Raw genomic sequence first — 113,061 nt, forward strand, 5'->3', positions numbered from 1 at the left:
TCCTACAGGTGGATCCACGCTTCAACGAGCCGTGATTTTCCAGGCGCGATGGATCTTGGCGTTGCGGGCAAAATCCGGGTCGATGGTCTGGGCGGTGATCTCCTCGACCGCATAACGCTCACCGAAGCACTGTAGGAGCGAGCTTGCTCGCGATGGACTCAAGAACACCGCGTGCATTCAGAAAGCACGCGTTATCGTTATCGACCATCGCGAGCAGGCTCGCTCCTACAGGTGGATCCACGCTTCAACGAGCCGTGATTTTCCAGGCGCGATGGATCTTGGCGTTGCGGGCAAAATCCGGGTCGATGGTCTGGGCGGTGATCTCCTCGACTGCATAACGCTCGCCGAGATTGGCTTCCAGTTCAAACTTGCGGAAGTTGTTGGAGAAGTACAACACGCCGCCGGGCGCCAGTCGCGCCATGGCCAGGTCGATCAGTTGCACCTGGTCGCGCTGCACGTCGAAGACACCTTCCATGCGCTTGGAGTTGGAGAACGTCGGCGGGTCGATGAAGATCATGTCGTACTCGTCACGACTGGCTTCGAGCCACGCCATCACATCACCCTGCTCCAGGCGGTTCTTGTCGGAGAAACCGTTCAACGACAGGTTGCGACGCGCCCAGTCCAGATAGGTTTTCGACAAGTCGACACTGGTGGTGCTGCGCGCGCCGCCCTTGGCCGCATGCACACTGGCCGTCGCGGTGTAGCAGAACAGATTGAGGAAGCGCTTACCGGCCGCCTCTTTCTGGATACGCATGCGCATCGGCCGGTGGTCGAGGAACAGACCGGTGTCGAGGTAGTCGGTGAGGTTCACCAGCAGCTTCACGCCACCCTCATTGACCTCGACGAACTTGCCCTGTGCCGCCTGGCGCTCGTACTGCTTGGTGCCGCTCTGGCGCTCGCGGCGCTTGACCACCACACGGCTCTTGTCGATGTTCAACGCCTGCGGGATGGCTGCCAGGGCATCGAACATGCGGGCCGAGGCCTTTTCCGGATCGATTGATTTCGGCGCGACGTACTCCTGGACATGCACCCAATCGTGATACAGGTCGATGGCCATGGAGTACTCCGGCATGTCGGCATCGTACACGCGGTAGCAGTCGATGCCTTCACGCTTGACCCACTTGCCCATGGCCTTGAGGTTCTTTTGCAGGCGGTTGGCGAACATCTGCCCGCCTTCGCTCAGGCGCGGCTGCTCGACCACTGGAGCCGGTGCCGGCGCCGGTTTGATCGGGTTGCCGTTTTTGTTGAACTTGCGTTCCTGCGGTTCGTTCGGCGCCTGATCGTAGGCGGCTTGCTCGCGCTCGACCTGGCGCTGCTCCGGAGTACGACGCTCGCCGGTGACGAATTGATCCGGCAACACCTTGATCAGCAACAGCTTGCACGGCAAGGCGCCGTTCCAGAACGAATACTGCTTGTGGCTGCGGATGCCCATGCGCTTGCCCAGGTCCGGGGCGCCGGTGAACACTGCGGCTTCCCAGTTGAGGCAAGCCTGACGCAGGCGTTCGCCAAGGTTCTGGTAGAGGTAGAGCAGGCTCGCCTCGTCGCCCAGACGCTCACCGTATGGCGGGTTGCAGATCACCAGGCCTTTCTGGTTCTGGTCCGGACGCGGCTCGAAGGTCGCGACTTCGCCCTGGTAGATCTTGATCCACTCACTGAGGCCGGCACGTTCGACGTTGTTGCGGCCCGGTTGAATCAGGCGCGGGTCGGCTTCGTAACCGCGAATCCACAGCGGCGGCTTGGCCAGGCCGGCCGCGGCGCGTTCGGTGGCTTCTTCGTGGAGTTTTTTCCACAGCGCCGGTACGTGACCGAGCCAGGCGGTGAAGCCCCACTGCTCGCGACGCAGGTTCGGCGCCATGTCGGCGGCGATCATGGCGGCTTCCACCAGGAACGTGCCGACGCCGCACATCGGGTCGGCCAGAGCGCCGCCTTCGGCCGCGATACGGGGCCAGCCGGAACGGATCAGGATGGCGGCCGCGAGGTTTTCCTTGAGCGGCGCCGCACCTTGCTGCAAGCGATAGCCGCGCTGGTGCAGGCTGTGACCGGACAGGTCAAGAGACAGAATGGCTTCGCCACGATCCAGGCGCAGGTGAATGCGCAGGTCCGGGTTGAGCTTGTCGATGGACGGACGGTCGCCTTGCGGGGTGCGCAGTTTGTCGACGATGGCATCCTTGACCTTCAGCGCGCCGAAGTGGGTGTTGTCGATACCTGAGCCATGGCCGCTGAATTCGACGGCCAGGGTGCCGTCATTGAGCATGTGGTCTTGCCACTCGATGTCCAGCACGCCGTGGTACAGGTCTTCGGCGTCCTTCATTTGGAAACGCTTGAGCACCAGCAGCACGCGGTTGGCCAGGCGCGACCACAGGCACAGGCGATAAGCGGTTTCCATGGTGGCCATGCCGCGTACGGCAGAGGTGTGCTCCCGCGCTTCCTCAAGGCCAAGCCCGACGGCTTCCTCGATGAGCAGGCCTTCAAGGCCTTTTGGGCAAGTGAGGAAGAGTTCGAAACGATCGGACATGGGAATTCCAGAACCTTTAGCTAAGTGACCGGGCAACGCATTGCCGGTCCGGTTTTCAATCAGGCACTTTTCTCGAAGAGCGCCCGCGTGGCACGAAGGTGTGCCGTTCCACCCCTGCTGCTCGGGTTAAATGAGCTTAGATGCAAGGACAGATAAAAAAGTTGATGCAACAAAATGTCATAAGTCGACCCTTCGTCGAATAGTGCTTCCCGGCAACGGGAGCCATTCTCACTAAAGGATTAAGCCCATCATCCAGCGCAGAGCCGATCATACCGGGGTTTGGCCAATAAATACGCTACAAACGCTCTGTTACTTATGGCGTTAGCACATGAACGGTTACGTCCTTATGACAAAACGATCATTCCCTCGATGTGACGCATTGGTTAGAACTCAATACAGGTTGGCGCCGCAATGACGCCAACACCTTGGCTCGTCACGCCGGCAACGAGCCCCCAACGGCAGAGTTTTTCTGCCAGACCTCAATAGAGGTCGACGCGATAAATACAGTCAACAAGTGAGGGCAACACCCTATGAGAAGACTTAAGCGTGATCCGTTGGAAAGAGCATTTTTGCGCGGATATCAATATGGCGTTGGTGGTAAATCCCGTGAGCTTTGCCCATTTACTCTACCGTCGGTACGTCAAGCCTGGATTAACGGCTGGCGAGAAGGACGCGGCGACAACTGGGACGGTATGACCGGCACTGCGGGAATCCACAGACTCAACGAACTTCACGCCGTCGGCTAATTACAGGGCAGAACACTCCGACACGACAATCTGATTTGTACTGAATTAACCATGCACGTCCCATCCGGACGGCGGGCTCCGGCCCAGGGGCTCCTTTAAAGGGGCCCTTTTTTATGCCTGCTTCACATTCAGCGACGATACCCTTGTGGCGAGGGGGCTTGCCCCCGTTGGGTCGCGAAGCGGCCCCGAAACCAATCGACTCGGTGACACCGGTAAAACACAGTGGCCGGAATTGCGGCTGCTTCGCAGCCGAACGGGGGCAAGCCCCCTCGCCACAAAAGCTCGCTAGCGTAGGGCTGCGATTGCGTCTACGGACTCACGAATCAGCGCCGGGCCTTTGTAGATGAAGCCCGAGTAGATCTGCACCAGGCTCGCGCCCGCGGTGATTTTCTCCGCTGCGTGCTTGCCTTCGGTAATACCGCCGGCAGCGATGATCGGCAGCCGACCACCCAGCTCCGATGCCAGCACTTTCACGGTGTGGGTGCTCTTGTCGCGAACCGGCGCGCCGGACAGACCACCGGCTTCTTCGCCGTGCTCCATGCCTTCGACGCCTATACGGCTCAGGGTGGTGTTAGTCGCAATGACCGCATCCATCCCGGTTTCGATCAGCGCTTGCGCAACTTGTGCGGTTTCTTCGTCGCTCATGTCCGGCGCGATCTTGATCGCCAGCGGTACATGTTTGCCATGACGCAATGCCAGTTCCGCGCGGCGCTCGGCCAGATCGGCCAGCAACTGCTTGAGCGAGTCACCGAATTGCAGGCTGCGCAGGCCCGGCGTGTTCGGCGAGCTGACGTTGACCGTCACATAGCTGGCGTGGGCGTAGACCTTGTCCAGGCAGATCAGGTAGTCGTCCACGGCACGCTCGACCGGCGTATCGAAGTTCTTGCCGATGTTGATGCCCAGCACGCCCTTGTATTTGGCCGCCGCCACGCGGGCCAACAGGTGATCGACGCCGAGGTTGTTGAACCCCATGCGATTGATGATCGCCTCGGCTTCCGGCAGACGGAACAGGCGCGGCTTCGGGTTGCCCGGCTGCGGACGCGGCGTGATGGTGCCGATTTCGACAAAACCGAAACCCAGTTGGGCGAAACCATCGATGGCCGCGCCGTTCTTGTCCAGGCCGGCGGCCAGCCCCACCGGATTCGGGAAGTCCAGGCCCATGACATTCACCGGCGTCTTCGCCGGGGCCTTGCACAGCAAGCCGTTGAGCCCAAGACGCCCGCCCGCGCCGATCAGGTCCAGGGACAGATCGTGGGAGGTTTCCGGGGAGAGTTTGAACAACAGCTGACGGGCCAGGGTGTACATGGGCGGATTTGACTCGATTGGCGGCGAATTGAGGCGGCGATTATAGCCGGGCACGGGGTGGCAAGCGAGGCGCGTGATCAAATCAACGGATAATGGCATATGCCTTGCACCACTCTGGGCACCAGCACCCATGCCAACGACCGAATGTGTGCAAAGACAATGGCGTCGTCCCCGGCCTGCTCATGCAAGAACTCGGGACGACGTTTTTTTTGCAAGGTGAACACGCGATGAACGAACCATCAGCCGGCCCTCTGGCCTGGGTCAATGGCAGCGATGCCCCGGAAAAAACCGAAATCAATCTCGGCTTCATGGCTCTGAGCGACTGCGCCTCGGTGGTTGTCGCCGCCACCCAGGGCTTCGCCCAACCCCATGGCTTGACCCTGAACCTCAAGCGTCAGTCGTCCTGGGCCAACCTGCGGGACAAACTGGTCAGCGGCGAACTCGATGCCGCCCACAGCCTCTACGGTCTGGTTTACGCCGTTCACCTGGGCATCGGTGGCGTGGCCGCGACCGACATGGCCGTGCTGATGGGCCTGAATCAGAACGGCCAGAGCATCAACCTGTCCCGTGGTTTGCAAGCGCTTGGAGTGACCAGTCCTGAAGCACTGGAACGGCACGTGCACCAAACTCGCTCAAAATTCACCTTCGCCCAGACGTTTCCAACCGGCACCCACGCCATGTGGTTGTATTACTGGCTCGCCAGCCAGGGCATTCACCCGCTGCTGGATGTCGACAGCGTGGTGGTGCCGCCGCCGCAAATGGTCGCGCACCTGCGGGCCGGGCGTATCGACGGGCTCTGCGTCGGCGAACCCTGGTCCGCCAGCGCCGTGCAACAGGACCTCGGCTTCACCTTGGCGACGACCCAGACCATCTGGCCCGATCATCCGGAAAAGGTCCTGGGCTGCACCCGCGCCTTCGTCGAGCAATACCCCAACACTGCCCGCGCGTTGGTGATGGCGATTCTGGAGGCCAGTCGCTTCATCGAAGAAAGCAGCGAAAATCGTCGCAGCACCGCGCAATTGCTCAGTGCAGCGCAATACCTCGATGCGCCGCTGGAGTGCATCGAGCCGCGCCTGCTGGGCGACTATGTCGATGGTCTGGGCAATCGCTGGCAAGACCCACACGCCCTGCGCTTCCACGGTGAAGGCGAGGTCAATCTGCCGTACCTGTCCGATGGCATGTGGTTCATGACCCAGTTCCGTCGCTGGGGTTTGTTGCGCGACGACCCGGATTACCTCGCCGTGGCCCGTCAAGTCCAGCAACTAGACTTGTATCGTGAAGCGGCCAGCGCTGTAGGTGTCGCGGCACGGGGCAAGGAGATGCGCAGCAGTCAGTTGATCGACGGCAAGACCTGGGACGGTTCGGACCCGGCCGGTTATGCCCGCAGTTTCAAACTGCACGCCATGAGCGACAGCTCGCACCGATCCGCCAGCCGCTGACAGGAGACCATGAACATGCTGCGTATCCTGCTGATCAATGACACCGCTAAAAAAGTCGGGCGCCTGAGGGCCGCCCTGACCGAGGCCGGGTTCGAAGTGATCGATGAATCCGGCCTGACCATCGACCTGCCCGAACGCGTCGAAACGGTGCGTCCGGACGTGATTCTGATCGATACCGAGTCACCGGGCCGCGATGTCATGGAACAAGTGGTGCTGGTGACTCGCGACCAGCCACGACCGATTGTGATGTTCACGGACGAACACGACCCCGATGTGATGCGACAGGCGATCAAGTCCGGTGTCAGCGCCTACATCGTCGAAGGCATTCACGCACAACGCCTGCAGCCGATTCTCGATGTGGCCATGGCACGTTTCGAAAGCGATCAGGCCTTGCGTGCCCAACTGCATGCCCGCGACCAGCAATTGGCCGAGCGCAAGCGCATTGAACTGGCCAAGGGACTGCTGATGAAAATGAAGGACTGCAACGAGGAAGAGGCCTACACACTGATGCGCCGCCAGGCGATGAGCCGCCAGCAGAAGCTGATTCAAGTGGCGGAGCAGATTATTGCCATGAGCGAGTTGCTCGGCTGAAGTCCAGTGACGCTTGTAAGGTCCGCCATCGCGAGCAGGCTCGCTCCCACAGGTGGTTTGTGTTCGACGCCATTCCCTTGTGGGAGCGAGCCTGCTCGCGAATGGCTGCTCGATTTCGAGTGTTGGCACAGATCTCGCTAAGTAATCAACACAGGTAACCAACGGCGGTTGCCCCACCTACGACAAAGACGTCGCTCACCTCATTTGCCCTTGGCGGATCGGGTAGCGGCGTTTTTTCGTTTTGGCCCCACAGCACGGGGCCGGTGGTGCGGCCGTATCGGCGCCCCACCTGCAAGCTCATGACTCCTTTCGAGACTCTTCACAGCTGAGGTGCGCAATGAATTCAAGCTTCTGGAAATCCGGCCATACACCCACATTGTTCGCAGCCTTCCTCTATTTCGACCTGAGCTTCATGGTCTGGTACCTGCTCGGTCCTTTGGCGGTACAGATCGCCGCCGACCTGCACCTGACGACGCAGCAACGCGGGCTGGTGGTGGCCACGCCGATTCTGGCCGGGGCGGTGTTGCGCTTCGTGATGGGGATGCTGGCTGATCGCCTGTCGCCCAAAACCGCCGGCCTGATCGGTCAGGTCATCGTGATCTGCGCGCTGTTCGGTGCCTGGAAACTCGGGATCCACAGCTACGAGCAGGCGTTGCTGCTGGGCCTGTTCCTCGGCATGGCCGGCGCTTCGTTCGCCGTCGCCCTGCCCCTGGCCTCGCAGTGGTATCCGCCGCAGCATCAAGGCAAGGCCATGGGCATCGCCGGCGCGGGGAACTCGGGCACGGTGCTCGCCGCATTGATCGCCCCGGTGCTGGCGGCGGCGGTTGGCTGGAGCAACGTGTTCGGTTTCGCCCTGATTCCGCTGATTCTGACCCTGATCGTCTTCGCCTGGCTGGCCCGCAATGCCCCCGAGCGGCCAAAAGCCAAATCCATGGCCGACTACTTCAAGGCCTTGGGCGATCGTGACAGCTGGTGGTTCATGTTTTTCTACAGCGTGACATTCGGCGGCTTCATCGGTCTGGCCAGTGCCCTGCCCGGTTATTTCAACGACCAGTACGGCTTGAGCCCGGTGACTGCCGGCTACTACACCGCTGCCTGCGTGTTCGGCGGCAGCCTGATGCGCCCCTTGGGTGGCGCGCTGGCTGACCGGTTCGGCGGCATTCGGACTCTGCTGGCGATGTACACCGTCGCGGCGATCTGCATTGCCGTGGTCGGCTTCAATCTGCCGAGTTCCTACGCCGCACTGGCACTTTTCGTCTGCACCATGCTCGGTCTGGGCGCAGGCAATGGCGCGGTATTCCAATTGGTGCCCCAGCGTTTTCGCCGGGAAATCGGCGTGATGACCGGCCTGATCGGCATGGCCGGCGGTATCGGTGGCTTTGCTCTCGCGGCCGGCATGGGCGCGATCAAGCAAAGCACCGGCAGCTATCAACTGGCACTGTGGTTGTTCGCCAGCCTCGGCGTTCTGGCCTGGTTCGGTCTGCACGGCGTAAAACGTCGCTGGAGAACCACCTGGGGTTCGGCCGCCGTGACGGCAGCGCGAGTCTGACGCCCCGATGAGCCTGCAACTGAGTTTCGCCGAAGCCAGCGCCATCGGTCCTCGCGAGGAAAACCAGGATGCCCTGCGCCTGGTCACGCCGGCTCCGGCGCTGGCCGCGAGCAAGGGTTATCTGTTCGCGATTGCCGACGGTGTCAGCCAATGCGTCGATGGCGGTCTGGCTGCCCGTTCGACGCTGCAGGCCCTGGCGCTGGATTACTACGCCACGCCGGAAACCTGGAGCGTCGCACAGGCACTCGATCGTCTGCTGCTGGCGCAGAACCGCTGGTTGCAGGCCAATGGCGGCGGACAACCGCTGCTGACCACCCTCAGTGCTCTGGTCCTGCGCGGCCGGCGTTTTACCCTGGCTCATGTCGGCGATTGTCGGGTGTATCGCTGGCACGCCGACCAATTGCAGCGAATCAGCGAGGATCACGTCTGGGACCAGCCGGGCATGCAGCATGTGCTGAAACGGGCGCTGGGGCTCGATCAACACCTGGTGCTGGATTTTCTCGACGGTGAGTTGCGCCCCGATGAGAGCTTCGTCCTGCTCAGCGACGGCGTCTGGGCCGTCCTGGGCGATACCGCCATTGCCGCGATCCTGCGCGATCAACCGGACTTGCACAGCGCTGCGAACACCCTGGTCAATGCTGCGCACCTGGCGGGCAGCCAGGACAACGCCAGCGCCATGCTGGTGCGGGTCGATGCCCTCGGTGAAGCGAGCATTGGCGATGCGTTGATGCACTTACAGCAATGGCCACTGCCGCCTGCCCTGAAACCGGGTCAGGCGTTCGAGGGCTGGCAGGTCGAGGGGATCGTCGCACAGAGCCAGCAATCGCTGCTTTATCGCGTTCGCGACAGCCAGCAACAACCCTGGCTGTTGAAAACCCTGCCCGGTCGCCTGCACGACGATCACCAGGCCGGGCAAGCGTTACTGTCGGAAGAATGGTTCCTCAAACGCGTGGCCGGTCGACATTTTCCTGAAGTCCACTCCGCCAGTCAGCGTCAGCATTTGTACTACGTGATGCGTGAATATTCGGGCGCTACCCTGGCCCAACGACATGAGCAAGGCGGACCGCTGCCGCTGCCCCAGTGGCAAGACATCGCCGAACACTTGCTGCGAGCGGTCGGTCTGTTGCATCGACGGCAGATCCTGCATCGCGATATCAAACCGGAAAACCTGCTGCTGGGGGACGATGGTGAGTTGCGCCTGCTGGATTTCGGCCTCGCCTACTGCCCCGGGCTTTCGCAAGATCTGCCCTGGGCGCTGCCGGGTACACCCAGTTACATCGCGCCCGAAGCCTTTCGCGGCGAAGTACCGACGCCACAGCAGGACTTGTACGCCGTCGGAGTAACCCTGTATTTCCTGCTCACCGGGCATTACCCCTATGGCGAAATCGAAGCCTTCCAGCGCCCGAGGTTTGGCCTCCCGGTCAACGCCAGCCGCTACCGGCCCGACCTGCCGGACTGGATCGCCCATAGCCTGGAGCGCGCCGTGGCGGCGACCCCCGACCAGCGTTTCGAAACAGCGGAAGAATGGCTGCTGCTGATCGAACAGGGTGAGCGCCACAGCTTGAGCGTGCGCCCCAGGCCCTTGCTGGAGCGCGAACCGCTGAAAGTCTGGCGAACATTGGCGCTGGTATCGTTGCTGCTCAATCTGGTGCTGCTGATGGTTGCGCTCCATTAGCGGGCAAAGCGCCTTGAATCGGTGCACTCCCTCACGGTTCTGCCCTTGTGAACGGGGAAAATGCCAACAAACACGGGATTTGAGCGACTTGGCATAACCACTGCATTACCTCTTTCAACAGACATACAGCGCAGGCTTCAACGACGAAGGTTGCACTTCCCGAGAGAACGGGACCAGGACAAAGGCGTCCTCGCTAGGCAACTAGCGGGACGCCTTTTTTTGTTTGCGCAAAATTTGTCGAGCATGGCCTGCCCCTGATGAGGCAGGCCCGAGCTCCCCGGAGAACCTGATGAAAAAACTAAAACTGGTGATGATCGGTAACGGCATGGCCGGGGTCCGGACCCTGGAAGAGCTGCTCAAACTGAGCACGGAGCTGTACGACATCACGGTCTTCGGTGCCGAACCGCACACCAACTACAACCGCATCCTGCTGTCGCCGGTGCTGGCGGGCGAACAGACCTTCGAAGAAATCGTGCTCAACGACCTGGACTGGTACCTGGAAAACAACATCAAGCTGCTGCTCAACCGTAAGGTGGTGGAGATCGACCGGGTCAAGCGCCGGGTCATCGCCGAAGACGGCAGCGAAGCCGAATACGATCGCCTGCTGATCGCCACCGGCTCGACGCCTTTCATCCTGCCCATTCCCGGCAACATCCTTGACGGCGTGATCGGCTACCGCGACATCGCCGACACCCAGGCCATGATCGACACCGCGAAAACCCACCGGCACGCCGTAGTGATCGGCGGCGGCCTGCTCGGCCTGGAGGCCGCCAACGGCCTGATGCTGCGGGGCATGCACGTCACCGTGGTGCATATCGGCGAGTGGTTGCTGGAGCGGCAACTGGACAAGACCAGCGGCCAGTTGCTGCAAACCGCGCTGGAATCTCGCGGCCTGCACTTTCGCCTGTGCGAGCAGACCCAGGCCTTGCACGACGCTGGCAACGGCCGGGTCGGTTCGGTGCAATTCAAGAACGGCGACATCATTCCCGCTGACCTGGTAGTGATGGCCGCCGGCATTCGCCCCAATACCGAACTGGCGGAGAAATCCGGCATTCCGTGCAGCCGCGGGATTCTGGTCAACGACACAATGCAAACTTACGACCCACGGATCTATGCCATCGGCGAGTGTGCCAGCCACCGCGGTATCGCCTATGGTTTGGTGGCGCCGCTGTTCGAACAGGCCAAAGTCTGCGCCAACCACCTGGCCCAACTGGGTTTTGCCACCTACAAGGGTTCGGTGACCTCGACCAAATTGAAGGTTACCGGTATCGACCTGTTTTCCGCCGGCGACTTCATGGGCGGTGAAGGCACCGAGACCATTACCCTCTCGGACCCGATTGGCGGGGTCTACAAAAAACTGGTGATCAAGGATGACGTGCTGGTCGGCGCGTGCCTGTACGGCGACACGGCAGATGGCGGCTGGTATTTCCGGCAGATCCGTGAGAATCACGCCATCGGCGAGATCCGCGATCATTTGATGTTTGGTGAAAATGCACTGGGCGACGTAGGACATCAAGGCCAGGACAAAGCCATGAGCATGGCCGACAACGCCGAAGTCTGCGGCTGCAACGGCGTGTGCAAAGGCACCATCGTCAAGGCGATCCAGGAGCACGGGCTGTTCAGTGTCGACGACGTCAAGAAACACACCAAGGCTGCCAGCTCCTGCGGCTCGTGCGCGGGTTTGGTGGAGCAGATCCTGATCAACACCGTGGGCGGCGCCGCCGACGTCAAGCCGAAAAGCGAAAAGGCCATCTGCGGCTGCAGCGATCTCAACCACGGGCAGATCCGCCAGGCCATCCGCGAGCAGCACCTGCTGACCATCGCCGGCACCATGAGCTACCTGAACTGGCGCACACCCAACGGCTGCGCCACCTGCCGCCCGGCGCTCAACTACTACCTGATTTCCACCTGGCCTGGGGAAGCCAAGGACGATCCGCAATCGCGCCTGATCAATGAACGCGCCCACGCCAATATTCAGAAAGACGGCACCTACTCTGTAGTCCCGCGGATGTGGGGCGGTGTGACCAATCCTTCAGAGCTGCGGCGCATTGCCGACGTCGCCGACAAATACAACGTGCCGATGGTCAAGGTCACCGGTGGCCAGCGCATTGACTTGCTGGGTATTCGCAAGCAAGACCTGCCGGGGGTGTGGAAAGACCTGGACATGCCGTCCGGCCACGCCTACGGCAAATCCATCCGCACAGTGAAAACCTGCGTCGGCAGCGAGTTCTGCCGCTTTGGCACCCAGAATTCCACACAACTTGGCATTGAACTGGAACATGACCTGTTCAACATGTGGTCGCCACACAAGGTGAAGCTGGCTGTCTCCGGTTGCCCGCGCAACTGCTCGGAAGCCGGTATCAAGGATGTGGGAATTATCGGTGTGGACTCCGGCTGGGAGATGTACATCGGTGGCAACGGCGGGATCAAGACCGAAGTCGCGGAATTCTTCGTCAAACTGAAAACCGCCGAAGAAGTGCGCGAATACAACGGTGCATTCCTGCAACTCTATCGCGAAGAAGCCTTCTACCTCGAGCGCACCGTGCACTACCTGCAACGGGTCGGCATGGAACACATCAAGAAAGCCGTGCTGGAAGATCCGGAGCGTCGCAAGGCGCTCAACGATCGCCTGCAATTCTCCCTGTCGTTCGAACAGGACCCGTGGAAGGAACGCCTGGAACAGCCCCAGCTGAAAAAAGAATTCGACGTCATCCCCGTGAAAAACCTGGAGGTGCTGGTATGAACTGGCTGGATATCTGTGCACTGGAAGAGATCAATGCCCTGGGCTCGCGGATCATCGCCGGGCCAAAGGGAGACATCGCGATTTTCCGTACCAGCGACGACGAAGTGTTCGCCCTCGACGACCGCTGCCCGCACAAGGGCGGCCCGTTGTCCCAAGGTCTGGTCTACGGCAAGCGTGTGGCCTGCCCGCTGCACAACTGGCAAATCGACCTGGAAAGCGGCGAAGCCCTGGCCCCGGACATCGGCTGTGCCCATCACCATCTCGCCCGGGTGGAAAATGGCCGGGTGATGCTGGCCCTGCGGGATGCAGGCTGATGGACCGCCAGATCACTGCGTCCACCTGCTGTTACTGCGGGGTCGGTTGCGGGGTGCTGATCGAGCACGACGGCGAGCACATCCTCGGCGTCAGCGGCGACCCGGCGCACCCGGCCAATTTCGGCAAACTGTGCAGCAAGGGTTCGACCCTGCACCTGACCGGCGACTTGACGGCGCGGGCGTTGTACCCCGAACTGCGCCTTGGTAAAAGCCTGGCCCGCCACCGCACCGATTGGGATACCGCCCTCGATCACGCGACCAGCGTGTTTGCCGCGACCATTGCCGAACATGGCCCGGACAGCGTGGCGTTCTACATTTCCGGGCAACTGTTGACCGAGGACTACTACGCCTTCAACAAGCTGGCGCGTGCCCTGGTAGGCACCAACAACATCGACAGCAATTCGCGCCTGTGCATGTCATCGGCGGTGGTCGGCTACAAGCGCAGCCTGGGTGCCGACGCCCCGCCCTGCAGCTACGAAGACCTGGAGCTGAGCGATTGCGTGATGATCGCCGGCAGCAACATGGCCTACGCCCACCCGGTGCTGTTTCGCCGCCTGGAAGCAGCCAAATCCCGCCGGCCGCAGATGAAGGTCATCGTCATTGACCCACGTCGCACAGATACCTGCGATCTGGCTGACCTGCACCTGGCGATCTTGCCGGGCACCGATGTCGCCTTGTTCCATGGGATTTTGCATCTGCTGCTGTGGGAAGACTGGATAGATCGTGACTTCATCAGGGACCACACCGAAGGCCTGGCCGAGCTGAAAAACCTGGTGCGTGACTACACGCCGCAAATGGTTTCGCAGCTCTGCGGTATCAGCCTCGGGCAATTGCAGCAATGTGCCGAGTGGATCGGCACATCACCGAGCTTTCTGTCGCTGTGGTGCATGGGGCTTAACCAGTCCACCGCCGGCAGCGCGAAAAACAGTGCATTGATCAATCTGCACCTGGCCACCGGGCAGATCGGTCGTCCCGGCGCCGGACCTTTCTCCCTCACCGGTCAGCCAAATGCCATGGGCGGGCGGGAAACCGGCAGTTTGTCCAACTTGCTGCCCGGTCACCGTGACGCCGCCAATGCACAACACCGTGCGCAAGTGGCGTCCTACTGGGGCGTCGAGCAACTGCCGGAAAGCCCCGGGCTCTCTGCGATCGAATTGTTCGAGCAAGTGCGCAACGGCAAGATCAAGGCGTTGTGGATCGCCTGCACCAACCCCGCGCAATCCATGCCGGACCAGACGGCCGTGCGCGCAGCTCTGCAAGCCTGCCCGTTCGTGGTGTTGCAGGAAGCCTTCAGCACCACTGAAACCGCGAAGTTCGCCGACCTTCTGCTGCCCGCCGCCAGTTGGGGGGAAAAGGAAGGTTGCGTGACCAACTCCGAGCGACGCATTTCCCACGTACGCCAGGCAATCGTCGCACCGGGTGAGGCGCGGCCGGACTGGGCAATCACCGTAGATTTCGCACAACGCCTGGAAAAACACCTGCGTCCCGGCCAAGCCAGCCTGTTTGAATTTGATAATCCCGCTCAGGTCTTTGACGAATACAAACAACTGACTCAAGGTCGCGACCTGGATCTGTCCGGTATCAGCCATGCACTGATCGATCGTCTCGGCCCGCAGCAGTGGCCCTTCCCTGCGGGTGCCGTTGAAGGCACGGCCCGGCTGTACGTCGACGGGGTATTTGCCACTGCCAATGGGCGCGCACAGTTCGTGGCCGATCCATACCGTGCCGCCAAAGAGCAACGCGATGCACGCTTCCCGCTGACCCTGATCACCGGCCGTCTGCGCGATCAATGGCACGGCATGAGCCGCACCGGCACCGCTGCGCAGCTGTTTGGCCATGTCAGCGAAGCGGAGTTGAGCCTGCACCCGGACGAACTGCGCCGCCATCGCCTGCAGCCGGGGGATCTGGTCAGCCTGAAAAGCAGGCGCGGCGCAATCGTCGTCGCGGTTGCCAGCGATGACAGCGTGCGTCCAGGCCAGGCCTTTTTGCCGATGCATTGGGGCGACCGTTTTCTCAAGGGCGGGGTGAACAGCCTCACCCTGCCCGCATTCGATCCTTTGTCGAAACAGCCCGAACTTAAACACAGCGGCGTTCGCCTGGATCCGGTGGATTTGCCCTGGAAACTATTCGCACTGATCGAGGGCGATGTTCAACGGCATTTTGAAACGCTACGACCGCTCTGTGAGGCGTTTTCCTACGTCAGTCTCAGTCTGGTTGGCCGTGAGCGCCCTGCCCTGCTTGTACGGGCTGCCAATACTTCAGCACCTTCGGCAGAGTTGCTAAGCGAAATCGATAAAAACCTGGCGCTCGATGACGGCCCGGTACTGGCTTACGACGACCCTCGCCGGGCCATAGGCAAGCGCGTGCGGATCGAAAATGGCCGGATCACTGCCATTCGACTGGCCGGTGAAACCCTTGCCCAGCACTGGTTACAGGGGCTGTGGCTCGAAGGTCGCGCGGACCAGCAACTGCGGCGCTGGCTGCTTGCGCCGCTGAGCGCACCACCGGGCAATCTCGACATGCCCTTCAACTCGAACAAGATCCTGTGCAATTGCAAGAACGTCGGCCAGAACGCGATCTGCGCCGGCATCAGCCGTGGCCTGGACTTGCAGGGGCTCAAGCAAGAACTGGGTTGCGGCACGCAATGCGGGTCCTGCGTTCCGGAAATCAAACGCCTGCTGGCTGCCACGGCGCAGCCAGCCACCGTCTTCTCGTGAGGAAAACACTATGAGTGCAAAAGTCTGGCTGGTAGGTGCGGGCCCGGGTGATCCGGAGTTGCTCACGTTGAAGGCGGTACGTGCCTTGCGCGAGGCAGATGTGGTGCTGATCGATGACCTGGTCAATGTCGCGGTACTCGAGCATTGCCCTGGGGCGCGGATCATTCCGGTGGGCAAGCGTGGCGGCTGCCGCTCTACCCCGCAAGCGTTCATCCATCGCCTGATGCTTCGTTATGCCCGGCAGGGTAAATGCGTAGCGCGGCTCAAAGGCGGCGATCCATGCATTTTCGGCCGCGGTGGTGAAGAGGCGCAGTGGCTGCGTGAGCGTGGGGTCGAAGCCGAGTTGGTCAACGGCATCACTGCCGGGCTGGCGGGGGCAACGCAATGCAATATTCCGCTGACTTTGCGCGGTGTAGCCCGTGGTGTCACGCTGGTCACCGCACACACCCAGGACGACAGCCAATTGAACTGGCAGGCACTGGCCCAAGGCGGAACGACGTTGGTGATTTACATGGGAGTGGCCAAGCTGGGTGAAATCCGTGAGCAGCTATTGGCCGGCGGCATGGCAACGGATACGCCCGTGGCCATGATTGAAAATGCCTCCTTGCCCCATCAACGGGAATGTCGGAGCACTCTCACAAACATGGATGAAGCGGCCTACAGATTCCAACTGAAAAGCCCTGCCATACTGGTGATCGGTGCAGTGGCAGCCAGTGCAACTCAATCGCTGTGGGAGCGTGAATTGCCTGTGATGGCGGCAGATCAGTCAGCGTAGTTTCAACTATTTCACCAAATTGCAGACAAAGAAAAGCCCGGCCTGAGCCGGGCTTTTCAGAGCTGTGAGCTAATTACTTAGCTTGAGCTTCAACCTGCGCTTCTACGCGACGGTTAACTGCACGACCAGCGTCAGTTTTGTTGTCAGCAACTGGGCGGGATTCGCCGTAGCCAACAGACTGAACGCGGGACGATTCAACACCGTACTGGTTGGTCAGAACTTGTTTAACGGCGTTTGCACGACGCTCGGACAGTTTCTGGTTGTAAGCGTCAGGACCGACGGAGTCAGTGTGACCTTCAACAGTAGTGCTGGTGGATGGGTACTGCTTCATGAAGTCAGCCAGGTTCTTGATGTCGCCGTAGCTGTTTGGCTTGACTACCGACTTGTCGAAGTCGAACTTCACGTCCAGCTCAACACGAACAACTTCAGCAACTGCCGGGCAGCCGTCAGCGTCAACAGTTACGTTGGCTGGGGTGTCTGGGCACTTGTCAACGTTGTCGCAAACGCCATCGTTGTCGCTGTCAGAGCAAACTTCCGGAGCTGGAACTGGAGCAGCAGCTGGCTTGCTGCCGCCGCCGAAGTTCACACCGATACCGACGCTAGGAGCCCACTCGGTGTTGCCCTGGTCGATGTTGTACTGAGCTTCAACGCCAGCACGGGCGTAGAAGTTGTCGGTGAAGTACAGCTTGGCACCGCCGCCAACGTTGGCGAAGGTGGAACGGTTACGACCGTTCGAGCCGTTCTGGTCGATGCTCTGGTCGGAGAAACCGCCCGAGACGTAAGGACGCAGCATGTCGCCTGGGTTGTTGAAGTGGTACAGAGCGTCCAGAGCGGTGTTCGCGCCCTTAACGTTCTTGCCATCGTTTGCACGGGCATTGTGCACTTCGTCGTAGGCCAGACGCAGTTCAACGTCGTCTGTCAGGAAGTAACCGATCGAACCACCCGGCAGGATGCCGTCGTTCTTGAAGTTACGGTCGCTATCGAAATATTGCTTCTTTGCGTAGCCTTCGATTTCAACTGCGCCTTGGCCCTGTGCCAGAGCGCCGATGGAAGTGGCGGCAATAAGAGAACCAATGGCCAAGCCCAAGGTGTTTTTCAGTTTCATCCGTTAAATCCCCATCTGGTGATTGTGAAGCAGTCCCGCAAACCGGGGGACAACTCGGCGGCAAGTCTAACAGAACTTGCCTACACGTAAGAGATATTTGCGCTGAACTAAGTTTCAGCAATGCCTGCAAATTTCTCACGCAATTTATCTAGAGCGCGTTTGTACCGCATTTTTGTTGCGCTCAAACCCATATGCATGATGTCTGCGATTTCCTGAAACTCCAGCTCTGCGACAAATCGTAGCACCAGAATTTCACGGTCAATCGGATTCACATACACCAACCAGCGATCAAGTCCGCCTTTTTCCTCAGGTTTCGGCGTCTTTTCTTCGGACGCTTCCTCGAGGGGGTCAAGACTCAAAGCGTCCATCAAGCGACGCTTTCGCCGTTCCTTCCGATACTGTGTGATGCACTCGTTGTACGTGATGCTATATAGCCACGTCTTGAACTTCGATTTACCTTCGAAGTTCTTCAGGCCATACAGCACCTTCAACATGACCTCCTGACAGACATCGTCTGCGTCGCGATCGTTCCCTAGATATCGTGCGCACACGTTAAATAATGTTCGCTGGTAACGCCGCATCAGTTCTTCATAGGCGCGTGTTACGTGAAACAGCTCGGTATGCGAGCGCGCGACCAACTCCTCATCAGAGAGCTCGCGGGGGTCGTAGCGCATGGATAACGATTGGGCTTTATTCAAAACAAGTCGGGCCGACAGTCAGGTCAATGTCCGCCGCAGCCAGCGTGAGCAGGCATTTTGCGGCGGCATACATTAGCAGGGTTTGCCGGGTTAGCGGCTACTCACATGCTGCTCAAGGAGGATCCGATTGGAAAGAGAGACTAGCTCACCCTCATCGGTCAGCAATGTGGTTTTAACCGTGCCGATCTCTTCGATCTGGCCTTCGACCTCGCCAACACGCACTTGTTGCCCAACCTGGTACAGCTCACGCACGTAGATTCCCGCAAGAATCTGGCCGGCAATTTCCCGGCTTCCCAACCCCATGGCCAGCGCTACTGCCAGACCAACGGTTATCAACACAATCACGATCACATGGTTCAGCAGGTCAGTCTTGACCTCCAACTGGCTGATCGCAACCGAAATACTGATGATGATCACCAGGCCCTGGGCAATCCGTCCAAGCCCTGAAGCATAGTCCAGCCCCACGCCTTCTGCCGCTCCGCGCACCAGCCCGTTGGCCAGTTGCGCCAGCAAGACACCGACCAGCAACACCAGCGCCGCGCCGAACACCTTCGGCAAATACAACGCAAGCATGTCCAGCGTAGCTGAAACTCGCTCAAGGCCAAGGGATTCTGCGGCAGAAACCAGAAAAATCAGCAGAACGAACCAATAGACGATTTTGCCGATCAGCGTCGAAATAGGAACTTGCAACCCTGCACGGGACAGCAATTTGGTCAGGCCGGTGCCACCCATCAAGCGATCAAGGCCCAATTTGGCGAGCAACTTCGAGAGCAAGGTGTCCAGCAGTTTGGCCACGACAAAACCCAACAGCAGCACAACCAGTGCGCCGAACAGGTTCGGAATGAAGTTCGCAACCTTGGTCCACAACGCAGTCATTGCAGTGACGAGGCTCTGAGTCCAGAGATCAAGTTCCATATTCAATCAGCCTTATCAGCAGTGCGAGCAGTAGGTTTACGAAGACGGGATACCGGCGCGACATGGGCCGATCCGTTATTCAGGGCGATCATCAGTGCGGGCAACCAGCGCCCCAGCAGGCTGAACAGATCACCGGCGCCGACCTGGCGGTTGGCGGTTTTCAGCACACGCCCCAGGCACGCATCGTCGTCCCGGGTGGACGGTGAGGCGTTGAGCATGTCGCGTAAAGACTGTTCAAACGGATCGTGCATACGCACCTCTCGTGATGTCTGTGGGAGACGCGGTCAGTTTTGGTCGGGTCACATGGTTTCCCTCAGACCCAGCGCAAACGTCGGAACAACCACCACTGCCCGAGCGCCACCGAGACCATCATCAGGCAAGCGATCAGAAAGCCGTAAGGGCTGGCAGAGAATGGAATTCCACCGACGTTGATCCCCAAAAGCCCGGCCAGAAAACTCATCGGCAAAAAGATCCCGGTGATGATCCCGAAGCGATACATCGTGCGGTTCATGCGCACGCTCAAGCGACGGTCTTCAGCCTCCAGGACCAGCCCCACCCGCTCCCGGGTCAATTCCAGCTCTTCGAGGTAGCGGGTCAGGCTATTGTTCAATTCGTTCCAGTAATCGCCGTCATCCTCGACGAACCAGGGCAACTTGATTCGCGTCAACTGCCCGAAAATGTCCCGCTGCGGAGCCAGAAAGCGCTTCAACGCAGCCGCCCGGCGACGAATCTGCAAAACCGCCCCGTGCTCAGGAGTATACCGTTCGTCGGTATCCAGCTTTTCTTCTTCCTCATCGACCACTTCCGAGAGACAGCTGACCAGATCCTGCACCTTGTTGGTGAGGTACTGCGCCATGCAAAGGATGAGTTCGGAGGCAGTTTTCGGCCCCTTGCCCTCGGACAGTTGCACCAGCAACTCGTCAGTGGCACGCAAAGGACGCAAACGCAGGGAAATGACACGCTGGGCAGAGCCGAAAATCCGCACCGACACCATGTCTTCCGGTTCGGCGCCAGGGTTCAGATTGACCCCGCGCAAAAATAGCAGCAGTTCGCTGTCCGAAAGCTGTAGAAGTCGCGGACGGGTGTTTTCTTCGAGTAACAGGTCACAGCTGAATTCGCTCAGACCGCTGGATTTGCGCAACCAGGTCCGGGTTTGCGGATGACTGCGATCCCAGTGCAGCCACAGGCTTTCATGGGCCTGCAACTGCAAGTCATCGAATTCAGTCCGGGCAATCGAACGCGCACCGCCTTTACCGTCCAGCACCAGGGCATGCACCAGCCCCCATTGCGCGTTTTCTTCCTCGAACATCCGCACTCCTTTGGTCAACCGGCGCTTTATTCAGGCATTTTCAGCGGGCTGGGCGAGATGATCACGCCGTTGTTGTCCGCATAAATGTACTCGCCTGGACGGAACGTCACACCGGCAAACGTCACCACAACGTTGAGATCGCCGAGCCCGCGCCTGTCGGATTTCCTCGGGTGGCTGGCGAGGGCCTGAACGCCCAGATCGGTCTGCGCGATGATATCGACGTCGCGGATGCAACCGTAGATCACCAGCCCTTCCCAACCGTTTTTCGCGGCTTTCTCGGCCAGCATGTCACCGAGCAACGCATGCCGCAGGGAACCGCCACCGTCTACCACCAGCACTTTGCCATTCCCCTTGAGCTCGACCTGCTCCTTGACCCGCGAGTTGTCTTCAAAGCATTTGATGGTCACGATTTCGCCGCCGAAGGAATCACGGCCGCCGAAATTGCTGAACATCGGTTCCAGCACCTGCACCAGCTCCGGATAGGCGTCGCACAGGTCAGGCGTGATGTAATGGTTCATCGAGAAACTCCTGTAAGAGGAAGACAATCGAGGATGTCGGAAAGTGACCAGAACAGCTCAATGCGTCATATCTTAGCCGCAAGCCGACCGGAGCGAAATGCCCTTCTTAGAGCGTCAGGCTCAGATTGCCGCGACCAAATCCTGTTGCGCTCCCGGCAAAGGTGTCTGCTGATCGGCCAACCAGCGCGTCACCAAAGGCCAGACTTCAGCCTGGGCTGCCTTGCTGACGAGCATTTCCACGTGACCGAAATTGTCGCCGAAGCCCTGCTCGCGCCCCAGGTTGATGAATTGCTTGTGCTCGGAACCGAACTGCTCGAACAACTTGCGACACGCCCACGCAGGATCCTGATGATCACCCGCAGCGCTCACGGCAAGCACCGGCAACTTGACCTCGGCCAAACCCGCCCACCAGTTTTTATCGGCATCGCCAAAGCGCCCGAACAGACCGTACCAGCGCATGCCTTCCAGGGCCAGGCCGATGGGCTCGTCCTCCGGACCGCGCTTGAGCCTTGAGCCGGACAACTGGGCAAAACGCTTGAGAATGAAGCGACCGCTCCACTCTACCGGCGGAATCTTCAATGGCCAGTAGGTGCGACTGACTTGTGTACCGAAAAACGCCGCCGAGGCCACGACGGGCTCACCGATGTACTCGCCACCCAGCGCTGCGGCCAATGTAATACCGCCCAGTGAGTGACCGATCCAGTGTGGCACCTGCCCGCTCTGTTCGCGCACGAACGCACCAATGGCCGGCAGGTCATAGCGTGCGTAGTCGGCAACACGGTTCTTGCGGTAGTCGTGGTTACGCTGGGACAGGCCGTGACCGCGCATTTCCGGAATCCAGACATCGAACCCCAGACGGGCCAGGTAAGCGCCCAACCCCAGGCCTTTGGGAGAAAACCAGAACCGGCGATTGGAAAAGCTGCCGTGCAGCAGGATCACCGGCACGCCACGGGAGGACGACTCATCGGCCATGCCAAGGCGTGTCACAGCCAATTCGACGGTGAAGTCGGGACTGTTACCGGGTTTCAAACGATACACATCTTCGCTCAGATCACCGCGCCGTTCGGCACTGATCAGGGCGACAGGAAATAGGTTGCTGCTGCTTTGCATAATCTCTTGCACAAAAAAGGGCGGCATCCAGATGGAGCCCGCCCTGCTTGAATCTCATAAAGACCGCTCCCTGTAGGAGCGAGCCCTGCTCGCGAAGAACTCGGGACGCCACGTTTATCCAGGATAAACGCGTTATCGTTGACGTCCATCGCGAGCAAGCTCGCTCCCACAGAAAGGGGCGGCCCGTTTACACCGGATCAGGCCGAAGCTTGACCTTCCGCCAGGAAGAACCAGGTTTCCAGTACGGAGTCAGGGTTCAACGAAACGCTTTCAATGCCCTGCTCCATCAGCCACTTGGCCAGGTCCGGGTGGTCCGAAGGACCCTGACCGCAGATACCGATGTATTTGCCGGCCTTGTTGCACGCGGCAATCGCATTGGCCAGCAGCTTCTTGACCGCCGGATTACGCTCGTCGAACAGGTGGGCGATGATGCCGGAGTCACGGTCCAGGCCCAGGGTCAGCTGGGTCAGGTCGTTGGAGCCGATGGAGAAACCGTCGAAGAACTCGAGGAACTCTTCAGCCAGGATGGCGTTGGACGGCAGTTCGCACATCATGATCACGCGCAGGCCGTTCTGGCCACGAGCCAGACCATTTTCCGCCAGCAGATCCACCACCTGGCTCGCTTCGCCCAGGGTACGGACGAACGGCACCATGATTTCGACGTTGGTCAGGCCCATCTCGTTGCGCACGCGCTTGAGGGCGCGGCATTCGAGCTCGAAGCAGTCGCGGAACGATTCGCTGATGTAACGCGAGGCACCGCGGAAGCCCAACATCGGGTTCTCTTCTTCCGGCTCGTACAGCTTGCCGCCGATCAGGTTGGCGTATTCGTTGGACTTGAAGTCCGACAGACGCACGATGACCTTTTTCGGCCAGAACGCAGCCGCCAGGGTGCTGATGCCTTCAACCAGTTTCTCGACGTAGAAGCCGACCGGATCGTTGTAACCGGCGATGCGCTTGTCGACGCTGTCCTTGATTTCCTGCGGCAGGCCGTCGTAGTTCAACAGCGCTTTCGGGTGCACGCCGATCATGCGGTTGATGATGAACTCCAGGCGGGCCAGGCCCACACCGGCGTTCGGCAGCTGTGCGAAGTCGAAGGCGCGGTCCGGGTTACCGACGTTCATCATGATCTTGAACGGCAGCTCAGGCATGGCGTCCACGGAGTTCTTCTTGATGTCGAAGCCCAGTTCGCCTTCGAAGATGAAACCGGTGTCGCCTTCAGCGCAGGAAACAGTCACGCCCTGGCCATCTTTCAACAGCTGGGTGGCGTTGCCGCAACCTACTACCGCTGGAATACCCAGCTCACGGGCGATGATCGCCGCGTGGCAAGTACGGCCGCCACGGTTGGTGACGATCGCGCTCGCGCGCTTCATGACCGGCTCCCAGTCCGGGTCGGTCATGTCGGAAACCAGTACGTCGCCTGGCTGGACCTTGTCCATCTCGGACACGTCCTTGATGATGCGGACCTTGCCGGCGCCGATGCGCTGGCCAATGGCACGGCCTTCCACCAGCACGGTGCCGGTTTCTTTCAACAGGTAACGCTCCATGACGTTGGCCTGGGTGCGGCTCTTCACGGTTTCCGGACGAGCCTGCACGATGTAGAGCTTGCCGTCGTCACCGTCCTTGGCCCACTCGATGTCCATCGGGCACTGGTAGTGCTTCTCGATGATCATCGCCTGCTTGGCCAGTTCGCTGACTTCGGCGTCGGTCAGGCAGAAACGTGCGCGCTCAGCCTTGTCCACGTCGACGGTCTTGACCGAACGACCGGCCTTGGCCTCGTCGCCGTAGATCATCTTGATGGCTTTGCTACCCAGGTTGCGGCGCAGGATCGCCGGGCGACCCGCGGCCAGCGTGCCTTTGTGAACGTAGAACTCATCCGGGTTCACCGCGCCTTGTACGACGGTTTCACCCAGGCCGTAGGCGCCGGTGATGAACACCACGTCACGGAAGCCCGACTCGGTATCGAGGGTGAACATCACGCCGGCGGTGCCGGTTTCGGAACGGACCATGCGCTGCACGCCAGCGGACAGGGCAACCAGCTTGTGGTCGAAGCCCTGGTGCACGCGATAGGAAATGGCACGGTCGTTGAACAGCGAGGCGAACACCTCTTTGGCGGCGCGAATGACGTTTTCGACACCACGGATGTTCAGGAAGGTTTCCTGCTGACCGGCAAAGGATGCGTCGGGCAAGTCTTCGGCGGTGGCGGAAGAACGCACGGCCACGGCCATGTCAGGGTTGCCGGCGGACAGCGTGGCGAACGCGGTACGAATTTCGGCATTCAGTTTTTCAGGGAACTCGGCTTCCATGATCCATTGGCGGATCTGGGCACCGGTCTTGGCCAGCGCATTCACGTCATCGACGTCCAGGGCATCGAGCGCATCGTGAATCTGCTGATTCAGGCCGCTCAGTTCCAGGAAATCACGATAAGCCTGAGCGGTCGTGGCGAAGCCGCCGGGCACCGATACACCGGCACCTGCAAGGTTGCTGATCATCTCGCCCAGGGATGCGTTCTTGCCCCCCACATGCTCAACATCGTGTTTGCCGAGCTTATCGAGGGAAACTACGTACTCTACCAAGGTGATCTCTCCACTAACTGTGTTGGAAAAGCTCAGAAACCGGCTGCTTAAGTGAGCATTTGCCGGTTATATGGCCTGGACCTGGAAAATAAGTGAGAATGCGGGCCAATGGCGGCCGGCAAATCGCGCCTATCATATCCAAGATTCGTCACTAGCTTAAGGCCCAAGGTGCAAATGAAACGATCTGCTTTCTTTATCTCCGATGGTACCGGCATTACCGCCGAAACCCTGGGTCAAAGCCTTCTGGCGCAGTTCGAAAACATTACCTTCAGCAAAGTCACGCGGCCGTACATCGACAACGTGGACAAAGCGCGGGCCATGGTACAACAAATCAACAAAGCCGCCGAAACCGACGGCTTCCGTCCGATTATCTTCGACACCATCGTCAATCAGGACATTCGTGAGATTCTCGCAACCTCGAATGGTTTCATGATCGACATTTTCTCGACGTTCCTGGCACCGCTTGAACAGGAACTGACCGAGCATTCTTCCTATACCGTGGGCAAGTCCCACTCCATCGGCGCCAACACCAACTACATGGAGCGTATCGAGGCCGTTAACTTCGCCCTCGACAACGACGACGGCGCCCGCACGCACTATTACGACAAGGCCGACCTGATACTAGTGGGCGTGTCGCGATGTGGTAAGACGCCGACGTGCCTGTACATGGCGATGCAGTTCGGTATCCGCGCAGCCAACTACCCGCTGACCGAAGACGACATGGAGCGCCTGCAACTGCCGTCCGCCCTGCGCGCCCACCAGCACAAGCTGTTCGGCCTGACCATCGACCCGGACCGCCTTACCGCGATCCGCAACGAGCGCAAGCCCAACAGCCGCTATTCGAGCTACGCCCAGTGCGAGTTCGAAGTTCGCGAGGTGGAAAACCTGTTCCGCCGCGAGAACATTCCGAACATCAACTCCACGCACTTTTCCGTAGAAGAAATCTCCGCGAAGATTCTCGTGGAGAAAGGTGTGGAGCGGCGTTTCAAGTAGTTCTTTATTGCCTGTTCCGGCCTCATCGCGAGCAAGCTCGCTCCCACAGTTGATTTGTGTTCACCGCAGATCTCCTGTGGGAGCGAGCTTGCTCGCGATGAACGATAACTCGGTCTCCTAGATAACAAACAAATCCACAAACCGGTTCACCGGTGTCGCCTCAAGTTTCTGCCGATCCTTGCACAACGCAAAAATCTCCTCGCTACGCTGCCCGGTGAATCGTGTCAGCAAGTTCGCCCTGAACTTGTCCTCCAGCAACGGAATGCCTTCGACCCGACGCCGACGATGCCCAATCGGGTATTCCACCACGACGTTTTCAGTACTCGACCCGTCCTTGAAAAACACCTGCACAGCGTTGGCAATGGAGCGCTTGTCGGACTCCAGATACTCACGGGTGAATCGCGGCTCCTCAACTATCACCATCTTGTCGCGCAACACATCGATGATCGGATGCGCCTTGTGGAAATCATCTTCGTAATACTCGGCAACCAGATTGCCAAAGGCCAGCGGCACGGCAGTCATGTACTGGATGCAGTGATCGCGATCAGCGGCATTGGCCAGCGGGCCGACCTTGGAAATGATGCGAATCGCCGACTCGTGAGTGGTGATGACGATCCGGTCGATTTCGTGCAGACGATTGCGCACTTGCGGATGCAGGGTCACCGCCGCCTCACAGGCCGTTTGCGCATGGAACTCGGCCGGAAAACTGATCTTGAACAACACGTTTTCCATCACATAACTGCCGTACGGTCGCGAGAAACTGAACGCACGCTTGTCTTCAGGCTTGAGCGCCAGATCGTTGTTGGTGTGGCTGAACAATACGTCGTAAAACCCCCACTGCCTGGCACTCAATACACCGGGAATACCCATTTCGCCGCGCATCGCCATGTCCGCCAAACGCACGCCACGACTGGACGCATCCCCCGCCGCCCAGGATTTACGCGAACCGGCATTCGGCGCATGCCGGTATGTGCGCAGGGCCTGACCGTCCGCAAAGGCATGGGACAACGCCGACAACAACTGCTCGCGATTGGCACCCATCAGCTTGGCGGTGACTGCGGTCGAGGCCACTTTCACCAGAATGACGTGATCGAGGCCGACACGGTTGAACGAGTTTTCCAGGGCAATCACGCCTTGAATCTCATGGGCCATGATCATCGCTTCAAGCACTGTACGCACGGTCAGCGGTGCCACACCATTGGCCAGGTGCTTTTGTGATAAATGGTCGGCTACGGCGAGAATACCGCCGAGGTTGTCCGACGGATGCCCCCACTCCGCAGCGAGCCAGGTGTCGTTGTAGTCGAGCCAGCGCACGATGCAGCCGATGTCCCACGCCGCCTTCACAGGATCGAGCCGGTAACTGGTCCCCGGCACCCGGGCGCCGAATGGCACGACAGTGCCTTCTACCACTGGCCCCAAATGCTTGGTGCACTCGGGAAAACGCAGGGCCAGCAGGCCGCAACCCAAGGTATCGATCAGACAGTTGCGCGCAGTATCCAGCGCCTCTTTTGACTCGATCTTGTAGTTGAGGACGTAATCGGCAATGTCCTGCAGGACCTTGTCGTAGTCGGGGCGGTTGTTCAGGTCGACGTTGGCACTCATGTTCGATTCACTCTGCGGTGTTCGTTGATGGGACCTCGGTTCAGGGCAATCTCAGTCAATGACAAATTCTTATGATTGAAATGCAGGCCACTGTGGGAGCGAGCTTGCTCGCGATGGCGGTGCATCAGCCAGCACACGTATTGAATGTGTTGGCCCCATCGCGAGCAAGCTCGCTCCCACAGGTGTTTGGATGATCTTAGAAAGAATCACCCGGCACACGGACAAACCCTTCCATCAACACCCGTGCACTGCGGCTCATGATCGCTTTGTTCACGGTCCACTCGCCATTGACCTGGCTGGCCTCGGCGCCGACGCGCAAGGTACCGGACGGGTGGCCGAAGCGCACCGCGTTGCGTTCGATACCGCCTGCCGCGAGGTTAACCAGCGTACCGGTGATCGCTGCCGCCGTGCCGATTGCCACCGCAGCAGTACCCATCATCGCGTGGTGCAACTTGCCCATGGACAGCGCACGCACCAGCAGGTCGACATCACCCGCCGCAATGGCTTTGCCACTGGACGATACGTAATCTGCCGGTTTGGCGACGAAGGCCACTTTTGGCGTGTGCTGGCGCTTGGCAGCTTCGTCAATGTTCGAAATCAGGCCCATGCGCAATGCGCCGTAAGCGCGGATGGTTTCGAACATCAGCAAGGCTTTCGGGTCGCCGTTTATCGCGCCCTGCAACTCGGTGCCCTTGTAGCCGATGTCTTCGGCATTGACGAAAATCGTCGGGATACCGGCGTTGATCATGGTCGCCTTGAAGGTGCCGACGCCGGGCACTTCCAGGTCGTCCACCAGGTTGCCGGTAGGGAACATCGAACCGCCGCCGCCCTCCTCGTCCGCCGCCGGATCGAGGAACTCGATCTGCACTTCGGCCGCCGGGAAGGTCACGCCGTCGAGTTCGAAATCGCCGGTTTCCTGTACTTCACCATTGGTGATCGGCACGTGGGCGATGATGGTCTTGCCTATGTTGGCCTGCCACACGCGAACCACCGCCACGCCGTTGTGCGGGATGCGGCTGGCATCCACCAGACCATTGCTGACGGCGAACGAACCGACCGCCGCCGACAGGTTGCCGCAGTTGCCGCTCCAGTCCACGAAGGGCTTGTCGATGGACACCTGACCGAACAGGTAATCGACATCGTGATCGGCCTTGATGCTTTTCGACAGGATCACGGTTTTGCTGGTGCTGGAAGTCGCGCCACCCATGCCGTCGATTTGTTTGTCATACGGGTCGGGGCTGCCGATCACCCGCAGCAGCAAAGCGTCGCGAGCCGGGCCCGGAACCTGTGCCGCTTCCGGCAAATCCTTCAGGCTGAAAAACACGCCTTTGCTGGTGCCGCCGCGCATGTATGTCGCTGGAATTTTGATCTGCGGTGCATGAGCCATGGTGCTCGTTACTCCTAATCTGAAAACAGACACGGGACTCAAAGTCCCGTGTCTGCAAAGCGTGTGTTAAACAGCAACCGCCGATTCTTCGAGGAAGTCCTGGGCGAAGCGTTGCAGCACGCCACCGGCTTCGTAGATCGACACTTCTTCAGCAGTGTCGAGGCGGCAGGTCACCGGCACATCGACGCGCTCGCCATTCTTGCGATGGATCACCAGGGTCAGCTCGGCACGCGGGGTGCGGTCGCCAATCACGTCGTAGGTTTCGCTGCCGTCGATGGCCAGGGTGTGGCGGTTGGTGCCCGGCTTGAATTCCAGCGGCAACACGCCCATGCCCACCAGGTTGGTGCGGTGAATGCGCTCGAAACCTTCGGCGGCAATCGCTTCCACACCCGCCAGGCGCACGCCCTTGGCCGCCCAGTCGCGGGACGAACCCTGACCGTAGTCGGCACCTGCGATGATGATCAGCGGCTGCTTGCGATCCATGTAGGTCTCGATGGCTTCCCACATGCGCATCACTTTGCCTTCCGGCTCGACACGGGCCAGCGAACCCTGCTTGACCTTGCCGTTTTCCAGAACCATTTCGTTGAACAGTTTCGGGTTGGCGAAGGTCGCGCGCTGCGCGGTCAGGTGGTCACCACGGTGAGTCGCGTAGGAGTTGAAGTCCTCTTCCGGCAGGCCCATTTTCGCCAGGTATTCGCCCGCGGCGCTGTCGAGCATGATGGCGTTGGACGGCGACAGGTGATCGGTGGTGATGTTGTCCGGCAGCACCGCCAGCGGGCGCATGCCCTTGAGCGGACGGGCGCCGGCCAACGCACCTTCCCAGTACGGCGGACGGCGGATGTAGGTGCTCATCTCGCGCCACTCGTACAGCGGAGCGACTTTGGGACCTGTGTCTTCGTGGATCGCGAACATCGGGATGTAGACCTGACGGAACTGCTCAGGCTTGACCGAGGCTTTCACCACGGCGTCGATTTCTTCGTCGCTCGGCCAGATGTCCTTCAGGCGGATTTCCTTGCCATCCACCACGCCCAGCACATCTTTTTCGATGTCGAAACGGATGGTACCGGCGATGGCGTAAGCGACCACCAGTGGCGGCGATGCGAGGAACGCCTGCTTGGCGTACGGGTGAATCCGGCCGTCGAAGTTACGGTTACCGGACAACACAGCAGTGGCGTACAGGTCACGGTCGATGATCTCTTGCTGGATCACCGGGTCCAGTGCGCCGGACATGCCGTTGCAGGTGGTGCAGGCGAAGGCCACGACGCCGAAACCGAGCTGTTCCAACTCATCGGTCAAACCGGCTTCATCGAGGTACAGCGCCACGGTTTTGGAACCCGGTGCCAGGGACGACTTGACCCACGGCTTGCGGGTCAGGCCGAGCTTGTTGGCGTTGCGCGCCAGCAGGCCGGCGGCGATCACGTTGCGCGGGTTGCTGGTGTTGGTGCAGCTGGTGATGGCGGCGATGATCACCGCGCCGTCCGGCATTTGCCCCGGCACATCGTCCCACTGACCAGAAATGCCTTTGGCAGCCAGATCCGACACCGCCACACGGGCGTGCGGGTTGCTCGGGCCAGCCATGTTGCGCACCACAGAAGACAGGTCGAAGGTCAGGCCGCGCTCGTACTGCGCGCCTTTGAGGCTGTCAGCCCACAGGCCGACCTGCTTGGCGTAGTTCTCGACCAACTGCACCTGCTCGTCTTCACGTCCGGTGAGCTTGAGGTAGTCGATAGTCTGCTGATCGATGTAGAACATCGCCGCGGTGGCGCCGTATTCCGGGGCCATGTTGGAGATGGTCGCGCGGTCGCCGAGGGTCAGCGCCGCAGCACCTTCACCGAAGAATTCCAGCCACGCGCCAACCACTTTTTGCTTGCGCAGGAACTCGGTCAGCGCCAGCACCATGTCGGTGGCGGTGATGCCCGGCTGCAGCTTACCGGTCAGCTCGACGCCGACGCTTTCCGGCAGACGCATCCACGATGCGCGACCGAGCATTACGCTTTCGGCTTCCAGACCACCGACACCGATGGCGATCACGCCCAACGCATCGACGTGCGGGGTGTGGCTGTCGGTGCCGACGCAGGTATCAGGGAAGGCCACGCCGTCACGCACCTGGATCACCGGAGACATTTTCTCCAGGTTGATCTGGTGCATGATGCCGTTGCCCGGCGGGATCACGTCGACGTTCTTGAACGCCTTCTTGGTCCAGTTGATGAAGTGGAAACGGTCTTCGTTGCGACGGTCTTCGATGGCGCGGTTCTTCTCGAACGCTTCCGGATCGAAGCCACCGCGCTCGACGGCCAGGGAGTGGTCGACGATCAGTTGGGTCGGCACCACCGGGTTCACTTGCGCCGGATCACCGCCCTGCAGGGCGATGGCGTCACGCAGGCCGGCGAGGTCGACCAGCGCGGTCTGGCCGAGAATGTCGTGGCACACCACGCGGGCCGGGAACCACGGGAAGTCGAGGTCGCGCTTGCGCTCGATGAATTGCTTCAGGGATTCGGTGAGCGTGGCCGGGTCGCAGCGACGCACAAGGTTTTCCGCCAGTACACGGGAGGTGTACGGCAGGGTGTCGTAGGCGCCAGGCTGGATCGCCTCGACCGCTGCGCGGACATCGAAGTAATCCAGGTGGCTGCCGGGCAGCGGTTTACGAAATTGTGTGTTCATCGTCAGGACTCGGTCACGGTAGTTACAAAAGGTGGGGCCTGGCACCAGACTTGAAGTGAACACAATCCACTGTGGGAGCGAGCTTGCTCGCGATGGCGTGTCAGTCGACACCAATGTGAATGACACTCCATCGCGAGCAAGCTCGCTCCTACAGGGATCTGCGTTGCATTCAGATCCCGGTGCCGGCCGCCACCATTCAGCGTTGTTCGATTGGTACGAACTTGCGCTGCTCAACGCCGGTGTATTCGGCGCTTGGACGGATGATGCGGTTGTTGGCACGTTGTTCGTACACGTGGGCGGCCCAGCCGGTCAGGCGCGAGCAGACGAAGATCGGTGTGAACAACTTGGTCGGGATGCCCATGAAGTGGTACGCCGAGGCATGGTAGAAGTCGGCGTTCGGGAACAGTTTCTTCTGCTCCCACATGGTCTTGTCGATGGCTTCGGACACCGGGAACAACACCTTGTCACCCACTTCGTCAGCAAGCTTTTTCGACCAGCCCTTGATCACCTCATTACGCGGATCGTTGTCCTTATAGATCGCGTGGCCGAAGCCCATGATCTTGTCCTTGCGCTCGAGCATGCCGAGGGTGCCCTTGATCGCGTCTTCCGGCGACGAGAAACGCTCGATCATTTCCATCGCCGCTTCGTTGGCGCCGCCGTGCAGCGGACCGCGCAGCGAGCCAATGGCCGCGGTGATGCACGAATACAGGTCGGACAGGGTCGAGGCGCAAACACGTGCGGTGAAGGTCGACGCGTTGAACTCGTGCTCCGCGTAGAGGATCAGCGAAACGTTCATCACCTTGACGTGCAGCTCGCTCGGCTTCTTGCCGTGCAGCAGGTGCAGGAAGTGGCCGCCGATGGACTGCTCGTCACTCACGCAATCGATGCGCTTGCCTTCGTGGCTGAAGCGATACCAGTAGGTCATGATCGCCGGGAACGCGGCCAGCAGGCGGTCGGTCTTGTCGTGTTGCTCGGAGAAGTTGCTCTCCGGCTCCAGGTTGCCCAGGAACGAGCAGCCAGTGCGCATCACGTCCATCGGGTGGGCGTCGGCGGGGATGCGTTCCAGCACTTCTTTGAGCGCTTGCGGCAGGTCGCGCAGCTTGCTCAGTTTGGCAACGTAGGCTGCCAGTTGCGCCTTGCTCGGCAGTTCGCCGTACAGCAGCAGGTAGGCAACTTCTTCGAACTGTGCGTCAGCCGCCAGTTCACGTACGTCATAACCACGATAGGTCAGACCGGCACCCGACTGGCCCACGGTGGACAGTGCGGTTTGCCCGGCTACCTGGCCACGGAGCCCGGCGCCACTGAGTACTTTTGCTTCGGCCATTGCTGTCTCCAATTCTTGAATTTTTTAGGGAAACCAATCTTTCATCTGTAGGAGCGAGCTTGCTCGCGATGGACGCCGATGATGACGCGGGAAAACTGATACCCCGCGGTGTATGGCCCACCATCGCGAGCCAGCTCGCTCCTACAGGTACACGGGGTTCATTATTTTTTCGCGGCGAACAACGCATCGAGCTTCTGCTCGAAGGTGTGGTAGTCGATGCGATCGTAAAGCTCCATGCGAGTCTGCATGGTGTCGATGACGTTCTGTTGCGTGCCATCGCGACGGATCGCGGTGTAGACGTTTTCTGCAGCCTTGTTCATGGCACGGAACGCCGACAGCGGGTACAGCACCAGCGATACGTCGGCAGCGGCCAGCTGTTCGGTGGTGTACAGCGGCGTCGCGCCGAACTCGGTGATGTTGGCCAGGATCGGCGCTTTCACGCGATTGGCGAACAGCTTGTACATTTCCAGTTCAGTGATGGCTTCCGGGAACACCATGTCAGCGCCGGCCTCGATGCACGCGGCGGCGCGATCCAGGGCAGACTCCAGACCTTCCACCGCCAGGGCGTCGGTACGGGCCATGATCACGAAGCTGTCATCGGTACGGGCATCGACGGCCGCTTTGATGCGGTCGACCATTTCCTGCTGGGTCACGATTTCCTTGTTAGGACGGTGACCGCAGCGCTTGGCGCCGACCTGGTCTTCGATGTGAATCGCCGCCGCGCCGAACTTGATCATCGACTTCACGGTACGGGCGACGTTGAACGCCGAGGAACCGAAACCGGTGTCCACATCCACCAGCAGCGGCAGGTCGCAAACATCGGTGATGCGGCGCACGTCGGTCAGCACGTCATCCAGGCCGGTGATGCCCAGGTCCGGCACGCCGAGGGAGCCGGCAGCCACCCCCCCACCCGACAGGTAGATCGCCTTGAAACCGGCGCGCTTGGCCAGCAGCGCATGGTTGGCGTTGATCGCGCCGACCACTTGCAATGGATGCTCGCTGGCGACCGCATCGCGGAAACGCTGGCCTGGAGTGCTCTTGTTCAAACTCATGACTCACCTCGTTTGGCTGTCGGGTTAGCGCCGTCCTGGTAATGACGGGCGATGTTGCGTTTGGAGGCGCCGATGTGACGGCGCATCAACAACTCGGCCAGTTCACCGTCACGGTCGGCGATGGCATCGAGAATTCGGTGGTGCTCGGCGAACGCCTGGTGCGGGCGATTGGGCGTGGTGGAAAACTGGATGCGGTACATGCGCACCAGTTGATACAGCTCGCCGCAGAGCATTTGGGTCAGCGTACGGTTGCCGCTGCCCTGGATGATTCGGTAGTGGAAGTCGAAATCGCCTTCCTGCTGGTAGTAGCCTCTCCCGGCCTGAAACGCCTCATCGCGCTCGTGGGTTTCCAGGACCCGACGCAGCTCGTCGATTTCTTCGAGACTCATGCGCTCGGCGGCCAGGCGACAGGCCATGCCTTCCAGGGATTCGCGGATTTCGTATAGCTCAATCAGTTCGGCGTGATTGAGCGACACCACCCGTGCGCCGACATGCGGCACGCGAACCAGCAGGCGCTGGCCTTCCAGACGGTGGATGGCCTCGCGCAACGGGCCACGGCTGATGCCGTAGGTGCGCGCCAGTTCCGGTTCGGAGATTTTGCTGCCCGGCGCGATATCGCCTTTGACGATAGCCGCCTGAATGCGTCGGAAGACGTTCTCGGAAAGCGTCTCCGTATCGTCTTGCGTAGAAACCGGGGGATCGAGTTGATCCAGCATATTGTCGACACCTTGTAAGCCAGTGCCGCAAAAACTATCGAATAGTGGCGACACAGTCAAAGTATAAATCGATATTGTCGACAATCTTCTGATAACCGGTTGCACCATTACGAAGCAACCGGCCTATTTATAGCCACCGGCCAGCGCTGGCGCCATCAAACCACCGTGCTAGAATGCCGCCCGCATTTGTTTGTCACATCTGCACTGCCTGTCATAAAAACCTGACAGGCATACGAGGGAGCTTGCGCAGCGATGCCAGGGCCTTGAATCAAGTCGGACCGCTGCGCATCAGGATTTATGAGACTCAAGCCCTTCCCCACCTTCCTTTATTTCCTTTGCCTGCCCGGTTTCGCAATGGCCGGGGAAAAGACCGTGTATGGCCTTAACGAGTACGCATCGCTCAATGGCATCGATCTGGAAGTGGCGGCCAAACTCGACACCGGGGCGAAAACCGCCTCCCTGAGTGCACGGGATATCAAACGTTTCAAACGCAACGGCGAGTCGTGGGTGCGCTTTTACCTGGCCATCGACGCCGCCCATTCGCACCCGATCGAACGCCCGCTGGCCCGTGTCAGCAAGATCAAGCGCCGGGCCGGCGACTACGATCCGGAGGAAGGCAAGAAGTACACCGCTCGCCCGGTGATCGAACTGGACATCTGCATGGGCTCGGCCCTGCGCAGCATCGAAGTGAACCTGACCGACCGCAGCGCTTTCCAATACCCGCTACTGATTGGCTCCGAAGCCCTCAAACGTTTCGATGCTCTGGTTGACCCCAGCCTTAAATATGCTGCCGGCAAACCTGCCTGCACCACCGACGCTCATACCGCCGAGTAATTCAAATGCGCTCTCTTACCCTTCACCTGAAACTGCTGATCGCCATCCTGGTGGTGCTGGGCATTTCAGTTACGGCCTATCAGATCTTCGTGCTGGGCATCCCGGTGACCGAAGACGCCACCGACGACCTGTGGAACATCGACGCCAAGGTCGAGTTCGTCGCCAGTGCCAAGGATCCGGTCAAGATCCAGATGTTCGTGCCTCCGCTGAGCCGCGACTTCGTGAGCCTCAACGAGAGCTTCATCTCCAACAACTACGGCGTGGCCGTGAACCGGGTCGACGGCAACCGCAAGGTCACCTGGTCGGCACGCCGGGCCAAAGGCAATCAGACGCTGTATTACCGCCTGGTGCTGACCAAGCGTTATTCCGGTGAGAAAGCCAAGATCAAAGGCCCGACCTTTCGCGACAGCATGACCATCGAAGGCCCGGAAAAAATCGCCGCCGAAGCCCTGCTCGCACCGATTCGCCAACACTCGGCCGATGTCGAAACTTTCGTCGGCGAAGCCATCAAGCGGGTCAACAACCTTAACGACGACAACGTGAAACTGCTGCTGGCCGGTGATCCATCCGCGGCGCACAAGGCGAAAATCGTCGAGCTGCTGCTGTCCATCGCCCATGTGCCGATCGAGAAGGTCCACACCATCCGCCTGGTGGCCGACCAGCCGCAAATGCCGGAACTGTGGCTGCGCAGCTTCAATGGCACCGACTGGCTGTACTTCAACCCGGAAACCGGTGAACAGGGCCTGCCGACCGACCGCCTGCTGTGGTGGACCGGCGACGAAAACCTGATCACCGTCGATGGTGGCAAGAAAGCCAACGTGACCTTCAGCCTGAACAACAGCGAAATGAACGCCATTCGCCTGGCCAAGCTGACCGATGAAAACACCGACGCCAATTTCCTCGAGTACTCGCTGTACGGCCTGCCGCTGCAAACCCAGCAGACCTTCATGATCATGGTGATGATCCCGATCGGCGTGCTGGTGATCCTGGTCCTGCGCAACCTGATCGGCATCCAGACCCTGGGCACCTTCACCCCGGTGCTGATCGCCCTGGCCTTCCGCGAAACCCAGCTCGGCTTCGGTATCGTGCTGTTTACCATCATCACGGCGCTGGGCTTGTCGCTGCGTTCCTATCTCGAACACCTGAAACTGCAAATGCTGCCGCGGCTGTCGGTGGTGCTGACGTTCGTGGTGGTGCTGATTGCAGCCATCAGCCTGCTCAGCCATAAACTCGGCCTGGAACGCGGTTTGTCGGTGGCGCTGTTCCCGATGGTGATCCTGACCATGACCATCGAACGACTGTCGATCACCTGGGAAGAGCGCGGCGGTGGCCATGCCATGAAAGTGGCCGTCGGCACGCTGTTCGCCGCGTCCCTGGCGCACCTGATCATGAGCGTGCCGGAACTGGTGTACTTCGTGTTCACTTTCCCGGCGATCCTGCTGATTCTGGTGGGCTTCATGCTGGCCATGGGTCGTTATCGCGGTTACCGCCTGACCGAACTGGTGCGCTTCAAAGCCTTCCTGAAAAAGGCTGACGCCTGATGTTCGGCCTCTGGAAGACCTGGAAGGCCCTGGAAGCCCGGGGCATCATGGGGATTAATCGGCGCAACGCAGACTACGTGCTCAAATACAACAAGCGCAGCCTGTACCCGATCGTCGATGACAAGATCATCACCAAGGAACGCGCCATCGCCGCCGGCATCCATGTGCCCGAACTGTATGGCGTGATCTCCACCGAGAAGGAAATCGACAATCTCGAAGAGATCATCGGCGCACGCAATGACTTCGTGATCAAACCGGCCCAGGGCGCTGGCGGAGATGGCATCCTGGTCATCGCCGACCGCTTTGAAGGGCGTTATCGCACGGTGTCCGGCCGGATCATCAGCCATGAAGAAATCGAACACCAGGTTTCCAGCATCCTGACCGGCCTGTACTCCCTGGGCGGTCACCGCGACCGGGCGCTGATCGAATACCGCGTGATTCCGGACCAGATCTTCAAGAGCATCAGTTACGAAGGCGTGCCGGACATTCGCATCATTGTTTTGATGGGCTACCCGGTGATGGCCATGTTGCGCCTGCCGACGCGCCAGTCCAACGGCAAGGCCAACCTGCACCAGGGCGCCATCGGCGTCGGTGTGGACCTGGCCACCGGCCTGACCCTGCGCGGCACCTGGCTGAACAACATCATCAACAAACACCCGGACACCACCAATGCAGTGGATGGCGTGCAACTGCCCTACTGGGACGGTTTCATGAAACTCGCCGCTGGTTGCTATGAGTTGTGCGGCCTGGGCTACATCGGTGTCGACATGGTTCTGGACCAGGAAAAAGGCCCGCTGATTCTGGAGCTCAACGCCCGGCCGGGGCTGAATATCCAGATTGCCAATGACTGCGGCCTGACGTTGCGCACTCATGCGGTCGAGGCGCGGCTGGAAGACATGAAGGCGCGTGGCGTGAGTGAATCGGTCGAAGAGCGCGTGGCGTTTGTGCAGGAGATGTTTGGGCATATTCCTGCGGTCGAGGGCTGAGGCCCTTCTCTTGCTCGCGATGAACCTGAAAACACTGTGGGGGGGTCAGGCATACAGCGTTATCGTTGACGACCATCGCGAGCGAGCTCGCTCCTACAGCAATCAATCCCCTCTAGGAGCAATTCTCCGAGGGGACTACAATCGCCACCCCGCCTCGATGGCTGACTTCCCCCGCCCATGTTGACCTGTTCCGTACACCCGCTGCCCTATCGCGCCAACCCCGCCGAATATTTCGCGGCAATTCGCCATGCGCCCGGTGCCGTCCTGCTCGACAGTGGCCGCCCCAGCGCCGACCGCGGTCGCTATGACCTGCTCAGCGCCTGGCCACTGGAACAACTGACGGTGTCGCCCGACGAAAGTGGCGATGCTTTCCTGCAACGCCTGCGCGACAACCTGACAGGCCTGGGCGAAGCCATTCTGCCGGAAGATTATGAGTTGCCGTTTGCCGGTGGGTTGATCGGTTACCTGAGTTACGACTTCGGCCGACATCTGGAGCGCCTGCCGAGCCAGGCCAGTGATGACCTGCATCTGCCTGATGCGCGCTTCGGCTTGTACGGCTGGGCCTTGATCAGCGATCACCTTTCGCAGACCAGTCAATTGGTGTTCCACCCGACCCTGCCCGACAGCGAGCGTCAGCGCCTGATCGAACTGTTCAGCCAGCCTGAGCCGCAAGCGAGCGCGCCCTTCAAGCTGCTCACCCCGATGACTGCCGACTTGAGCGCCGATGAGTATCAACAGGCCATCGAGCGCATCCAGCAGTACATTCAGGCCGGCGACTGCTATCAGGTCAATTTCGCCCAACGGTTTCGCGCACCCTGCCTGGGTGATCCGTGGGCCGCTTACTGTGCGCTACGCGCTGCTTGCCCGACGCCTTTTTCCGGTTTCCAGAACTTGCCTGATGGCGATGCCGTACTCAGCCTGTCGCCGGAACGCTTCGTCAAAGTCAGCCAGGGTCATGTGGAAACCCGCCCGATCAAGGGCACTCGCCCCCGGGGCCTGACGCCCGAGCAGGACGCCGCGAACGCCGCCGAATTGCTGGCCAGCCCCAAGGACCGCGCGGAAAACCTGATGATTGTCGACCTGCTGCGCAATGACCTCGGTCGCACCTGCCGCACAGGCTCGGTACGGGTGCCGGAATTGTTCAGCCTGGAAAGCTATCCGAACGTGCACCACCTGGTGAGCAGCGTCACCGGTGAACTGGCGGATGAGCGCGATGCCCTGGACCTGATCGCCGGCAGCTTCCCCGGCGGCTCGATTACCGGCGCGCCAAAGATTCGTGCCATGCAGATCATCGACGAACTGGAGCCGACCCGGCGCGGCCTGTATTGCGGTTCGTTGCTGTACCTGGACGTACGCGGCGAAATGGACAGCTCCATCGCCATCCGTAGTTTGCTGGTCAAGGACGGGCAGGTGTGTTGCTGGGGCGGTGGCGGGATTGTCGCGGACTCGCAGTGGCAGGCTGAGTATCAGGAGTCGATTACCAAAGTGAAGGTACTGCTCGATACGCTGCAGAACCTCTGACCACCCCCATCACTGTAGGAGCGAGCTTGCTCGCGATGAACCTGAAAACGCCGCGGGGTGTCAGTCTTGCCGCGTTATCGTTGACGACCATCGCGAGCAGGCTCGCTCCTACAGGGAATGTGATTACAAGCTCAGGGTCCGGTTTGATGCCTTGATGAACTCCTGCTTCAACGCTTCAAACGTGTGCACCGCCGGGAACTGCGGGAACTGCGCAATCACGTTATCCGGCGCATGGAACAGAATCCCGGCATCGGCCTCGCCCAGCATCGTGGTGTCGTTGTAGGAATCCCCCGCCGCGATCACCCGGTAGTAGAGACTCTTGAAGGCCAGGACCGACTGACGCTTGGGATCTTTCTGACGCAGTTGATAGTCAGTGACTCGCCCAGTGTCGTCAGTAATCAGGCGATGGCAGAGCAAGGTCGGGAAGCCCAGCTGACGCATCAGCGGCTGGGAGAACTCATAGAAGGTGTCCGACAGGATCACCACCTGGAAGCGCTCGCGCAGCCAGTCGACGAACTCGATGGCGCCATCGAGCGGCTTGAGCGTGGCGATCACTTCCTGAATGTCGGAGAGCTTCAGGCCGTGCTCGTCGAGAATTCGCAGGCGCTGCTTCATCAGCACGTCGTAGTCGGGAATGTCCCGGGTAGTAGCCCTGAGGGATTCGATCCCGGTTTTTTCGGCGAAGGCGATCCAGATTTCCGGAACCAGCACACCTTCAAGATCCAGACAGGCAATTTCCACAAGACACTCCCATTTGTATTGATTATTGAGTCGAGCGAGCAAAAAGACTGCCGAACTCTAGCGATTCGGGCCTGCCCGCGCAACGCAGAGGATGCCCCGGCCCGTGCAGCTTTTTGTTACCATCGACCCCATATAGAGCGCCCAGCGCCACCGACCTGTAGGAAGCCGCCCTGATGAGCCCAACGTTCGACGTCGTGGAACTCGCCACGACCTATGCCAACAAATCCGCCCAGGACATTCTGAAACTCGCGTTTGCCGAGTTCGGCGATGACCTGTGGATATCTTTCAGCGGCGCCGAAGACGTGGTGCTGGTGGACATGGCCTGGAAGCTGAACAAGAACGTCAAAGTGTTCAGCCTCGACACCGGTCGCTTGCACCCCGAGACCTACCGCTTCATCGATCAGGTGCGCGAGCACTACAAGATCGACATCGAACTGGTGTCGCCGGACTACACGAAACTTGAGCCGTTCGTGAAGGAAAAAGGCCTGTTCAGCTTCTACAAGGACGGCCATGGCGAATGCTGCGGCATCCGCAAGATCGAACCGCTGCGCCGCAAGCTGTCAGGCGTGACGGCCTGGGCGACCGGCCAGCGTCGGGACCAGAGCCCCGGCACCCGCAGCGCCGTCGCGGTGATGGAAATCGACACCGCGTTCTCCACCCCGGAACGCACCCTGTACAAGTTCAACCCGCTGGCGCAAATGACCAGCGAAGAGATCTGGGGCTACATCCGCATGCTGGAGTTGCCGTACAACAGCCTGCACGAACGCGGTTTCATCAGCATCGGCTGCGAACCCTGCACCCGCCCGGTATTGCCGAACCAGCATGAGCGTGAAGGCCGTTGGTGGTGGGAAGAAGCGACGCAGAAGGAATGCGGGCTGCATGCGGGGAATATCATCAGCAAGTCCAAAGGCTGATCCCGAGCGTTGTGATACCCCTCTGTAGGAGCGAGCTTGCTCGCGATGGACGTCAACGATAACGCGTGCCGCCTGAGTGCCCGCGTTATCCCGAGTTTTCGCGAGCAAGCTCGCTCCTACAAAAATGTGTACACAGGAATGTCACCATCGGTGCCATTTATGTGTGCACTTTTCGTTTCTGCGCCCCCAAAAGTTACATTCCCCCGCCTGACGTGCACCGCCATGTCCTCCTGAATCCCCTTCGTAAAATAAATACCTGTTCAATCGGTCAATTTAAATTGCCTATTTTTCAGTAATTTGGCGAAACGCCATAACAAAACGAAATGAGCAGCGCGTTTCATAGAACTGCCAGCTGGCACAGTTCTGGCTTAAGTGCATACATGTTTTGTATACAATCAATTCAAAACATACACACACTTTAGATCCGCAAGCCTGAAGCGCCCTATCCCGTACAGGCTGCAGATGCCCCGTAACCAATGATATTCGCCATCCGCGACGAAGATTTGTCGAGCCAACGCTCATGCACAGTCATCGCGATGTCGAGCATCAGGAGCCTGCCGGAATGCGTACTAGTCTCTCCAATAACAACATCGCGCTGGATCTACCCTCCTCCCATTCCATCCACACCGTCGACAATCAGGCGCATCACGCTCCCGTGGTGCTCAGCCCCCGATTGCACAACAAGGACCTGGCACCGACCAAGTCCGAAGGTCGGCGCTGGGGCCGCTACAGCATCTTTGCCCTGTGGACCAACGACGTCCACAACATTGCCAACTACTCGTTTGCCATAGGCCTGTACGCCTTGGGTCTGGGTGGCTGGCAGATTCTCCTGTCCCTGGGGATCGGCGCCGCGCTGGTTTACTTCTTCATGAACCTGTCTGGCTACATGGGCCAGAAAACCGGGGTGCCGTTTCCGGTCATCAGCCGGATCAGTTTCGGCATTCACGGTGCGCAGATTCCTGCATTGATCCGCGCCGTTATCGCCATCGCCTGGTTCGGTATCCAGACGTATCTTGCGTCCGTGGTCTTTCGCGTGCTGTTAACGGCGGTCCATCCCGGGTTCGCCGACTACGACCACAACTCGATACTCGGTCTGTCGACCCTGGGCTGGGTGTGTTTCGTCGCGATCTGGTTCGTGCAACTGGCGATCCTGGCCTATGGCATGGAGATGGTGCGGCGCTACGAGGCATTTGCCGGCCCGGTGATTCTGCTGACCGTCGCCGCCCTTGCCGCGTGGATGTACACCCAGGCCGATGCGACCATCGCCTGGTCTATCCGTGAGCCCCTGACTGGCGGTGAGATGTGGCGCAACATCTTTGCCGGCGGCGCACTGTGGCTGGCGATCTACGGCACCTTGATCCTCAACTTCTGCGACTTTGCCCGTTCTTCGCCGTGCCGAAAAACCATCAAGGTCGGAAATTTCTGGGGCTTGCCGGTGAACATCCTGGTATTCGCCGGCATTACCGTCCTGCTGTGCGGCGCGCAATTTCAGATCAATGGCCGGATCATCGAAAGCCCGACCGAAATCATCGCCTCGATCCCCAACACCTTCTTCCTGGTGCTCGGCTGCCTGGCGTTCCTGATCGTCACCGTGGCGGTGAACATCATGGCCAACTTCGTCGCCCCGGCGTTCGTACTCAGCAACCTGGCGCCCAAGTACCTGACCTTCCGCCGCGCCGGGCTGATCAGCGCGACCATCGCCGTGCTGATCCTGCCGTGGAACCTCTACAACAGCCCGCTGGTGATCGTGTATTTCCTGTCCGGCCTCGGTGCCCTGCTCGGCCCGTTGTACGGGGTGATCATGGTCGACTACTGGCTGGTACGCAAAGGCCGGATCAACGTGCCGCAGTTGTACAGCGAAGACCCTGACGGCGCGTATTACTACAGCCGCGGTGTCAATTTGCGCGCGGTGGCGGCGTTCATTCCTGCAGCGTTGATCGCCATCGTCCTGGCATTGGTACCGGGCTTCCACAGCGTATCGCCATTCTCCTGGCTGATTGGTGCCGGTATCGCCGGGATGCTCTACCTGATCATCGCCAAGCGCCAACCGCATTACGTCGATGTTAGCGGCGAAGCCATCGCGGTCGACAACGTCAGCCACTGATCCTGTCGCGGCCCGGCGTTGTCGGGCCGCAGAACCAACTGCAATAAGGACTCCCCATGCGCATTCTCGTGGTCAACGTCAACACCACTGAATCCATCACCCAGGCCATCGCCCGCTCGGCGCAGGCCGTCGCGTCACCCGGCACGGAAATCGTCGGCCTCACCCCGCACTTCGGTGCCGACTCCATCGAAGGCAATTTCGAGAGTTACCTGGCGGCCATCGCGGTCATGGACCGGGTGATGTCCTACGACCAGCCGTTCGACGCCGTGATCCAGGCCGGTTATGGCGAACACGGCCGTGAAGGCTTGCAGGAACTGCTCAATGTGCCGGTGGTGGACATCACCGATGCCGCCGCCAGCACAGCAATGTTTCTCGGTCACGCCTATTCCGTGGTCACCACCCTCGACCGCACCGTGCCGCTGATCGAAGATCGCCTCAAGCTCTCCGGCCTCTGGGACCGTTGCGCCTCGGTACGGGCCAGTGGTTTGGCAGTACTGGAACTGGAGCACGAGCCGCAGCGCGCACTGGAGGCCATCGTCCATCAGGCCGAACTGGCGGTGACCCAGGACAAGGCCGAAGTGATTTGCCTGGGCTGCGGCGGCATGGCCGGGCTGGACGAGCAGATTCGCCGACGTACCGGGGTACCGGTGGTGGATGGGGTGACGGCGGCGGTGACCATTGCCGAATCATTGGTGCGACTGGGGCTGTCGACATCGAAGGTGCGGACTTATGCGACGCCACGGCCGAAAAACATCATTGGTTGGCCGGGGCGGTTTGCCCGGTAGACCGCGGTGCCCCAATCGCGAGCAAGCTCGCTCCCACAGGTTATGCATCGCACCTCAGTAATGTATTCGACGCAAACCTGTGGGAGCGTGGCTTGCCCGCGATGGCAACACCTCGGTCTTAAGCCAGGCTCAAACCGCACTGAACCTCTGCCCCAACCCCCGCTCGGCAAACTGCTCAATGACAAACTCGACAAACGCCCGGGTCTTGCCCGGCAGCAGTTTGTGTTCGGCGTAATAGATGGAGGTGTAGCCGTCATCGATGTACCAGTCCGGCAACACCCGCTGCAGCCTGCCCGACTCCAGATAGCCCGCGGCAAACGGCATGCTCACCAGCGCAATGCCCAGACCCTGCGCGGCCGTGGCGCAGGCGGCCTCGGAATCGCTCATGGTCATCCGCGCCGGGAGCGTCAACGGACTGTGTTGCTGATTGCGATGGGTCAACTGCCAGGAGCGTACCCGACCGGTCTGCGGTGAGCGGATCAGAATCCCGTCATGGTGCTTGAGGTCATCCGGCTCGCTGATCGCAGCATGTGTCTCCAGGTAGTCCTTCGTAGCCACCAACACCCGATGCGCCGGACTCAGCCGGCGTGCCACCACGCCCTGGGGTAATTCGAAGCCGCCGCCGATGGCCGCGTCGAAACCCTGCCCGATCAGATCGACCTGGCGGTTGTCGAAGTGCCAGTCCGGGTTGATCGCCGGGAATCGCCGCAGAAACTCGCCGAGCATCGGCACAATGTACAGGCAGCCAAATACTGTCCCCATGCTGACTTTCAAGGTGCCCGCCGGCTGCCCTCCGGCGCTGGCGAGATTGGCCACGGCATTCTGGATCGTGTGCAGGCTGCCGCTGACTTCGCCGAGAAACAACTGACCGGCTTCCGTCAGGGTCAGGCTGCGAGTGCTGCGCTGGAACAATCTGACACCCAGGCGCGCCTCGAGCTTGGCAACGCTCTTGCCCACCGCCGCCGGTGTCAGGCTCAAGCGCCGCGCAGCCTCAGCAAAGCTGCCGACCTCGGCACTGCGCACAAAGCATTCGATACTGCTGAAGGTTTCCATAAGCGCCACTATAAACTTTTGGTTTACACAGACTATCGCAACTATGGTCTACACAGCACGTAATCCTGAATCGATACTAGCCTCCATCAACCGGGACATCTCGCCTCGGGACTTGGAGATCGATATGACTACTCAGAACCTCAGCAGCAAAGTGGCCTTGATTCAAGGTGGTTCCCGCGGCATCGGCGCAGCCATCGTCAAGCGCCTGGCTGCTGAAGGCGCCACCGTTGCCTTCACCTACGTCAGCTCCATGGCCAAAGCCGAAGAACTGCAAGACAGCATCACCGCCAAGGGTGGCAAGGCCCTGGCCATCAAGGCCGACAGCGCCGACGCCGACGCCATCCGCGGCGCCGTGTCCGCCACGGTAGAAGCCTTCGGTCGCCTGGATATCCTGGTCAACAATGCTGGGGTACTGGCGGTCGCACCGCTGGCCGAGTTCAAACTCGAAGACTTCGACCAGACCCTGGCCATCAACGTGCGCAGCGTGTTCATCGCCACCCAGGCCGCCGCCAGACACATGACCGAAGGCGGTCGCATCATCAATATCGGCAGCACCAACGCAGACCGCATGCCCTTCGCCGGTGGTGGCCCGTACGCCATGAGCAAGTCGGCGCTGGTCGGCCTGACCAAAGGCCTGGCCCGTGATCTCGGCCCGCAAGGCATCACCATCAATAACGTGCAACCGGGCCCGGTCGACACCGACATGAATCCGGCCGAGGGTGACTTTGCGGAAAGCCTGATCCCGTTGATGGCCGTGGGCCGTTACGGCAAGGCCGAAGAGATCGCCAGCTTCGTCGCCTACCTTGTCAGCCCTGAAGCGGGCTACATCACGGGGGCCAGCCTGACCATCGACGGTGGTTTCGGCGCCTGATGCGTTAAACGCAAACCCAATGTGTGCGGGCTTGCTCGCGAAAGCGGTGAATCAGACAACATCAATGTTGCCTGGCACACCGCCTTCGCGAGCAAGCCCGCTCCCACATTTGCCAGAGTCGACCCGTCTTTTTAGCTAGGCCCATTCCAGCGCCGGCAAACCAAAAGCACTCGGCACAAACGCCTTCAGCGTACGAAGAATGCCATCGGCGTGTGCGTACCTGGCATCTGCCATTGCCGCATCCGGAATCGCAATTGCCGTCATCCCTGCCGCTTTCGCCGCAGTGACGCCGAAGGGCGAATCCTCGAACACCAGGCAGTCTTGCGGTGCAACACCCAGGCGCCGCGCCGCCGTCAGGAAAATATCCGGTGCTGGTTTGGCCGCGCCCACCTCGGCGTCATCGGCGGTGACGATAAAGTCGAACAAGGCGAACCAGTCGCGGTGCAAGGTGGTTTTCTGGCCGAACGACTGGCTCGAAGAACTGGTGCCTACGGCAATGGGAATATTGTTGGCCTTCAGATGCCGTACCAGTTCCTGTGCTCCGGGCATTGCCTGCGCTGTAGGAAAACGCTCGCGCATCAGCGGCTCGCGGATCACCAGAAACTCTTGTGCCGTAATCGGCAAGTCCAGCGCTTCAACCACATAGCGCGCCAGATCGCCCGCGCCCCGGCCAATGATGTTCTGTTTGATGCTCCAGTCGAACGTCCGGCCGTAACGCGTGGCAATGATGGAGGTGACTTCGGTGTAGATGCCTTCTGTGTCCAGCAACAAGCCGTCCATATCGAAAATCACGGCCTTGATCGGGCCGAATGCTTTCAGTGGTGCATTCATCGCATCTGATCCGTTTTCTAAGGCATCCCGGACAGCTCAGGTACGGCCGATGCCCCATGGATTAAAGGATTCAGCAGCATAGCGAGCGCCGCCGGTCCAGAGCAATGATGAAATCCCGATCGGCGCCGAATGGCCCTCCGCGATTTAGCGAATCGCCCTACAGCAAGCGCCACCCTTTCCCGACTTCTTTCCTCGCCGATCCCCCGCAGAGTTTCGCGCTCCACATTCCGCCAAGCGAAAGACAGCAGATGTTCGATCCCCAAGAGGTATTGGCATGCCCCGCCAGCGGTCCCCTGATACTTTGCCCCGGCAGGCATGAACGCCACGAGGACGTCTCCAGACAGGCGAAAAACCCCAATGGTGTCAGTATCGACACCGCCGAGCGAACCGCCACCCACAACGGCCCGGTGTCGATGGTTACCGGTGAAGAACTGCTGACCCTGACCGATGGCACCCTCGACGGAGTCCTGCCTTTCGACTTCACCCGCCTCTATCGCACCAGTGCCGTCGAAATCGACAGCGGCCTCGGTTTTGGCTGGAGCCATTCGCTGTCCCAGCACCTGGAACTCCACAGCGAGCGGGTGCTGTGGATCGACCCCGAAAACCGCCGCACGCCCTTTCCACGGCCGACGGCGGTGCGCCCGGTGATCCACAACAGCCTGTCGCGGGCGGCGATTTACCTCGGCGAAGAGCCGGACGAACTGATCCTCGCCCTGGCCGGCCACCGCGCGCGGTTCTACCACTTTCATGACGGCCGGCTCAGCACGATCAGCGATGCCTACGGCAATCGCCTGACGGTGCAGCGGGACCGCTGTGACCGGATTCAACGCCTGGACAACGGCGCCGACCGCGCCTTATTGCTGCGTTACGACGTCAAGCACCTGGTGGCCGTCGACTATCAGGTGTTTCAGCGCGGCGACTGCGAGGCAAACACCTGGCGCACCGAACAGACACTGGTCAGCTACCGCTACGACGCCCGCCGACGCTTGATCGAGGCAACCAACGCCGCAGGTGAAAGCGAGCGCTATGACTACGACGAGCGGCACGTCATCCTGCAACGGCAACTGGCCGGCGGCGCGAGTTTCTTCTGGGCGTGGGAACGCTCTGGCAAGGCAGCCCGCTGCATCCATCATTGGGCCTCGTTTTCGCAAATGGAGGCACGTTACGCCTGGGACGATAAAGGCTGTGTGACAGTGAACAACGCCGACGGTAGCGAAGAGGTTTACGTTCATGACAACCGCGCACGCCTGGTACGCCAGGTCGGGACCGACGGCGGTGAGTTGCACAAGGCCTACGACGATCAGGGTCGCCTGATCGCCGAGCAGGACGCCCTCGGCGCCGTCACCGAATACCATTATGACGAAGCCGGTCGGTTGATTGCGCGGCGTGCGCCCGATGAGGCGCCCATGACCTGCAACTATCGGCACGGTTTCCTGCGCACCCTCACCCGTGGTCAGGCGACCTGGACCTGTCAGCGCAATGCCCAGGGCGACATCACTGCTGTTTCCGATCCCGATGGACAGATCACCCGCTATTTCTACGACCCCAAAGGGCGCTTGCTGACAATCCGATTCCCCGATCAGAACGGTCACCGGTTTGTCTGGAACGCCTTGGGGCAACTGTTGGAGGAGACCTTGCCGGACGGTGCCCAGCGCGCTTTTTCCTACGATGTGCTGGGCCGGCGGATTACCCGGCAGGACGAACACGGTGCCGTCACCGGCTATGAGTGGGACGCCGTGGGTCGACTGACCAGGATCACGCTGCCCACCGGTGCCTGCCGTGCCTATCGCTACAACGCCTACGGCCAGGTCACCGCCGAAACCGACGAACTGGGACGGGTAACCCGTTACGAATACGCCGACGACCTGCACTTGGTCAGCCGTCGGATCAACCCCGACGGCAGCACACTGAAGTACGGCTACGATCATGCGCAACTGTTGCTTACCGAGATCGAAAACGAGGTCGGCGACACCTATCGGCTGGACTACACGCCTGGCGGATTGATCCGACAGGAAACCGGCTTTGATGGCCGTCGTACCACCTATGCGTATGACGGTAATGGCCAGTTGCTGAAAAAAACCGAGTTCGGCGACGACGGTTCGCAACTCGTCACACAATACCAACGCGACAGCGCCGGGCGCTTGTTGCTCAAGACCCTGCCCGACGGGATCAAGGTCGAGTACCACTACGACAACTCAGGGCGACTGGTTCGCGTCGATGACGGTCAAGGCCATCCGCTGGCGTTCGAATACGACCGCCAGGGCCGGCTGATCACCGAACATCAGGGCTGGGGCACCCTGCGTTACGGCTACGATGCCTGCGGTCGGCTCAAGCGGCTGCACCTTCCGGACGACAGTGTCCTTGTCTACCACCATGCCAAGGGGGGCGCCCTCACTGCCATCGATCTCAATGGCACGCGCCTGACCTGCCACCGTTTTGTCGGCGGGCGCGAACGGCAACGCCAACAGGGCCTGCTGCTCAGCGATTACGCCTACGACGAGCAAGGCCGCTTGCAGCTCCATTGCGTCAGCCAAAAGCAACGAGCGCTGTATCGCCGCGAGTATGCCTACAGCGCCAAGGGCAATCTCCTGCAGATTGCCGACAGCCGTCACGGCCAGCGCCACTATCAATACGATGCGTTCGACCGCCTGACCGGCGTACGCCACGACCGCGATCCGTTCGCGGAGAACTTCACCCATGACCCGGCCGGCAATCTGCTGATCCGTGGCCGTCCAGGCCCGTTCGTGCTCCAGGGCAACCGTCTGCACCGCCATTGCAACAGCCACTACGACTACGACGCCTTCGGCAACCTGATCCGCGAACGCCGCGGCATGCCGCCCCAAGTCACCAACTACACCTATGACAGCCAGCACCGCCTGATCAGCGTCAGCACCCCGGACGGTAAAAGTGTCAGCTACCGCTACGACGCCTTCGGCCGGCGCATCCGCAAAACCGTCGACAGCCAGACCACGCAATTCTTCTGGCAAGGCGACCAGCTCATCGCCGAAAGCGCTCCCGAGCACTACCGCAGCTACGTTTACGAACCCGGCAGCTTCCGCCCGCTGGCGCTGCTTGACGGAAAAGGCCGGGCAGACGCCCGCCCGCTCTACTACCAACTCGACCACCTCGGTACTCCGCAGGAACTGACCAACTACGGCGGCGCTATCGTCTGGTCGGCCAAATACACCGCCCACGGCAAACTTCGTGAAGTGAGCCAGGGCGACGGCGAACGACTCAAACAGCCTCTACGGTTTCAGGGGCAATACTTCGACGCCGAGAGCGGCCTGCACTACAACCGTCATCGCTACTACCATCCCGACATTGGTCGTTATCTGACGCTGGATCCGGTCATGCTGGCCGGTGGGTTGAACCCGTATCGGTACACCCGGAACCCGACGGGGTGGGTGGCGCCATTGGGATTGGGCGGGAATTGCCCGCAGGAGAACAAGCCGGAATGCTCGGTGCCGTATGGGCAAGGAAGGGCAAAGGTTGATGAGGGAGAGCCTGATGCGCCCTCTCCAAAACCTTCGAAATACGGGTATTGCGGAGACTCACTAGAGCCCCGGGGAATTTTCTAACCGGATTCCCCCCTCGAACCGACGCTTTAAAGAAGCAATCGGGACCCGGGGTTCTTCACTGTCGCTTTGTAATAGCTGGCTCACCCGCGCCATCGTCCCGGTCTTCTGGATCGGCCTCTACATCATCGTCATCGCTCGGAACCTGCTCCACACCTGCATCATCATCGTCCGGTGGTCGTTGGTCGCGGCTCAAGGAATCGGTAGGCGACGGCAGCGGATACTCCGGTGTTTCATCAACGTCGGGGACTTTCCGATCAGTGTTCATATCGCACCTCTTGTGTGACCTGAAGTGCAGGCCACGACCTGGCGAGGATCGGGCGATGGACGCGTTCGATCAGCTGGACAACCGGTCAATCCGACAGCACGATTCGATCAGTCCTCGTCCTCTTCCTCATCTTCAAACTCGATATTCCCCACATCGCCCGCATCATCAGCATCGTTAAGCGGCACCGTCGCATCGTCCATCAGCGATCCCGGATCTTCATTGCCGGGATCGTTTATAGATGGCTGTGCGCTCGGACCCTTTTCTTGCTTGCCTTCGCTTTTCGCAGTCATGGGATGCCTCGCTCAACTAGTGATGCTTATTGTGGTGCTTATTGTGGTGCTTGTTCGAATGTTTATGTCCGCCACCGGAATGGGAGTGGCCGCTATCACTCCCCAGATCATTGCCGACCGCACCGCCGGCTGCACCGCCAAGACCGGCACCGATGGCCGATCCGGTCGAACCGCCAAGACTGTTGCCGATCACTGATCCACCCGCCGCGCCCAAACCACCGCCTACCGCCGCTTCGGTGCGACTGCGCTTTGGCGCGGCAATGGCACTACCGGCCGCGCCGCCGACTCCGGCACCAACGGCCGCACCCGTGCTGCCACCCAACTGGCCACCGACAACATTGCCCAGCACCCCACCAAGACCACCGCCCACTGCGGCATCTCCATTACCTCCCGCCAGCGCCACCTGAGAGACCAGCAATCCAAAAACAATTGCAGGCACCATCAATAGTCGAGCATTCAGGCTTCCGTTTTTTTTGTCGTTGGTTTTCGGGTTCATGGCACGCCTCGCATTCTTCCAGGGTATGGAAGATTTGAGCTGCTGCGGCGTAAAACGTTCATAAATGAAAAAGCCCGGCATCAAGCCGGGCTCTTTTCAAATCTGGATCAGGATCAGTGACGCTTGTGACCATTGGCCAGGTTGCTGCCCACGCCGCCGCCCAATGCACCGCCCAGGCCAGCACCGATGGTGGCACCGGACTTGCCGCCGAGACTATTGCCGATTACCGAACCACCGGCCGCGCCGACACCGCCACCGATAGCAGCGCTGGTGCGATGACCTTTTTTGGCGGCAACTGCGCTGCCTGCCGCGCCAGCGACGCCCGCGCCAATCGCGGCGCCAGTGCTGCCGCCCATCTTCTGGCCGACGACGTTACCCAATGCGCCGCCCAAGCCACCGCCCAGCGCGGCAGTGCCGTCACCAGCCATTGCACCTTGAGCAACCAGAAGCCCCAGAACCAGAGCGGGCAGTGTTAAACGCATGACAAAAACCTCAAAAATAGGGGGTACACAAAAGGGGGCGAGATTGAATGCTTTTGCGCGGATAAAGTCCAGCACACCGGTCCAACTTCGCGATTGGCGAGGGTTGGACAGCGTTTACCGAAAAGGTTTTATCGCGGACAAAAAAAAGCCCGCTGGGGAAACGGGCCAGGTGTTGCTTTCTAACGGATGAGTCGAGATTACGGAGGGTGTTGTGAAAAGTTCGTGAAAGATCCCCCCCTTCAAAAAAATTGTCATAAAACTTTTCGAGCATGAAAAACCCCGCTCTATGACGGGGTCTACCTGACGTTCGATTACTTCCTGACCGGCGCTGTCACCTTGGGTAAAAATTTGCCCTTCAGTACCCGGCACGCCCTGGTCTTGATCTTGTCGACCTCAGTCTGGTCCTCGCCGAAACTGGCCACATACTGGGTCTGACCACACCGCACGGAGTTGTTGATCGGAAACTCTGCGCCATCGTCCTCGATATACGGATCAACCATCTCTCCACCCTTTTCAAAAAGCGCGATCGACAGCGGCAAGCCCTTTGCCTGAAGGAATATCGATCGCCAAGGTTTTTGAGACTAGACGGTCACTAACGGACCTGCCGTTCGGATTTCCCCGTGACCGACGAATGGCTTCTCACCTTTTACCTCAACTTGACCGCAGTCCCGGTCACAAACACCACGACCATCCCTCCCTTTCCGGCCGGCATGCTGATCTCATAATCAAGCCCGACCACCGCGTCCGCCTGAAGCGCCTGAGCCCGCTCCTTGATCTCATCGGTGGCCTGAATGCGTGCTTCCTTCAACGCTCGCTCCAGTGTCTGGGAACGCCCGCCGAAAAAGTCGCGCATCCCGGCAAACACGTCGCGGACAACGTTGATCCCTTGCACCGACTCGGCGCTGACGATGTCCAGGTAGGCGGTAATTTGCCGGCCTTCGATGGACTGGGTCGTGGTGATGATCATGGGTGTTCCTTCCTGTTCAGATAGTCAGCCAACGCGTCAAACGCCGGCAAAGTGACGGGATCATTGGCCGAGTTGTTGGCCACCGGATGGGATGCGTAACGGACGATGACCATCTCGGCCTTCGGCTCGACATAAATGCGCTGCCCATGGACCCCACGCGCCATGAATGCCCCGCCTTCCTTGCTCGTCACCCACCACATCGACCGGTAACTCCAGTCTTTGAGCAATGAGTAACCCGCCTTGGCGAAAGCCTGCTTATCGCCGCCGCCACGGATATCGTCGATCACTGCCTCTGGCACTATCTGGTGGCCGTTGAACCGACCACCGTTACGCAGCATCTCGCCAAAACGCGCCAGATCCCGCAACCCCGTATTCAGGCCACCACCGGCGAACGGCGTGCCGATGGAGTCCACTGTGAAATAGCCGTCCTGCTCGGCACCCAACCGGCTCCAGATGTTCTCCGACAGCAGTTGCGCAACATTGCGGCCGGTGGCGCGGGCAATGACCCAGCCCAACACGTCGGTGTTGACGGTTTTGTAGGCAAACGCTTTGCCGTGCTCGCCTTGCGGTTGCACCGTCTGCAAAAACTCGTAGTAACTGCGAGGTCCCTCATAACCCTTGGGTTTGGGCAACGGGTTGCCTGCCCGGGCATGGGCCCAGACTTCGGCATCCGGGTCCGCGTAGTCCTCGCTGTATTTGAGGCCCGTGGTCATGTCGAGCACCTGCCGTACCGTGGCGCTGCCAAACGCAGAATCCGCCAGTTCCGGTACATATTCGGCAACCCGCTTGTCAGCATCGATGCGCCCCTGCGCCACCAACATGGCACCCAGCGTGCCGACCACGGACTTGGTCACTGACATTGCGGCGTGCTGGCCGTCCGGCTTCAACACGCCGAAGTAACGTTCGTAGATAACTTTCCCGCGGTGCATCACCACAATGCCATCGGTGTACGTGGCCGCGAGGGATTGCTCCCAGGTCATAGGCGCCCTGGAGCCAAGCGGGACAAAACTGATCCCGTCGATATCTTTGCGTAGCACTGTCTCCAGAGGAACCGGAGCACCCAGGCCGCGTGAAACGTTGATCGTCGGCATCAGTTGCCGGAAATTCGAAACACTCCAGCGCATTGCCGGGAACTGGAAATAGCTGCCGTCTTCAAAACGCACGGTGCGATCAGCGGAGGGTGGCGAACCGACCATCCAGCCAAGTTTGGCCGGGTCACTGGCTTGGGCGTCGGGAAAAGTCGCAGGGGCGGATGCGAGGGCCAGTGATGACGCGGCAACTATCGACACAGCCGCAATGAGCCTGGCTGCGCCGCGAAAACTGGCGCGAGGATAGAGCATGATGTCGATTCCGTTCGAAGAGTTTGAGCAGTCTACAGCCGGATCGGCTTATTCACTGCTTAAGCATGCGCCTCGCGATCAAGAACATCAGCAACCCACTGATTGATACTTTTGTGTGCTAACTGAGCTTTCACAGCTACCGTCGCGTGAAGGGCTGGGGCCAGGCGCAGACTGAGATGGCCTGAATAGGGCTTCTGTGGGGTGCGGCCGAGTTTGGCGCAAGTCTCCAGATAATCGGTGACGGCCTCTTCGAATGCGGTGCGAAGTTCTTTGACTGACTCGCCGTGAAACCCGACAACATCCTTGATGCCCGCAATGTGGCCGACGAACAGGCCGTCTTCGTCGCTGTACTCGATTCGGGCTGAGTAGCCGTTGTAGTTCATTACGTTCACGGGGTAACTCCTGCTTGCTCAAGGAAAGCCCGGGCGTCACGCACCTGGTAGGGCTTGGCTTCTTTGTCGGGGTGGGGCCGATGAAAAGTGGCCACCACGCCATTCAGTTCAAAACGTACTCGCGATCCATTGCCTTCGATGGTTCTTGCCCCTGCAGCGCCGAACAAAGATTCGATGCGTGACCACTCCATGGTGGCCGGGGCTGGTCTTGAAAATACGGTTTTGAGGGTGCTGAGCTGTTTATTATTCATGGTATTATATCATGATACCGCACAGGGTTTAGCAACCGCGAATGACATCGCTGATGCGTGGGAGAAGCCTCTAACGCGTGCTTAAAAAAACGCCGCTTATCCAGAACAGGAAAGCGGCGTTTTTCGTGTGGAAGCGTTTGTTTTGCAAGGCAGGCAGGATATCGGGGTGACTCTCGCCGGGGTTGTAGGCAATTTCCGAGAGTTGCGTAAAGCCTTACGCTTGCTGCGTTTTTAGCTGGCCACTACCTTGCTGGTCTTAACCTGGGCGGGACACCCTTAAGTGGATCTGTATAGATACTCCCTAAGAAGACTGCATTTTTATAATCACTTCGCACGAAAGGAGACGGTTGACCGAAAGCAGGCATTAGCGAGATAGGTACTTTTCTGATGCTCTCACTCATATCGTGCGAGCTAGAACACCCCATAAATCATCTGCGTTCCCACTTTGTTCACATACGGCCATTTTTCAGACGCCAAAAACCACAAACCCCCGACTTTCTCTAGGAAAATCAGGGGTTTGTGTTTGCAGAATGTGGCGGTGAAGGAGAGATTCGAACTCTCGATACAGTTTCCTGTATACACACTTTCCAGGCGTGCTCCTTAAGCCACTCGGACACTTCACCGTATCTCTTCAAACATGTTCTGTCTGTCGAGGCGCGCTAATGTAGTCGAAAGCTTTTCCGATGGCAAACATTTTTTTCAGAATTTTCATGCGGTTAACGCGATTCAGCGTTTCCGGTCGTTCCCGGCCATGGCAAACCGGCCAATCTCCGGCTTCGTGCCCTCTTCTATATAGAGGGGAATGCGCAGCAGGCACGGCGGGCTACGCCTGACGGGCGGGCAAAGGGTGACTGGCGGGTCAGTCACGGCGCTTTACCTGGCTTGCGGCGGTGGGTAACGTCTGCCCAACTTTATTGAAAGGAATAGCGTCATGAGTGAGTTGATTTCCTACCATCTCGAAGACGGTATCGCGACCCTGACCCTGAGCAATGGCAAGGTCAATGCCATCTCCCCGGATGTGATTGCCGAGTTCAACGCTGCGCTGGATCGGGCAGTGGCTGATCGTGCGGTGGTGATCATTACCGGCCAGCCGGGCATTCTCTCTGGCGGTTATGACCTGAAGGTGATGACGGCCGGTCCTAGAGAAGCCGTGGCGCTGGTGACCGCCGGCTCGACCCTGGCCCGCCGCCTGCTGTCGCACCCCTTCCCGGTGATCGTGGCGTGCCCGGGGCACGCGGTGGCCAAGGGCGCGTTCCTGCTGTTGTCGGCTGACTATCGCATCGGCGTTGAAGGTGCGTTCAGCATTGGCCTGAACGAAGTGCAGATCGGCATGACCATGCACCACGCGGGCATCGAGATTGCCCGTGACCGCCTGAACAAAGTGGCGTTGCAGCGTTCGGTGGTCAACGGCGAGATGTTCAATCCACAAGGCGCCGTGGCGGCCGGCTTCCTCGATGTCGTGGTCTCGCCTGAAGAACTGCAAGGCGCGGCACTGGCGGCGGCTCGTCAGTTGAAGAAGATCAACATGACCGCGCACAAGAACACCAAATTGAAAGTGCGCAAAGCGCTGCTGGAGGCCCTGGACAACGCGATCATCCAGGATCAGGAGCATTTGGGCTAAGCCCGGATCTGCTGCCACGAAAAGCCCGACCGTCGTGTCGGGCTTTTTCATACATGTCTGCGTTAAACGTCTGTGACCGCTCTAGGCTGCATCTGACCAAACAGTCGGAAACATCAGCTCAAACATCGACCATCTCCCACTTCCCTGGGAGCAATTGCCGAAAACAGTGCACATCCGTACACTGCGCCACCTTTTGTCCCGGTGGGGCCTGTAAATGCTGTTTTTGTGCCGTATGTCATTGATGGGCCTGCACTTTATCGTGGCGGGTGTGCTGGGGGTGATGCTCGGCCTGTGCCGGCCGTTCAATCCGGACAACAGCCGCCTGTGCGCACGCCTGTACGCATGGCCGGCCATGTGCATTTTGCGTTTGCGAGTGAAGGCCGAAGTCGGGCCGTTGATGGATAAACCCGACAGCTGCGTGATCATCGCCAATCACCAGTCCAACTATGACCTGTTTGTGTTTGGCAACGTGGTGCCCCGTCGTACCGTGTGCATCGGCAAAAAGAGCCTGAAGTGGGTGCCGCTGTTCGGGCAGTTGTTCTGGCTGGCCGGCAATGTGCTGATCGACCGTGGCAATGCACAAAAGGCACGCAAGTCGATGTTGACCACCACCCACACCCTGCAAAACAAAGACACCTCGATCTGGGTTTTTCCGGAAGGCACGCGCAACCTGGGTGAGGACTTGCTGCCCTTCAAGAAAGGCGCCTTTCAGATGGCCATTGCCGCCGGGGTGCCGATTGTCCCGGTGTGCGTCAGCAGTTACGTCAAACACATGCGGTTGAACCGCTGGCGCAGCGGGAAAATCCTGATTCGCTCGTTGCCGGCGATTCCCACCGCTGGATTGAGCCTGGACGACATGCCCCTGCTGATCGCCCAGTGCCGCGAGCAGATGCGTGAATGCATCGAATCGATGGACCGGCAACTGCAAGCCGCCTGAAAAAGAAACCCGCCTGGTGCGGGTTTTCTTTTGCCTGTGCGTCTTTGCCCAGAACTCGGCAGATTTAACTGACTCTCAAACACTGCAAGGCTAAGCTGAGCCACACTGCCAATGCATTCGTTGCCAATTGAAAGCTGCCAAAAGAAGTGAACCACCATCATGGGTAGAGTTGTTGCTGCTGCGGTTTATAGCGCCGGTAAGAGAGTCACTGATATCAGCCTTGACGAAGGCGCAGCCTGGGCTGCAAAGCCCGGGCACTTTGTCTGGATCGGCCTCGAAGAGCCGAACGCCGAGGAGCTCTACAACCTGCAACGCCAGTTCAACCTGCACGAACTGGCCATCGAAGACGCCCTGGAAAAGCACAGCCGACCGAAGCTGGAAACCTTCGGCGATGCGCTGTTCATCGTGACGTATTCGCCCATCCGCCATGAGGGCAAACTCGAGTTCATCGAGACGCATATCTTTGCCGGCAATGGCTACATCATTACTGCGCGCAACGGTCACTCCGCGTCCTACGCCCATGTCCGACAGCGCTGTGAGGCGCGTCCGCTATTGCTTGAGCACGGGGAAGACTTCGTACTCTATGCCATCCTCGATTTCGTGATCGAAAACTACCAGCCGATGGGCGAAGCCATTCACGGGGAAATCGATGAGCTGGAGCGCAACGTGTTGTGCGGCTCACTGAATGACTACGACATCCAGAAGCTACATGGCCTGCGTCGTGATGTTTTGCGCTTGCGTCGTTATGTGGCACCGATGATTGAGATCGGGGAGGAATTGCAGAGGCTGAGCTTCCCGTTCATCGACAAGAACATGCGCCCGTACTTTCGCGATGTGCAGATTCATGTAACGCGGCAGATGGAAGACCTGACGACGCTGGCGGATATTGCCAGCCAGACGATTGAGGTCGGGGTGCTGTTGGAGGCCTCTCGCCAGAGCGTGGTGCAACGCAAGTTTGCGGCTTGGGCGGCGATTCTGGCCTTCCCGACGGCGGTGGCGGGGATCTACGGAATGAACTTCCAGAACATGCCGGAGTTGGGCTGGCACTACGGGTATTTCGAGGTGCTGGGGTTTATTACGGTGGGTTGTCTGGGGTTGTGGGCGAGCTTCAAGAAATCGGGGTGGCTGTAGGAGCGAGCCTGCTCGCGAAAAACCTGAGAGCACCGTGGGCTGTCAGGTTTGGCGCGTTATCGTTCACGACCATCGCGAGCACGGCTCGCCCCTACAGGTTTTAAACAGCTGTTGGCTTGTGCGCGACAAACCGCATCATCCACTCGGCAACCGTGGTGCCGTGGTGTTCCTGTTCCAGGCTCGCGATCCCTTTGGAGTAGACCTGCTCGCCCAGTGCCTGCTGGCGAATTTCCAGCAGGGCACGGGAGTAGTCGTGGATGAATTCCGGATGCCCCTGGAAGCACAGCACCTGATCGTTGATGTGGTAGGCGGCAAACGGGCAGAAGTCGCTGGAAGCGATGACCGTGGCGTTCTCCGGCAGCGACGTGACCTGATCCTGGTGGCTGATCAGCAACGTCAGCTCCTCGCGCACCGGGTTCATCCACGGCGCCTTGGCGGCCAATTTGTAATTGTGGGTGCCGACGCCCCAACCCTGGGTCGCACGCTCGCTCTTGCCACCGAGCAGCAACGCCAGCAACTGATGACCGAAGCAGACGCCCAGCAACTTGTCGCCGCGCTCGTAGCGGGTCAGCAGATATTTCTTGAGGGTTTCGATCCACGGGTCGGTGCCGAAAGAGTCGGCCTTGCTGCCCGTCACCAGGTAGGCGTCGAACGTCAGGTCGTCGCTTGGGTACTCACCCTGCACCACGTTGTAGACCGTGAACTCGGCGGCAATCGGCTGCTGCGAAAACAGGTGTTTGAACATCTGCCCGTAGCCCTGATATTGGTCAACCAATTCCGGACGCAGGTGGTCGGTTTCCAGAATGCAGATGCGTAACGACATAAAAAATACCTGACCCGTGATGGGAATAATGCACACCCCAGAGCCTGCCTTGAAACGCTGTGACAAGGCAAGCCCCGAAATGCATCATCTCCCCCTTAGAACGCCTCTCCTTTGGCGGCCTTCTCCAGCAGCAAGGCGGGAGGTGCGAACCGCTCGCCATACTGCGTGGCCAGATACTGGGCTCGGGCCACAAAGTCCTGCACGCCGTACTGATTGATGAACTGCAGCGCACCGCCGGTCCAGGCGGCGAAACCGATGCCGAAGATCGAGCCAATGTTGGCATCCGCCGTCGAGGTCAACACCCCCTCCTCCACACAGCGCACGGTTTCGATGGCTTGCACGAACAGCAGGCGATCACGCACGTCCTTGGGCGAAATCTGCCCGTCGGCTTTCTCGAAGCGGGTTTTCAACTCAGGCCACAGGTGTTTCTGGCCGCCCGCCGGATACTCGTAGAAACCTCCACCGCCAGCCTTGCCCGGACGCTTGAACTCATTGAGCAACAAGTCAATCACGGTAAATGCCGGGTGTTCTGTCAGCGGTTTGCCTTCTGCTTGCAGGTCCTTGGCCGTTTGCAGGCGGATATGGTTCATCAGGCTGAGGGAAACTTCGTCAGAGATCGCCAGCGGTCCTACCGGCATGCCGGCCTTGCGCGCTTCAGTCTCGATCATCGCCGCGCTCACGCCCTCACCCAGCATGGCAATGCCTTCATTGGTGAAGGTGCCGAATACCCGCGACGTGAAGAAACCGCGGCTGTCATTGACCACAATCGGGGTTTTCTTGATTTGCAGGACGTAATCGAAGCTGCGGGCCAGGGTTTCATCGCTGGTGTTGGCGCCCTTGATGATTTCCACCAGCGGCATTTTTTCCACGGGGCTGAAAAAATGCAGGCCGATGAACTTGCTCTGATCGGGCACGGCACATGCCAGGCCGCTGATCGGCAAGGTCGAGGTGTTGGAGGCGATCACCGCGTCCGCGCCGACGACCTTCTGCGCCGCCAACGAGACTTTGGCCTTCAAATCCCGATCCTCGAACACTGCCTCGATGATCAGGTCGCAACCGGCCAGGTCGGCATCGCTTTCGCTGGTTTGAATGCGTGACAGAACGGTGTCGCGTTGCTCGATGCTCATTTGTCCGCGAGCAACCTTCTTGTCCAGCAGCGCCGCCGAATGCGCCTTGCCCTTCTGCGCCGCCGCGAGGTTGATGTCCTTGAGCACCACATCGATCCCCGCCGACGCACTGACAAACGCAATACCGGCGCCCATCATCCCGGCGCCGAGCACGCCGACCTTGCGGGTGACATAAGGCGCAAAGCCTTGAGGCCGCGAGCCGCCGGCATTGATTTCGTTGAGCTGGAACCAGAACGTGCCAATCAGGTTCTTCGAGACCTGGCCGGTGGTCAGTTCGGTGAAGTAGCGGGTTTCGATCAAGTGCGCCGTGTCGAAGTCCACTTGGGCGCCCTCGACCGCTGCGCAGAGGATTTTCTCTGGCGCGGGCATCGTGCCCTGGGTTTTGCTGCGCAGGATCGACGGCGCAATCGCCAGCATCTGCGCAACTTTCGGGTTTGACGGTGTGCCGCCCGGAATCTGGTAGCCCTTCACGTCCCAGCGCTGCACCGCCGCTGGATTGGCCAGAATCCACGTCCGCGCCTTGGCCAACAAGTCTTCGTGATCAGTCGCCAACGCGTCGATCAATCCTGCCTGCAATGCCTGTGGTGGCCGCACTTTCTTGCCTTCAAGCAAATAAGGCAGGGCTTTTTCCAGGCCGAGCATGCGCACCATGCGCACCACGCCTCCGCCGCCTGGCAGCAGGCCAAGGGTGACTTCCGGCAGGCCGAGTTGCACCGACGGGTGGTCCAGCGCCACGCGGTGATGGCAGGCCAGGCAGATTTCCCAGCCGCCGCCCAGTGCGGCGCCATTGATCGCCGCGACCACAGGCTTGCCGAGGGTTTCCAGGGCGCGCAACTGGCCCTTGAGGCTCAGCACCATGTCGTAGAAGGCCTTGGCCTGGGGTTTGCCAACCTTGATCAGCTCGTTGAGATCGCCGCCAGCGAAAAATGTCTTCTTGGCCGAGGTGATGATCACACCGGCGATGCTGTCCTTGTCGGCCACCAGGCGCGTAACGCAGTCCGCCATGGCTTCGCGGTACACCGCGTTCATGGTGTTGGCGCTCTGGCCCGGCATGTCGATGGTCAGGACGACGATCTGGTCCTGGTCTTTTTCGTAACGAATGGCTTCGCTCATAACTGGGTTCCTTGATGTCCGGGCTCAGAGGCGTTCGATGATGGTGGCAATGCCCATGCCGCCGCCGACACACAGGGTCGCGAGGCCATAACGCAGGCGCCGGGCTTCCAGCTCATCGAGCAGCGTGCCGAGAATGGCGCAGCCAGTGGCGCCCAGCGGGTGGCCCATGGCGATTGAGCCGCCGTTGACATTGACCTTGTCCGGATCGACGGCCATGTCCTTGATGAATTTCAACACCACCGACGCGAACGCCTCGTTGACCTCGAACAGGTCGATGTCTTCGACCCGCAGCCCGGCCTTGGCCAACGCCTTGCGGGTCGCCGGCGCGGGGCCGGTGAGCATGATAGTCGGATCGGTGCTGGTGACTGCCGTGGCGACAATCCGCGCCCGGGGCTGCAAGCCCAGCGCCCGGCCCTTGGCTTCGGAGCCGATGAGCATCAGCGCCGCGCCGTCGACAATCCCGGAGCTGTTGCCGGGGGTGTGCACATGGTTGATCCGCTCGACATGGCTGTAGACCCGCAGCGCGGTGGCATCGAAACCCATCTGCCCCATCATCTCGAAACTCGGCTTGAGCTTGCCCAGGCCTTCCAGGGTCGAGTCGGCGCGGATGAACTCATCGTGATCGAGCAGGATGATGCCGTTCTGGTCCTGCACCGGCACCAGCGACTTTTTGAACGAACCGTCGGCCCGCGCCCGTGCAGCCTTTTGCTGGGAATACAACGCGTAGGCATCGACGTCCTGACGGCTGAAGCCTTCAAGGGTGGCGATCAGGTCGGCACCCACGCCCTGTGGCGTGAAGTGACTGTGCAGGTTGGTCGCCGGGTCCAGCGCCCAGGCCCCGCCATCGCTGCCCATCGGCACCCGGGACATCGACTCGACACCACCGACCACCACCAGGTCTTCGAAACCGGAACGCACTTTCATCGCGCCGAGGTTCACGGCCTCCAGCCCCGAAGCACAGAACCGGTTGATCTGTACTCCCGCCACGCTGACATCCCAATCGGCCACCTGAGCGGCAGTCTTGGCGATGTCGGAACCTTGATCACCAATCGGGGTTACGCAGCCAAGCACCACATCATCGACCTGGCTGGTGTCCAGCGCTGTGCGCTGTTGCAGTGCGGTGAGCAAACCAGCCACCAGGTTCACCGGTTTGACGCTGTGCAAGGCGCCATCGGCCTTGCCTTTGCCACGGGGCGTGCGTAACGCGTCGAAAATCAATGCTTGGGTCATGACGTCCTCGAACCGCAGTGCAGGTGGGTAAATACCGAGTGCCCACTCTTGGCCCGAGCCGCGTTTGATTCAATGACCGCAGCGCTCACAGACATTGACGCTCACGCTCAGACGAACGGTAGTCAGCTACCGTTCAGGACACCAAGCTGTCTAGCCAACGGGTGCCAAAGAAGCTGGCACTAGGCCTCATGCCATTTTTAACGCGAATTTGAAGAACACCATACGAAATGGATCTAAGCCAAGCGTATCGCGGGCTCTAAGGTGAACATGTACGAAGTTGTCGTCGGGTTTTGCCGAGGCACTCGTCACTACAGGAAGTGCAACGCGCTGCCATCATGGATGCTATGCGGGCAGGCATCAGGAAATAACAAAAAAGGCGGTCAAGCCATGTTCAAACAATCGAAAGTACGTCAAGCCGGGCTCATCCTTTTCGCCACCACGCTGTTGTTGATATTGCCGAACCTGACCAAGGTCATCGGCTAGTCGCGTCTATAAAGCTACGGCGTCACAGTTTTTGAATTGCCACTCTCAAAATGTGACTGGCCCGCTACCCGGGCCAGCGTGGCTGTGCCAATCTTTGCGGCACTTGCACGACATGGACGGCGATCACTTGAAAATGCTCATTCTGCTCGGGGCCACGCTGTTCGGCTCGCCCCTGTATGCCGCACAGCTGAACCTGGAGCTGGGCGCGAACAGTCGCACCTGGCAGACCGAGCAATTGCTCAAGCATCCTCAGGTTCAAACCATCGACATCAGCAACGACGTTTCCTACAAGCGGGACATGAGCTACCGCGCCGTGCCGCTGTCCGCACTGCTGACCGGCATCAAGCCTGAAGACCACCTGCAAGCCGTGGCGCTGGATGGCTTTGCCGCCGAAATGACAGCCGCGCCGTTGCTCAATACCCAGGGTGCACAGGCGTGGCTGGCGATTGAAGACCCGAGCAAACCCTGGCCACCGCTATCCGAAGGCAAGCCGGGCGCCGGGCCGTTCTATCTGGTTTGGAGCAATCCGCAGGCCGGCAACATCAGCCCAGAACAATGGCCGTTCCAGGTGGCGAGCATCAAACGCCTGGCGCCCGTGGCCGAGCGCTTTCCCGCACTGCTGCCCGATCCGGCATTGAAGGCGGATGATCCGGTGAACAAGGGATTTGCGTTGTTCCAGAAGAACTGCCTGGCGTGTCATCGACTCAATGGAGCCGGGGACGCGCAATTCGGGCCGGACCTGAATATTCCGTACAACCCGACCGAGTACTTCGGTGCGGACTTCCTCAAGCGCTACATCCGCGATCCACAGAGTTTGCGCCAGTGGCCGCAAGCGAAGATGCCCGGGTTCTCGGCCGAGGTGTTGCCGGATGGGGATCTGCAGAGCCTGGTGGGGTATTTGCGGCATATGGTCGGGCGCAAGGTTAAGCCGTAACAACATCGTACCTGTGGGAGCGAGCTTGCTCGCGATAGCGGTGTATCAGTCACAAAAGTATTGACTGAAATGACGCCATCGCGAGCAAGCTCGCTCCCACAAGGTTCCTTGGTATCGCGCCTACTGCTGCTGCACTGAAATCACCGGCGCTGGCGTCGGTGATACCAGCACCTTGGCGTGCATCTGCTCACACCCGCCGCCCCGGCGCATCCCGCGCACCGGGCAGGCATCCAGGTAATCCAGGCCCACCGCCAGTTTCAGATGGCGTTCCGGCCGGGCCAGCTCATTGGTCACGTCGAAGCTGTACCAGGCGTCATCCAGCCAGGCTTCGGCCCAGGCGTGGCTGGCCAGGTGTTCGCTGTTTTCGCTGTACAGGTAGCCCGACACATAGCGCGCTGGAATGCCCAGGCTGCGGGTGCAGGCGAGAAACGCGTGGGTGTGGTCTTGGCACACGCCGGACCGTCCGGCAAAGGCCTGGGCCGCGCTGGTGTCCACTTCCGTGGAGCCCGGTGTGTAGGTCATATGCTGGTTGAGGCCATGCATCAGATCAATCAGCGCCGTGCGATCGCGGCGTTGCCTGCATTCCTTCTCGGCGAACGCACGCAGGGCGGCGTCGGCTTCGGTCAAACGGGTGAAGCGCAGAAACGGCAGTGCCGACTGGCTCTCGTGTTCGGCCTCACGCAATTCGTCGATATCGACCTGGCCACGGGCACCGATGATGATCGCCTCATGGGGCTCGTCCATGGTCAGCACATGCAGGATGTTGCCGAACGGATCGAGTTGCGCCCGCACCGGACGTGGCAGGTCGAGCTGCCAGCTGAGCACGTGCTGGCGCTCGCTGTCGTGGGGGGTCAGGCGCAGATACTGGATGCTCGCCCGCACCTTGTCTTCGTAGTGATAGGTGGTTTCGTGGCTAATGGAAAGTCTCATGCGGCCTCCAGATAAGAACTGTGAATCGCGTTACCCAACTGGCGCACCAGCGGGATGAACTCGGTCAGCCAGGCGTGCAGGCCTTCTTCGAGAATTTCATGGATGCCGGTGTAGCGCAGGCGTGCGTCCATTTCTGCCGCCAGGCGTTGTGCCGGGCGACCGTTGGCCCCCGGCAATTGCGAGAGAATCTGGTCGATTTCTTCGGTGCAGGCGCGCAGGGATCGCGGTACATCGGCCCGCAGCAACAGCAACTCCGCCACATGCCGGGCGCCGGGGGCGTCGCGGTAGATTTCCGTGTAGGCCTCGAACGACGACAACGCCCGCAACAACGCGCTCCACTGGTAATACGCGTGAGCGGTGCCATCGCTGACCGCTTCGGCCTGATCGCCGGCCATTTCGTAGCGGGCATCGAGCAGACGCAAGGTATTGTCCGCCCGTTCGATAAAGGTCCCCAGACGAATGAAGCGAAACGCATCGTTACGCATGATGGTGCCGTAGGACGCACCCCGGAACAGGTGGGAACGTTCCTTGATCCACTCGCAGAAACGGCTCATGCCATAGCGACTGAGGCCCTGTTCGGCGATGCCGCGAATTTCCAGCCAGGTGGCGTTGATGTTTTCCCACATGTCGGCGGTGATGCGCCCACGCACCGCATGGGCACTGGCCCGTGCCGCACCGAGGCAGCTGTAGATGCTCGCCGGGTTGGCCGCATCCAGGGCGAAGAAATGCAGCAGCCGTTCGGCATGCAGTTCGCCATGGCGCTCCAGGTAATCGTCCAGGGTGCCGGTGATCAACAGCGGCATGGCCAGTTCGTGCAAACCGTCGCCACGACCGTCCTGCGGCATCAGCGACAGCGAATAGCTGATGTCGAGCATCCGGGCGAGGTTTTCCGCCCGCTCCAGGTAACGCGACATCCAATACAAATCCGAGGCAGTTCTACTTAACATGACAGGCTTCCTTTAATCCTCGACCACCCAGGTGTCCTTGGTTCCACCGCCCTGGGAGGAATTGACCACCAGGGAGCCTTCGCGCAGGGCGACGCGGGTCAAGCCGCCGGGCACGACCCGGGTTTCACGACCCGACAGAACAAACGGCCGCAAGTCGATATGGCGTGGCGCAATGCCGTTTTCGACAAAGGTCGGACAGGTCGACAGCGACAGCGTCGGTTGCGCGATATACGCATGGGGCTTGGCGATGATCCGCGCACGGAAGGCTTCGATTTCCGCCGCCGTCGCCGCCGGCCCCACCAGCATTCCGTACCCGCCGGAACCTTGGGTTTCCTTGACCACCAGTTCTGGAAGATTGGCCAGCACATGGGAAAGCTCAGACGGATTACGGCATTGCCAGGTCGGCACGTTCTTCAGGATCGGTTCTTCATCGAGGTAGAAACGGATCATGTCGGTAACGAACGGATACACCGATTTGTCGTCCGCTACCCCCGTACCAATGGCATTGGCCAGCACCACGTTGCCGGAACGGTAGGACGACAGCAGCCCCGGCACACCAAGCATCGATTCCGGATTGAAGGCCAGGGGATCGAGGAAGGCGTCGTCGAGGCGACGATAAATCACGTCGACCGCTTTCGGCCCGTCGGTGGTGCGCATGTAGACCTTGTCGTCACGCACGAACAGGTCCGCGCCCTCCACCAGTTCCACGCCCATTTCCCGCGCCAGGAACGCATGTTCGAAGAACGCACTGTTAAAGCGCCCCGGCGTCAGCACCACCACGCTCGGGTTATCGATGGGGCTTGAACTTTTCAGGGTGTCAAGCAGCAGGTTCGGGTAGTGGTCGATGGGGGCAATGCGTTGCGCCGCGAACAGCTCGGGAAACAGGCGCATCATCATCTTGCGATCTTCGAGCATGTAGCTGACGCCGCTCGGCGTACGCAGATTGTCTTCGAGCACGTAGTAGGTGCCGTCACCGTCGCGCACCAGGTCGACGCCGGAGATGTGCGAATAGATATCGCGATGCAGGTCCAGGCCCTGCATCGCCAACTGGTACTGCTCGTTGGCCAGCACCTGCTCGGCCGGAATGATGCCGGCCTTGATGATGCGCTGCTCGTGGTAGAGGTCGGCGAGGAACATGTTCAACGCCTTGACCCGCTGGATGCAGCCGCGTTCGACAATCCGCCATTCGCTGGCGGGGATGCTGCGTGGAATGGTGTCGAAGGGGATCAGGCGCTCTGTGCCCTGCTCGTCCCCGTAGAGCGTGAAGGTAATCCCGGCGCGATGAAACAACAGATCGGCCTCGCGTCGCCGTTGTGCCAGAAGCTCGTCAGGCGTCTCGGCCAGCCAACGGGCAAACTCCCGATAATGCGGGCGGACCTGGCCGCCGGCATCGTACATCTCATCAAAATAGGTGCGGATCATGCCGTACTCCTTGTCACTCGGACGTCCAGACCTTCGCAAGGCCCGTGCCATCGGCATAAACGCTTAAATTTCAATCGGTTGGATAATCAACGCGCACGTACCGCACCAATCCTGTGCGGTAAATGCCCCAACCTGATCGCCCCCGCTTCATTGCAAGGCGTGGTGGTCGCCTATCACCAGCATAGTCAGAGTTGATTTCACTGCCCGCCAATGGGTACGGATAATCCAGGCATTCGCTGAAAAGCTCATCGAACTTCCCTTTTAGCCGCCTGCCCTGGCGGCTTTTTTTTTGCTGTCCAACACCCACAAATGAAAACGGCCAACCCAAAGGTCAGCCGTGATTGCTGATTGTCACTGTTCATAAGGTTATGCGAGTCGCCCTCGAACCTCCTGTTTCACACCCCAGCCTTCGATGATGCCGCCCAGAGGCTCGACCACTGCTTCGAAACCCTGTTCGAAGTCGCCGATATCGTCGTAGGTGGCATACATGACCTTGCACAGCTCCAGCGCCCAGGCGCCGTCGTCGCGCACACTGACTTGCGCATCCAGGGATTCACCACGGTGGAAATGACCTGCCGCCCTGCGTGCCCGCTCCTCATCCGGGAAAATGGCGTAGAACTCGATGGGATGAAACCGTGAAAAGTCAAAACCGCCTTCTTTCATGCGGCGCAGCACGCTGCTGCTGATGTCTTCTTGATAGGCTGTGCTCATGAAACGTCCTCCTCAAAACGATGGATAGACTTTCCGTACTCCCTCACCCGCAACCGAACAGCGCGAGCGACGGCAACCGATGTGCCGGCGGGAAACAAGCATGGAGCTACAAGACCAGACCTTAGCGATTCATTCGCTGATCTCGCTTGCAGAGTAGCCTCAAGACAGAGCCCGTGCCAAGGCCTGGATGCGAATGCGACAGGTGTTGTTCAGATTGGAGTAATGTCGAGGATTTGAATGCTGTTCTGGGACTTGAGCTCTTTGACGCTCGCGTCACTGGTCCGCCCTTCCAGATCGTTCAGATCCAGTTCGGCGGCGACAGGAAGAAGCCGGGCCTTGATGAGCTTGGCAGCACGCTCGTAGTCCGGGCGCTCGATGCACTCAAAGACTTCGTTGATGGTTTCGCCATGATCATCCACGAAAGTGACCTTCCACTTTTGCATTGGTGCCTCCTCGATAAAACCCATGGATGGGCCTACCTCTATCTCGACCTTGTTAGCTGGCTAATTGTTCCGGTGGATCTGCACCCATCGCAAATTTCTGTAGGAGCGAGCCTGCTCGCGAAAAACTTGAGAACGCCGTGTTAAATCAGACATCCCGCGTCATCGTTCACGTCCATCGCGAGCAGGCTCGCTCCTACAGGTCTGCGTTTCAATCCATCAGTCGTTACTTGGCTTGTTCACTGCCTGCAACACGTATTGCGGCAAGGCGAAGGCGCCGATGTGGATTTCAGGATTGTAGTAGCGGGTGATGATGCCGCTGCCCGCGAAGCGCTGTTGCAGGGTTTCGCGGGACAACTTGCGATAAGCGGTATTGGTGGCGCCCCAGGCGAAGGTCATCGAACCACCGATGTAGGTCGGTACGGCGGCCTGATAGAAGTGCCAGTCCGGGAACAGGCTGCGCAGGCGACCGGCGGTGGTCTTCACTTCTTCGATCTGCATGAACGGCGTGCCGTTCTGGGTCACCAGGATGCCGCCTTCGTTCAGGCAGCGGTGGCAAGCCTGGTAGAAGTTTTCCGAGAACAGCACTTCACCCGGTCCGATCGGATCGGTGGAGTCAGAAATGATCACGTCGAACTTTTCAGTGGTGGTGGCGACGAAACGCATGCCGTCGTCGATCACCAGGTTCAGGCGTGGATCATCGAATGCACCCTTGGAGTGATTCGGCAGGAATTCCTTGCACATGTCGACCACGGTGCCGTCGATCTCGACCATGGTGATGTGCTCGACGCTGCGGTGCTTGGCCACTTCACGCAACATGCCGCCGTCACCGCCGCCGATGATCAGCACGCGCTTGGCGGCACCGTGCGCCAGGATCGGCACGTGGGTGAGCATTTCGTGGTAGATGAATTCGTCGGCTTCGGTGGTCTGGATCACGCCGTCCAGCGCCATCACCCGGCCCATGCGCGGGTTTTCGAAGATCACCAGGTGCTGGTGCTCGGTGCGCACTTCGTGCAGCAGTTTTTCCATGCGAAAACGCTGGCCGTAGCCTTCGTAGAGGGTTTCCAGGTAGTCGCTGGCAGGGATGTTGCTCATGGGAAGTGCTCCGATGAATGCGGGTGGCAACGGACGGTTACCCGCCCATGATGGCCAATCGAGCGTCTCGATTGGCCGGGAAAGGCGCGCATTCTACGTCGCGCAACATGACAGGTCGAACCTCACTTGTTCGGTGTGCCCCAATCCTGTGGGAGCGGGCTTGCCCGCGATGGGATCACCGAGGTGTAACTGACAGACCGAGGTGCCTGCATCGCGGGCAAGCCACGCTCCCACAGGTTCAGTGTCGACGCTCAGAGTTTGACGTTGCCCCGCGGCCCGGCAATGGCCCAGATGATCAGTCCCAGCACCGGCAACAGCGCAATCAGCAGTACCCAGAGGATTTTCATCCCGGTCCCGGCACTACTTTTGAAGACGTTGATGATGGCCCAGATGTCCAGGACAAAAATGATCAAGGCAACCAGGCTGTTGAACGTAGAACCCATGGTGACGCTCCCGAAAAGTGATATGCCCCCTCAGGATAGACGGTCGTCGCGAGGATTCCTTTTTATTGACAGTGTCTGGATCAGACGTGGATCGCCACTTTCAGGGCTTCCAGGGATGGCTCGGCTGTAATGCCCACTTCAGTGCACAATTCCAGCACCCGTGGCACGTCGTTGCCGTAGACCAGGACCACCTGCAACTCGTCATCGAGCAACTGGCTGAAGTTCATCAGCGTGTAGCCACCGTTTTCCTTGTTCATGCTGCTCATCTGCACCTGGATGCGGTTGAGCGCGGTCAGGGCTTCGGTCCTGGCCAGTTGCTTGGGCTTGAGATTGAACTCCACACCCGGGCCGAACGAGGCGACGATCTGCGCGAACAGGTCCATGTATGTGTCAGCCTGGAACAGCACCGTTTCCGGCAGGCTGCCGACCACCACCCACTCACCCAGCGGGATCGGGAAGGTTTCGTCGTAGTTGATGTCCGGATTGGCCATCAGAAAAGCCTCGGGATCGGCGTAGGCCTGGGCCGCTTCGTCCGCGATCTTGAGGATTTCGTCTTCGCCCATGCACCCGGAGCTGATTTTGCTGATGAGTTCGACGAGTGCGGCTTTCATGGGGAGGATCCTGTAGCGAGGTGAATTTTGAGGGCGCGAAGAATAGCGCATTAATCAGGGAAATGCGGACCTGTGGCGAGGGGGCTTGCCCCCGTTGGGTCGCGAAGCGGCCCCAAAACATTCAATTGGGGTGTATCAGAAAGACCGCACATGCTGATTCTACGACTGCTTCGCAGCCGAACGGGGGCAAGCCCCCTCGCCACAATTGGGATTAACAGCCTCAAGTCATTCGATATCAGTCAATCAGCTTCTCAAGTTGCGCAACGGTATCGGAAGCCCCCATGGTCCTGGCAGCCTCCAGCGCGGTGATGCCATTGGCGTCCTTGGCTTTCGGGTCGGCGCCCTTGCTGATCAGGTAATCGACCACTTCGACGCGGTTGAACATCGCCGCCATCATCAGCGCCGTGCGGCCATCGAAGGACGAGCCTTCAACCTGGGCGCCGCCATCGACCAAGGCCTTGATCACCGCCAGGTCACCCTTGAAGGCGGCACCGGCAATCGGGCTCTGGCCGTTGTCGTTGCGGATCTCCGGGTCGGCCTTGTGCTCCAGCAGGACTTTTACCGTGTCCACATGCCCGTGATACGCGGCCAGCATCAGCAAGGTATCGCCCTTGTGGTTACGCAGGTTCGGCGGCAAACCCTTGGTCAGCAGCGCGGCCATCATCGCCGCATCGCCCTCCCGTGCCTTGTTGAATACCTGTTCGGTAAATTCGGCGGCTTCTTCGGGGGTCATCTGGCGGCTTTTGTCTGACATTGGGCACTCCCTTTTCTGTCATTCGTAAAAGCCGACAGTTTCCCGAGCGCCCCCGGCACTGTCACTTGTTTTTTCTCATGGGCCGCCATAGTCAGATTCAATAGCGGTACTTGCCGCCGTGAATGTCGGACAACAACTGCTCCGTGACCTGTACATAAGTCTGTGTCCCCGGCAGCCAGGCATAGATCGGGTCATCGCCGGTTTTACCCGGGTCGAAGGCCTCGTCCTTGAGTCGGGTCTTCTGATATTTGAACGTCCCGGTGGTTTCCATTTTCACTTTCACCCGCAGGAACAACGGCACTGCATAGGCCGGCATCTGCTCGCGGGCGAAGGCCAGCAGCTCACTGAAGTCCAGAGTTGCCAAGGATTCGGCGGGAGTGATCGCCGCCATCCCGGCCCGGCCATTGGTGTTGCGGATTTCCACGCCATAGGCCACGGCTTCGGAAATAAGCGGGTGTTGCAGGAGGATGTTTTCGACCTCCGTGGTCGAAACGTTTTCGCCCTTCCAGCGGTAGGTGTCGCCCAGGCGGTCGACAAACTGCGCATGCCCAAAGCCGATGTTGCGCAACAGGTCGCCGGTGTTGAAGTAGCGGTCTCCCTTTTCGAACACATCCTCAAGCACGACCTTGGCGGTTTTCTGCGGATCGGTGTAGCCGTCCAGGGGGGCCTTGTCGTCGATTTTTGCCAGCAACAACCCCTGCTCACCCTTGGCGACCTTGCGCATCAGGCCATTGACCTGTCGAATCGGCGCGCCGCTGTCATGGTCGTACGCGACCAACTCCCAGGACATCAGGGAAAAGCCGATGGTGTTGTCGAAATTGAGAATGTTGGTGAAACCGATATTGCCGTCGCTGGCAGCGTACAGCTCGCAGATGTGATTCACCGCAAAGCGGGTCTTGAACTCGCTCCAGGCGCCGGGGCGCAGGCCGTTGCCGATCATTTTCTTCACATCGTGCCGGCTGTCCTCGGAGCTGGGCGGTTGATCGACCAGGTAGCGGCACAGTTCGCCGACATAACCGATGGTGGTCGCCCGGTACTTGCGCGCATCGTTCCAGAACTGACTGGCGCTGAATTTGCGGCGGATGGCGAACCCGCTGGCCCCACTGACGGCCGAACCCCAGCACACGCAAAGGCCCGTGGCGTGGTACAGCGGCAAAGTGCAATAGACGACATCCTCGGGGCGCATGTCCAGGGCGATCATGCCGAAGCTCGCAGAGCTGCGCATCCAGCGACCGTGCTTGAACACGCCGGCCTTGGGCAGCCCCGTGGTGCCCGAGGTGTAGATATAAAAGCAGGGATCGTCGAAGAAAATCTGCTGGCTGCTGGCCGGGTTGTCGCTGGCGTCGTCGAGGCTGACGGTCATCAGGTTGATGAAACCTTCAGGCGCGATACCGGGTTGGCGAGAGGTGTCCTGATCGGCAACGAACCAGGTTCGCGCAGCCTTGATCGACACCCGCTCACGCACCGCCAGGTACGCCGGGACCAACTCCTCACCGACAATGATCGCCACCGGCGCCACCAGGTTCACACTGTGTACCAGAGTGTCGCGGGTCTGCGAGGTATTGAGCAGCGCACTGATCGCGCCGACCTTGGCCACCGCCAGAATCGTCACCAGCAATTCCGGGCGGTTCTCGATGAAGACCGCCACCACATCACCCTTGCCGATGCCTTGGCCGATCAGGTGATGGGCGATGCGATTGGCCCATTGGTTGACCTCGGAGTAACTGAGCGTTACGTCGCCTTGCAACAGCGCCGGGCCATCCGGGTTGCGCAACGTGGCTTGCTCGAAACTCCAGCCCAAACCACACGCCTGGGTCGGGTCCTTGACGTTGGCGGCCTTCATGCCCCTCACCACCCGGGGGATGGCCTTGGCGATGGAAGGCAGCTTGCGGAGCATCATGCTCCAGGTAATCGTGTCGTTCGACGTGCGACTCATGATGCTCCCGTTCGATCTTTTTATTGTCGGGCTGCGATGACTGAACCCGAAAATACGTCAACGGTTCTTGAGCTGTACACGCGGTTTTTGAAATGTTTTGTATCCGCGATCTTGATCTGCGATTGATACAGGGCCAATCGTGAACCCCCGCACACGCAATGGTTCCATCGAATCGCCGAGCGACCTCGCAAAATGCAGGATGCACGATGGCCGTTCATGCAGAATGCACGAAAGCAAAAATCACCACAGATACTAACTTGTTGTTTTATAAGATTATTTACAAACAACCCAGACTGGCACAATCACTGCAACCCTCTCCGTATGCTTGCCATTCAAGAGCCAACGGAGCTGAAAGAAATGAACCTGATTCAGGAAAAATTTTCGTCCCTGTTCTCCAACTTCGAAGTCACCACCCATGCCCGGCCTGACGGTGGGATCCTGCTGACCCTGAGCGGCGGCGAAGGCAAGGTGTTCAAGCGCTCGATTTCCTATCAGCAATTGCACAATGGCGACCAACTGACGTGGGTCATCAGTGCGATTCGCCGCGACCTCGCCGAACAAGCCAGTGAACTGCCGCAGATCTCCATGCTGCAGAGCCAGCAACGGTTTGCCCTGCCGACCTATCACTCGCTGTAAATAAAATTGCCGGAAAAACACTGTGGGAGCAAGCTCGCTCCCACAGGTTTTGCGGCGTTTAGAAATTGGCGGGATTTATCCGCGCAAAGCTGTCCACGGTGACATGCCCCGCCAGTTCCCCACCCTCGCGGGCCAGCCCGCAAGTGGCCATCCCCGCCGTGCGCGCCGCGTCGAGTTCTTCGACGATGTCCGACAGAAACAGAATCTGCCCCGCCTCAAGGTTGATCGCCTGGGTGATGTTGGCGTAGGACTGCGCCTCGCGCTTGGGGCCCGAAGTGGTATCGAAATAGCCGCTGAACAGTGGCGTCAGATCCCCCGCCTCTGAGCAGCCGAAGATCAACCTCTGGGCCTGGATCGAACCGGACGAATAAACAAACAGTTGAAAGCCGTCCCGATGCCAGCGCTTGAGCGCTTCAACGGCGTCCGGGTACACATGTCCCTTCAACTGCCCGGCCTGATAGCCCTGCTCCCAGACCATGCCCTGCAATGCTTTCAGCGGCGTGGCCTTGCGGTCTTCAGCGATCCAGCCCAACAGGATCTCGACGACCCGCTCGACGTCGGCGTCCGGTTCGTTGCTGTCGCGGCGCACGGCAGCCAGTTGCTCCGCCACATCGGCGCGTTCGGCATGCTGACGGACAAACGCCGGCAAGTGTTTGGCGGCATAGGGGAACAGCACGTCGAACACAAAACTCACCGCGCTGGTGGTGCCTTCGATGTCGGTGAGAATCGCTTTGATCGGCATCGACTCAGTCCTCCAGGCGCGGGAATCGGCTGGCGATGTCTTCGCCTGTGAAATTGGCCACCCAACCTTCCGGGTTGTTGAACAGACGGATCGCGACGAAGTGCGGATGTTCGCCCATGTCGAACCAGTGTTTGGTTCCGGCCGGCACCGAGATCAGGTCGTTTTTCTCGCACAGCACCGCGTAGACGTAATCGTCGATGTGCAGGGTAAACAGGCCACGGCCGGCAACGAAAAATCGTACTTCATCTTCGCCATGGCGATGTTCGTCGAGGAACTTGGCACGCAGTTCGGCTTTTTGCGGGTGATCGCTGTTGAGGCTGATCACGTCGACGGTAACGTAACCGCGCTCGGTCATCAGCTTGTCGATTTGCTCCCGGTAGGCGGCAATCACTTCGTCCTGAGTGGCGCCCGGCTGGATCTTCGCCGCAGCTTGCCAGCGGTCGAAGCGTACGCCCTGCTCGGCCAGGGTCGAGGCGATGTCTTCGAAATGGGTCAGCACCTTGTTGGGGATTTCAGGGCTGGAGACGTGATAGACGGACAGGCTGCTCATCAGGGCAACTCCTTAACGGTTCATGCTTTAAAGAGCGAGCGCATCTTCAACTCGCACTCGAACAAAAATTCAAAGGCCTCGATCTGCCGCAGGGCATCGCTCATGCGCGCGCCCCAGGTGTACAGGCCATGGCCACGGATCAGGTAGCCGACGCAATCGGGATGGGCGTCGAGCCAAGGCTGCACCTTGGCGGCCAGTCGCGCAATGTCCTGGTCGTTGTCGAAAATCGGCACCCGCACTCGGGATTCGTGGGTCGTCACACCGCTGAAGGCCTTTTGCAGTTCGTAGTCTTCGAACTCGATGAAGTCTTGCGGCGTCAGGCGCGACAGCACGGTGGCGTTCACGGAATGAGTGTGCAACACGGCACCGATCTCCGGGCGCCAGCTGTAGAGCTGGGTGTGCAACAGGGTTTCGGCGGACGGTTTCTTGCCCGGTTCCAGGCTGTTGCCGGACAGGTCGGTGGCCAACACGTCGTCCATGCCCAGTTGCCCCTTGTGCTTGCCGGACACGGTCAACAAGGCTTCGCTCGGCGACAGGCGCGTCGAGTAATTACTGCTGGTGGCCGGCGACCAGCCGCGGCCATACAGAAAACGCCCGGCGTCGATGATTTCCTGGGCGAGTTGTTCACGGGTAAGGCTCATGGCCTGTCCTCTTGCATACGTGTGGCAATGATAACGGCAGCCGCGACGGCTGCGAGACTGGCAATACTAAATGTCCATGCCGCGCCGAGGGCATTCCAGCTGTAGCCGGAATACAACGCGCCCAACGCACCGCCGGTGCCGGCCAATGCGGCGTACAGCGCCTGGCCCTGGCCTTGCTGGCGCGCACCGAAGCTACGTTGCACGAATGAAATGGCAGCGGCGTGAAAGCTGCCGAACGTCGCCGCGTGCAGGATCTGGGCAAACAACAGTACCCAAAGAAACTCTGCCAGCGAACCCAGCAACAGCCAACGCAACGCCGCCAGCAGAAAGCTGGCCATCAGCACCCGGCGCAGTGAAAAGCGCGCGAAGATCCGGCTCATGGCCAGAAACATCAGGACTTCGGCGACCACGCCGACCGCCCAGAGCATGCCGATCACACCCCGGCTGTAACCCAGGCGCTCAAGGTGCAAGGTCAAGAACGTGTAATACGGTCCGTGGCTCATTTGCATCAGCGCCACGCAGCCGTAAAACGCCAAAACGCCGGGGTTGCGCAGTTGCTTGAGGAATCCCTCCCCCGCCACCCGGTTGCCCGGGGCCGGTTGGGCATTGGGCACCCACAGGCTGCTGAGCACGATGCCCACCATGATCAGCACCAGCGCCGCCGGATAGATGTCCAGGCTCAGCCATTCAAACAAACGGCCCAGCGCGACCACGGTGATGATGAAACCGATCGAGCCCCACAGGCGAATCTGGCTGTAGCGCGAGGTCTGGCTCTGCAAATGCGCCAGGGTGATGACTTCGAACTGTGGCAACACCGCGTGCCAGAAGAACGCATGCAAGGCCATGACCATCGCCAGCCAGGCGTAGGTCTTGCTGACGAAGATCAGCGAAAAGGTCAGCAGCGTGCACACCGCGCCGAAGCGCACGATGGCCAGTCGCCGACCGGTGTAGTCGCCCAGCCAGCCCCAGATGTTCGGCGCCACACAGCGCATCAGCATCGGGATCGCCACCAGCTCGCCGATCCGCGCTGCGCTGAACCCCAGGTGATCGAAGTACAGCGCCAGAAACGGCGCTGTCGAACCGAGCAAGGCGAAATAGAACAGATAGAAACTGGAGAGCCGCCAGTACGGGAGCGCCGCAGTCGCCATCAGACGGCTGCGACCATGATGTCAGCCATTTACAGCTGACCCAGCACCGGCGTGCTCACACGCACGTCGGCGTTTTGCCCACGATGGCGCAGCAGGTGATCCATCAGCACGATGGCCATCATCGCCTCGGCAATCGGCGTGGCGCGGATGCCCACGCACGGGTCGTGACGGCCCTTGGTGATCACTTCCACCGGGTTGCCATGGATGTCGATGGAGCGGCCCGGCGTTGTGATGCTCGACGTCGGCTTCAGCGCCAGGTGCGCAACGATGGGCTGACCGGAGGAAATACCGCCGAGAATGCCGCCCGCGTTGTTGCTGAGGAAACCTTCCGGGGTCATTTCATCGCGATGCTCGGTGCCACGCTGGGCGACGCTGGCAAAACCGGCGCCGATTTCCACGCCCTTGACCGCGTTGATGCTCATCAGCGCATGGGCCAGCTCCGCATCGAGGCGATCGAAGATCGGCTCGCCAAGGCCCGGCATCACGCCTTCGGCGACCACGGTGATTTTCGCACCGACCGAATCCTGGTCGCGACGCAACTGGTCCATATAGGCCTCCAGCTCAGGCACTTTGTCCGGGTCCGGGCTGAAGAAGGCGTTCTGCTCGACCGAATCCCAGGTCTTGAACGGGATTTCAATCGGCCCCAACTGGCTCATGTAGCCGCGAATGACGATGCCCTGGCTGGCCAGGTATTTTTTTGCAATCGCACCGGCCGCGACGCGCATCGCGGTTTCACGGGCCGAGCTGCGACCACCGCCGCGATAATCGCGCTCGCCGTATTTGTGGTGGTAGGTGTAATCGGCGTGGGCCGGGCGGAACAGGTCCTTGATCGCCGAGTAGTCCTTGGACTTCTGGTCGGTGTTGCGGATCAACAGGCCGATGGCGCAACCGGTGGTGCGGCCTTCGAACACGCCAGAGAGGATTTCGACTTCGTCGGCTTCCTGGCGCTGGGTGGTGTGGCGGCTGGTGCCGGGCTTGCGGCGGTCCAGGTCACGCTGCAGATCCTCCAGGGATATCTCCAGCCCCGGCGGGCAGCCATCGACAATGGCGACCAACGCCGGGCCATGGCTTTCGCCCGCGGTGGTGACAGTGAACAGCTTGCCGTAGGTATTGCCGGACATGCAGGACGCTCCGTGAAATGAACCTGAATACGTAATGCGCGCCAGTATACGCAGGCTACCCAAGTAGTTCATCCTCGAACCTTATGGGTGCCCGTGAGTCCAACCGGCATCTTCTTGATAATGGCGCGATGATGCTGCGAGTTCTAGCCTTGAGCCTTACCCTGATTTCCGGCTTCGCCCAGGCGACTGTCCTGCAACGACCGATCACATTGGATACGGGCACCGGCGAGCTTTTCGGCTCGCTGTTGCTGCCAAAATCCGACAATCGAGTACCGGTTGTCCTGATCATTTCAGGCTCCGGCCCTACGGATCGTGACGGAAACAACGCCGACGGCGGGCGCAATGACAGCCTCAAGCGCCTGGCCTGGGTGCTGGCCAAACACAACATCGCCAGCGTGCGTTACGACAAGCGTGGCGTGGCCGCGAGCCTGGCGGCGACCCCGGATGAACGCAATCTGACGGTGGAAGCTTATGTGGCCGACGCCCAAGCCTGGGGCCGGAAACTCAAGACCGATCCGCGTTTTGGCCAGTTGATCGTGCTGGGTCACAGCGAAGGCGCCCTGATCGCCAGCCTCGCTGCGCCGGATATCGATGCCGACGCGGTGATATCTGTCTCTGGCAGCGCAAGACCGGTGGATCAGGTCATTCGCGAGCAACTGGGCAATCGCCTGCCTCAACCGCTGATGCTGCGCAGCAATGAATTGCTCGACAGCCTCAAGGCCGGGAAAACCGACGACAATGTGCCGCCACCCTTGCAGGTGATTTTCCGTCCGAGCGTGCAGCCTTACCTGATTTCCCTGTTCCGCCAGGACCCGGCCGCGGCATTTGCGAAGTTGAAGATGCCAGCACTGATCATCCAGGGCAGCAACGACATCCAGGTCGGCGTCAATGACGCCAGGCTGCTCAAGGCTGCCAAACCGGACGCCGAACTGGCGCTGATCGAGGGCATGAACCACGTCATGCGCATCGTGCCCAACGACGTCAAACGCCAACTGGCCTCCTATAAGGACCCGCAGCTGCCCCTGGCGGCGGAACTGGGCACGCGAATCCTCGGTTTTATTGAAGGACTTCGCGCCAGTTAACCTCCAGTCTTGAAAAAAACGGCCGATAAGCCTTTGTCGCCAACACATTGGTTGGCGACAAGCTGAGCTTGGACAGGATCTCGCCGTTATGACTGACACCCAGACTTCACCCGACACCAGCGCTGAAAAAGACGCACCGCCAGCGGTCGAGCTGCCCTGGGCGGACGTCCACGTCGAGCACCACAAGATGCTCCGTCTGGCGCCGCTGCAGACTGACCGCAACACAGGCGGACGCCCATTGCGCTTTGTCGAGTTAGGCTATGCCGAACGCAATGACAAGACGCACAGCCTGATGCGCATGAGCATCACCCTGCCCGGCCAGCGCGTACGCAAGGAACAGAATCATCTGGACGTGTGGGTCGATCACGCTGAAAAACGCGTGCATTTCGGACCGGAAAGCGGACTGCAGATTGAACCGCTGAACCGTGGCATTGGTCGCTACTTGGCGGCCCAGGGCATCAATTGGGCGAAAAAGCGCTGGCCGACCTACACCGTCGACGGCTTCGACCTGAACAACAAGGATGCACTGAACGAAGACACCCGCCTGCGCCGCGATCATTTTTTACGCGTGCACGGTTTCGACGTGGTGTATGCCGATGCCCAGCATTTGAAAGGCAGTGTCAAGCCGGTCAAGGTCGGCGACCTCTCTGGCGACTGGAACAGCGAAAAACTGCAGGTCGTGGAAATCCTCGAGGCGGCGCAGATGCTCCAGCAAGCCGAACAGAACCTGGCCGAGCAGGAAGTCAAACTCAAGAAACACGAAGAAAAGGTCAGCAAGTACAAACGCGAAGACGCCGGGTTGCGATTCACCATCACCTGCCTGGTGGCGTTTGCGGTGTTTCAGGCGGGGTTGTTGATCTGGATTGCCACGCATCGTTGAAGGCTTGAGACCGCGGCGCATTCATTGTAGGAGCGAGCTTGCTCGCGATGGACGTTAACGATGACGCGTGTATTCTGAATAAACACGTCGCCCTTACGTCCATCGCGAGCGAGCTCGCTCCTACAAGGTCAGACGCGAGAAGCGAACAACGCCTGATGCTCACGACACTGCTGCGCGCTGAGCATGAACACACCATGGCCGCCACGCTCGAACTCCAGCCAGGCGAAGTCGACTTCCGGGTACAACGCCTCGACGTGCACCTGGCTGTTGCCCACTTCGACAATCAGCAAGCCCTTCTCGGTCAGGTGATCCGCCGCCTCGGCAAGCATGCGCCGCACCAGGTTCAAACCGTCATCACCGCAGGCCAGGCCCAGTTCCGGTTCGTGCTGGTACTCGTCCGGCATGTCGGCGAAATCTTCCGCATCGACGTAGGGCGGGTTCGACACGATCAGGTCGAAACGTTGACCCGGCAGGCCCTCGAAACCGTCGCCCTGCACCGTGTACACACGCTCATCGACACCATGGCGCTCGATGTTCTGATTGGCCACTTCCAGCGCTTCGAACGACAGGTCCCCCAACACCACCTCGGCATGCTGGAACTCGTAGGCGCAGGCGATGCCGATGCAACCGGAACCGGTGCACAGGTCGAGAATCCGCGCCGGCTCGGTAGCCAGCCACGGGGTAAAACGGTTTTCGATCAACTCGCCGATGGGGGAGCGCGGGATCAGCACACGCTCATCGACGATGAACGACATGCCACAGAACCAGGCCTCGCCCAGCAGATACGCGGTAGGCACCCGATCTTCGATGCGGCGCTTGAGCAAAAGCTGCAGGTGAACCACTTCGTCTTCTTCCAGATTGCAGTCGAGGTAGCTGTCGGATATTTCCCACGGCAGGTGCAACGCGCCCAACACCAATTGCCGGGCTTCGTCCCAGGCGTTATCAGTGCCATGGCCGAAAAAAAGATCCTCCCCATGGAAGCGGCTGACGGCCCAACGGATATGGTCACGCAGGGTACGAAGGCGGGAAGTGATCACGACGGCAAACTCCAGAAAAATCGACGGGGGATTCTACCAGTCAAACGACTTCACGACGACGCGGGAAACTACCGATTCAAATGTAGGAGTTATCCATTTTTTCGCTAGGCTATTGAACAAAACGTGACTATTGACAAGGCTACAGGCCAGCAACGACGGCACCTACGATCGTAGCGATTCACAGAACCGCTCAGCCAGAGGACAATGGCGCAAAAGCCCCACTCCAAGGAGCCCCAGAATGTCTGTTCCAAAAACGATGTTTCAACTCAGCGGCCGCGGTTATGCAGCGGCCAATCTGAGCCATGCCACCCTGGTCATCATCGATGCCCAGAAAGAATACCTCAGCGGTCCCCTGGCCCTGAGCGGCATGGATGAAGCTGTCGCGAACATCAAGCAACTGCTCGCCGCTGCCCGCGCCGCCGGCCGGCCGATCGTGCATGTCCGCCACCTCGGTACCCTCGGCGGGCTGTTCAACCCACAGGGCGTAGGTGGAGAGTTCATTCCGGGCCTGGAGCCACAGAGCGATGAAACCGTCATCGGCAAATTGTTGCCAAGCGCTTTTCACGGCACCGAACTGGCACAACGCCTGGAAGACCTCGGCGCCCTTGACCTGATCGTCTGCGGCTTCATGAGCCACTCCAGCGTCAGCACCACGGTGCGTGCAGCCAAGAACCTGGGCTTCCGCTGCACCCTGGTGGAAGACGCCTGCGCCACCCGCGACCTGCCTTACAAGGGCGGCGTGCTCAGTGCCGCACACGTCCATCAGACGGAAATGGCGATCATGGGCGACAACTTCGCCACCCTCGCGCTGACCCGTGAACTGATCTGATCGACGCTCAATGAGCGGCCTGGAACGCCGCTCATCCGCAAAAGCCTCCCATTTGCCGTAATTGTCTTAGCCTCAGGAACATCCCGGTCAACTCCCGGTCGAAGGGCCGATACCCATTGAGGAAGGTCGGAATGAAGTTATCCGATGGTTTTGACGCTCGCCGCTTGCGGCCCAAAGGCCAAAGCAACTGGCGTTTTCGAATCGGCGCGACGTTCGCGGCGTTGCTGGCGATGTGCGGCGTGTTGCTCGCCATGGCCGGTGCCGCCAGCCTGCTCGGCCACGCACCCGCCCTGGGTGAATTGAACACAAGCCGCACCGGTGCTGCCGTGATCCTGGCCATCGGCCTGTTCGTGCTGTACCTCGGTGTCTGGCTATGGCGCCGTTGCCGTCGTCGCTCGCGGCAGTCGCGGGAGCTGGCCATGTCCCCGCACCTGATGAAAAAACACGACTGAGCCTGGCATCGCGCGCGTTTTTGTCGCGCCCGATTCGCTTCGAGTTGGGTAAACTGGCCGCCCTTCGCGGAGGCTGACATGCAAGACGACGATTTTTCCCTGTTCAAAAGCGCGATCCAAGGCGTCAAGCCGATCAAGCACGATCGCGCCGAAACCGGCAAACCCAAGGCTGACCGCGCGCAGATTGCCAAGCTGCGTCAAGCGGCCACCGTGCGCACCGAATCCACCACCGTCGACGGGCTGTCCGATCAGTTCGTCATCGACGTCGGCCCTGAAGACGAGCTGATGTGGGCCCGCGATGGCGTGCAGGAAAGCCAGATGCGCAAGCTCAAGGTCGGGCAGATTCCTTTCGAAGGCAGCCTCGACCTGCACGGCATGAGCGTGGAAAAGGCCCGGGAAACCCTCTGGGCATTTTTGGCTGAAGCCACCAAATTCGAAATCCGCTGCGTGCGCGTCACCCATGGCAAGGCTGTTCGCCTGGACGGCAAGCGGCCGATGATCAAAAGCCACGTCAACACCTGGCTGCGCCAGCATCCACAGGTACTCGGCTTCACCTCGTGCCAGGCGAAACATGGTGGTGCCGGCGCGGTTTATGTGATGCTCAAACGCACCATGATGGAAGGTCGTGACGAGTAAAGCTGACGCGTCACGCTTGCAGCGTCGTGTCCGTCACCGTACCCTTGCCCTTTGCGTAAAATCCCACAGGTAGTTTCATGTCCCTGGAACAGAATTACACGGCGATCCTCGGCCAGCTCGGCGAGGACGTTTCCCGCGAAGGCCTGCTCGACACGCCAAAACGTGCCGCCAAAGCCATGCAGTACCTCTGCCGCGGCTATGAACAGACACTGGAAGAGGTCACCAACGGTGCCCTGTTCAGCTCCGACAACAGCGAAATGGTGCTGGTCAAGGACATCGAGTTGTACTCGTTGTGCGAACACCACTTGCTGCCGTTCATCGGCAAGGCTCACGTCGCCTACATCCCGAGCGGCAAGGTCCTGGGCCTGTCGAAAGTGGCGCGGATCGTCGACATGTACGCCCGCCGCCTGCAGATCCAGGAAAACCTCAGCCGCCAGATCGCTGATGCGGTCCAGCAGGTCACCGGCGCCCTGGGCGTTGCGGTGGTGATCGAGGCCAAGCACATGTGCATGATGATGCGCGGTGTGGAAAAGCAGAATTCGACGATGATCACCTCGGTGATGCTCGGTGAGTTCCGTGAAAACGCCGCCACCCGCAGCGAATTCCTCAGCCTCATCAAGTAATTTGCGGCACGAAGAAAACCGGCGTTCATCGCCGGTTTTTTTTCGCCCGCAAAAAATCAGGTAAGCTGCGCGCCCTTCTTCGTTTGCACCGTGAGGCTTTCAACGTGTTCGTAAAAGCGCTTCGTGTCGGCCTTGGCCAACTGATCATCTTCATCGACTTCATCACCCGCCCAGGCAAGAAGCAGCGCCCGGCGGAAGTTCAGGCGCAGGTCAATTCGGCTGCCAAGGGCCTGACGCTGTATCAATTCCACGCCTGCCCGTTCTGCGTGAAGACTCGCCGTACCCTGCGCCGCCTGAATGTGCCGGTGGCCCTTCGCGACGCGAAGAACAACGAACAGGATCGCCAGACCTTGCTGGAGCAAGGCGGCAAGATCAAGGTGCCTTGCCTGCGCATTGAAGAGAATGGCCAGACCACCTGGATGTACGAGTCCAAGGTGATCATTGATTATCTGGACAAGCGTTTTGCGGCGGCCTGAAAAATTTGGGCGAGGCTGATGCCCCCATCGCGAGCAAGCTCGCTCCCACAGTGGACTTGTGGTGTACACAAAACCTGTGGGAGCGAGCTTGCTCGCGATGAGGCCGGTACAGGCACCATAAATTTCAGACAAAAATAAACCGGCCCATTGGCCGGTTTATTTGTATCTAGGCTGCTTTTGCGGCCTGGGCAGCACGCACCACCGCCGCCAACCGCTTGAGCCCCTCATCCAGCCGCGCCGGATCAATGTGGCTGAAGTTCAATCGCAGATACCCCGGATGGTTGTCCGGCTCGGGGAAGAACGGCTCCCCCGGCATGAACGCCACGTCGTTGGCCAGCGCGGCATTCAGCAAGGTGCGGGTGTCTTGCGGCTGCTTGAGTTTCAACCAGAAGAACAGCCCGCCCTGCGGCACGTTCCAGTCCGCCAGATCGGAGAAGTGCGTTTCCAGCGCAGCCTGAAACGCATCCCGACGCCCCCGATAAAAATCGCGCAACTCACTACGGTGTTGCTGATATTTCTCGGTGCCGATCCATTGCAGCGCCTGCCACTGGCCGACCCGATTGGTGTGCAAATCCGCCGATTGCTTGAGTTTCAACAGATGTGGAAACAGGTCCGGGCTGGCGATCAAGTAGCCGACACGCAAACCCGGCAACAGGGTTTTCGACACGGTCCCGGTATAGATCCAGCTGGCCTTCTTCAAGCGACTGACAATCGGCGTGGCGCTGCCACCGTCGAAGGTCAGCTCGCGATAAGGCTCGTCCTCAATCAGCGTCACGCCAAACTCATCGAGCAATGCCGCCACCGCGTTGCGTTTGGCTTCGCTGTAACGCACTGCCGATGGATTCTGGAAGGTCGGGATCAGGTAGATGAAAGCCGGGCGGTGTTGTTCCAGGCGAGCGCGTAGCGCCGTCAAGTTCGGTCCGTCAGCCTCCAGCGGCACGGTCAGGCATTCGGCGCCGAACAGCTGGAAAATCTGCAATGCCGCCAGATAAGTCGGCGCTTCGAGCAGGATTTCGGTGCCCTTGTCGATATACAGCTTGGCGGCCAGGTCGAGGGTCTGCTGTGAGCCGCTGACCACCAGTACCTGGCTTGCCTCACATGGCACTCCCAACGCTCGCGCCTCGGCGGCCAGCGCTTCGCGCAGCGCCGGTTCGCCCTCGCTCATGCCGTATTGGCCCATGGAAACCGGCATCTCGGCCCACTCGACCTTCGGCAACATGGTTTCGGCCGGCAAGCCGCCGGCAAACGACATCACCTGCGGACGTTGGGCCGCAGCGAGGATTTCACGGATCAAGGAACTTTTAAGGCGTGAGACACGTTCGGAAAAAGCCATGGGGATCACCGGTAGCGAGGCATGTGAAAAATGAGTCAAACTTGTTGACCGAAATTACGCCTCCACGAACGGATACGTCAATATGCTTGACCTTAAAAACCCGCTTTCCCAGCAGCAAGCCATGGAAGCGTTTTTCTTCGGCTACCAGGCCTTCACCGCCAAGGCCGATGAAATGCTCGAACGTCGCGGCCTGAGTCGGGTGCATCAGCGCATCGTGTTTTTCATTGCCCGCTATCCGAACCTGAGTGTCAAGGAACTGTTGGCTTTACTCGGTGTGAGCAAGCAGGCGCTGAACATGCCGTTGCGTCAGTTGGTCGAGATGCATCTGGTGGACAGCGTCGCGTCCGAGTCGGACAAGCGTAAGCGGCTGCTGGAACTGACCGATGACGGCGCTCGTTTCGAACAGTCGTTGCGCCGTGAGCAGGTGAAATTGCTGGAGCGGGTGTTTGCCGAGGCCGGGGAGACGGCGGTGAATGGCTGGCTGGCGGTGAATCTGGCGCTTGGGGAGAATCAACAAAAAACCTGAGCCCGAAAGTCCTTCGCGAGCAGGCTCGCTCCTACAGGGGTATGCGATCAACTGTGGGAGCGAGCTTGCCCGCGATGGCATCGGAACAGGCGATATATCCCTATTGCCAAACTTTTCGTCTACAAAATCAAAAACATTATTTGCATTCTTTGTATACAAAAGCATAATCCACTTCGTGCGAGTTCCTGACCAAGAGGTCAACAAATTCGCAAGTACCTCAAAGGGCCGCTGCCACCCCTCTCGGATCCGGCCCTGGAAATAACAATAAAACTCTTGAGGAGTACTCGCTGTGGAAAGCCGCAAATCCGAAGCATCGACGCTGGAAATCTCGCCGCCATTACGCAATGGCTTGCTGGAACGTCTGTTCAAACTCAGCTTGCACGGCACCACGGTGAAGACCGAGCTGATTGCCGGTCTGACAACCTTCATCACCATGGCTTACATCATTTTCGTCAACCCCAACATCATGGCCGACGCCGGGATCGATCACGGTGCGGCGTTCGTCGCCACCTGTATCGCCGCGGCACTCGGTTGCCTGTTGATGGGCCTGTACGCCAACTGGCCGGTCGGCCTGGCACCAGGCATGGGGCTGAACGCCTTCTTCACCTACACCGTGGTCGGTACCATGGGCTACAACTGGGAAACCGCCCTCGGCGCGGTGTTTGTGTCCGGTGTGTTGTTCATGATCCTGACCTTCTCGCGGATCCGCGAATGGCTGCTCAACAGCATTCCGGTCAGCCTGCGCTTCGCCATGGGCGCCGGTGTGGGTCTGTTCCTGGGGCTGATCGGCCTGAAAACCGCAGGTATCGTCGTCGATAGCCCGGCGACCCTGATCAAGCTCGGCTCCCTGCGCGAACCCGGTCCGCTGCTCGCCGCCGTGTGCTTCCTGATGATCGCCATCCTCAGCTATCACAAGGTGTTCGGCGCGATCCTCATCAGCATCATCACCGTGACCCTCGCCGGTTGGGGCCTTGGGCTGGTGCACTACGAGGGCATCATGTCCGCCCCACCGAGCCTGGCTCCGACCTGGATGGCCATGAACGTTGTAGGTGTATTCAACATCAGCATGGTCAGCGTGGTCCTGGCCTTCCTCTTCGTGCACATGTTCGACACCGCAGGCACCCTGATGGGCGTTGCCCAGCGTGCCAACCTGGTGGGCGCTGATGGCAGGATCGAAAACCTCTCCCGCGCCATGAAAGCCGACAGTGCTTCCAGCGTATTCGGTGCGGTAGTCGGCGTTCCACCGGTCACCAGCTACGTGGAAAGTGCTGCCGGTGTTGCAGCGGGTGGTCGGACTGGTCTTACCGCAGTGACCGTAGGTGTGCTATTTATTGCAGCCATGTTCTTCGCACCGCTGGCCGGCATGATCCCTGCCTATGCAACCGCCGGTGCGCTGATTTATGTAGCGATGCTGATGATGGGCGGCATGGCCCACATCGAATGGGACGAAGCCACCGACAGCATTCCGGCGATCGTTACCGCAATCATGATGCCACTGACCTTCTCGGTCGCCGACGGCATCGCACTGGGCTTCATCACCTACGTGGCGATGAAGGCCGGTACCGGCAAGTACAAGGAAATTTCGGTGAGCCTGTGGGTGCTCTGCGCGATCTTCATCGCCAAGTTCATCTTCTTGTAAACCACACGCGGTACACGCTTGAAAACAGCCTCACCCCGTCGGGTGGGGCTTTTGTGCAAATGGAGGAAAGTGATGAGTCTGGAAACCTGGCTGCTGTTCAGCGGCGCTGCGCTGATAGTGATCTTGATCCCGGGGCCGCTGTCATTGCTGATGATCAGCAACAGTCTGAATTACGGCCTGCGCCGCTCTTACCCGGCCTTTCTCGGCGGCGTGTCGGCATCGATCTGCCTGCTGAGTGCTTCGGCGCTGGGTCTGGGGGCGTTGTTGCTGGCGTCGGAACAGCTGTTCAGTGCCCTGAAGATTCTTGGCGCCCTCTACCTGTTCTACCTCGCCTGGCAGAGCTGGCAGCAATCGCGCCTGCCTTCCCATGGCGCTGAAGTGCCACAGGCCGCGCCGGTGCCACGCTTTCGCGCACTGTTCGGGCGTGCGTTCATGCTGGGCGCAAGCAACCCGAAAGACATCCTGTTCTTCGCCGCTTTCCTGCCTCAGTTCTTGAGTGCCGAACAGCCGTTCCTGCCACAACTGCTGGTGATGATCGTGACCTGGACCGTGCTCGACCTGCTGTGCAAATTGGCCTACGGCCTCGGCGCCCATGGTGCGGCACGGTATCTGCGCAGCGGCAAGGGCCAGAGCTGGTTCAACAGGATCAGTGCGGGGTTGTTCAGTGGTGCGGGGGCTGCGTCTCTACTGAGCCGCTAACAACTGTAGGAGCGAGCTTGCTCGCGATGGACGTTAACGATGACGCGGGCCATCTGAATGCCCGCGTTGTCTGGGCCTCCATCGCGAGCAATCGAGCGTCGACCGGCTGCTCCTACAGAAGACGAAAAAAAGCCCGCAGTGTGAGCGGGCGAAAGACCAAAGAAGCTATATGCGCAGTCGCTTCCAGGTTGCAGCAGCTGCCTGGGGGATCAGCTGCCGCGGTAGGTGGAGTAGCTGTAAGGCGAAATCAACAACGGCACATGGTAGTGATCCTGCTCGGCGGAGATGCCGAAACGCAGCACCACGACATCCAGGAATGCAGGCTCCGGCAGCTGAACGCCACGGGCGCGGTAGTAATCGCCGGCATGAAACTGAACCTGATAGACCCCGGTGCGGTAGTCATCGCCTTGCAGCAGCGGTGCATCGACACGGCCATCGCTGTTGGTTATCGCGCTGGCGACCAATTCCAGGTGCGATCCTTCAACACGGTACAACTCGACCTTGATCGAGCTGCCCGGGCAACCGTGTGCTGCGTCCAAAACGTGTGTAGTCAAACGTCCCATTGATTCTGCGCGCCTGCCTGCGTGGAGCAGTCAGACTTCGCGCCTCCCGAAGTCAGTTGAAAAGGAGACCGCACCGATTCGGAGCACGAAAAGCTGCGGCGAGCGACTGATTAAGACACTTTTCAAAAAAATTGTACACAATAAAAACGACATTTTTCGTATGACGTCCGCCATCTGCATATTTACCGCCGATTTCCCGCTAAACCGCACCATCTATGAACCCTTCAATCAATAATTGACCAGTCAGGCAGATTTCTTGCAGGCTCACGCCAATAGCAGTAAAAGATGACAGTCGGTGAAAAATGCGAAAAATCAGGCTTACAAAGTGAATATAAAGTTGTATACAATCAGCCCATCGCTGTGACGCAAGCCCGCCATCCCATTTTCAGCTGCGTCACACCAACCGTCATCATCGAATAAGAAGGAAGCCTGCAGTGAGCGCTGACTACCCACGCGACCTGGTCGGTTACGGCAGTAACCCTCCTCACCCCCACTGGCCGGGCAATGCCCGTATTGCCCTGTCGTTCGTACTCAATTACGAAGAAGGCGGCGAGCGCAACATCCTGCACGGCGACAAAGAATCCGAAGCGTTCCTCTCGGAAATGGTTTCAGCCCAGCCGCTGCAAGGCGCGCGCAACATGAGCATGGAATCCCTCTACGAGTATGGCAGCCGTGCCGGCGTGTGGCGGATCCTGAAGCTGTTCAAGGAATTCGACATTCCACTGACCATCTTCGCCGTGGCCATGGCCGCCCAGCGTCACCCGGACGTGATCCGCGCCATGGTCGATGCCGGCCACGAGATCTGCAGCCATGGCTATCGCTGGATCGACTACCAGTACATGGACGAAGCCCAGGAACGCGAGCACATGCTCGAAGCGATCCGCATCCTTACCGAAATCACAGGCACTCGCCCGCTGGGCTGGTACACCGGCCGCACGGGTCCGAACACCCGTCGCCTGGTGATGGAAGAAGGTGGTTTCCTCTACGACTGCGACACCTACGACGACGACCTGCCCTACTGGGAACCGAACAACCCGACCGGCAAGCCGCACCTGGTGATCCCGTACACCCTGGACACCAACGACATGCGCTTCACCCAGGTCCAGGGTTTCAACAAGGGCGACGACTTCTTCGAATACCTGAAAGATGCGTTCGACGTGCTCTACGCCGAAGGCGCCGAGGCTCCGAAGATGCTGTCGATCGGCCTGCACTGCCGCCTGATCGGCCGTCCGGCGCGTCTGGCTTCACTCAAGCGCTTTATCGAATACGCTAAAAGTCATGAACAGGTGTGGTTCAGCCGTCGCGTCGACATCGCGCGTCACTGGCAAGAAACCCACCCGTACACAGGGGCTGCCAAATGAGCACCTTTCAAACCGTCAAACCTTCGGCCCTGAGCCGCGACGCCTTCGTCGCCGCTTTCGCCGACATCTACGAACATTCGCCATGGGTGGCCGAGAAGGCCTACGACCTGGGCCAGGATGCCTCGATCGATGAGATCGAAACCTTGCACCAGCGCATGAGCGACATCCTGTTGAGCGCCGATCACACCAGTCAGCTGGCATTGATCAACGCTCACCCGGACCTGGCCGGCAAAGCCGCCGTCCAGGGCCAACTTACCGAAGCCAGCACTAATGAACAGGCTGGCGCCGGTATTCACCAATGCACGGCCGAAGAGTTTTCTCGCTTCACCGAGCTGAACGACGCCTACAAAGCCAAGTTCAAGTTTCCCTTCATCATGGCGGTAAAAGGCAGCAACCGGCATCAGATCCTCGCAGCGTTCGAAACGCGCATCCACAACCCGGTCGACACCGAGTTCAAGTGCGCGCTGGCGGAGATCAACAAGATCGCCCTGTTCCGATTACTGACCCTATAGCAAGCCTGGCCCCAGCGGATTCAAGAACGCCGAAACCGCCCGGGGGCCTGGCAAGTATCCCAAGCCACTTATTTAAAGGCAGACAAGAAGAATGAAAGCTTACGCCGTACCTTTCGAGAAGTTCGTCAACCTGGCCGATGCCCGCCTGGGCACCAAAATCATCTCGGTCACCGATGACTGGTTCGCAGACGCCAACCGTCTGTTCCAACCGACCCCGGCCGTATGGAAGGAGGGCGTGTTCGATGACAACGGCAAGTGGATGGACGGCTGGGAATCGCGCCGCAAGCGCTTCGAAGGCTTCGACAGCGCAGTGATCCGCCTGGGCGTACCGGGTTCGATCAAGGGCGTCGACATCGACACTTCATTCTTCACCGGCAACTTCCCGCCATCGGCCTCCCTGGAAGCCTGCTTCCTGACCGAAGGCGAGCCGAACGAAAACACCCAGTGGGTTGAAGTGCTGTCGGCCGTCGAGCTGCAAGGCAACAGCCACCACTACCACGAAATCAACAACGACCAGGCCTTCAGCCACCTGCGCTTCAACATCTACCCGGATGGCGGCGTGGCCCGTCTGCGCGTGTACGGCGTGCCGTTCCGTGACTGGTCGGCTACCGGTGACAACGAGCAAGTCGACCTGGCTGCGGCCCTTAACGGTGGTCGCGCCCTCGCCTGCTCCGATGAACACTTCGGTCGCATGAGCAACATCCTCAACCCGGGCCGTGGCATCAACATGGGCGATGGCTGGGAAACCGCGCGTCGTCGTACCCCGGGCAATGACTGGGTCATCGTCGCGCTGGGTCATGCCGGCGAAGTCGAGAAAGTCATCGTCGACACCCTGCACTTCAAGGGCAACTACCCGGACAGCTGCTCGATCCAGGGCGCGTTCGTGAAGGGCGGTACCGACAGCCAGATCGAAACCCAGTCGCTGTTCTGGCGCGAACTGCTGCCAAGCCAGAAGCTGGAAATGCACGCCGAGCACACCTTCGCCGAGCAGATCAAGGCACTGGGCCCGATCACCCACATCCGGCTGAACGTGTTCCCGGATGGTGGTGTGAGCCGCCTGCGCGTTTTGGGCAAGGTCGCTAAATAAGCGGTGGGACCAATCGCGAGCAAGCTCGCTCCCACAGGTTTTGTGAACGCCACAGTCCACTGTGGGAGCGAGCTTGCTCGCGATGGCGATAGAACTAACAACACAGAATTCGGATAAGAACAGCATGCGCACACTGACGATTGAACCGCTGACCAAAGAAGCCTTCGCCCCTTTCGGTGACGTGATCGAAACCGACGGCAGCGATCACTTCATGATCAACAACGGTTCGACCATGCGCTTCCATAAACTGGCTGTGGTCGAAACCGCTAAGCCAGAGGACAACGCGATCATCAGCATCTTCCGCGCCGATGCGCAGGACATGCCGCTGACCGTCAGCATGCTGGAGCGCCATCCGCTGGGCAGCCAGGCTTTCATTCCGCTGCTCGGCAACCCCTTTCTGATCGTGGTCGCGCCACTTGGCGATGAACCTGTATCAGGCTTGGTCCGCGCCTTCGTCACCAACGGCAGGCAGGGCATTAATTACCATCGCGGCGTCTGGCACCACCCGGTGCTGACGATCGAAAAGCGGGATGACTTCCTGGTGGTTGATCGCAGTGGCACAGGCAATAACTGCGATGAGCATTTTTTCAAAGAGGATGAGCGTTTGATCCTCGCCCCCCACCAATAAGAGAAGGTCCGATCACTCGACAACAGAGTGACGGGCGAGAGGTAAAGACTGTGGAAGCACATCTGTTGGAATGGCTGAACCTGAGCGTGCGCTGGGTTCACATGATTACTGGCGTGGCCTGGATCGGTGCGTCGTTCTACTTCGTCTGGCTGGAAAACAACCTCAATCGGGTCAATCCGAAAAGCGGTCTGGCCGGTGATTTGTGGGCGATCCACGGCGGCGGTATCTATCACCTGGAAAAATACAAACTGGCTCCACCGACCATGCCGGACAACCTGCACTGGTTCAAATGGGAAGCCTACTTCACCTGGATGTCGGGTATCGCGCTGCTGTGCGTGGTGTTCTACTCCAACCCGACGCTCTACCTGCTGGCTCCGGGCAGCACCCTGAGCGGTCCTGAAGGCGTGGCCATCGGCCTCGGCTCGCTGTTCATCGGTTGGTTCATCTACTCCTTCCTGTGCGACTCGGCCCTGGGCAAACGCCCTGCCCTGTTGGGTTTCATCCTGTTCGTGCTGATCATTGGCGCTGCCTACGGCTTCAGCAAAGTGTTCAGCGGTCGGGGTGCGTACCTGCACGTCGGCGCGATCATCGGCACCATCATGGTCGGCAACGTGTTCCGCATCATCATGCCGGCACAGCGCGCACTGGTTGCGGCGATTGCCGAGAACCGCACGCCGGATCCGGCGCTGCCGGCCAAAGGCCTGTTGCGTTCGCGTCACAATAACTACTTCACCTTGCCGGTGCTGTTCATCATGATCAGCAACCACTTCCCGAGCACCTACGGCAGCCAGTACAACTGGTTGATCCTGGCCGGGATCGCGGTACTGGCGGTGTTGGTGCGTCACTACTTCAACACCCGTCACGACAGCCACAAGTTTGCCTGGACCCTGCCAGTGGCAGCGGTGGGCATGATCTGCCTGGCTTATGTGTCCGGTCCGAAGCCGATGTCCAGCGCCCCAGAAGTGGCCAACGCTCCAGCGAAAATCGAATACCAGCCGCTGCCGGAAACCGCAGTGGGCGGTGGTTTGAAACCTGCTGAAGCCAAACCCGCAGAAGCACCTGCTGCCGCTCCGGCTCAGGCATCCAATGCCGGCCCGGGTTTCGACAAGGTGCACAGCGTGATTCAGGAACGTTGCACGGTTTGCCACTCGGCCAAACCAACCAGCCCGTTGTTCAGCGCGGCCCCGGCCGGGGTGATGCTGGACACTCCCGAGCAAATCCGCCAGAACGCACCGCGGATTCAGGCGCAAGCCGTCACCAGCCAGATCATGCCACTGGGCAACATCACGCAGATGACTCAGCAGGAACGTGACCTGATCGGTGCCTGGATTGTGCAGGGAGCCCAGACCAATTAATCGCTAAAGCATCGCGGGCAAGCTCGCTCCCACAGGTTTTGCATGGCCTGTGTGGGAGCTGGCTTGCCTGCGATTGGCCGCAACGCGGTCCACCAGATTCGAATACAGCTGCCAGCAGCACTGCAGCTGTAAATCACAAGAATAAAAAGATCCGAGGTGTTGCATGTCCGAGCTATCCGAAGCGCGCATCCCCGACGCACCCGCCATTCAGCGTTTGCCCCTCTTGCAACTGATCCTGGTCGGTTTGCAACATGTTCTGCTGATGTACGGTGGTGCCATCGCGGTACCGCTGATCATCGGACAGGCCGCTGGCCTGAGTCGTGAAGAAATCGCCTTCCTGATCAACGCCGACCTGTTGGTGGCGGGTATCGCCACCATCGTCCAGTCCCTCGGCATCGGCCCCATGGGCATTCGCATGCCGGTGATGATGGGCGCCAGTTTCGCCGCCGTCGGCAGCATGGTCGCCATGGCCGGCATGCCCGGTATCGGCCTGCAAGGGATCTTCGGCGCGACCATCGCCGCCGGGTTCTTCGGCATGATCATCGCCCCGTTCATGTCCAAAGTCGTACGCTTCTTCCCGCCGCTGGTGACCGGCACAGTCATCACCTCGATCGGTTTGTCGCTGTTCCCCGTGGCTGTGAACTGGGCCGGCGGCGGTGCCAGCGCCACTCAATTCGGTTCACCGATTTACCTGACCATCGCCGCACTGGTACTGGGCACCATCTTGCTGGTGCATCGCTTCATGCGCGGTTTCTGGGTCAATATTTCCGTGCTGATCGGCATGTGCCTGGGCTATGTGCTCTGCGGCCTGCTCGGCATGGTCGACCTCAGTGGCATGGCTCAGGCTCCATGGCTGCAATTCGTCACTCCGCTGCACTTCGGCATGCCCAAATTCGAACTCGCGCCGATCCTGTCGATGTGTCTGGTGGTAGTGATCATCTTCGTCGAGTCCACCGGGATGTTCCTGGCGCTGGGCAAGATCACCGGCCAGGAAGTCTGTCCACGGATGCTGCGTCGAGGCTTGTTGTGCGATGCCGGCGCTTCGTTCTTCGCCGGCTTCTTCAACACCTTCACCCACTCCTCCTTCGCCCAGAATATCGGCCTGGTACAGATGACCGGCGTGCGTTGCCGTTCGGTGACCATCGTTGCCGGCGGGCTGCTGATCGTCCTGAGCCTGCTGCCCAAAGCCGCGTTTTTGGTGGCGTCGATTCCTCCGGCAGTACTGGGCGGCGCAGCGATTGCGATGTTCGGCATGGTCGCCGCCACCGGAATCAAGATTCTCCAGGAGGCCGACATCGGTGACCGTCGCAACCAGTTGCTGGTGGCGGTGAGCATCGGCATGGGTCTGATCCCGGTTGTACGCCCGGAGTTTTTCGCCCACCTGCCCGTGTGGATGAGCCCGATCACCCACAGCGGCATCGCCATGGCCACCCTCAGCGCGCTGACGCTGAACCTGCTGTTCAACATCCTTGGTGGCGCCGAACGCGCGGCCATCAACGACTGCCACGCTCACACGCATTAACCCGGAAACACACGCCCCCTGTAGGAGCGAGCCTGCTCGCGATGAACCCGAGAACACCGCGTTTATCCAGATAACACGCGTAATCGTTGACGACCATCGCGAGCAGGCTCGCTCCTACAGGGTAAGGGTTTCCTGCGCCTTAAAATAAAAACAAGAGGGAGCAACAGATGATTCGGACACAAACCAACCTGCTGTTGGGTGCTGGCCTGCTGGCCGCGAGTCAGGCCATGGCCGGCGATCTGCTGCTGTGGCAGACCAACAGCCTGAGCTATCTGTATGGCAAGAACTTCGCGATCAACCCGGCGATCCAGCAGACGATAACCTTCGAACACGCCGACCGCTGGAAGTACGGCGACAACTTCATGTTCATCGACAGCACCTACTACAACGGCGAGAAAGACCGAAACAAAGGCGTTCATGCCTATTACGGCGAGTTCAGCCCACGCCTCTCCTTCGGCAAGATCCTCGACCGCCGTTTCGAATTCGGCCCGATCAAGGACGTGCTGCTGGCCATGACCTACGAGAACGGCGAAGACGACACCGAGGCCTACCTGATCGGTCCCGGTTTCGACCTGGCGGTACCGGGTTTCAACTTTTTTACCCTGAACTTCTATTACCGCCAGACCGAAGGCTCGCGCCCTGGCGATGATGTCTGGCAAATCAGCCCGGCCTGGTCCTACACCCTGCCACTGGGCAACTCGAACCTGTTGATCGACGGCTACATCGACTGGGTCGTGGATAACGACCAGAACTCCCGCGGCACCTATCACGCCAACCTGCACTTCAACCCGCAGATCAAATACGACCTGGGCAAAGCCCTGGGCTGGCGCGAGAAACAGGTGTATGTCGGCACCGAATACAGCTACTGGAAAGACAAATACGGCGTCCAGGACAGCTCCCGTTTCAACACCAATGAAAACACCGCCAGCCTGCTGGTAAAGGTGCACTTCTGATGCTGCTCCGCAACCGTGCCCAAAACCTGCCGTCGGTGCGCCGTTGCGGAGCACTTGAGACCTGGCCGAGGAGTCAGTATTCTCCGCGGCCGCCCGAATCCGGTTTAAAAAAAAGCCCGGATGTAAAACCTGACCAGAAAGCCAACTTATCCCGGCTCTGGCAGGCACCAAGGCACTCCAAAACCCCTCTCAATCGACCGCTCTTGAGCCGTCGAACGGGAGTTTTTTTGCTTTTTGAAAGCCTTGGCTCAGCTCTTGCTAACAGCATTAAAGCTGACCGAATGGATTATTTTTTACCGCTACAGAAAAAGGCGCCACACCAGAGCGCCGACCTTAAAAAAATAACGTGGAACCACCTACTTTTTGGGAGCAACCGAATGAAACGTACGTGCACTAGCCTGATGCTGGCGGGATCGATGCTGGCCGGGGGCCAGGCCATGGCCGGCGATTTGCTGCAGTGGCAAAACAACAGCCTGACCTATCTGTATGGCAAGGACTTCCAGGTCAACCCGCGCATCCAGCAGACGGTGACCTTCGAACACGCCGATGCCTGGAAGTACGGCGACAACTTCTTCTTCATCGACAAAATCTTCTACAACGGCAAGGAAGACCATTTCGCGGGTGAAAACACTCACTACGGCGAATTCCAGCCACGCCTGTCGTTCGGCAAGATCTTTGACCAGAAGCTGGAGTTCGGCCCGATCAAGGACGTGCTGCTGGCCATGACGTATGAGTTCGGCGAAGACGACACCGAGTCGTACCTGGTCGGTCCTGGTTTCGACCTGGCCATTCCTGGTTTCGATTACTTCCAGTTGAACTTCTATAATCGTCACACCGAGGGTGGCCGTCCGGGTGACGATGTCTGGCAGATCACTCCGGTCTGGTCCTACACCATTCCGGTGGGTGGCTCGGACGTCCTGATCGACGGCTTCATGGACTGGGTGGTAGACAACGACGTCAACAGCAAAGGCGAGTACCACGCCAACCTGCACTTCAACCCGCAAGTCAAATACGACCTGGGCAAGGCGTTGAATCTGGGTGCCAAGCAGCTGTACGTCGGTGTCGAGTATGACTACTGGAAAAACAAATACGGTATCGAAGACAGCCAGGGCTTCAAGACCGATCAGAGCGTGACCAGCTTCCTGGTCAAGGTTCACTTCTGATCTGAAAACCTCCTGTAGGAGCGAGCCCGCTCGCTATCGTCGTGAACGATAACGCTGGGGTCCTGATACCCCGCGGTGTCCTTTCGTCCATCGCGAGCGGGCTCGCTCCTACATCTCAAGCCGAAACCAAAGACTCCCCAATTCCAAGAAACCGGCACAACTCCCCGCGCTTGGCCAACGCATCCCGCCGCCCCAGTTCAATCAACTCGCTGCAATACCCCGCCTCGAACAGCAGGTAGCTCAAAACCCCCGCCCCACTGGTCTTGGTCGCCCCCGGCCCGCGCAGAAACAGGCGCAATGCCGCCGGCAATTCCTGGCGATGACGCGCGGCAATCTCATCGATCGGCTGGCTCGGTGAAATAACCAACACGTCCACCGGCGCCACGCCCAAAGCGCGGGTGGGTGTACCGTCGGGCATCAGGTGACTGAACTGGTTCAGGCGCTGCAACAGCTCGATGTCGCTTTCCAGGCTGTCAATGAACGTACTGTTGAGCATGTGCCCGCCGATCTGCGCCAGGGACGGCTGCTGACCGGTGTAGCTACGCAACAAGGGTTGTCGCGGGTCAATCCCGCGGGGGTTGCCACTGACGCCCACCACCAGCACCCGACTGGCACCCAGATGCAACGCCGGACTGATCGGCGCCGACTGACGCACCGCGCCATCCCCGAAATACTCTTCGCCGATTTTCACCGGGGCGAACAGCAGCGGAATGGCCGAACTGGCGAGCAGGTGTTCAACGGATAAACGGGTGGGAACACCGATACGCCGATGGCGCAACCAGGCATCGATCTTGCCGCCGCCCTCATAGAAGGTGACGGCCTGGCCGGACTCATAGCCGAACGCGGTAACCGCCACCGCATGCAATTGCTTATGTGCGATCGCTTCGGCGATGCCACCCATATGCAGCTTGTCGTTGAGCAAATCCCGCAACGGAGAACTGTTGAGCAGCGCCACCGGAACCTGGGCACCGATGCCGAGCAAACTGTGGCTGACAAAGCGGCTGGCCTGGCGGATCACCCCGGGCCAGTCGCTGCGCAACACCAGATGACTGCGAAAGCCCTGCCAGAATGCCGTCAGGCGCTCGATGGCGTTACGAAAGTCCATCGCCCCGCTGGCGAGGCTGACGGCGTTGATCGCGCCCGCCGAGGTGCCGACGATCACCGGGAACGGATTGCGGGCCCCCGGCGGCAGCAATTCGGCAATCGCCGCCAGCACCCCGACCTGATAGGCCGCCCGAGCCCCGCCACCGGAAAGAATCAACCCTGTAACCGGTTCGCCTGGACTCATGCACAACTCTCCATGGTGCTTGATGGGATTTCGTTGTTTCAACCTGTTCCCTTGCTCGCGATGGTTGTGAAAACGCCGCGGGGGTCAGGTGTCCCGCGTTATCGTTGGCCACCATCGCGAGCGTGCTCGCTCCTACACGCGCTTGGCGTACAGCTTGGGCTCGCCCGGTGGACGGCTCTTGAAGCGGCGATGGGCCCACAGGTATTGCTCGGGATGCTCGCGCAGAACGCTTTCAATCCATTGGTTGATGCGCAGGCAGTCGGCCTCCTCGGTTTCGCCGGGGAAGCCTTCGAGCGGCGCATGGATCACCAGGCGATATCCGCTGCCGTCCGCCAGACGTTCCTGGGTGAACGGCACCACCAGCGCCTTGCCCAGCCGCGCAAACTTGCTCGTGGCGGTGACGGTCGCGGCCTGAATGCCGAACAGCGGCACGAAAATGCTTTGCTTGGCGCCGTAGTCCTGATCCGGTGCGTACCAGATCGCCCGGCCCGCGCGCAGCAGTTTGAGCATGCCGCGCACGTCTTCGCGTTCCACCGCCAACGAATCGAGGTTGTGCCGCTCGCGGCCCTGGCGCTGGATGTAGTCGAACAGCGGATTCTTGTGCTCGCGGTACATGCCGTCGATGGTGTGCTGTTGACCGAGCAACGCTGCGCCGATTTCCAGCGTCGTGAAGTGCAGGGCCATCAGGATCACGCCCTTGCCCTCACGCTGAGCCTGCTGCAAATGCTCCAGCCCTTCGATATGAGCAAGATTTGCCAGGCGCTTGCGCGACCACCACCAGCTCATCGCCATCTCAAAGAACGCGATGCCGGTGGAGGCGAAGTTTTCCTTGAGCAGGCGTTTGCGTTCGGCGGCGGTTTTTTCAGGAAAACACAGTTCCAGATTGCGCTTGGCAATGCGCCGTCTGTCGCCGGCTACCCGATACATCAATGCGCCCAGTACGCGACCGATCCACAGCAGTGCCGGGTACGGCAGCTGGACGATCAGCCACAACAGCCCCAGGCCACACCACAGCGGCCAGAAACGTGGAGATAGAAATGCTTTTCGAAAACGCGGGCGGTCCATTAATGCTTCCGGAATGACAATGGCCGCGCATTCTACATCGTTCGACCCGGCTTGCGGCCCGCGGGCGTTCTCGTTATAAGTCTCGGCACTTTTAGTGACAAGTCGTTGTATGCCGACCATGAGCCAAACCGAACCGCTAGACCAAGATCCCGTGTTCCAGTTGAAGGGCAGCATGCTGGCCATTACGGTGCTGGAACTGGCCCGTAACGACCTCGAAAGCCTTGATCGGCAACTGGCCGCCAAGGTCGCCCAGGCGCCCAACTTCTTTAGCAACGCGCCACTGGTACTGGCCCTGGACAAACTCCCGGCCAACGGAGGCGCGGTCGATCTGCCAGGGCTGATGCGCGTTTGCCGCCAGCATGGCCTGCGTACCCTGGCGATCCGCGCCAGTCGCATCGAAGACATTGCCGCCGCCATCGCGGTCGACCTGCCGGTGCTGCCACCGTCCGGTGCCCGGGAGCGTCCACTGGACCTGACCGAAGGCGAACCGAAGAAAAAACCGGAAAAACCGCCCGAGCCGACCATCAAGCCGACGAAAATCATCACCTCGCCGGTACGCGGTGGCCAGCAGATTTATGCCCAGGGCAGCGATCTGGTGGTGATCTCCTCGGTAAGCCCGGGGGCGGAACTTCTCGCCGATGGCAACATCCATGTATACGGCCCGATGCGTGGTCGCGTGTTGGCCGGCGTCAAGGGCGACACCAAGGCGCGGATTTTCTGTCAGCAAATGAGTGCTGAACTGATTTCCATCGCCGGGCATTACAAGGTTTCCGAAGATCTGCGCCGCGACCCGCTATGGGGTTCGGGTGTGCAGGTCAGCCTGTCCGGCGACGTGTTGAACATCATTCGGCTTTAACGGATACTGCCGCATTTTCCAAGCATCTCTAAAACGTAGCGAAAACGGCTCAAACGAAGTAGGAAAAAGGCCGAAAGCAGTGTTTACCGGGGGTAAACGCCGCTCAAAACCGGATTCCAGCCAAGGCTGTCCGACTGCAGTAGTTTTTCAGGAGATGTTTTTCAGGGACTGAAAAGTCCTTTTTCCTTAGGGGTGAAACACCTTGGCCAAGATTCTCGTGGTTACATCCGGCAAGGGTGGTGTGGGTAAGACCACCACCAGCGCCGCTATCGGTACCGGCCTCGCTCTGCGCGGCCACAAAACAGTGATCGTCGACTTCGACGTGGGCTTGCGCAACCTCGACTTGATCATGGGTTGCGAGCGCCGCGTGGTGTATGACTTCGTCAACGTGGTCAACGGCGAAGCCAACCTGCAACAGGCTCTGATCAAAGACAAGCGCCTGGAAAACCTCTACGTGCTGGCCGCCAGCCAGACCCGCGACAAAGACGCGCTGACCGTCGAAGGCGTGGAAAAAGTCCTGATGCAGCTCAAGGAAGACTTTGAGTTCGTGGTCTGCGACTCCCCGGCAGGCATCGAGAAAGGCGCCCACCTGGCCATGTACTTCGCCGATGAAGCGATCGTCGTGACCAACCCGGAAGTCTCCTCGGTACGTGACTCCGACCGCATGCTCGGCCTGCTGGCCAGCAAGTCCCGTCGTGCCGAACGCGGCGAAGACCCGATCAAGGAACACCTGCTGATTACCCGTTATCACCCGGAACGTGTGAGCAAAGGCGAAATGCTCGGCGTAGAAGACGTCAAGGACATCCTTTCGGTGACCCTGCTCGGCGTGATCCCTGAATCCCAGGCGGTGCTCAAGGCATCCAACCAGGGTGTTCCGGTGATTCTCGACGACCAGAGCGATGCCGGCCAGGCCTACAGCGATACCGTTGACCGCCTGCTGGGCAAGGTCGTGGATCATCGATTCCTTGATGTACAGAAGAAGGGATTCTTCGAGCGCCTGTTTGGAGGCAACTAAGCAATGAACCTTTTTGACTTCTTTCGTGCCAACAAAAAGCAAAGCACCGCGTCGGTAGCGAAAGAGCGTCTACAGATCATCGTGGCGCACGAACGCGGCCAACGCAGTACCCCGGACTACCTGCCAGCCTTGCAGAAGGAACTGGTGGAGGTGATCCGCAAGTACGTCAATATCGGGTCCGATGACGTGCATGTCGCACTGGAAAGCCAGGGCAGCTGCTCGATTCTGGAACTCAATATCACCCTGCCAGATCGCTGAGTCGATCCGGCTGGAGCCACGGCGGCTCAGGCCCCTTGCGCGACTGCAAGGGACCTGAGCCGCCGTTGGCGTTTGTTACGAGGCTGTTTTAATGCCGCTGTCCAACATCCACATCATCCATCAGGATGCCGCCGTACTGGTGGTGAACAAACCGACCCTGTTGCTCTCTGTCCCTGGCCGGGCCGACGACAACAAGGACTGCCTGATTACCCGCCTGCAGGAAAACGGCTACCCGGAAGCGCGAATTGTCCATCGCCTGGACTGGGAGACTTCCGGCATCATCCTGCTGGCCCGCGACCCGGACACCCATCGCGAACTGTCCCGGCAATTTCACGACCGCGAAACCGAAAAGGCCTACACCGCCCTGTGCTGGGGTCAGCCGGAACTGGACAGCGGCAGCATCGACCTGCCCTTGCGCTACGACCCGCCGACCAAGCCACGCCACGTGGTCGACCATGAGTTCGGCAAACACGCACTGACCTTCTGGCGAGTGCTGGAGCGTTGCGGCGATTGGTGCCGCGTTGAGCTGACACCGATCACCGGCCGCTCCCACCAGTTGCGCGTGCACATGCTCTCGATTGGTCATCCGCTGCTGGGTGACGGGCTCTATGCCCATGAGCAGGCGCTGGCGGCTTGGCCGCGCCTGTGTCTGCACGCGAGCATGCTCAGCTTCACCCATCCGCAAAGTGGCGAACGCCTGCGCTTCGAGTGCCCGGCACCGTTCTGAACGCAACGCACTCCCCCCTGTAGGAGCGAGCTTGCTCGCGATGGTCGTCAACGATAACGCGGGAAGCCTGGCGCCCCGCGGCGTTCTTGGGATCATCGCGAGCAAGCTCGCTCCTACAGGGGGGGGCGCCACTCCACCCGCACGCCACCGCCAATTCCCTGACCAATACGTTAAACTGGCGCCACTGCTGTCTGGAGCTACTTTATGCGCGAAGAGTTGAACCAAGGCCTGATCGATTTCCTCAAGGCCTCCCCTACCCCGTTCCATGCCACCGCCAGCCTTGTTCAGCGTCTGGAAGCGGCGGGCTACCAACGCCTCGACGAGCGCGAGCCGTGGAATACCGAAGCCAACGGTCGCTACTACGTCACCCGCAACGACTCTTCGATTGTCGCGATCAAGATGGGCCGCCATTCACCGCTGCACGGCGGCATTCGCCTGGTCGGCGCCCACACCGACAGCCCGTGCCTGCGCGTCAAGCCGCAACCGGAACTGCAACGCCAGGGCTTCTGGCAACTGGGCGTTGAAGTCTATGGCGGCGCACTGCTGGCGCCGTGGTTCGACCGCGACCTCTCCCTGGCGGGCCGCGTAACCTTCCGTCGTGATGGCAAGGTCGAGAGCCAGTTGATCGACTTCAAGGCACCGGTCGCGATCATTCCGAACCTGGCGATTCACCTCAACCGCGAAGCCAACATGGGCTGGGCAATCAACGCCCAGACCGAACTGCCGCCGATCCTCGCGCAATTTGCCGGTGACGAGCGCGTGGACTTCCGCGCGGTGCTCACCGATCAACTCGCCCGTGAACACGGCCTGAACGCGGACGTGGTGCTCGATTACGAGCTGAGCTTCTACGACACCCAAAGCGCTGCGGTCATTGGCCTGCATGGCGACTTCATCGCCGGCGCGCGCCTGGACAACCTGCTGTCGTGCTACGCCGGCCTGCAAGCGCTGTTGACGGCCGACACCGACGAAACCTGCGTGCTGGTCTGCAACGACCACGAAGAAGTCGGTTCCTGCTCGGCCTGCGGTGCCGACGGCCCGATGCTTGAGCAAACCTTGCGTCGCTTGCTGCCTGAAGGTGATGAATTCGTACGCACCATTCAGAAATCCCTGCTGGTTTCGGCTGACAACGCCCACGGCGTGCATCCGAACTACGCCGACAAGCACGATGCCAACCACGGCCCGAAACTCAACGCCGGCCCGGTGATCAAGGTCAACAGCAATCAGCGCTACGCCACCAACAGCGAAACCGCCGGGTTCTTCCGTCACCTGTGCATGGCTGAAGAAGTGCCGGTGCAAAGCTTCGTAGTGCGCAGCGACATGGGCTGTGGTTCGACCATCGGCCCGATCACCGCCAGCCACCTGGGCGTGCGCACCGTGGATATCGGCTTGCCGACGTTCGCCATGCACTCGATCCGCGAACTGTGCGGCAGCCATGACCTGGCGCATCTGGTCAAGGTACTGAGCGCGTTCTACGCCTGCCGCGAATTGCCGTAAGCCCCGCAATACCCTGTAGGAGCGAGCCTGCTCGCGATGGACGTGAACGATTACGCGTGTTTTCTGGATAAACACGGCGCCCTGAAGTTCATCGCGAGCAAGCTCGCTCCTACAGACAACACGGTGCAAAAAAGCCGCCTAGACTTCCAGTATCCCTTCGACAAGGCCGTCTCCATGATTTCGATGTCTACCTTTCACGCCATGCTGATTCCGATTCTTGCCGGGATGCTCCTGCTGGCCGTCGGCTTCAACTTTCGCGATAAGAATGCCGGTGTGTTTGCCATGTGGATCGGCATGCTGACCATTCTCGCGACCGTTGTTCTCAAGATCCTCGCCAAACTCAACGAATAATTCCTCGCCCTTGGCTCGCATTGATTTTGACGGGCTCGTACACTCGGTCGATCCGCTCCCTGCGAGGTTGACCGTCTAGTGTTCGCTCGTCTTTTTTCCCTCCCGTGTATTGTCCTTGTCTGCCTGATGACGCTGCTGTCAGTGGCGCCTGCCCAGGCGGCCGGCCTGCCGGGCCTGCTCAACAACCAGGCCAAGGCGCAGCCCGAAGCACAGGAACCGCTGGGGCAATCTCTGGACGAAGTGATCAAGTCACTGGAGAACGACCAGCAACGCACCAAGCTGCTGGCCGACCTGAAAAGGCTCCGCGACACCACCAAACAGGCCCAGCCGATTACCGAAGAAGGCGTACTGGGTCTGATTGGCGGAACCCTGGCCAATTTCGAGAAGAAATTTTCCGGCGTCGACAGTCCGCTCACGCTCTGGTCCAGTGAATTCGATCAGGCCAGGGAAGAACTGGTGGCGTTGGCGCTGCCGGCCAATGAATGGCTGCCCATGCTGTTCGCCTTTGCCATGATCCTGATGGTCTGGAGCCTGCTGGCCGCCGCCCTGATCTGGATCAGCCACCGCGTGCGGATGCGTTTCGGCCTGACCGAAGAACTGCCGCAGCATCCCAGGGCCCTGGACATGTTGCGTTTTGCGCTGCGCAAACTCGGGCCATGGCTGATCGCCCTGGTGATCACGGTCTACATGAGCTACGCCCTGCCCTCGTCCCTGGGCAAAAGCCTGGCGATGGTGCTGGCCTATGCACTGGTGGTCGGCACCTGCTTCTCGGCCATCTGCGTGATTGCCTTTTCCCTGCTCGACGGCCCACACCGCCACCGCGCCTTGTACATCCTGCGGCACCAGGCGTTTCGACCGCTATGGCTGATCGGCAGCTTCGCCGCGTTTGGCGAAGCGCTGAGCGATCCGCAACTGGTCAACAGCCTCGGCAGCCATCTGGCCCATACCGCCGCGACTGCCGCCAATGTCCTGGCCGCGCTCTCCACGGGGCGCTTCATCCTGCGTTTCCGCCGGCCGATCGCCCACCTGATCCGCAACCAGCCGCTGTCCCGGCGCCTGACCCGCCGCGCCCTCAACGACACCCTGTCGATTCTCGGCACCTTCTGGTACGTGCCGGCGTTGGTGCTGGTGGCCATTTCCCTGTTCGCGACGTTCATTTCCGCCGGCGACACCAGCACCGCCCTGCGCCAGTCGCTGATCTGCACCGTTTTGCTGGTGTTGTGCATGGTCATTAACGGCCTGGTACGCCGCCACGCCCTCAAACCGCAGCGCGGCATCCGGCGCTACGCGGTGTATTCGGAACGGCTGAAAAATTTCTTCTACACCATCGTTCACCTGTTGGTGTGGCTGGCCTTTATCGAACTCGGCCTGCGGGTCTGGGGCATGTCGTTGATCCGCTTTACCGAAGGCGACGGCCACGAAGTCAGCGTCAAACTGTTCAGCCTCGCCGGCACGCTGCTGTTTGCCTGGCTGATCTGGATTCTCAGCGATACCGCCGTGCACCACGCACTCACCCGCTCGCGCAAAGGCCTGGCCAACGCCCGCGCACAGACGATGATGCCGCTGATCCGCAATGTGCTGTTCATAGCGATTTTCATCATCGCGCTGATCGTTGCCCTGGCGAACATGGGCATGAACGTCACACCCCTGCTGGCCGGTGCCGGTGTGATCGGTCTGGCCATCGGTTTTGGTGCGCAGTCGCTGGTAGCCGACCTGATTACCGGGTTGTTCATCATCATCGAAGACTCCCTGGCCATTGACGACTACGTGGATGTCGGCGGCCACCTCGGCACGGTCGAAGGCCTGACCATCCGTACCGTGCGTCTGCGGGACATCGACGGCATCGTCCACACCATTCCGTTCAGCGAAATCAAAAGCATCAAGAACTACTCCCGGGAATTCGGCTACGCGATCTTCCGGGTAGCGGTGCCGGCCAACATGGACATCGACAACGCAATCAAACTGATGCGCGAAGTCGGCCAGAAAATGCGCACTGACCCGCTGCAGCGGCGCAATATCTGGTCGCCGCTGGAGTTCCAGGGGGTGGAAAGTTTCGAGTCGGGCAACGCGATCCTTCGCGCCCGGTTCAAGACGGCGCCGATCAAGCAGTGGGAGGTTTCGCGGGCGTTCAACCTGTCGCTCAAGCGGCACATGGATGAAGCCGGACTGGATCTGGCGACACCGCGGATGAGTGTGCACATAATGACGCCGGGCGTAGCGCAAGAATAATCATGAAAAGGCAGCTTCAAATTATCCAAAGCTGCCTTGAACTGAAAAAATTCACGACTTGATCAAACTATAGAACCTGACTCAAGCAGCTGGTACTCCGACACTTCCTATAGTCAGTTCAATCGATGCAGGTTTTGCCGAGTACGGTTTTTTTTCAGGGTACTCAATCCAACTGTCGTCACCTGTTGGAACTAAATATTTGGTTGTACCTCTGATTGAATCCACCTTTATTTTTTGCGCTGCTATCAAGAAGTTATAGAGCGTATCCGCATCTTCAAAACCATCATCACCTCCAAACTGCAGAACCGGGGCGCCACAGGCCGTAACCAGATTAACCATTTTACTCCCCTGACTGGCGCCGCCCCACACCGAACCAGAAGCACTATCAAATAGTTGAAACATGGCCGGATCAGCGTTAAGCGTTAGAAACCCCTTTTCATTACAACCAATCCAACCATTCTGTTCGCCAGCCACCTGAATTTTGCAAAAAGGCCCCGTATAAATAAAATAAAACTGCGCTGGCTCCCCATTATTCCATCGAGTCCCAACTGTTCCATTTTCCAGCACCATGATCGGACGACCTGAAACCCTCAAAGTAGCACCAAATATTGAAAGCATAATAATTCCTTATAAAATTTAACTCCATAAGCTGCCTTAAAAGCAGCCATATCAACCTACACAAATAACCACTAAACAAGCCAACCAAATCACGCGCCATTAATTTCAAAGTTTAACAACACCAAACACTCCCCAAACAAATAACAATCAACCAACATCGTCCATCTCACACCAATACACCGATGTTCACCCTAAAAAATATCAAACTACATCAACTCCAACATGAATCGCATCATGCCGCCAGAACTCCAGGTCGCAGTCGATCAAGCGTTCATGCTGGTCATAGTTAACCCGGGCAATCTGCAAGCCCGGGCTACCCACCGACACCTTCAACGCCGCCGCCGCATCCACCGACAACGCCGTAGGTACAATCTCGAAGCGCACCCGCCCGTAGTGCAAATCGTAATGCCGCGCATACAACTCGGTAATCGACTGATTCAGATCGAACTCAAGAATCCCCGGGAAATACTGTGGGTTCAGATAGTGCTCCACATACAACACCAGTCGCCCGTCAATCCGCCGTGAACGGCAGATCTGAATCACGCTCGACAGCGCCGGCAATTGCAGCCAGGCACACACCGCCGCCGACGCCGGCTGCAATCGCGCCGAAATCACCTCGGTCGACGGCACCCGCCCCTGGGCGCTGACCATCGCGTGAAAGTGGCTACGCTGCATGAGGTTGTAGGCCAGGCGTGGCGGCGAGACGAACCAGCCGCGACGCTCCTCGCGATAAATCTGCCCCTGGGACTCCAACTGCAACAACGCTTCACGCAAAGTGATCCGTGTGGTGCCAAACAATTCACTGAGCTTGCGTTCGGCCGGCAATTTGCTGCCGGGGGTCAACAGTCCATGGTCGATCTGCTCCTGAAGCACCTGGCCGATGGCTGTTACCGCTTTTGTTGCCTCTTCACGCATCAACGTTTCCTTTCTGGACTAGACCAGCACCATTTCAGGGCAGAACCGCAGTGTAAACCGGCTCATTCAATAGTCTGCAAGCGTAGGCAGCGCAGATGAACCAGATGTGACAAAGCCGCCCAACGGTCGCAATTCCCTGCCTTCAACAACTTGCAATTCATCGGCCAAGTCCCTTGCCCTCCGGGGTCTTGACCATGGTCTACGCTTAGCAGGCCAGTCGCGATACCGCTGAACAAAAAGTCATTCCGGGCGACGAACGACATCAAAGTGTCATCCAGCCCCCTTAAATTGGCTCAGGTATTGCTGACCTAGACCAACACGAACCGCAATCGCAGCGTTGAACACGACCCAAGGAGCTTCGGAATGAAAAAGCTTTTCCTGGCATCACTGTTAGGCTCGACCATCGCAATGTGCACCGCGGCCATCGCGGCCGATGATCTGAAAACCCTGGAAGCCGCTGCGAAAGCGGAAGGCGCCGTCAACAGCGTTGGCATGCCCAATGACTGGGCCAACTGGGCCGGCACCTGGAAAGACCTGAGCGACAAGTACGGCCTCAAGCACATCGACACCGACATGAGCTCGGCCCAGGAGATCGCCAAGTTCGCCGCGGAAAAAGACAACGCCAGCGCCGACATCGGCGACGTCGGTGCAGCGTTCGGCCCAATCGCGGTCAAGCAAGGCGTGGTCCAGCCCTACAAGCCTTCGACCTGGGATCAGATTCCGGCCTGGGCCAAGGACAAAGACGGCAACTGGGCACTGGCCTACACCGGCACCATCGCTTTCATCGTCAACAAGAAGTTGCTGCATGGCTCCGAGGCGCCAACCAAGTGGGCTGACCTCAAGGGCGGCAAATACAAGGTCTCCATCGGCGACGTGAGCACCGCGGCCCAGGCAGCCAACGGCGTATTGGCCGCGGCACTGGCCAACGGTGGCGACGAGAAAAACCTCAAGCCTGCCCTGGATCTGTTCGCCGACATCGCCAAGCAAGGTCGCCTGTCGATGTCCAACCCGACGATTGCCACCATGGAAAAAGGCGAAATCGAAGTCGGCGTGGTCTGGGACTTCAACGGCCTGAGCTACAAGGCCAAGATGGCCAACCCGGATGACTACGTGGTGCTGATCCCGTCCGACGGCTCGGTGATCTCCGGCTACACCACAATCATCAACAAGTACGCGAAAAACCCGAATGCAGCCAAGCTGACCCGCGAATACATCTTCAGTGACGCCGGCCAGATCAACCTGGCCAAGGGCAACGCCCGTCCGATCCGTGCTGAACACCTGACCCTGCCAGCCGAGGTGCAGGCCAAGCTGCTGCCTAACGAGCAGTACAAGAAGGTCACGCCGATCAAGGACGCGGACGCCTGGGAGAAGACTTCCAAGGCCCTTCCTCAGAAGTGGCAGGAAGAAGTCATCATCAATATGCAGTAAGCGGGTAGCCCACCAACGGGAGGCCTGATGGAGATCCCTGTGGGAGCGAGCTTGCTCGCGATAGCGACCTGACATTCAGCATTGATGTTGAATGGAAGTCCCTCATCGCGAGCAAGCTCGCTCCCACAAGGGATTGGTTGCGTACTTGAATCATCTGTTTTGCGGAGTTTTTGCCCCTATGAAGCACAACGTCATCCTTGTCGTGCTCGACGGCCTCAACTACGAGGTCGCCCGCCACGCCATGGGGCACCTGCAGGCCTACGTCGGCGCAGGACGCGCGGCACTCTACAAACTGCAGTGCGAGTTGCCGGCCCTGTCCCGCCCCCTGTACGAATGCATCCTGACCGGCGTTACGCCGATCGACAGCGGCATCGTCCACAACAATGTCTCGCGCCTGTCCAACCAGCGCAGCATCTATCACTACGCCACTGACGCAGGCCTTGTCACCGCGGCGGCGGCCTATCACTGGGTCAGCGAGCTGTACAACCGCTCGCCCTTCGTGGCGGCCCGGGACCGTCACACCGATGACCCGCAACTACCGATCCAGCATGGGCATTTTTACTGGAACGATCACTACCCGGATTCGCACCTGTTCGCCGACGCCGAAAACCTGCGCCTGCGCCATGCACCGAATTTTCTGCTGATCCACCCGATGAACATCGACGACGCCGGGCACAAGCACGGCCTCGACACCCCGCAGTACCGCAACAGTGCCCGCTCGGCCGACATCATCCTGGCCGACTACCTGCAAGGCTGGCTCGATGCCGGTTACCAAGTGCTGGTCACCGCCGACCACGGCATGAACAACGACCGCTCCCACAACGGGCTGCTTGCCGAAGAACGCGAAGTACCGCTGTTCGTCCTCGGCGACGCTTTCAGTTTCGATTCGGGCGCTGCGCCCGAACAGACTGACATTTGCGGCACCGTCTGCGAACTGCTGGGCGTGCCTCACGACAAGCCGGTGTGCCGGGAGCTTCTGAAGTGAATTCCATGACTCGCGGCAAATGGCTCGCGGCCTTGTGCCTGGTTCCATTTGCGCTGTTCTTCATCGTGTTCGAAATCGCACCGCTGACCTGGGTGATGATCAACAGCCTGCAATCGGAAGAGTTCGGCTGGGGCCTGGCCAACTTCAGCAAGATCTTCAGCTCGAAGTTTTACCTGCAGGCCATCCAGTACAGTCTCGAGATCAGCTTCTGGTCCAGCGTGTTCGGGATCGTCATCGCGGTACTCGGCGCCTATTCCCTGCGCCGGGTGGACTCAAAACTGCGCAATTTCGTCAACGCCTTCGCCAACATGACCAGTAACTTCGCCGGCGTGCCCCTGGCCTTCGCGTTCATCATTCTGCTCGGCTTCAACGGCAGCTTCACCATCATGCTCAAGCAGGCCGGAATAATTCAGGACTTCAACCTGTACTCGAAAACCGGGCTGATCATTCTCTACACCTACTTCCAGATTCCCCTCGGCGTGCTGCTGCTGTATCCGGCCTTCGATGCACTGCGCGAAGACTGGCGTGAGTCCGCTGCGCTGCTCGGCGCCGACGGTTGGCAGTACTGGCGGCACATCGGCTTGCCTGTTTTGACGCCGGCACTGCTGGGCACCTTCGTGATCCTGCTGGCAAACGCCCTCGGTGCCTACGCCACGGTGTACGCCCTGACCACCGGCAACTTCAACGTGCTGCCGATCCGCATCGCGGCGATGGTGTCCGGTGACATTTCCCTGGACCCGAACCTGGCCAGCGCCCTGGCCGTGGTGCTTGTGGCCTTGATGACCCTGGTGACCATCGTGCATCAGTTGCTGTTGAAGAGGAGCTACCATGTCTCGCGCTGAACTGGGGCCCGCCGGTGTCTACCACCGCGTCGTGGTGTATCTGCTGTTTGCCATCCTGCTGTTGCCGCTGCTCGGCACGCTGATCTATTCGATCTCCAGCAGTTGGTCGGCGACCATTCTGCCCAGTGGCTTCACCCTCAAGTGGTACATCCAGCTGTGGAGCGATCCGCGCTTCCTGAATGCGTTCGGGCAGTCGCTGCTGGTCTGCGTCGGTTCGCTGATTCTTTCGGTAGTGCTGATTCTGCCGTTGCTGTTCGTGGTGCATTACCACTTCCCGAAACTCGACGCACTGATGAACATCCTGATCCTGCTGCCCTTCGCCGTGCCGCCGGTGGTGTCGTCGGTGGGGCTGTTGCAGCTTTATGGTTCCGGACCATTCGCCATGGTCGGCACGCCGTGGATCCTGATCGGTTGCTACTTCACCGTGGCGCTGCCGTTCATGTACCGGGCGATCACCAACAACCTGCAGGCGATCAACCTGCGCGACCTGATGGATGCCGCCCAGTTGCTCGGCGCCAGCACCTTTCAAGCCGCCTTCCTGGTGGTGCTGCCGAACTTGCGCAAGGGCCTGATGGTGGCGTTGCTGCTGTCGTTCTCGTTCCTGTTCGGTGAGTTCGTGTTCGCCAACATCCTTGTCGGTACCCGCTACGAAACCCTGCAGGTCTACCTCAACAACATGCGCAACAGCAGCGGTCATTTCACCAGTGCGCTGGTGATTTCCTACTTCTTCTTTGTGCTGGTTCTGACCTGGATTGCCAATATCTTGAACAGGGACAAAAGCGAATGAGCTATGTCAGCGTCCAACATCTTCAGAAAAGCTTCGCCGGCACCACGGTGTTCAGCGATATCAATTGCGAAATCCAGAAAGGTGAATTCGTCACCCTGCTCGGTCCGTCCGGTTGCGGCAAATCCACCCTGCTGCGCTGCATCGCCGGCCTGACTTCGGTGGATGGCGGCAAAATCCTGCTCGATGGTGCCGATATCGTGCCGGTGAGCCCGCAGAAACGCGGGATCGGCATGGTGTTCCAAAGCTATGCGCTGTTCCCCAACATGACCGTGGAGCAAAACGTCGCCTTCGGCCTGCGCATGCAAAAGGTCAATGCCGATGACAGCCGCAAACGCGTCGCAGAAGTGCTCAAACTGGTGGAACTCAATGACTTTGCCGCGCGTTACCCGCACCAACTGTCGGGCGGTCAGTGCCAGCGCGTGGCCCTCGCCCGCTCCCTGGTGACCCGGCCACGCCTGTTGTTGCTGGATGAACCGTTGTCGGCCCTGGACGCGCGGATTCGCAAGCACCTGCGTGAACAGATCCGTCAGATCCAGCGTGAACTGGGCTTGACCACGATTTTCGTCACACACGATCAGGAAGAAGCCCTGACCATGTCTGACCGGATTTTCCTGATGAATCAGGGAAAGATCGTACAAAGTGGCGACGCCGAAACCCTCTACACTGCGCCAGTCGATGTGTTCGCCGCCGGGTTCATCGGCAACTACAACCTGCTGGACGCCGACAGCGCCTCGAAGCTGTTGCAGC

General features: G+C 59.8%; 107 protein-coding genes and 1 tRNA gene (1 of these 108 cut by a window edge). 54 read left to right on the forward strand and 54 right to left on the reverse strand.

Annotated elements, in window-relative coordinates; translation table 11 throughout:
- Window positions 1-244: 244 nt before the first annotated feature.
- Window positions 245-2,515, reverse strand: coding sequence for a bifunctional 23S rRNA (guanine(2069)-N(7))-methyltransferase RlmK/23S rRNA (guanine(2445)-N(2))-methyltransferase RlmL (gene rlmKL / locus AC1Q6Y_RS22180; protein WP_492625169.1), 2,271 nt, complete (start codon window positions 2,513-2,515; stop codon window positions 245-247).
- A 530-nt stretch (window positions 2,516-3,045) separates the two neighbouring features.
- On the opposite strand from rlmKL, the gene rmf reads away from it, so the two are divergent.
- Window positions 3,046-3,261: a ribosome modulation factor gene (gene rmf, locus AC1Q6Y_RS22185; protein WP_003223300.1), complete on the forward strand. Its 216-nt coding sequence runs from the start codon at window positions 3,046-3,048 to the stop codon at window positions 3,259-3,261.
- Window positions 3,262-3,546: 285 nt separating this feature from the next.
- Here rmf and AC1Q6Y_RS22190 read toward each other — a convergent pair whose 3' ends face one another.
- Window positions 3,547-4,566, reverse strand: a complete 1,020-nt coding sequence (locus AC1Q6Y_RS22190) for a quinone-dependent dihydroorotate dehydrogenase (protein ID WP_057715696.1) — start codon at window positions 4,564-4,566, stop codon at window positions 3,547-3,549.
- A 227-nt stretch (window positions 4,567-4,793) separates the two neighbouring features.
- Between AC1Q6Y_RS22190 and AC1Q6Y_RS22195 the strand changes: the two genes are divergently transcribed.
- The 8 genes from AC1Q6Y_RS22195 to cobA all read left to right on the forward strand — a co-directional run bounded on the left by AC1Q6Y_RS22195 (window position 4,794) and on the right by cobA (window position 16,369).
- Window positions 4,794-6,005, forward strand: a complete 1,212-nt coding sequence (locus AC1Q6Y_RS22195; RefSeq protein ID WP_154946553.1) for a CmpA/NrtA family ABC transporter substrate-binding protein — start codon at window positions 4,794-4,796, stop codon at window positions 6,003-6,005.
- A gap of 15 nt (window positions 6,006-6,020) precedes the next feature.
- On the forward strand, window positions 6,021-6,596 hold the full coding sequence (locus AC1Q6Y_RS22200) for an ANTAR domain-containing response regulator (RefSeq protein WP_090454048.1): 576 nt from the start codon (window positions 6,021-6,023) through the stop codon (window positions 6,594-6,596).
- A gap of 337 nt (window positions 6,597-6,933) precedes the next feature.
- The gene (locus AC1Q6Y_RS22205) at window positions 6,934-8,145 is read left to right on the forward strand and encodes a nitrate/nitrite transporter (protein WP_057715698.1); all 1,212 of its coding nucleotides are present in this window, start codon (window positions 6,934-6,936) and stop codon (window positions 8,143-8,145) included.
- A gap of 7 nt (window positions 8,146-8,152) precedes the next feature.
- Window positions 8,153-9,820 (forward strand): bifunctional protein-serine/threonine kinase/phosphatase, encoded by a 1,668-nt coding sequence (locus AC1Q6Y_RS22210; protein ID WP_492625170.1) that lies wholly within the window; start codon window positions 8,153-8,155, stop codon window positions 9,818-9,820.
- 289 nt (window positions 9,821-10,109) lie between these two features.
- Window positions 10,110-12,563, forward strand: a complete 2,454-nt coding sequence (nirB, locus tag AC1Q6Y_RS22215) for a nitrite reductase large subunit NirB (protein WP_492625171.1) — start codon at window positions 10,110-10,112, stop codon at window positions 12,561-12,563.
- Window positions 12,560-12,877 (forward strand): nitrite reductase small subunit NirD, encoded by a 318-nt coding sequence (gene nirD, locus AC1Q6Y_RS22220; protein ID WP_046042889.1) that lies wholly within the window; start codon window positions 12,560-12,562, stop codon window positions 12,875-12,877. Before nirB ends, nirD begins: the two co-directional genes overlap by 4 nt.
- The gene (locus AC1Q6Y_RS22225) at window positions 12,877-15,594 is read left to right on the forward strand and encodes a nitrate reductase (RefSeq protein ID WP_492625172.1); all 2,718 of its coding nucleotides are present in this window, start codon (window positions 12,877-12,879) and stop codon (window positions 15,592-15,594) included. The genes nirD and AC1Q6Y_RS22225 overlap by 1 nt, the downstream gene beginning before the upstream one ends.
- 10 nt (window positions 15,595-15,604) lie before the next feature.
- The gene (gene cobA / locus AC1Q6Y_RS22230; protein WP_492625173.1) at window positions 15,605-16,369 is read left to right on the forward strand and encodes a uroporphyrinogen-III C-methyltransferase; all 765 of its coding nucleotides are present in this window, start codon (window positions 15,605-15,607) and stop codon (window positions 16,367-16,369) included.
- Between the two features lie 73 nt (window positions 16,370-16,442).
- Here cobA and AC1Q6Y_RS22235 read toward each other — a convergent pair whose 3' ends face one another.
- The 8 genes from AC1Q6Y_RS22235 to ppsA form a co-directional block, all read right to left on the reverse strand.
- Entirely contained in the window at window positions 16,443-17,474 is a 1,032-nt protein-coding gene (locus AC1Q6Y_RS22235; RefSeq protein WP_057715703.1) for an OmpA family protein, read from the reverse strand.
- Window positions 17,475-17,581: 107 nt separating this feature from the next.
- Window positions 17,582-18,172 carry an RNA polymerase sigma factor SigX gene (gene sigX / locus AC1Q6Y_RS22240; RefSeq protein WP_015096065.1) on the reverse strand — a complete coding sequence of 197 codons (591 nt, stop codon included), beginning with the start codon at window positions 18,170-18,172 and terminating at the stop codon, window positions 17,582-17,584.
- Between the two features lie 90 nt (window positions 18,173-18,262).
- Complete coding sequence (locus AC1Q6Y_RS22245; protein WP_008048604.1) at window positions 18,263-19,087, reverse strand: mechanosensitive ion channel family protein; 825 nt, start codon at window positions 19,085-19,087, stop codon at window positions 18,263-18,265.
- Window positions 19,088-19,089: 2 nt separating this feature from the next.
- Entirely contained in the window at window positions 19,090-19,338 is a 249-nt protein-coding gene (locus AC1Q6Y_RS22250; protein ID WP_008017601.1) for a hypothetical protein, read from the reverse strand.
- 62 nt (window positions 19,339-19,400) lie between these two features.
- Window positions 19,401-20,396 (reverse strand): zinc transporter ZntB, encoded by a 996-nt coding sequence (locus AC1Q6Y_RS22255; protein ID WP_492625174.1) that lies wholly within the window; start codon window positions 20,394-20,396, stop codon window positions 19,401-19,403.
- 26 nt (window positions 20,397-20,422) lie between these two features.
- Window positions 20,423-20,914, reverse strand: coding sequence for a ribonuclease E activity regulator RraA (gene rraA, locus AC1Q6Y_RS22260; RefSeq protein ID WP_008027412.1), 492 nt, complete (start codon window positions 20,912-20,914; stop codon window positions 20,423-20,425).
- A gap of 120 nt (window positions 20,915-21,034) precedes the next feature.
- A complete protein-coding gene (locus tag AC1Q6Y_RS22265) occupies window positions 21,035-22,024 on the reverse strand; it encodes an alpha/beta fold hydrolase (RefSeq protein WP_090454039.1) in 990 nt (329 codons plus the stop codon).
- Between the two features lie 197 nt (window positions 22,025-22,221).
- Window positions 22,222-24,597, reverse strand: a complete 2,376-nt coding sequence (ppsA, locus tag AC1Q6Y_RS22270) for a phosphoenolpyruvate synthase (protein ID WP_489340075.1) — start codon at window positions 24,595-24,597, stop codon at window positions 22,222-22,224.
- A gap of 174 nt (window positions 24,598-24,771) precedes the next feature.
- Between ppsA and ppsR the strand changes: the two genes are divergently transcribed.
- Entirely contained in the window at window positions 24,772-25,590 is an 819-nt protein-coding gene (gene ppsR / locus AC1Q6Y_RS22275) for a posphoenolpyruvate synthetase regulatory kinase/phosphorylase PpsR (protein WP_008048584.1), read from the forward strand.
- 117 nt (window positions 25,591-25,707) lie between these two features.
- Here the strand turns inward: ppsR and prpD are convergent, their stop codons facing one another.
- The 6 genes from prpD to AC1Q6Y_RS22305 form a co-directional block, all read right to left on the reverse strand.
- Complete coding sequence (prpD, locus tag AC1Q6Y_RS22280) at window positions 25,708-27,192, reverse strand: 2-methylcitrate dehydratase (protein WP_489340074.1); 1,485 nt, start codon at window positions 27,190-27,192, stop codon at window positions 25,708-25,710.
- Between the two features lie 196 nt (window positions 27,193-27,388).
- On the reverse strand, window positions 27,389-28,579 hold the full coding sequence (prpF, locus tag AC1Q6Y_RS22285; protein WP_492625175.1) for a 2-methylaconitate cis-trans isomerase PrpF: 1,191 nt from the start codon (window positions 28,577-28,579) through the stop codon (window positions 27,389-27,391).
- A gap of 66 nt (window positions 28,580-28,645) precedes the next feature.
- Entirely contained in the window at window positions 28,646-31,240 is a 2,595-nt protein-coding gene (gene acnD, locus AC1Q6Y_RS22290; protein ID WP_057715708.1) for a Fe/S-dependent 2-methylisocitrate dehydratase AcnD, read from the reverse strand.
- Between the two features lie 196 nt (window positions 31,241-31,436).
- On the reverse strand, window positions 31,437-32,564 hold the full coding sequence (prpC, locus tag AC1Q6Y_RS22295) for a bifunctional 2-methylcitrate synthase/citrate synthase (RefSeq protein WP_090454029.1): 1,128 nt from the start codon (window positions 32,562-32,564) through the stop codon (window positions 31,437-31,439).
- A gap of 161 nt (window positions 32,565-32,725) precedes the next feature.
- Window positions 32,726-33,616, reverse strand: a complete 891-nt coding sequence (prpB, locus tag AC1Q6Y_RS22300) for a methylisocitrate lyase (protein ID WP_008017616.1) — start codon at window positions 33,614-33,616, stop codon at window positions 32,726-32,728.
- Entirely contained in the window at window positions 33,613-34,332 is a 720-nt protein-coding gene (locus tag AC1Q6Y_RS22305) for a GntR family transcriptional regulator (protein WP_008048579.1), read from the reverse strand. The genes prpB and AC1Q6Y_RS22305 overlap by 4 nt, the downstream gene beginning before the upstream one ends.
- Window positions 34,333-34,629: 297 nt before the next feature.
- Here AC1Q6Y_RS22305 and rloA point away from each other — a divergent pair, with 297 nt between their 5' ends.
- From rloA to pabB, 4 genes are all read left to right on the forward strand, one after another.
- The gene (rloA, locus tag AC1Q6Y_RS22310) at window positions 34,630-35,166 is read left to right on the forward strand and encodes a retropepsin-like aspartic peptidase RloA (RefSeq protein ID WP_046042906.1); all 537 of its coding nucleotides are present in this window, start codon (window positions 34,630-34,632) and stop codon (window positions 35,164-35,166) included.
- Window positions 35,167-35,171: 5 nt separating this feature from the next.
- Entirely contained in the window at window positions 35,172-36,707 is a 1,536-nt protein-coding gene (rloB, locus tag AC1Q6Y_RS22315; protein ID WP_407515266.1) for an osmotic stress tolerance membrane protein RloB, read from the forward strand.
- Window positions 36,707-37,693, forward strand: a complete 987-nt coding sequence (locus tag AC1Q6Y_RS22320; protein ID WP_492625176.1) for an alpha-L-glutamate ligase-like protein — start codon at window positions 36,707-36,709, stop codon at window positions 37,691-37,693. Before rloB ends, AC1Q6Y_RS22320 begins: the two co-directional genes overlap by 1 nt.
- 177 nt (window positions 37,694-37,870) lie before the next feature.
- Window positions 37,871-39,214, forward strand: a complete 1,344-nt coding sequence (gene pabB / locus AC1Q6Y_RS22325; protein ID WP_489340072.1) for an aminodeoxychorismate synthase component I — start codon at window positions 37,871-37,873, stop codon at window positions 39,212-39,214.
- Window positions 39,215-39,337: 123 nt separating this feature from the next.
- On the opposite strand, the gene thrH is transcribed toward pabB, so the two are convergent.
- A complete protein-coding gene (thrH, locus tag AC1Q6Y_RS22330) occupies window positions 39,338-39,955 on the reverse strand; it encodes a bifunctional phosphoserine phosphatase/homoserine phosphotransferase ThrH (RefSeq protein WP_057715714.1) in 618 nt (205 codons plus the stop codon).
- Window positions 39,956-40,128: 173 nt separating this feature from the next.
- Between thrH and AC1Q6Y_RS22335 the strand changes: the two genes are divergently transcribed.
- The 3 genes from AC1Q6Y_RS22335 to AC1Q6Y_RS22345 all read left to right on the forward strand — a co-directional run bounded on the left by AC1Q6Y_RS22335 (window position 40,129) and on the right by AC1Q6Y_RS22345 (window position 43,758).
- Window positions 40,129-40,869: a phosphoadenylyl-sulfate reductase gene (locus AC1Q6Y_RS22335; protein WP_349736041.1), complete on the forward strand. Its 741-nt coding sequence runs from the start codon at window positions 40,129-40,131 to the stop codon at window positions 40,867-40,869.
- 562 nt (window positions 40,870-41,431) lie between these two features.
- Complete coding sequence (locus AC1Q6Y_RS22340) at window positions 41,432-42,973, forward strand: NCS1 family nucleobase:cation symporter-1 (protein ID WP_492587988.1); 1,542 nt, start codon at window positions 41,432-41,434, stop codon at window positions 42,971-42,973.
- Window positions 42,974-43,029: 56 nt separating this feature from the next.
- The gene (locus AC1Q6Y_RS22345; protein ID WP_007988885.1) at window positions 43,030-43,758 is read left to right on the forward strand and encodes an aspartate/glutamate racemase family protein; all 729 of its coding nucleotides are present in this window, start codon (window positions 43,030-43,032) and stop codon (window positions 43,756-43,758) included.
- Window positions 43,759-43,887: 129 nt separating this feature from the next.
- On the opposite strand, the gene AC1Q6Y_RS22350 is transcribed toward AC1Q6Y_RS22345, so the two are convergent.
- Window positions 43,888-44,811: a LysR family transcriptional regulator gene (locus AC1Q6Y_RS22350; RefSeq protein ID WP_407515265.1), complete on the reverse strand. Its 924-nt coding sequence runs from the start codon at window positions 44,809-44,811 to the stop codon at window positions 43,888-43,890.
- A 124-nt stretch (window positions 44,812-44,935) separates the two neighbouring features.
- Here AC1Q6Y_RS22350 and AC1Q6Y_RS22355 point away from each other — a divergent pair, with 124 nt between their 5' ends.
- Window positions 44,936-45,682 carry a 3-oxoacyl-ACP reductase family protein gene (locus AC1Q6Y_RS22355; RefSeq protein WP_492625177.1) on the forward strand — a complete coding sequence of 249 codons (747 nt, stop codon included), beginning with the start codon at window positions 44,936-44,938 and terminating at the stop codon, window positions 45,680-45,682.
- 135 nt (window positions 45,683-45,817) lie between these two features.
- Here the strand turns inward: AC1Q6Y_RS22355 and AC1Q6Y_RS22360 are convergent, their stop codons facing one another.
- Complete coding sequence (locus AC1Q6Y_RS22360) at window positions 45,818-46,513, reverse strand: HAD-IA family hydrolase (RefSeq protein ID WP_492625178.1); 696 nt, start codon at window positions 46,511-46,513, stop codon at window positions 45,818-45,820.
- A gap of 248 nt (window positions 46,514-46,761) precedes the next feature.
- Between AC1Q6Y_RS22360 and AC1Q6Y_RS22365 the strand changes: the two genes are divergently transcribed.
- Window positions 46,762-50,091, forward strand: a complete 3,330-nt coding sequence (locus AC1Q6Y_RS22365; protein WP_492625179.1) for an RHS repeat-associated core domain-containing protein — start codon at window positions 46,762-46,764, stop codon at window positions 50,089-50,091.
- Window positions 50,092-50,146: 55 nt separating this feature from the next.
- Here AC1Q6Y_RS22365 and AC1Q6Y_RS22370 read toward each other — a convergent pair whose 3' ends face one another.
- The 10 genes from AC1Q6Y_RS22370 to AC1Q6Y_RS22415 form a co-directional block, all read right to left on the reverse strand.
- A complete protein-coding gene (locus AC1Q6Y_RS22370) occupies window positions 50,147-50,356 on the reverse strand; it encodes a hypothetical protein (protein ID WP_492625180.1) in 210 nt (69 codons plus the stop codon).
- 107 nt (window positions 50,357-50,463) lie between these two features.
- Window positions 50,464-50,646, reverse strand: coding sequence for a hypothetical protein (locus AC1Q6Y_RS22375; protein WP_489847764.1), 183 nt, complete (start codon window positions 50,644-50,646; stop codon window positions 50,464-50,466).
- Window positions 50,647-50,662: 16 nt separating this feature from the next.
- Complete coding sequence (locus tag AC1Q6Y_RS22380; protein ID WP_349736047.1) at window positions 50,663-51,088, reverse strand: glycine zipper domain-containing protein; 426 nt, start codon at window positions 51,086-51,088, stop codon at window positions 50,663-50,665.
- Window positions 51,089-51,255: 167 nt separating this feature from the next.
- Window positions 51,256-51,624, reverse strand: a complete 369-nt coding sequence (locus AC1Q6Y_RS22385; protein WP_007988063.1) for a hypothetical protein — start codon at window positions 51,622-51,624, stop codon at window positions 51,256-51,258.
- 311 nt (window positions 51,625-51,935) lie between these two features.
- Window positions 51,936-52,124 carry a hypothetical protein gene (locus AC1Q6Y_RS22390; protein ID WP_057716647.1) on the reverse strand — a complete coding sequence of 63 codons (189 nt, stop codon included), beginning with the start codon at window positions 52,122-52,124 and terminating at the stop codon, window positions 51,936-51,938.
- Window positions 52,125-52,270: 146 nt separating this feature from the next.
- A complete protein-coding gene (locus AC1Q6Y_RS22395) occupies window positions 52,271-52,591 on the reverse strand; it encodes a YbjQ family protein (protein ID WP_057715723.1) in 321 nt (106 codons plus the stop codon).
- The gene (locus tag AC1Q6Y_RS22400; RefSeq protein ID WP_492625181.1) at window positions 52,588-53,931 is read right to left on the reverse strand and encodes a serine hydrolase domain-containing protein; all 1,344 of its coding nucleotides are present in this window, start codon (window positions 53,929-53,931) and stop codon (window positions 52,588-52,590) included. The genes AC1Q6Y_RS22395 and AC1Q6Y_RS22400 overlap by 4 nt, the downstream gene beginning before the upstream one ends.
- 59 nt (window positions 53,932-53,990) lie before the next feature.
- Window positions 53,991-54,323 (reverse strand): type II toxin-antitoxin system HicB family antitoxin, encoded by a 333-nt coding sequence (locus AC1Q6Y_RS22405; protein ID WP_150812359.1) that lies wholly within the window; start codon window positions 54,321-54,323, stop codon window positions 53,991-53,993.
- The gene (locus AC1Q6Y_RS22410) at window positions 54,320-54,574 is read right to left on the reverse strand and encodes a type II toxin-antitoxin system HicA family toxin (protein WP_218542839.1); all 255 of its coding nucleotides are present in this window, start codon (window positions 54,572-54,574) and stop codon (window positions 54,320-54,322) included. Before AC1Q6Y_RS22410 ends, AC1Q6Y_RS22405 begins: the two co-directional genes overlap by 4 nt.
- A gap of 533 nt (window positions 54,575-55,107) precedes the next feature.
- A tRNA-Ser gene (locus AC1Q6Y_RS22415) sits at window positions 55,108-55,197 on the reverse strand.
- A 308-nt stretch (window positions 55,198-55,505) separates the two neighbouring features.
- Between AC1Q6Y_RS22415 and AC1Q6Y_RS22420 the strand changes: the two genes are divergently transcribed.
- From AC1Q6Y_RS22420 to AC1Q6Y_RS22430, 3 genes are all read left to right on the forward strand, one after another.
- Entirely contained in the window at window positions 55,506-56,195 is a 690-nt protein-coding gene (locus tag AC1Q6Y_RS22420; RefSeq protein WP_057715728.1) for a crotonase/enoyl-CoA hydratase family protein, read from the forward strand.
- Window positions 56,196-56,409: 214 nt separating this feature from the next.
- Window positions 56,410-57,132, forward strand: coding sequence for a lysophospholipid acyltransferase family protein (locus AC1Q6Y_RS22425; protein WP_057715729.1), 723 nt, complete (start codon window positions 56,410-56,412; stop codon window positions 57,130-57,132).
- A gap of 159 nt (window positions 57,133-57,291) precedes the next feature.
- Window positions 57,292-58,263 (forward strand): magnesium and cobalt transport protein CorA, encoded by a 972-nt coding sequence (locus AC1Q6Y_RS22430; protein ID WP_492625182.1) that lies wholly within the window; start codon window positions 57,292-57,294, stop codon window positions 58,261-58,263.
- Window positions 58,264-58,363: 100 nt separating this feature from the next.
- Here AC1Q6Y_RS22430 and AC1Q6Y_RS22435 read toward each other — a convergent pair whose 3' ends face one another.
- The 3 genes from AC1Q6Y_RS22435 to AC1Q6Y_RS22445 form a co-directional block, all read right to left on the reverse strand.
- On the reverse strand, window positions 58,364-59,086 hold the full coding sequence (locus AC1Q6Y_RS22435) for an amidotransferase (protein ID WP_057715731.1): 723 nt from the start codon (window positions 59,084-59,086) through the stop codon (window positions 58,364-58,366).
- Between the two features lie 95 nt (window positions 59,087-59,181).
- Window positions 59,182-61,326, reverse strand: coding sequence for a 3-hydroxyacyl-CoA dehydrogenase NAD-binding domain-containing protein (locus AC1Q6Y_RS22440; protein ID WP_492625183.1), 2,145 nt, complete (start codon window positions 61,324-61,326; stop codon window positions 59,182-59,184).
- Between the two features lie 24 nt (window positions 61,327-61,350).
- The gene (locus AC1Q6Y_RS22445) at window positions 61,351-62,556 is read right to left on the reverse strand and encodes an acetyl-CoA C-acetyltransferase (RefSeq protein ID WP_090454002.1); all 1,206 of its coding nucleotides are present in this window, start codon (window positions 62,554-62,556) and stop codon (window positions 61,351-61,353) included.
- Window positions 62,557-63,151: 595 nt separating this feature from the next.
- Between AC1Q6Y_RS22445 and AC1Q6Y_RS22450 the strand changes: the two genes are divergently transcribed.
- Window positions 63,152-63,973, forward strand: coding sequence for a c-type cytochrome (locus tag AC1Q6Y_RS22450; protein ID WP_489340065.1), 822 nt, complete (start codon window positions 63,152-63,154; stop codon window positions 63,971-63,973).
- 120 nt (window positions 63,974-64,093) lie between these two features.
- Here the strand turns inward: AC1Q6Y_RS22450 and AC1Q6Y_RS22455 are convergent, their stop codons facing one another.
- From AC1Q6Y_RS22455 to AC1Q6Y_RS22500, 10 genes are all read right to left on the reverse strand, one after another.
- A complete protein-coding gene (locus tag AC1Q6Y_RS22455) occupies window positions 64,094-64,903 on the reverse strand; it encodes a transglutaminase family protein (RefSeq protein ID WP_057715735.1) in 810 nt (269 codons plus the stop codon).
- A complete protein-coding gene (locus AC1Q6Y_RS22460; RefSeq protein ID WP_057715736.1) occupies window positions 64,900-65,850 on the reverse strand; it encodes an alpha-E domain-containing protein in 951 nt (316 codons plus the stop codon). The genes AC1Q6Y_RS22455 and AC1Q6Y_RS22460 overlap by 4 nt, the downstream gene beginning before the upstream one ends.
- Before the next feature lie 12 nt (window positions 65,851-65,862).
- Window positions 65,863-67,272, reverse strand: coding sequence for a circularly permuted type 2 ATP-grasp protein (locus AC1Q6Y_RS22465; RefSeq protein ID WP_007988088.1), 1,410 nt, complete (start codon window positions 67,270-67,272; stop codon window positions 65,863-65,865).
- Window positions 67,273-67,638: 366 nt separating this feature from the next.
- Window positions 67,639-67,983 (reverse strand): ribonuclease E inhibitor RraB, encoded by a 345-nt coding sequence (locus AC1Q6Y_RS22470; protein WP_007971898.1) that lies wholly within the window; start codon window positions 67,981-67,983, stop codon window positions 67,639-67,641.
- Window positions 67,984-68,192: 209 nt separating this feature from the next.
- On the reverse strand, window positions 68,193-68,426 hold the full coding sequence (locus AC1Q6Y_RS22475; RefSeq protein ID WP_492625184.1) for a hypothetical protein: 234 nt from the start codon (window positions 68,424-68,426) through the stop codon (window positions 68,193-68,195).
- Window positions 68,427-68,642: 216 nt separating this feature from the next.
- Window positions 68,643-69,518: a polyamine aminopropyltransferase gene (speE, locus tag AC1Q6Y_RS22480; RefSeq protein WP_057715739.1), complete on the reverse strand. Its 876-nt coding sequence runs from the start codon at window positions 69,516-69,518 to the stop codon at window positions 68,643-68,645.
- A gap of 251 nt (window positions 69,519-69,769) precedes the next feature.
- Window positions 69,770-69,961, reverse strand: a complete 192-nt coding sequence (locus AC1Q6Y_RS22485) for a PLD nuclease N-terminal domain-containing protein (protein ID WP_057715740.1) — start codon at window positions 69,959-69,961, stop codon at window positions 69,770-69,772.
- An 80-nt stretch (window positions 69,962-70,041) separates the two neighbouring features.
- Window positions 70,042-70,572 carry a hypothetical protein gene (locus AC1Q6Y_RS22490; protein WP_492625185.1) on the reverse strand — a complete coding sequence of 177 codons (531 nt, stop codon included), beginning with the start codon at window positions 70,570-70,572 and terminating at the stop codon, window positions 70,042-70,044.
- A 235-nt stretch (window positions 70,573-70,807) separates the two neighbouring features.
- Window positions 70,808-71,326: an ankyrin repeat domain-containing protein gene (locus AC1Q6Y_RS22495; protein ID WP_492625186.1), complete on the reverse strand. Its 519-nt coding sequence runs from the start codon at window positions 71,324-71,326 to the stop codon at window positions 70,808-70,810.
- A gap of 97 nt (window positions 71,327-71,423) precedes the next feature.
- Window positions 71,424-73,262, reverse strand: a complete 1,839-nt coding sequence (locus tag AC1Q6Y_RS22500; RefSeq protein ID WP_492625187.1) for a long-chain-acyl-CoA synthetase — start codon at window positions 73,260-73,262, stop codon at window positions 71,424-71,426.
- A 357-nt stretch (window positions 73,263-73,619) separates the two neighbouring features.
- Between AC1Q6Y_RS22500 and AC1Q6Y_RS22505 the strand changes: the two genes are divergently transcribed.
- On the forward strand, window positions 73,620-73,898 hold the full coding sequence (locus AC1Q6Y_RS22505) for a DUF3509 domain-containing protein (RefSeq protein ID WP_057715744.1): 279 nt from the start codon (window positions 73,620-73,622) through the stop codon (window positions 73,896-73,898).
- Window positions 73,899-73,956: 58 nt separating this feature from the next.
- Here AC1Q6Y_RS22505 and mtnC read toward each other — a convergent pair whose 3' ends face one another.
- From mtnC to aroC, 5 genes are read right to left on the reverse strand one after another with little or no spacing between them, the layout of a single operon-like run.
- On the reverse strand, window positions 73,957-74,640 hold the full coding sequence (gene mtnC / locus AC1Q6Y_RS22510) for an acireductone synthase (RefSeq protein WP_489340062.1): 684 nt from the start codon (window positions 74,638-74,640) through the stop codon (window positions 73,957-73,959).
- A 4-nt stretch (window positions 74,641-74,644) separates the two neighbouring features.
- On the reverse strand, window positions 74,645-75,190 hold the full coding sequence (locus AC1Q6Y_RS22515) for a 1,2-dihydroxy-3-keto-5-methylthiopentene dioxygenase (protein ID WP_159389551.1): 546 nt from the start codon (window positions 75,188-75,190) through the stop codon (window positions 74,645-74,647).
- A 20-nt stretch (window positions 75,191-75,210) separates the two neighbouring features.
- Window positions 75,211-75,831 carry a methylthioribulose 1-phosphate dehydratase gene (locus tag AC1Q6Y_RS22520; RefSeq protein WP_057715747.1) on the reverse strand — a complete coding sequence of 207 codons (621 nt, stop codon included), beginning with the start codon at window positions 75,829-75,831 and terminating at the stop codon, window positions 75,211-75,213.
- Window positions 75,828-76,979: an MFS transporter gene (locus AC1Q6Y_RS22525; RefSeq protein WP_090453989.1), complete on the reverse strand. Its 1,152-nt coding sequence runs from the start codon at window positions 76,977-76,979 to the stop codon at window positions 75,828-75,830. Before AC1Q6Y_RS22525 ends, AC1Q6Y_RS22520 begins: the two co-directional genes overlap by 4 nt.
- A gap of 29 nt (window positions 76,980-77,008) precedes the next feature.
- Window positions 77,009-78,100 (reverse strand): chorismate synthase, encoded by a 1,092-nt coding sequence (gene aroC, locus AC1Q6Y_RS22530; RefSeq protein ID WP_057715749.1) that lies wholly within the window; start codon window positions 78,098-78,100, stop codon window positions 77,009-77,011.
- An 83-nt stretch (window positions 78,101-78,183) separates the two neighbouring features.
- Between aroC and AC1Q6Y_RS22535 the strand changes: the two genes are divergently transcribed.
- Complete coding sequence (locus AC1Q6Y_RS22535) at window positions 78,184-79,182, forward strand: alpha/beta hydrolase (RefSeq protein ID WP_492625188.1); 999 nt, start codon at window positions 78,184-78,186, stop codon at window positions 79,180-79,182.
- A gap of 88 nt (window positions 79,183-79,270) precedes the next feature.
- Window positions 79,271-80,062 (forward strand): hypothetical protein, encoded by a 792-nt coding sequence (locus tag AC1Q6Y_RS22540; protein ID WP_090453984.1) that lies wholly within the window; start codon window positions 79,271-79,273, stop codon window positions 80,060-80,062.
- Window positions 80,063-80,190: 128 nt separating this feature from the next.
- Here the strand turns inward: AC1Q6Y_RS22540 and prmB are convergent, their stop codons facing one another.
- Window positions 80,191-81,099 (reverse strand): 50S ribosomal protein L3 N(5)-glutamine methyltransferase, encoded by a 909-nt coding sequence (prmB, locus tag AC1Q6Y_RS22545; protein ID WP_218496843.1) that lies wholly within the window; start codon window positions 81,097-81,099, stop codon window positions 80,191-80,193.
- A gap of 238 nt (window positions 81,100-81,337) precedes the next feature.
- Here prmB and AC1Q6Y_RS22550 point away from each other — a divergent pair, with 238 nt between their 5' ends.
- The 5 genes from AC1Q6Y_RS22550 to AC1Q6Y_RS22570 all read left to right on the forward strand — a co-directional run bounded on the left by AC1Q6Y_RS22550 (window position 81,338) and on the right by AC1Q6Y_RS22570 (window position 84,115).
- Window positions 81,338-81,928, forward strand: a complete 591-nt coding sequence (locus AC1Q6Y_RS22550) for a cysteine hydrolase family protein (protein WP_056721821.1) — start codon at window positions 81,338-81,340, stop codon at window positions 81,926-81,928.
- A 131-nt stretch (window positions 81,929-82,059) separates the two neighbouring features.
- Window positions 82,060-82,380, forward strand: coding sequence for a hypothetical protein (locus AC1Q6Y_RS22555; RefSeq protein WP_008048404.1), 321 nt, complete (start codon window positions 82,060-82,062; stop codon window positions 82,378-82,380).
- Window positions 82,381-82,458: 78 nt separating this feature from the next.
- Window positions 82,459-83,016: a Smr/MutS family protein gene (locus tag AC1Q6Y_RS22560; protein ID WP_057715753.1), complete on the forward strand. Its 558-nt coding sequence runs from the start codon at window positions 82,459-82,461 to the stop codon at window positions 83,014-83,016.
- Between the two features lie 77 nt (window positions 83,017-83,093).
- Window positions 83,094-83,639 carry a GTP cyclohydrolase I FolE gene (gene folE / locus AC1Q6Y_RS22565; RefSeq protein WP_007988130.1) on the forward strand — a complete coding sequence of 182 codons (546 nt, stop codon included), beginning with the start codon at window positions 83,094-83,096 and terminating at the stop codon, window positions 83,637-83,639.
- A 104-nt stretch (window positions 83,640-83,743) separates the two neighbouring features.
- On the forward strand, window positions 83,744-84,115 hold the full coding sequence (locus AC1Q6Y_RS22570; RefSeq protein ID WP_046042961.1) for a glutathione S-transferase N-terminal domain-containing protein: 372 nt from the start codon (window positions 83,744-83,746) through the stop codon (window positions 84,113-84,115).
- 166 nt (window positions 84,116-84,281) lie between these two features.
- Here the strand turns inward: AC1Q6Y_RS22570 and AC1Q6Y_RS22575 are convergent, their stop codons facing one another.
- Complete coding sequence (locus AC1Q6Y_RS22575; protein WP_340314455.1) at window positions 84,282-85,448, reverse strand: aminotransferase-like domain-containing protein; 1,167 nt, start codon at window positions 85,446-85,448, stop codon at window positions 84,282-84,284.
- Between the two features lie 82 nt (window positions 85,449-85,530).
- Between AC1Q6Y_RS22575 and AC1Q6Y_RS22580 the strand changes: the two genes are divergently transcribed.
- From AC1Q6Y_RS22580 to AC1Q6Y_RS22590, 3 genes are all read left to right on the forward strand, one after another.
- On the forward strand, window positions 85,531-85,974 hold the full coding sequence (locus AC1Q6Y_RS22580; RefSeq protein ID WP_057715755.1) for a MarR family winged helix-turn-helix transcriptional regulator: 444 nt from the start codon (window positions 85,531-85,533) through the stop codon (window positions 85,972-85,974).
- Window positions 85,975-86,263: 289 nt separating this feature from the next.
- A complete protein-coding gene (locus AC1Q6Y_RS22585) occupies window positions 86,264-87,613 on the forward strand; it encodes an NCS2 family permease (RefSeq protein ID WP_090453980.1) in 1,350 nt (449 codons plus the stop codon).
- 72 nt (window positions 87,614-87,685) lie between these two features.
- Complete coding sequence (locus AC1Q6Y_RS22590) at window positions 87,686-88,312, forward strand: LysE family translocator (RefSeq protein ID WP_150812347.1); 627 nt, start codon at window positions 87,686-87,688, stop codon at window positions 88,310-88,312.
- Window positions 88,313-88,521: 209 nt separating this feature from the next.
- Here the strand turns inward: AC1Q6Y_RS22590 and uraH are convergent, their stop codons facing one another.
- Window positions 88,522-88,875: a hydroxyisourate hydrolase gene (uraH, locus tag AC1Q6Y_RS22595; protein ID WP_003223171.1), complete on the reverse strand. Its 354-nt coding sequence runs from the start codon at window positions 88,873-88,875 to the stop codon at window positions 88,522-88,524.
- Between the two features lie 434 nt (window positions 88,876-89,309).
- Between uraH and puuE the strand changes: the two genes are divergently transcribed.
- The 8 genes from puuE to AC1Q6Y_RS22635 all read left to right on the forward strand — a co-directional run bounded on the left by puuE (window position 89,310) and on the right by AC1Q6Y_RS22635 (window position 97,456).
- Window positions 89,310-90,236 carry an allantoinase PuuE gene (puuE, locus tag AC1Q6Y_RS22600; protein ID WP_057715758.1) on the forward strand — a complete coding sequence of 309 codons (927 nt, stop codon included), beginning with the start codon at window positions 89,310-89,312 and terminating at the stop codon, window positions 90,234-90,236.
- Window positions 90,233-90,748, forward strand: a complete 516-nt coding sequence (uraD, locus tag AC1Q6Y_RS22605; RefSeq protein WP_057715759.1) for a 2-oxo-4-hydroxy-4-carboxy-5-ureidoimidazoline decarboxylase — start codon at window positions 90,233-90,235, stop codon at window positions 90,746-90,748. Before puuE ends, uraD begins: the two co-directional genes overlap by 4 nt.
- Window positions 90,749-90,839: 91 nt before the next feature.
- Window positions 90,840-91,835 (forward strand): allantoicase, encoded by a 996-nt coding sequence (gene alc, locus AC1Q6Y_RS22610; protein ID WP_057715760.1) that lies wholly within the window; start codon window positions 90,840-90,842, stop codon window positions 91,833-91,835.
- Between the two features lie 124 nt (window positions 91,836-91,959).
- Entirely contained in the window at window positions 91,960-92,463 is a 504-nt protein-coding gene (locus AC1Q6Y_RS22615; RefSeq protein ID WP_007993087.1) for an ureidoglycolate lyase, read from the forward strand.
- Between the two features lie 50 nt (window positions 92,464-92,513).
- Entirely contained in the window at window positions 92,514-93,818 is a 1,305-nt protein-coding gene (locus AC1Q6Y_RS22620) for a urate hydroxylase PuuD (RefSeq protein WP_340314462.1), read from the forward strand.
- A 163-nt stretch (window positions 93,819-93,981) separates the two neighbouring features.
- On the forward strand, window positions 93,982-95,340 hold the full coding sequence (locus tag AC1Q6Y_RS22625; RefSeq protein WP_057715762.1) for a nucleobase:cation symporter-2 family protein: 1,359 nt from the start codon (window positions 93,982-93,984) through the stop codon (window positions 95,338-95,340).
- 167 nt (window positions 95,341-95,507) lie between these two features.
- A complete protein-coding gene (locus AC1Q6Y_RS22630) occupies window positions 95,508-96,293 on the forward strand; it encodes an outer membrane protein OmpK (protein ID WP_218496859.1) in 786 nt (261 codons plus the stop codon).
- A 377-nt stretch (window positions 96,294-96,670) separates the two neighbouring features.
- Window positions 96,671-97,456, forward strand: a complete 786-nt coding sequence (locus AC1Q6Y_RS22635; RefSeq protein WP_090453972.1) for an outer membrane protein OmpK — start codon at window positions 96,671-96,673, stop codon at window positions 97,454-97,456.
- 115 nt (window positions 97,457-97,571) lie between these two features.
- On the opposite strand, the gene AC1Q6Y_RS22640 is transcribed toward AC1Q6Y_RS22635, so the two are convergent.
- Both AC1Q6Y_RS22640 and AC1Q6Y_RS22645 read right to left on the reverse strand, forming a co-directional pair.
- A complete protein-coding gene (locus AC1Q6Y_RS22640) occupies window positions 97,572-98,744 on the reverse strand; it encodes a patatin-like phospholipase family protein (RefSeq protein WP_492625189.1) in 1,173 nt (390 codons plus the stop codon).
- 132 nt (window positions 98,745-98,876) lie between these two features.
- On the reverse strand, window positions 98,877-99,809 hold the full coding sequence (locus AC1Q6Y_RS22645; protein WP_492625190.1) for a lipid A biosynthesis lauroyl acyltransferase: 933 nt from the start codon (window positions 99,807-99,809) through the stop codon (window positions 98,877-98,879).
- A 118-nt stretch (window positions 99,810-99,927) separates the two neighbouring features.
- Here AC1Q6Y_RS22645 and minC point away from each other — a divergent pair, with 118 nt between their 5' ends.
- The 7 genes from minC (at window position 99,928) to AC1Q6Y_RS22680 (ending at window position 106,739) form a co-directional block, all read left to right on the forward strand.
- Window positions 99,928-100,665, forward strand: a complete 738-nt coding sequence (minC, locus tag AC1Q6Y_RS22650) for a septum site-determining protein MinC (RefSeq protein ID WP_090457784.1) — start codon at window positions 99,928-99,930, stop codon at window positions 100,663-100,665.
- Between the two features lie 202 nt (window positions 100,666-100,867).
- Window positions 100,868-101,680 (forward strand): septum site-determining protein MinD, encoded by an 813-nt coding sequence (gene minD / locus AC1Q6Y_RS22655; RefSeq protein ID WP_057715767.1) that lies wholly within the window; start codon window positions 100,868-100,870, stop codon window positions 101,678-101,680.
- A gap of 3 nt (window positions 101,681-101,683) precedes the next feature.
- Window positions 101,684-101,938, forward strand: coding sequence for a cell division topological specificity factor MinE (gene minE, locus AC1Q6Y_RS22660; RefSeq protein WP_007974947.1), 255 nt, complete (start codon window positions 101,684-101,686; stop codon window positions 101,936-101,938).
- Between the two features lie 91 nt (window positions 101,939-102,029).
- The gene (locus AC1Q6Y_RS22665; protein ID WP_046037585.1) at window positions 102,030-102,665 is read left to right on the forward strand and encodes an RluA family pseudouridine synthase; all 636 of its coding nucleotides are present in this window, start codon (window positions 102,030-102,032) and stop codon (window positions 102,663-102,665) included.
- Window positions 102,666-102,869: 204 nt separating this feature from the next.
- Complete coding sequence (locus tag AC1Q6Y_RS22670; RefSeq protein ID WP_007974949.1) at window positions 102,870-104,159, forward strand: M18 family aminopeptidase; 1,290 nt, start codon at window positions 102,870-102,872, stop codon at window positions 104,157-104,159.
- A 36-nt stretch (window positions 104,160-104,195) separates the two neighbouring features.
- Window positions 104,196-104,510 carry a hypothetical protein gene (locus tag AC1Q6Y_RS22675; protein WP_489340657.1) on the forward strand — a complete coding sequence of 105 codons (315 nt, stop codon included), beginning with the start codon at window positions 104,196-104,198 and terminating at the stop codon, window positions 104,508-104,510.
- A gap of 126 nt (window positions 104,511-104,636) precedes the next feature.
- Entirely contained in the window at window positions 104,637-106,739 is a 2,103-nt protein-coding gene (locus tag AC1Q6Y_RS22680) for a mechanosensitive ion channel family protein (protein WP_492625191.1), read from the forward strand.
- An 81-nt stretch (window positions 106,740-106,820) separates the two neighbouring features.
- Here AC1Q6Y_RS22680 and AC1Q6Y_RS22685 read toward each other — a convergent pair whose 3' ends face one another.
- Both AC1Q6Y_RS22685 and AC1Q6Y_RS22690 read right to left on the reverse strand, forming a co-directional pair.
- A complete protein-coding gene (locus AC1Q6Y_RS22685) occupies window positions 106,821-107,357 on the reverse strand; it encodes a hypothetical protein (RefSeq protein ID WP_131726885.1) in 537 nt (178 codons plus the stop codon).
- A 201-nt stretch (window positions 107,358-107,558) separates the two neighbouring features.
- Window positions 107,559-108,272 (reverse strand): UTRA domain-containing protein, encoded by a 714-nt coding sequence (locus AC1Q6Y_RS22690; protein ID WP_057715771.1) that lies wholly within the window; start codon window positions 108,270-108,272, stop codon window positions 107,559-107,561.
- Between the two features lie 363 nt (window positions 108,273-108,635).
- Here AC1Q6Y_RS22690 and AC1Q6Y_RS22695 point away from each other — a divergent pair, with 363 nt between their 5' ends.
- The 5 genes from AC1Q6Y_RS22695 to AC1Q6Y_RS22715 form a co-directional block, all read left to right on the forward strand.
- Complete coding sequence (locus AC1Q6Y_RS22695) at window positions 108,636-109,700, forward strand: ABC transporter substrate-binding protein (protein WP_218497232.1); 1,065 nt, start codon at window positions 108,636-108,638, stop codon at window positions 109,698-109,700.
- Window positions 109,701-109,878: 178 nt separating this feature from the next.
- Window positions 109,879-110,685 carry an alkaline phosphatase family protein gene (locus AC1Q6Y_RS22700; protein WP_492625192.1) on the forward strand — a complete coding sequence of 269 codons (807 nt, stop codon included), beginning with the start codon at window positions 109,879-109,881 and terminating at the stop codon, window positions 110,683-110,685.
- Between the two features lie 5 nt (window positions 110,686-110,690).
- Window positions 110,691-111,527 (forward strand): ABC transporter permease, encoded by an 837-nt coding sequence (locus AC1Q6Y_RS22705; protein ID WP_174245537.1) that lies wholly within the window; start codon window positions 110,691-110,693, stop codon window positions 111,525-111,527.
- Entirely contained in the window at window positions 111,514-112,314 is an 801-nt protein-coding gene (locus tag AC1Q6Y_RS22710) for an ABC transporter permease (protein ID WP_090453956.1), read from the forward strand. The genes AC1Q6Y_RS22705 and AC1Q6Y_RS22710 overlap by 14 nt, the downstream gene beginning before the upstream one ends.
- Window positions 112,311-113,061 carry the 5' portion of an ABC transporter ATP-binding protein gene (locus AC1Q6Y_RS22715; protein WP_057715776.1) on the forward strand. Its footprint extends 239 nt past the window's final position, so only the first 751 of its 990 coding nucleotides appear in the window; it begins with the start codon at window positions 112,311-112,313; its stop codon lies off the right edge, out of view. Before AC1Q6Y_RS22710 ends, AC1Q6Y_RS22715 begins: the two co-directional genes overlap by 4 nt.

This window comes from Pseudomonas sp. GW823-FHT06E10 (assembly GCF_058794995.1).

Bases quoted from the DNA above. Each gene is read 5' to 3' on its own strand.
- rlmKL (WP_492625169.1), bottom strand. From the start codon at position 2,515: ATGTCCGATCGTTTCGAACTCTTCCTCACTTGCCCAAAAGGCCTTGAA.
- rmf (WP_003223300.1), top strand. From the start codon at position 3,046: ATGAGAAGACTTAAGCGTGATCCGTTGGAAAGAGCATTTTTGCGCGGA.
- AC1Q6Y_RS22190 (WP_057715696.1), bottom strand. From the start codon at position 4,566: ATGTACACCCTGGCCCGTCAGCTGTTGTTCAAACTCTCCCCGGAAACC.
- AC1Q6Y_RS22195 (WP_154946553.1), top strand. From the start codon at position 4,794: ATGAACGAACCATCAGCCGGCCCTCTGGCCTGGGTCAATGGCAGCGAT.
- AC1Q6Y_RS22200 (WP_090454048.1), top strand. From the start codon at position 6,021: ATGCTGCGTATCCTGCTGATCAATGACACCGCTAAAAAAGTCGGGCGC.
- AC1Q6Y_RS22205 (WP_057715698.1), top strand. From the start codon at position 6,934: ATGAATTCAAGCTTCTGGAAATCCGGCCATACACCCACATTGTTCGCA.
- AC1Q6Y_RS22210 (WP_492625170.1), top strand. From the start codon at position 8,153: ATGAGCCTGCAACTGAGTTTCGCCGAAGCCAGCGCCATCGGTCCTCGC.
- nirB (WP_492625171.1), top strand. From the start codon at position 10,110: ATGAAAAAACTAAAACTGGTGATGATCGGTAACGGCATGGCCGGGGTC.
- nirD (WP_046042889.1), top strand. From the start codon at position 12,560: ATGAACTGGCTGGATATCTGTGCACTGGAAGAGATCAATGCCCTGGGC.
- AC1Q6Y_RS22225 (WP_492625172.1), top strand. From the start codon at position 12,877: ATGGACCGCCAGATCACTGCGTCCACCTGCTGTTACTGCGGGGTCGGT.
- cobA (WP_492625173.1), top strand. From the start codon at position 15,605: ATGAGTGCAAAAGTCTGGCTGGTAGGTGCGGGCCCGGGTGATCCGGAG.
- AC1Q6Y_RS22235 (WP_057715703.1), bottom strand. From the start codon at position 17,474: ATGAAACTGAAAAACACCTTGGGCTTGGCCATTGGTTCTCTTATTGCC.
- AC1Q6Y_RS22245 (WP_008048604.1), bottom strand. From the start codon at position 19,087: ATGGAACTTGATCTCTGGACTCAGAGCCTCGTCACTGCAATGACTGCG.
- AC1Q6Y_RS22250 (WP_008017601.1), bottom strand. From the start codon at position 19,338: ATGCACGATCCGTTTGAACAGTCTTTACGCGACATGCTCAACGCCTCA.
- AC1Q6Y_RS22255 (WP_492625174.1), bottom strand. From the start codon at position 20,396: ATGTTCGAGGAAGAAAACGCGCAATGGGGGCTGGTGCATGCCCTGGTG.
- rraA (WP_008027412.1), bottom strand. From the start codon at position 20,914: ATGAACCATTACATCACGCCTGACCTGTGCGACGCCTATCCGGAGCTG.
- AC1Q6Y_RS22265 (WP_090454039.1), bottom strand. From the start codon at position 22,024: ATGCAAAGCAGCAGCAACCTATTTCCTGTCGCCCTGATCAGTGCCGAA.
- ppsR (WP_008048584.1), top strand. From the start codon at position 24,772: ATGAAACGATCTGCTTTCTTTATCTCCGATGGTACCGGCATTACCGCC.
- prpD (WP_489340074.1), bottom strand. From the start codon at position 27,192: ATGAGTGCCAACGTCGACCTGAACAACCGCCCCGACTACGACAAGGTC.
- prpF (WP_492625175.1), bottom strand. From the start codon at position 28,579: ATGGCTCATGCACCGCAGATCAAAATTCCAGCGACATACATGCGCGGC.
- acnD (WP_057715708.1), bottom strand. From the start codon at position 31,240: ATGAACACACAATTTCGTAAACCGCTGCCCGGCAGCCACCTGGATTAC.
- prpC (WP_090454029.1), bottom strand. From the start codon at position 32,564: ATGGCCGAAGCAAAAGTACTCAGTGGCGCCGGGCTCCGTGGCCAGGTA.
- prpB (WP_008017616.1), bottom strand. From the start codon at position 33,616: ATGAGTTTGAACAAGAGCACTCCAGGCCAGCGTTTCCGCGATGCGGTC.
- AC1Q6Y_RS22305 (WP_008048579.1), bottom strand. From the start codon at position 34,332: ATGCTGGATCAACTCGATCCCCCGGTTTCTACGCAAGACGATACGGAG.
- rloA (WP_046042906.1), top strand. From the start codon at position 34,630: ATGAGACTCAAGCCCTTCCCCACCTTCCTTTATTTCCTTTGCCTGCCC.
- rloB (WP_407515266.1), top strand. From the start codon at position 35,172: ATGCGCTCTCTTACCCTTCACCTGAAACTGCTGATCGCCATCCTGGTG.
- AC1Q6Y_RS22320 (WP_492625176.1), top strand. From the start codon at position 36,707: ATGTTCGGCCTCTGGAAGACCTGGAAGGCCCTGGAAGCCCGGGGCATC.
- pabB (WP_489340072.1), top strand. From the start codon at position 37,871: ATGTTGACCTGTTCCGTACACCCGCTGCCCTATCGCGCCAACCCCGCC.
- AC1Q6Y_RS22335 (WP_349736041.1), top strand. From the start codon at position 40,129: ATGAGCCCAACGTTCGACGTCGTGGAACTCGCCACGACCTATGCCAAC.
- AC1Q6Y_RS22340 (WP_492587988.1), top strand. From the start codon at position 41,432: ATGCGTACTAGTCTCTCCAATAACAACATCGCGCTGGATCTACCCTCC.
- AC1Q6Y_RS22345 (WP_007988885.1), top strand. From the start codon at position 43,030: ATGCGCATTCTCGTGGTCAACGTCAACACCACTGAATCCATCACCCAG.
- AC1Q6Y_RS22350 (WP_407515265.1), bottom strand. From the start codon at position 44,811: ATGGAAACCTTCAGCAGTATCGAATGCTTTGTGCGCAGTGCCGAGGTC.
- AC1Q6Y_RS22355 (WP_492625177.1), top strand. From the start codon at position 44,936: ATGACTACTCAGAACCTCAGCAGCAAAGTGGCCTTGATTCAAGGTGGT.
- AC1Q6Y_RS22360 (WP_492625178.1), bottom strand. From the start codon at position 46,513: ATGAATGCACCACTGAAAGCATTCGGCCCGATCAAGGCCGTGATTTTC.
- AC1Q6Y_RS22365 (WP_492625179.1), top strand. From the start codon at position 46,762: ATGTTCGATCCCCAAGAGGTATTGGCATGCCCCGCCAGCGGTCCCCTG.
- AC1Q6Y_RS22370 (WP_492625180.1), bottom strand. From the start codon at position 50,356: ATGAACACTGATCGGAAAGTCCCCGACGTTGATGAAACACCGGAGTAT.
- AC1Q6Y_RS22375 (WP_489847764.1), bottom strand. From the start codon at position 50,646: ATGACTGCGAAAAGCGAAGGCAAGCAAGAAAAGGGTCCGAGCGCACAG.
- AC1Q6Y_RS22380 (WP_349736047.1), bottom strand. From the start codon at position 51,088: ATGGTGCCTGCAATTGTTTTTGGATTGCTGGTCTCTCAGGTGGCGCTG.
- AC1Q6Y_RS22385 (WP_007988063.1), bottom strand. From the start codon at position 51,624: ATGCGTTTAACACTGCCCGCTCTGGTTCTGGGGCTTCTGGTTGCTCAA.
- AC1Q6Y_RS22390 (WP_057716647.1), bottom strand. From the start codon at position 52,124: ATGGTTGATCCGTATATCGAGGACGATGGCGCAGAGTTTCCGATCAAC.
- AC1Q6Y_RS22395 (WP_057715723.1), bottom strand. From the start codon at position 52,591: ATGATCATCACCACGACCCAGTCCATCGAAGGCCGGCAAATTACCGCC.
- AC1Q6Y_RS22400 (WP_492625181.1), bottom strand. From the start codon at position 53,931: ATGCTCTATCCTCGCGCCAGTTTTCGCGGCGCAGCCAGGCTCATTGCG.
- AC1Q6Y_RS22410 (WP_218542839.1), bottom strand. From the start codon at position 54,574: ATGAATAATAAACAGCTCAGCACCCTCAAAACCGTATTTTCAAGACCA.
- AC1Q6Y_RS22420 (WP_057715728.1), top strand. From the start codon at position 55,506: ATGAGTGAGTTGATTTCCTACCATCTCGAAGACGGTATCGCGACCCTG.
- AC1Q6Y_RS22425 (WP_057715729.1), top strand. From the start codon at position 56,410: ATGCTGTTTTTGTGCCGTATGTCATTGATGGGCCTGCACTTTATCGTG.
- AC1Q6Y_RS22430 (WP_492625182.1), top strand. From the start codon at position 57,292: ATGGGTAGAGTTGTTGCTGCTGCGGTTTATAGCGCCGGTAAGAGAGTC.
- AC1Q6Y_RS22435 (WP_057715731.1), bottom strand. From the start codon at position 59,086: ATGTCGTTACGCATCTGCATTCTGGAAACCGACCACCTGCGTCCGGAA.
- AC1Q6Y_RS22440 (WP_492625183.1), bottom strand. From the start codon at position 61,326: ATGAGCGAAGCCATTCGTTACGAAAAAGACCAGGACCAGATCGTCGTC.
- AC1Q6Y_RS22445 (WP_090454002.1), bottom strand. From the start codon at position 62,556: ATGACCCAAGCATTGATTTTCGACGCGTTACGCACGCCCCGTGGCAAA.
- AC1Q6Y_RS22450 (WP_489340065.1), top strand. From the start codon at position 63,152: ATGGACGGCGATCACTTGAAAATGCTCATTCTGCTCGGGGCCACGCTG.
- AC1Q6Y_RS22455 (WP_057715735.1), bottom strand. From the start codon at position 64,903: ATGAGACTTTCCATTAGCCACGAAACCACCTATCACTACGAAGACAAG.
- AC1Q6Y_RS22460 (WP_057715736.1), bottom strand. From the start codon at position 65,850: ATGTTAAGTAGAACTGCCTCGGATTTGTATTGGATGTCGCGTTACCTG.
- AC1Q6Y_RS22465 (WP_007988088.1), bottom strand. From the start codon at position 67,272: ATGATCCGCACCTATTTTGATGAGATGTACGATGCCGGCGGCCAGGTC.
- AC1Q6Y_RS22470 (WP_007971898.1), bottom strand. From the start codon at position 67,983: ATGAGCACAGCCTATCAAGAAGACATCAGCAGCAGCGTGCTGCGCCGC.
- AC1Q6Y_RS22475 (WP_492625184.1), bottom strand. From the start codon at position 68,426: ATGCAAAAGTGGAAGGTCACTTTCGTGGATGATCATGGCGAAACCATC.
- speE (WP_057715739.1), bottom strand. From the start codon at position 69,518: ATGAGCAACATCCCTGCCAGCGACTACCTGGAAACCCTCTACGAAGGC.
- AC1Q6Y_RS22485 (WP_057715740.1), bottom strand. From the start codon at position 69,961: ATGGGTTCTACGTTCAACAGCCTGGTTGCCTTGATCATTTTTGTCCTG.
- AC1Q6Y_RS22490 (WP_492625185.1), bottom strand. From the start codon at position 70,572: ATGAAAGCCGCACTCGTCGAACTCATCAGCAAAATCAGCTCCGGGTGC.
- AC1Q6Y_RS22495 (WP_492625186.1), bottom strand. From the start codon at position 71,326: ATGTCAGACAAAAGCCGCCAGATGACCCCCGAAGAAGCCGCCGAATTT.
- AC1Q6Y_RS22500 (WP_492625187.1), bottom strand. From the start codon at position 73,262: ATGAGTCGCACGTCGAACGACACGATTACCTGGAGCATGATGCTCCGC.
- AC1Q6Y_RS22505 (WP_057715744.1), top strand. From the start codon at position 73,620: ATGAACCTGATTCAGGAAAAATTTTCGTCCCTGTTCTCCAACTTCGAA.
- mtnC (WP_489340062.1), bottom strand. From the start codon at position 74,640: ATGCCGATCAAAGCGATTCTCACCGACATCGAAGGCACCACCAGCGCG.
- AC1Q6Y_RS22515 (WP_159389551.1), bottom strand. From the start codon at position 75,190: ATGAGCAGCCTGTCCGTCTATCACGTCTCCAGCCCTGAAATCCCCAAC.
- AC1Q6Y_RS22520 (WP_057715747.1), bottom strand. From the start codon at position 75,831: ATGAGCCTTACCCGTGAACAACTCGCCCAGGAAATCATCGACGCCGGG.
- AC1Q6Y_RS22525 (WP_090453989.1), bottom strand. From the start codon at position 76,979: ATGGCGACTGCGGCGCTCCCGTACTGGCGGCTCTCCAGTTTCTATCTG.
- aroC (WP_057715749.1), bottom strand. From the start codon at position 78,100: ATGTCCGGCAATACCTACGGCAAGCTGTTCACTGTCACCACCGCGGGC.
- AC1Q6Y_RS22535 (WP_492625188.1), top strand. From the start codon at position 78,184: ATGGGTGCCCGTGAGTCCAACCGGCATCTTCTTGATAATGGCGCGATG.
- AC1Q6Y_RS22540 (WP_090453984.1), top strand. From the start codon at position 79,271: ATGACTGACACCCAGACTTCACCCGACACCAGCGCTGAAAAAGACGCA.
- AC1Q6Y_RS22550 (WP_056721821.1), top strand. From the start codon at position 81,338: ATGTCTGTTCCAAAAACGATGTTTCAACTCAGCGGCCGCGGTTATGCA.
- AC1Q6Y_RS22555 (WP_008048404.1), top strand. From the start codon at position 82,060: ATGAAGTTATCCGATGGTTTTGACGCTCGCCGCTTGCGGCCCAAAGGC.
- AC1Q6Y_RS22560 (WP_057715753.1), top strand. From the start codon at position 82,459: ATGCAAGACGACGATTTTTCCCTGTTCAAAAGCGCGATCCAAGGCGTC.
- folE (WP_007988130.1), top strand. From the start codon at position 83,094: ATGTCCCTGGAACAGAATTACACGGCGATCCTCGGCCAGCTCGGCGAG.
- AC1Q6Y_RS22575 (WP_340314455.1), bottom strand. From the start codon at position 85,448: ATGGCTTTTTCCGAACGTGTCTCACGCCTTAAAAGTTCCTTGATCCGT.
- AC1Q6Y_RS22580 (WP_057715755.1), top strand. From the start codon at position 85,531: ATGCTTGACCTTAAAAACCCGCTTTCCCAGCAGCAAGCCATGGAAGCG.
- AC1Q6Y_RS22590 (WP_150812347.1), top strand. From the start codon at position 87,686: ATGAGTCTGGAAACCTGGCTGCTGTTCAGCGGCGCTGCGCTGATAGTG.
- uraH (WP_003223171.1), bottom strand. From the start codon at position 88,875: ATGGGACGTTTGACTACACACGTTTTGGACGCAGCACACGGTTGCCCG.
- uraD (WP_057715759.1), top strand. From the start codon at position 90,233: ATGAGCACCTTTCAAACCGTCAAACCTTCGGCCCTGAGCCGCGACGCC.
- alc (WP_057715760.1), top strand. From the start codon at position 90,840: ATGAAAGCTTACGCCGTACCTTTCGAGAAGTTCGTCAACCTGGCCGAT.
- AC1Q6Y_RS22615 (WP_007993087.1), top strand. From the start codon at position 91,960: ATGCGCACACTGACGATTGAACCGCTGACCAAAGAAGCCTTCGCCCCT.
- AC1Q6Y_RS22625 (WP_057715762.1), top strand. From the start codon at position 93,982: ATGTCCGAGCTATCCGAAGCGCGCATCCCCGACGCACCCGCCATTCAG.
- AC1Q6Y_RS22630 (WP_218496859.1), top strand. From the start codon at position 95,508: ATGATTCGGACACAAACCAACCTGCTGTTGGGTGCTGGCCTGCTGGCC.
- AC1Q6Y_RS22635 (WP_090453972.1), top strand. From the start codon at position 96,671: ATGAAACGTACGTGCACTAGCCTGATGCTGGCGGGATCGATGCTGGCC.
- AC1Q6Y_RS22640 (WP_492625189.1), bottom strand. From the start codon at position 98,744: ATGAGTCCAGGCGAACCGGTTACAGGGTTGATTCTTTCCGGTGGCGGG.
- AC1Q6Y_RS22645 (WP_492625190.1), bottom strand. From the start codon at position 99,809: ATGGACCGCCCGCGTTTTCGAAAAGCATTTCTATCTCCACGTTTCTGG.
- minC (WP_090457784.1), top strand. From the start codon at position 99,928: ATGAGCCAAACCGAACCGCTAGACCAAGATCCCGTGTTCCAGTTGAAG.
- minE (WP_007974947.1), top strand. From the start codon at position 101,684: ATGAACCTTTTTGACTTCTTTCGTGCCAACAAAAAGCAAAGCACCGCG.
- AC1Q6Y_RS22665 (WP_046037585.1), top strand. From the start codon at position 102,030: ATGCCGCTGTCCAACATCCACATCATCCATCAGGATGCCGCCGTACTG.
- AC1Q6Y_RS22670 (WP_007974949.1), top strand. From the start codon at position 102,870: ATGCGCGAAGAGTTGAACCAAGGCCTGATCGATTTCCTCAAGGCCTCC.
- AC1Q6Y_RS22675 (WP_489340657.1), top strand. From the start codon at position 104,196: ATGGACGTGAACGATTACGCGTGTTTTCTGGATAAACACGGCGCCCTG.
- AC1Q6Y_RS22680 (WP_492625191.1), top strand. From the start codon at position 104,637: ATGACGCTGCTGTCAGTGGCGCCTGCCCAGGCGGCCGGCCTGCCGGGC.
- AC1Q6Y_RS22685 (WP_131726885.1), bottom strand. From the start codon at position 107,357: ATGCTTTCAATATTTGGTGCTACTTTGAGGGTTTCAGGTCGTCCGATC.
- AC1Q6Y_RS22690 (WP_057715771.1), bottom strand. From the start codon at position 108,272: ATGCGTGAAGAGGCAACAAAAGCGGTAACAGCCATCGGCCAGGTGCTT.
- AC1Q6Y_RS22695 (WP_218497232.1), top strand. From the start codon at position 108,636: ATGAAAAAGCTTTTCCTGGCATCACTGTTAGGCTCGACCATCGCAATG.
- AC1Q6Y_RS22700 (WP_492625192.1), top strand. From the start codon at position 109,879: ATGAAGCACAACGTCATCCTTGTCGTGCTCGACGGCCTCAACTACGAG.
- AC1Q6Y_RS22705 (WP_174245537.1), top strand. From the start codon at position 110,691: ATGACTCGCGGCAAATGGCTCGCGGCCTTGTGCCTGGTTCCATTTGCG.
- AC1Q6Y_RS22710 (WP_090453956.1), top strand. From the start codon at position 111,514: ATGTCTCGCGCTGAACTGGGGCCCGCCGGTGTCTACCACCGCGTCGTG.